Here is a 115,343-nt window from a genome sequence, read left to right as displayed (position 1 = left end):
GCTGAGGAGGGCAGGGTTGTGTACAACCTGGTGCACGCCTCCGACAGCCGGGAGGAGGCTGAGAGGGAGATAAGATTTTGGTTTAGGGAGGGTGAGGTTTTAGACTAGTTGCAGTTTGTAGGCTAGGAGGGTAAACACGGCTTGTGGAATTTTTCTACGTCTGTAATAGACGGGCACCACGGCGATTACCGGCCCGCTTAATGACCTATCCAGTACTCTTATAGTTATTTTTTTGTTGCAGGCCACCCCCTCCAATACGCCGTCCATCACCTCGCCCTCTATGACTTGATCTATGTGGTCTAGTAGGTATTTGTCTATGTTAATTTTGGAGATGTTGAGGAGGGCTGTTCCGTGTCTGGTTTTTATGTAGGTGGCTTTGAAGGGGGGCTCTGCGTCTATGGGGAGCTCGGCGAGCTTTATCCCTAGGAGCCCGCAGCGGGGTGGGGCTGTGGCTATGTAGTAGAGGCCTGGGGCTGGGCCTCTGGCGATGGCGATTACTTCCATTGGATTCTTGTTTCTGGGCTTTTTTAAGGGATAAGCGTGGTTCACGACGTTTTTTACGTGGTGAACGTTGGTTCACTGCGTGGAACCTGGGCGGGGTGTAAATTTTTTAAATGGTTCGCGCACCCCTTACATGATATATCATTAAGGTTTTTATGTAGAAATCGAAGTGGGTTTCATGGATTTAACGATTAGAATCAGCGGGGCCCAGGGCGAGGGTGTGGAGACGACTGGCAGGTCTCTGGCGTCTGTGTTTGCGCGGCTGGGGTACCACGTGTTTGGGTATAGGCAGTACGGCTCTATCATAAAGGGCAACCCGACGATGTTCTACCAGATTAGGGTCTCCGACAGGAAGATCTACAGCCACGGGAGGTGGCGGAGTTTCGACGTGTTGGTTGCGCTGAACGACGCGGCGCTGGCCGCGTATAGGGGGTCTGCGCGTTTTGTAATTTCCGAGAGGGAGGTGCCGATGTCCGAAATCGCGGCGAAGCACGGCAACAGGATTATGCGGAACACGGCGGCGCTGGCGGCGCTGGCCGTGCTTATAGGCCTCGATCCGAGGTATTTGGAGGAGCAGATTAGGAGGGAGTTTGGGGAGCGTGGGGAGAAGATTGCGGAGGCGAACATCGCGGTGCTGGAGGACGCCTACGCCGCCGCCTCTGGGAGGTTTTCGCCGGCGGCGTCTGTCGGGAAGCTGGGGGAGCCGAGGGTTTTGATGTCTGGGGCTGAGGCCCTGGCGCTGGGGTCTGTGATGTCTGGTATGAAGTTCTACGCGGCTTACCCAATGACGCCGGCCAGCCCCATCCTCCACTGGCTGGCCGAGTGGGGTCCGAAATTCGGCGTGGCGGTTGTCCAGCCGGAGGACGAGATCGCGGCGATTAACATGGCCATCGGGGCGGCCTACGCCGGGGTTAGGGCGGCCACGGGGACCTCGGGAGGCGGCTTCGACCTCATGCACGAGGCCTTTGGCTTGGCGGCTATGATTGAGACGCCTGTCGTGGTGTTTCTGGCGCAGCGCGGCGGCCCCAGCACGGGCCTCCCTACGGAGACTGAGCAGTCCGACTTCTTCATGGCGCTGTCGCCGGCGCATGGGGAGTACCCCCACGCCGTCATCGCCCCTAGGTGGATTGAGGAGGGGCTCTACGCCCCCGCGAAGGCTTTTAACATTGCGGAGAAGTACCAGGTGCCGGTCATCGTCCTTGTGGATCTCTACTTCACGGAGTCGCTGAGCACTGTGGAGTTTGACCCGGCTAGGTTTAGGATTGAGAGGGGGGAGCTGGTCAAGGCGCCGGTGGTGTGGGAGGAGTATAAGAGGTACAAGATCACGGCCAGCGGCGTCTCTCCGAGGGCGCTACCCGGCACGCCCGGGGGCATGCATATAGCAACCAGCGACGAGCACGACGAGAGGGGGGACGTGATTACGGAGAGACACGTGCCGGAGGTTAGAAAGGCGATGCACGAGAAGCGTATGAGGAAGCTTGTGAAGATTGCGGAGGAGATGGAGCCGCCGCTTATCCAGGGCGACGGCGGGGTCGCGGCGGTAGCGTGGGGCTCCACCTCCATGCCTCTGCTGGACTACGCAGAGGAGGCTGGGATTGGGCTGGCGTTGTTTAGAGATCTGTACCCCCTGCCGCGGGACTCGTGGGTGGAGCGTCTAAACTCCGCCAAGGAGGTGGTGGTTGTGGAGGTTAACTACAGGGGGCAGTTCGCAGATTACCTCTCGGCGAGGGGGGTCAAGGTGTCTAGGCGGGTTTTGAAGTGGTGGGGCGAGCCGTTCAGCGTCGACGAGCTTAGGGAGTGGTTATGAAGGTGGAGGTGTCTAGGAAGCCTCTTGACTACGCCGTGAATAGGCCTCCCATTTGGTGCCCCGGCTGTGGCGACTACGGCATTTTGGAGGCTTTGAGGAGGGCCTTGGCCGAGCTGGGGGTGCCCAACGAAGAGGTTGTCGTGGTGTCTGGAATCGGCTGTAGCTCCCAGCTCCCCCACTTCATGAAGACCTACGGCATTCACGGCATACACGGGAGGGCTGTGGCGATAGCCACCGGGGTGAAGATAGCGAATCCGAGGCTGAAGGTGGTGGTTGTCGGCGGCGACGGGGACGGCTACGGCATTGGCCTAAACCACATGATCCACGCGGCTAGGCGCAACGTGGGGCTTACATACCTCGTCTCTAATAACCAAGTATATGGCCTGACCACGGGCCAGATGTCCCCCACGACGCTGAAGGGAGTTAAGACAAAGACGACGCCGTTTGGCTCTTTGGACGAGCCGGTGAACCCGCTGGCGCTTGCGCTGGCGGCTGGGGCTACCTACGTGGCTAGGGGGTTCAGCGGCGACGTGGCGCACCTGGCCAAACTCATTAAGGACGCGCTCATGCACCGGGGCTTCGCGCTTGTGGACGTGTTGAGTCCATGCGTCACGTTTAACAGAGTGAATACATACGACTGGTTTAGGGCAAGGGTTTACAAGCTGGAGGAGGCCGGCCACGATCCTGGGGACTACTTCCAGGCTTATAGAAAGGCGCTGGAGTGGCCGACGCTGGATCCCGTGGGCAGGATACCCATCGGCCTGTTTTACAGGAATGAGGACAAGCCGGCCTACGAGGAGGAGGTGGTGAAGTTGCTGGGCGGGAAGGCGCCTATTGAGGCGGATCTCCAGCCCAGCGCCGAGGCCGTCGCCGCGCTATTGAAGGGGTAGCTCCGGCGTCTCTACAGGCTCTGGGGAGTGCTCTATCTTTATCCTTCTGCCGTCTACATACAGCACGTAGTCGTATTCGGAGGGGTTTGGCGGCGCTGTGTATATGTCCACCCAAACGGCGTTTTGACTCCTAAATCTTCTGTAGGCGCGGGGTACCAGCTCGGCGTCTAGCGTGATGACGTATCTAGACAGTAGCTTCTCGGCGTAGTGCTCCAGCCTCCTGTGTTCGTATATGGAGACCAGCTTTGGCTTGGCTTTTTTGAAGTAGGTCCACTGGTATGGTCTGTGGACGTAGGCGATGGAGTTGGGGGCGTCTACCACCGCAGCCGAGATTCTCTGGTAGGGGCCGTAGAGGGCTATCTGCGTGCCGAGAGGCACCTCTCTTATTATATTAGCAAGTAGGCCGGGCGGCGGGATCCTCCTCTCCTCTAGGGTGGGCGTCTGCTCGTCTGTTAGCAAGACGGGGCCGCTGGGGAGTATGGCCATGTAGTAAACCGGCGTCGTTATGCCGACGCCGCGGGCCTTTCTTATCTCAACTCTTCTAATCGTGGCGTGGCTTGTGTATCTAGCACTAAGCCTTACAATGACGTCTGCAATGTCCGCCATTGGGTTGTACCTAGCTTCTATGCCGACTATTGTACGTATGCCCATCTTCACAAAGGCGTCTGCAGTCGCCCGGTCGAATACTATGGCCTCCACCCCGTCGACTACAAAGACGTCGGCTTTTTCTCTATAGGCTAAGTCGATTACCTGGTTGAAGAGAGTCTCCTTGTACTGGGGGACGTAGGGATAGTCGAAAACAGAGATCTGTCTGGGGTCCCACCCGAAGCTAGTCCACGTGTTGTGGAGAGACTCCTTCCCCTCGTTAAAGGAGACCCAGACCACCCTCAGCCCCTCCTTCGCCAGCTCAAAGGCGGCTCTGGAGACCAGCACCGTCTTTCCTGCGCCGCTGGGTCCGTAGACGAAAGAAACCCTCTCGTCGAACAGCCGCTTCAGCTCCACGTCTCACACTTAAAACTACTATTTATGCTTTGCGTTTTCAGAAGTATTGCATGTTTAAAAGTGGATGAGTAGTACGCGGCGGTGTCCAGCGTGTCGGTGATCTTGCCTACCTACAACGAGGCGGAGAACCTCCCAGAGCTTGTCGAGAGGCTGGACAAGGCGCTGGGCGGCGGCTACGAGGTGGTGGTGGTGGACGACAACAGCCCCGACGGCACGGCGGAGGTGGCAAGGCGGCTGGCGGAGCGCTTCCCGGTCCGCGTAGTCGTGAGGGAGGGGAGGAGGGGGCTGTCCAGCGCGGTAGTCGAGGGGGCCCGGGCCGCCTCCGGCGAGGTGGTTGTCGTCATGGACGCGGATCTCCAGCACCCCCCGGAGCTAGTCCCCCGGCTCGTGGAGGCGGCTAGGCGGGGCTGTCTGGCTGTGGCTTCTAGATACGTCCAGGGGGGCCGGGTGGCCGGCTGGCCTCTCGCGAGGAGGGTGACGTCGAGGGGGGCCGTCCTCCTGGCGAGGCTTCTGTTGCGGGAGGCGAGGGGGGTCAAGGACCCCGTCTCGGGATTCTTCGCCTATAGGAGGGACTGCGTGGCTGGGGTCAAGCCGACGGGCCTCTACAAAATTCTGCTAGACGTCCTGGTGCAGTGCAAGCCTGTCTGCGTCGAGGAGATCCCTTTTGTCTTCGGCCAGAGGACGCGGGGCCGTTCTAAGCTGGGGAGGCGGCACATAGTCGACTTCGTGAGGCAGGTCCTCGTGCTGTCGAGGTGGAGGCCTTTGAAATTCGCCGCAGTGGGGGCCACAGGCGTGGGAGTCGCCTGGGCTGTCTTGTATCTATTAGGCTGGTTGCCCACCGTGTTCTCCACAGCCGCGGCAATTGAGGTCAGCTTGACTACCAACTACCTACTAAACCGCATGTGGACCTTTGCCGACCGCGGCACCCCCCTTTTAGGCGGATGGATTAGGTACCACGCCGCCACGGCGGTCGGCAACTTGACTAACTACCTAGTGACAAACGTCTTAAGCCTCCTGGGCGTCCTGGTGTATGCGGCCTATCTGGCAGGTGTGGTGAGCGGATACGTTGCTAATTACATATTTTCCGAGCTTGAGGTGTTCAAATAATATAAATACGCAGGTGTGGGGCGGTTTGTGAAAGTTCTGCTAATGGGCTGTGGACACATTGGGAGGTATATCTACGAGGCGCTCTCGCCTAGACACGAGGTGGTGGCGGTGGACAAGGGCGGCGCGTGTCCAGAGGCGCCTGCCCAAGACGCCTTGGAGGTGGCGGTTGGGGGATATGACCTGGTTATCAACGCCTTGCCGGGTAGCGTGGCTTACAAAGCGTCGAGGAGGGCGCTGGAGGCTGGGGTCGACGTTGTCGACGTCTCTTTCTACGCCGAGGATCCCTTCAGTCTGGACGAGGTTGCTAGGAGGGCGGGGGCTCGCTACATTCCAGACGCCGGCGTCGCCCCGGGGCTGAGCAACGTGTTGGCTGGGAGGATTGTGGCTGATCTGGGCCGCGTGGACGAGCTGGGGATATACGTGGGGGGGATTCCGGAGCGGCCCGTGGGGCCCCTGGGCTACTCAATTACGTGGAGCCCCACCGATCTCATCGAGGAGTACACAAGGCCGGCTAGGGTCAAGAGGGGGGGCCAGGTGGCGGCTGTTGACCCTCTGAGCGACGTTGAGTTGGTGCACTCGCCGCTGGGGTTGCTGGAGGCTTTCTACACAGACGGCCTCCGGACGCTCCTCAAGACTCTGGACGTGCCGAATATGTACGAGAAGACGCTTAGGTGGCCTGGCCACTTGGAGAAGATCAAGCTCCTCAGGGACCTGGGCTTTATGTCTGAGGAGGGGGACCCCCAGCCCCGCCTCGTGACGGCCAGGCTTCTCGCCAGGCTGAAGTTCGACGTGAGGGACGTGGTGTATATGAGGGTCGTGGGGGCTGGTGGTGAGAGGAAGATCCAGTACGAGGTGTTGGCGAGGCCGCGGGAGAGGTGGACGGCGATGCAGATCGCCGCGGGTAGCGTCGCCGTCGGGATGATATACGTCGTGAAGGATCTCGAGCCCGGCGTCACGCCGCCCGAGTACATCGGGATGTCTAATAGGCTATTCCCGAGGCTCATCGCCACGCTGAAGCAACAGGGCGTGGAGATCGTCCAGGAGGTGGTGGAGAGGAGGGCGTTATGAGCGGCGTCCCAGACCACCTGAGGAGGCCCGTCAGGGGGATGCGGGACTGGCTCCCCCCGCAGTTCTACGCGCTGAGGCGCATGGAGGAGGTTCTGGGGGCGGTTGCCGAGTCCTTCGGCTACAGGAGGGTGGAGACGCCGGTGGTGGAGCACTTCGAGGTGCTGGCAAAGAAGGCTGGGGAGGAGGTGGTCAAGGAGATCTACTACTTCAGGGACAAGGCGGGGAGGGAGCTGGGGCTGAGGTTCGACATGACCGTCCCCGTGGCGCGGGTGCTCTCCTACAACCTAGACCTCCCGAGGCCCGTCCGGTGGTACTACTTCACCAAGGTTTTTAGATACGACGAGCCTCAGCACGGGAGGTACCGGGAGTTTTACCAGTTTGGGGTGGAGCTGATAGGCTCCTCCAGCCCCCGGGCCGACGCCGAGGTGGTACAGGTGCTGGCGGCGTCGCTGGAGGCGGCCGGCGCCTCTAACTACCTCGTGAAGATAAACGACCGCAGAGCTGTGGATAAGCTTCTGGAGAGCCTCGGAGCCGCCCAGTACAGAGACGTAGTGTACAAAGCATTGGACAAAAAGCTCAAGCTCCCGAGGGAGGAGGTGGTGGGCATAATGACGGAGGGCGGGCTTTCTAGAGAGGTGGCTGAGAAGATATACGACGCCGCGGGCGAGCTCTCTCTGGAGGAGGCGGTGGACGTGCTGTCGAAGCTCGACCCCAAGCTGGGCGCCACCTACGGCAAGTTTGTAAAATACCTAGAGGCGTCCGTGCCGCTGGAGAAGATGAGGTTTGACATGTCTATAGTGAGGGGGCTCGACTACTACACGGGGATCGTCTTCGAGGCCTTCGTGGGGGATTACAGACTGGCGGTGGGCGGCGGCGGGCGGTACGACGACCTGCTGGGGCTCTACAGCGGCGTCCCGACGCCCGCCCTGGGCTTCGCCGTCGGCGTGGAGAGGTTAATGGAGGCGGTGGGCCTCCAAGCGGTTGAGAAACCCCTCGACTACTACATCTACATCTTTGACGACGACGCGTATAAATACGCCGTAGCCGTGGCCAGAAAGCTACGGGCCGGAGGCCACAGCGTAGTGATAGAGCTTGGAGAGAAGAGTCTAAAAGACGCTTTTGAATACGCGCTGAAGATAGGCGCTAGACACCTGATAATCATAGGCCGCAGGGAGTTGGAAAAAGGCGTAGTGAAGATAAGAGACTTGGAGAAGAGGGAGGAGGTGGAGAGGCCCCTATCCGACTTCCTGGCCTAGAACAAGCTCCATCTCTCCACAGTTCTAAACGTGTGTTTTCCCTGGCATATTCCCACGTCGGTGCACACGGGCTCTAGGCGCATCAACGCCTCCAAGGCGCCTCAGATAAGGCGTATCTGCCTGGGCGTTCACTCCACCACCCTACTAGCTAACTCCCCCTTAGAGCACCACCTGTGTGCCCCTCAGGCCTCTAAAAACTTCGTACCCCTCCTCCAGCGCCCCGATGGCTGCCCTCCTGCCGCCTCGCTTAATGAATTCGATCGCTGCGAGGACCTTCGGCCCCATTGACCCCGGCGGGAAGTGGCCCTCTGCATAATACCTCTCAAGCTCGTCGACGTGTACGATCCCCAGCCTCCGCTGGTTAGGCTTCCTGTAGTTTATATAGACTCCGTCTACGTCGGTGAGGATGAGGAGGAGATCTGCCCCCAGCTCGGTTGCTAGGAGCGCCGCGGCGAGGTCTTTATCCACCACGCCCTCTACGCCCTGTCCATTGCATGTGGGCACGCCGCCGCCCCCCGCGGCCACCACTACGTAGCCCGCGTCTGACAGCCGCCTCACCGCCTCCAGCTCTATAATTCTCCTAGGCGTGGGGGACGGCACGACCCGGCGCCAGCCGCCTCTGGGGTCCTGCCTAAAGTGCCACCCATACCGCTTAGACAGCTCCTCCGCCTCCCTTTCGTGGTAGAGAGGTCCGATGTACTTCGTGGGGTTCTTGAAGGCGGGGTCGCCGCAGTCTACCTCTACCCTCGTCACCACGGCGACTGAGCGCCCTGTGCCCAGGTACCGGTCTATGGCCGAGACCAGGAGGTAGCCTAGGAGGCCCTGGGTCGCGGCGTTGAGGGCGTCTAGCATAAAAGCCGGCTTGTCTCTCTGGAGCTCCGCGAGGAAGCCCACCTGTGGGCCGTTGCCGTGGGTCACCACCACTCTGTACCCCTCGTCTACCATTCTGCTTATGATCCTGGCCGCCGTGTCTACGTTTTTTAAGTGGGTGTCTTGGTTTATCGGCTCGCCGGGTTTGTTAAAGGCGTTTCCCCCCAGGGCCACAACCGCCTTCACCCCCTTGTCCAAATACATTTATTAATAAATCTTTAGTCTATTTGCCACTATATATGTGGAGAGGGCTGATATAAACGTGAGGAGTGACAGCATGTGCCACGGGTACTCTGGCGACTGCGTCATGAGCCACGAAAAGGCGTAGCTGAAGTGGAGGCCAAGCGCCATGTTGACTATGTTGATTATGGCGAGGGCTGAGGCTGGGTTCTCCGCCCTCCTAGAAGCCGCGGCGTAGACAGAGGTGATATAGGCGTTGAAAGACATGCCGTATAGGAAGACGAGCAACGGCGCGGTCCACAGCGGCGCGCCGGGAATGGCTAGGTACACCAGCGTAGAGACAAGAGGGGCCCCTAGGAGTAGTACGTACTTTCTCCTCAACCTGTCGTACAGCCTTCCCAAAAGGCCGCCGAAGAAGCCGGACACCATGGCGGCGGAGGATATTGCCCCGGCGACGCCCTCACTCAAGTTTCTAAACAGGTGGAGCCACGTGGCCGTTAGGTTATTAGCCGCGTAGACGGCGCCCCAGAAGGGGAAGGAGGCCAGTCCATAGGCGACGGCGCCGCGGCTGATGGAGGCGGGGCTTCTCAAACCCCTGCCCCTTAGCAACAGGATGCCAAGCGCGATGGAGAGCGCCCCCGGCGCGGCGAGCGCCGCCCTCCAGCCCAGCACAGCCGCCACGAAGCCCCAGTAGTACCCCGCAAAGGCCCCTATGTTGAAAGAGGCGTTGTACCAACCAAGGGCGGACCCCACGGCGTTGGGTCTGAGAGCCACGAGGACGCCCCCCGCGGTGGAGAAGAAAAGCCCAGCGCCTACGCCCCCCAGGGCTCTGAACAGCAGGAGCCAGATCCACCCCGGGGAGAGGCCCAGCAGTATAGACGACGCGCCGAAGATAATCATGCCGAGCCCCGCCACCTTATCGTGGCCATATAAGGCACCTAGGTAGCTGGCCGGAATCTGCGTAGCCGCCGCCCCAATTATAAAGACGGCAGGTAGCAGGCCGGCCTGGGCTGGGTCCACCTCGAAATCCCGCAGAACCGCCGGCAGGACAGGGGCTATAAAGAACCACATAAGTGAATACACGGCCCTCGACAAGAGGACCAATGCGAAGAGGTTCATATCAGCACTCGAGCAACTACGTCACCGGTCAATGCCGGGGTTGGCTCATCACAGTCATAGAAAGCATACACATCTGAAACGTACCTCCGATATAGATATAAGTACATCGCATCTAGTAAACTCCACTGTTTTGAATTTATCACCAAGTTCCCCAATAGGGTACCCATAGCTAGGTTTTACATTGTTAGTTTTTTGTTAGTTTTTTAAATTAACTACTTAATACTATATTAAAAATGAGTTAGTTTTGATTGTATCAAGTCTTTTTTCTTCGCTTCATTGCGTAGATGCCAACTGCCACCACTGACGTGGCGATGCCAGCGGCAATGGCGCCTAGCGTTGTGTATGTAAGGCGGGTTCCTCCTATGTCGACACCAGCCGTACCCGGCACAACTATCTCCACATTCTTAGCCTCTCCGGAGCCCAACACCACCTCTTGAACCACCTCTTTACCCAGAGCACGTACTCTAACTTGGTACTTGTCTGCTAACAACTCCAGATTAATTGGCGGCTTGGTATAGGTTTCTCCATTTACGAAGACCAACTCCACATACTTATCTAGAGGCTTTCTCTCATCATCAAGCACCGTCACGTTAATAACGGCAGTAGGAACCTTAACAACCCCCACAATCTCTTGACCAGCTTGCACATTAATCGTTTCGCTAAACTCCCTATTAAAAGCCCTGGCCTTAACGGTATACGAGCCAGAGATAACCTCCACAGGCCCCACCGTCCCCTTACCTGCGGTCAGCCCCACTATCTCCACTGGCCACTCCCTAATCCTCCCAAATCCATCAACTACATTCACCGCAATTCTCCCAGTTGGCACCTTAACCACAACGGACTTGTTAGCCCCAGCGGCAACATCTACGTATTCGGTGAAGTTCTTCCCAAACGCCACAGCTGTCACGACATACCGCCTGCCACCCAACACCTCCACCGGGCCTACAGAGCCACGCCCCTCCGCTATCCCCACAACGGCGATAGGCCAGTCTCTCTGAGCCCCAAAGCCGTCTACCACCCGTGCCGTAATTAACCCAGTAGGTATCTCAACAACTACTGTGGCGTTTTGACCGCCAACCACAGACACAGTCTTGTTAAACACAGCGCCAAACGCCGTCGACTTCACGACGTACTGATCCGCAAGTACCTCCACCGGCCCTACCACACCCACGCCGGCTCCCACTTCCACTATCTCCACTGGCCACTCCCTCTGCCTCTTAAAACCGTCAACAACCCTGGCAGATATATACGCCGTGGGCACCGCCACAGTGGCGTTTAAAACAGAGCCGGGCGTAACATATACAGTCTTGTTAAATACCCGACCAAACGCCGACACAACGACAGTATACGACTTGTTGCCCAAAACCTCCACCGGTCCGACGGCTCCCCTCCCCTCGGCAACCCCCACCACAGTGACGGCCCAGTCCCTAACCCGCCCAAACCCGTCCACAGCCCTGGCTGTGATCAACGCCGTAGGTATCGCCAGTGACACCCTCAGCCCATCGCTAGCTACAAAACTCTTAGTAATCTGCGTCCCGAGGCCTTCCACCTTTGCGACATACGTCCTCCCGCTGAGAAGCTCAACGGTGACGTTCCCACGGCCACGCGCCACCACGCCCCCAGTCGAGTTTACCACCTCGATCCCCCAGTCGCGAAGTCGCCCAAACCCATCAATCTCAATTATATTCACAACGACTGGCACAGAAACCGAGGCAATTAACCATCTATGGTCATTGGTCCTATTTATAGTGCCAGCCAGATAGATGCTATAGCCATCAAAGACAGCCTTCCACATAGGACTTATATTAGAGACATTAGCAAAAATAGTAACGTTCTTGCCTAAGGGAAGCAAATAGTTCAACTCCCTCATATTCAACACATCAAAGTCTAGTGAATATAGTCGCTTGCCTACTACCACACTTGCAAAAGCCGGCTCATCCGGTCTGTACGCGAGCAACTCGCTCTTTGAGCTGAATTTCAAAATGGCAAACGCGCCATACACATAGCTATTACCCTCACTATCAAAAACTACACCCTCCGGTATGTACTCCAGCACTCCAAACCAGTTACTAAGATTTAAGTCACTTGTAAGGATTTCGATTCTACCTACAAGTCCCTTATCAGTAATTACAAAGCCCACAGCCCATATACGCCCAGTAACCGGGTTTATTCCGATGCCCGTCATAGAGCCTTCTGCGCGTCTAGACGTATACGTCTTGACTAACGAGAGGTTTAGGGTTCTTTTCTCTACGCGCCACCAAACGCCATCCTCTTCCCCTGCTATGTAGAGATGCTTGCCGTCTGTAGTCACCCTCTCTGCCCTGTCCCACCCCCTTGACGGATTTGATCTCTCTAACCTAAGAAGGGTCAAGTTAAGGTCAAAGATCAGAATAGCCCACTCGGCGTTGCCCGGTGTTACGTCAGAGCCCACGACGTACAACCTATCGCCGATGACTACACAATCACTCAGTTTATCTTCCCCCTTGCTGGGGTTGTATATCCACATCTTTACTAATCTCCCGCTCTTCTTATCCCTCATCTCAATTCGCCACTCTGCGTCGCCTGGCGCCTCGTCGTATCCAACAATATACAGATATTCATCTCCGTGGCAGATGCCCAATGCGCCATCATCTTTATCCGATGGATTTGACTCGACGACCCAATTTAGTGAGGGTCCAAGCTGATTCTGCGGAGACGCTTGTTGTGAAAAAGCTAGCACAACCAGTAGTAGCAATAGCACGGCAACCCTTCCCATATCTCCTTGCTAATTTAACTATTTAACTTTTTCTGAGCTACAAAATCTACATATTTCATGACAACGGTTACCTCACTACATATACTGAGCTCTATTATTCTATGAGCTTTAGCGATGCGGCGAGAAAGCGTACAGAGTCCATGCAAAGGCTACCTTATCCCAGTTCCGGTGCTTGGATATATCTCGCTTTTTAAGAGTTTGCTGTTACACAATTTAGAGTATGTACTTATTTAGTCATCTTAGCCTATCTCGGAATAGTCTTTAATTACGGGTAGCGTGTTATATAATGTATTAACTGTTGTGCCTTGTGAGCATAGTTACGAGTATGTATAGGGGTAGTGCTGGCGACATCGTGCTTTCTCGGTGTGGGTGGGGTTAAGGTAGCTACTAAGCACCTCCACAGGCATGAAGCGAGATCTAAAATCACTATTTTTAGTAAAGGGCGTAGAACAGTAGTTGTACTTAGTTACGACAACAAAATATATAAAAACGATCTATCCAGACTGTTATGAATTTAAAGCCACAAATAATTGCTGTTGCCATAATAACCGTAATTGCTGGGACTTTTGCTGTACTTTGGTACGGGGCCTCTGTAGAAAATGGAGCCTTGAAGAGGGAGCTGGACGCGGCTAGGGGCCAGATTCAGGATCTTCAGCGTCAGCTCACTGCGAGGAGTGAGGAGTTGCAGAAGACTACGGCTCAGCTACTTGACGTCCAGGGCAAGCTACAGACTACACAACAACAGCTAGACGAGGCTAATAGAAGACTTGAGCAGACTAGGCGCGAGCTGGAAAGCACCACAGCCCAGCTCCAAGACGTACAAAACCGGCTGAGAGACGCCCAGTCCCAGATACAAGACCTGACACGGCAGAGAGACCAGCTGACTAAGCAGAGAGACGCCCTAGAAGCAGAGATAAAGGCGCTCAACGCCACTATGCAGGAACTAAGAGAGAGAATTCACAGCGGCCGCAACTATGTGGAAAAATTAAAACTTGTACTGAGCAGAATTATACTAAAAGCCCCACAAGTAGGCTATACATGGAATTTCACAAGAACCTACGTGTACAGCAATCTGAACTTATCTAACGGGCGTTACGACATTTGGGCTTACTGGTTGACTAAGGATGAAGTGGTTGAGATACGTACGTCTGAAAATCTAAAGATTGCTGTATATCGATTAATAGATTACGTGGAAGAAAAACGACCTGTAGCAGAGGGAAGAGGATATTTAAGATTTACCTCACCTAGCAATGAGACATATTTTGTTGTAATCTCTAATGATCTAGGCCGTAATGTTATATTTAACCTCAGTACGAAGTACATACAAAAATGGCACTACTACGATACGCCGCCACCTTCCCCACAGAGGCCTTATGTGGTCGGCGCTCCGGGGGTTCCCAGTAGAGATATATTCCGGATGTATGCCATATACAACTACTGGCTTGAGAATAGAGAGGCGCTTGCCGCCGAGGTTGAAAAACAGCTAGGCGCCGCTGGCAACACAGCTTTTCAACCAGCTGTGCAAAGCCTAGACAAGCCCACCCTATACGCCCTTAGCCTGGCCGCTCTTCTTAAAGACGCCGGCTTTGACGTATCTTTCGCCGCCATAGGCACCGACTGGGAGAATGTGTTTGCTCCAAGCTCTGCTATTGTCCGTGTGAAGTTTGTCTCTGATATTGGGGCCAGCAGTACTGTACACCGCTATTCAAAAACGCTTCCAATAGGTAGGGTACTTATCAGGACGCAAGAATTTAAGCGATCAGCAAGTTATGAAACATATGTATTAATTGACACCTACAACATTGTAAATATAGTAGACAAAGGGCTCTCTACTACAGAGCCTTACAATGTGATTTTCATAGATGGATTGACTACACTAGAATAAATTACATGAGCTGGTATGTAAATTTCTAAAATTTATTTTTTGTTTCATAAAACTTATATAGTTCTAAGCTATTGACATCATGAAAGCTAAGAAAGCACTATATAGGACTCAGTCAAGCGAATTAGCGGGGGTTTTGATGGTTCTAGTGTTCAAGATTAATTATCATAGATAGAGACCAAGATATTATTTAACTCTTACAGATCTTGTATTTGTTTAAGATTATGGTATCACAATGCAATCCCAGCTCTACTTGTAGTAGAAGAGTGTGCGTAGGAGACAGATTTTATGTGATACATCACTTGGATCCGTTACGCGTAGTGGGGTGTCTGCGGGGGCTGTGGTTGCACTGGCAGGGGCGGCGGGAATCCCAGCTCTCTCATTATGAGGGCGGCCTCGAAGAGGGCTGCCTGCATGATCGGCCCCGCCACCTGGGGCGGGAGGTTCTTCACGTCTACCTCGCCCTGCACCGCCGCGACTCCTCTGATGGTGACAGTCACCACGCCGGGGGTTGAGGAGATGCTCACAGTGAAGGGGATCTCCGTCACTCCGCTTCTCTTAACCGCCCTTTCGCCCTCGATCATCACCTGCATGTTCATCTGTAGCTGGGCGCCGGGGGGTGGGATCCCCAGCCTCTCTGCGTGGATGTAGTCAAACCTAATGCCGGCGACGCTCATGTCTCTTAAATAGCCCATTTATATAAACCTGATGTGGTGCTGCAGGTGGTTGATCACAGCGGGGGGCTGCACGCCCTTGGCGAGGTCGCCGCTTTAGTTTCGCCGAAGTGCAGGTGCCAGCCGCCGACGCCGTTGCCCCACTCGTACTATTACCTTGCCAAGTCTATCAGGCAGATACACGGCGTAGATATAACAGACGCGTTACTGGATCAACTCGACTTGGGGCTCCCCTATCTAGACTCCCTCCTGCTCTACAGCCAGCTCCCCCTTGGCGACTCGTGGATCGCTAAGCTGATGCCCAGTGGGGAGGGCGCCGCGAAGTGTGTAGCCCCATGGCCTGACCCAATCACGGCGGCTATAGCACTCGCCTCTACGGGCGTTGGCTCTCTTGCTGTAGATCTACGCTTCGGCTACGAGAGGTATGCCCACCTAATTGCGGAATATGCAGAGTCCGTCGGCGCCGAGCTTCAGTTATTGGTGACGCGGCCGCTGAACCTGCCGGGGGACGTGGTTTTCCACTCTTCGGTTCCGCCATATCTAAGAGAGAGATACATCAAGGCGGTGGGAGACGTCTCTATAAGCAAAGGAGCTGTCCAGCTGGGGTCAATAGGCCTAGGCGAAGAGACATGTAGCTCGCAACAAAGGGACTTCGCCAAGGCGTTGGAGAGAGTCGCCATGGTGCTTGGCCTCGACATGGGCATATTCGACGATTTAGTTTCTCAAGGAGTGCTCAGCCAAAGCTACCTACAAGACTTTGCAGATCCCCGGCAACTCGGCTACCTGGTAAAATGGGATATCATTAGACAGACGCCCGGCGGCTGGTTGCCGACTCCTAAACTGGTCTATCTCTACGGTCTGTATAAAAGTAGATAATCGAGAGATTAGAGGCGGACGGCGTCCCGCGTATGTGATTTGTCGGCTTCGGGGCTCTCCGTGGCTCTACTTGGGAGGCCTAATGTCTGGACACTTGCGGACGATTCTCTTGCTCCACATAATCCCCAGTTCGAATAGCACGGCGAATGGTATGAAGGTGAGGAAGGTAGACACCAAGGTGGTGTCTGGTGTGACCACTGCGATAAAGATGAGTGCCGCAGCGTAGATCAGCGGCCGGTATTCAGAAACACGCCAGGGATCTAAGAGGCAGATTTCAGACAGTATTGCGATGACGATTGGCGTTTCGAAAATGACCCCGGTCCAAAATGCCATTTGGACCCAGGAGCTCACTACAGATGAGACGCTGAAGATCTGCTCAACTTTTAAAACTTGTGAAAGCCCCACGATAAAGCGGAAGATAGCTGGATATACGATGTAGATGCCGAATAAATTTCCGGCGTAGAATAAGACAAGCGCGGCCCATAGGTACTTCTTCACAGCTCTCTCCTCATGGGGGTATAGAGCCGGCTGGACATACAGCCATATTTCATACACAACGTAGGGAAATACAACCAGCAATGCTAGGTAGAGGGAGGCGTACATAACTGCGGATAAGGGATTCCAAACCTCCCCCGCGATGAGAGCAATTCTGATATTTCCCGTCTTGTTGAGCCCCTCTATCATCGGGTTTAGGGTCTGCATAAATATCCAATACGCAAGGGGGTTGTACTCGCCGGTGGAGAAGAAGGAGACGAATACGCTGAGGATATTGCCGTCCGTCACGTTGGGCGCCGGCATCCACATGATAATAAACACAATTAGAAAGGCGACAAACACACGCTTAAGGCGCTGTCCAAGCTCAGCTAGATGTTCCCACAGCGGCATCTCCTTATCCCTCGGGGGCTTATCCACGTGGTGTACCAAGTCTGTATAAAAATCTCTTTATCGAGAAAGATTAATAAATCAGTGCCACCTAGATCCACATGTATCTAATACTGGCCGGACAAGAGTGGATAATAGTCCTTATCGCCATCGTGATTATACTAATCTGGGGCCCCTCAAAACTGCCATCCCTAGCCCGCGGCATGGGCGAGGCAATAAGGGAGTTTAGAAAAGCTGCCTCCGGGATAGAGGAGGAGCCAAAAAGAGCTGAGAGGAGGGAGGAGATAGATCAGAAAATAATCGAGTTAGCCAAGTCGCTTGGGATCTCCACCGAGGGGAAGACCAAGGAGCAGATCCTCGACGAGGTGAATAAAAGGCTTGCCGAGTTAAAGAAGAGCTAGTCAGTCCGTCGTCAGATCTTCATTTTTCCGGTGTCTAGTTATTCATCACACTAATCGCTATGCCAAGCCCCACCAGAGCCGCTCCTAATATGTGTTTCGGAGAGATCTCCGACTTGTTAACGACTCTGTCGAGTATCTGGGAGAGTATTGGGGTTAGGGAGGTTGCTATTACGGTGGCGGCTACTCCGATCTGCGACATGGCGTATATAAACGCGGTGGATCCAAGGGCTAGGCCCACCACGCCCGACAAAATCGCGTATAAGATACCCAGCCTCTGAGCCCCGTTGAAATTGGTGAACAGCGAGAAGAGGGGGGCCAACACGGCCGACCTAACTACGGCGATGGTGTAGGGACTTGCCTCTCTAGACGCGACGCCGAGCAACGCGGAGGCGGCCCCCCAGCTCAGGGAGGCCAGAGCCCCGTAGAAGACGCCGACCCCCCTAGGCCTCCCGCCAAGGGCTATGTATATACCTGCAAACGCCAGCAAGGCGCCCGCCGCGGCCCCAAGCCTCGCGCCCTCTAGGCCCAGCGCCGTTGCGAATAGCTGCGCTGTGAATATGTACGTATAGCTCACAGTCACCGCGGTGGCCACGCCGCTGTGCGTCAACGCCTTGAAGTAGGCGTAGTCCCCCAAGCCGGGGCCTAAAAGCGCCGAGGCCGCTACTAACAACACAGCGGCGGCGCCTATTTTGAAATCCGCCAGTGGGAGGAGCGCTACTAGAGCCACGGCGTTGCGCACAGCCACCAGAGCTTGTGAAGACACGCCTCTCCTAGACGCGGCGTATGCCAGCGGCGCGTTGATAGAAAAAGCGAGAGCCGCGACCAGCGCAGAGAGTAGACCAAACATGGCTCCCCGGTAAAGGTTTTGATATAAATCTAGACCCCGTCCAGCTTATACCTGGCCAGTAGTTCCCTAAGCGCCGCTCTGATGGCCTCGCTACGGCTGGGGTAGGCCCCGGCTTTCACAAGCTCGTCCAGCGCCTCTAGATACGGCTGGGGTATGTGGAAAGATATGAGGATCATCTTCTCCCTCGACTTGTCCACGTTTCGTCAGATCACGCAATTTTTAACTGTTGCGTAGTAGCACGCCGCCCCAGTCGTGCCTCTCGGCCACCTCACATGGGTTGATCCGCCTCTGGAGGGGCATTTTTTCAAGTCTAAAAACGTCGTCTGCGCCGCCTCCCGCCACGAGATCCGCCAGGCGCCGCGCGAGGGCGGGGCCGACCATGCTTCCGTAGCCGTTGAACCCCCCTATAACGTATAGATTCTCCAGACCTGGGTACTTGCCGTACAGCGGCCCGCCGTGGGGCCCCACCTCGCAGTACCCCGTCTTCACGTAGAGAGGCACAGCCACGCCGAGCCTCTTCGACATTAAGTTTCCCATCCTATCGGCGTAGTTCGGCGGCGGCCCCTCGCCGTACCTCCCGCAGCCATCCCCCGCAATGTAAAACGGCGGCGCGGCGGGCCTCCCGTACCAGCCGAGCACGTAGTCGCCGATGCTGTAGCGCCTCGCCCTCCAGCTGACGATGGAAAGCACGGCGTAGCACTCGTAGGGCGCCAGGGGGACCTCCAAGCCGACCTCCCTCGCTATTAGGCTGTTTCTATACCCGGCGGCGAGCACCACCACATCCCCCTCAATCTTTCTGCCGTTCGCCACCACGTACGCCCTGCCCCCCTCCACTTTAAGTAGCCCGTAGTCCTCTGAGAAGCCCAGCATCTTCCGCAACGCGTTGACCACGCGCCTCACCGGCACTAGGTAGTCGGTGGTGACGACGGCAATTTCGTCGGGATCTAGCCGCAGCCCCTCCACTCTATCCACCACGTCGTGCGGCACGCGGCTGAGCGGCGACAGGTCAACCCACCTGGGGAGTATGTCGACAGACGTCACCTCACTGAGATGTGTAAATCGCCTGTAAATCTCCAAGCTTTCCCAGGCTAGCTCCACATCTTCTACATGCGGCATGGAGGTGGTGAGGACGAGCGAGGTTAGGGGGTACGTCAACTCGCCGCCGATCCCGATGACGTCGAAACCGCGCTCTCTGAGGAAGTAAGCTACGAAGACCCCCGCTATACCTCCCCCGAGCACCACCACCTTCACGTTACCGGCGGGTGCGGCCGGGTTTAAAAAAGCATCCCGAGCAACGAGACCAGGAGCTGGGTGGGGACTATCGTCGTCTCCCGGTACTCCATTAACCCCAGCGCTATCAGCTTCGTGAGGTGGGGATCTGTGAGGAAGGCCTGAGGCATCGTCGGCACCAGAATCGAGAGCAACGCGTCTTTTTCATATGTAGCCTCTCTGGGGAGCACAGTCTTCAGCTTCTCGATTATGCACTGCTCGTTCACCATGTGGCTGTTTTGGTAGTATTCAAACTCCAGGTAGTTGGAGATGTGGATATTCCACCCCTCGGCCTGGGCCAAGGTCTCGAAGAGGCCGTCTAGGTAGTCATTGCCAAGCGGCCTGAAGGCCGCCCTCCTGCCAGACGCCGCTATGAACAAAGCCCCGAGGTAGGGGTCTGGGTAAATGGAGGCGAACTCGTCGCCGTGGGGCACGTCTGCGGAGAAGTAGGCGAAGTGTTTATACCCATTTGGGAGCACTATGTACAGCCAGCAGGGGTCCAGAGGCTCGCCGTACTTCTGCACGCCGGCCTCCACGAGCTTCGCGATGAACATCCCAAGGTCGAAGAGCCCATACAGCCGCGTTGAGATCAGCGAAACGGTGGTGATAAGTTGCGGCGTGAGCACGGGGGGCGGCGGGTACTGAAGAAGCTTAGCTCTGCCAGAGGTCTGCACGTCCATCACCGGTAGGCTGTTAATATCTGTTGCTTTGTCGCTCGTTGCCACAAACGTCGGCGTTGATAAAGGGGTTGCCGGCGGCCTCGGAGCCGATTGTGGTAGGGGGCCCGTGGCCGGGGTAAACGACTAGGTGGCCGGGGAGCTGGTATAGGCGGCAGACTGAGCGCGTCAGCTCCCTCCAGTCGCCGTGGGGGAGGTCCGTCCTCCCCACCGACCCGCGGAACAGCGTGTCCCCCGTGAAGACCGCGTCGCCGGCGACGAGGGATATGGAGCCGGGGGTGTGCCCAGGGGTGTGCAACACGTCGAAGAGCCACAGCCTCTCGCCGGGATCTCTAGGGGTAGGCAACTCAGGCACCTCAAAGCCCCAGCTAGGCGCCACCTCGTTCAGCGCCTTGTAGATACGCCAGTCGGCTGGGTGGGCGTAGAAAGGCGCCCCTGTGGCCTCCACGAGGTGCGCCACCGCCCCCACGTGGTCGAAGTGGAGGTGCGTCGCCACGACGGCCACCAGAGATCTCCCGCCCAGAGCCCTAAGCAATCTCTCGCCCTCGTCGCCGGGGTCCACCACCACACACTCGTCGCCCTGGCACACCACGTACGAATTCGTGGCCAGCGGGCCCACGACGACTCTGACCACCTCCATGCTTTTATATGCAAATTATGCAAATAAAACATGACGCGTCTCGCGCCGCTACTACTCCTCGCGCCTCTGGTCCTCGCCTTGCAGATTGGACAGCTACAGTTCACCGATGTCAATTCCGCGCAGGACCTCGCCTCGGCGTTGAGAGACGGGCCGTTGCTCATCTTTATACACCAGCCCGACTGCCCCGGTTGCCAGTACCTAAAAACACAGGTCTTCACCCAGCCGCAGGTGGCGTCTGCCCTAAGCGGCGTCAACCTAATTTCGATAGACCTCGCCAAGTACCTCATACGGGGGCTTGAGGTGGTGGCTGACGGCCAGGTGTATATCTACAGCGAGGGATCTCTACGCGTCGCCAAGGCGAGCGGGAGGCAGAACGTGCCGGTGATAGGCACCCCCACCGTGGTAATGGGCTACGTAAAAAACGGCGAGATACACGTCACCCTCATAATGGTAGGCGCCGCCCCTCCCGACGTATTCCTACAGCTCGTAAAGACGGCCTACGCCAACGTCCAGACTCAGCAGACGCCGCAACCCGCCAATACGCCTCCGCCTACCCCAGAGAAAGGCGCCGCACAAATGACGCAGCCCACTCCCAGCGCGGAGGCATCCCCGCTTACGCCTGGCGCCTACCTCCAGCTACTCGTCTCCTTCGCCGCGGGTGCCGCGAGCGTGTTCTCGCCGTGTGTACTGCCGGTTCTCACTATCGCCGCCACCACCTACCTAGCCCGCCGTAGCCTCGCCTTGGTGCTGGCTGGCATGACGCTGTCATTCGCCGCGATAGCCACCGTAGTAACCGCGGCGGCCACCTGGGCTGGGTCAGTTGTAAACACCGTCCTGTACGCCGTGGGAGGGGCCGCCCTAATCGCAATGGGCGCCGTCCTCGTGGTGGAGAGGCTGAACAATGCCTTCATGGTGTGGGCCTCGAGATTCCAGACCTCTGCCTACAAAGCCTCGAAGCTCCAGCTGGGCAAGCTAAGCGACGTGGCCCTTGGCCTCTCCCTAGGCGCCGTGTGGACCCCCTGCATAGCGCCTCTATTCGGGGCGGTGGTCGTGGCCAACCTCGTGGCGTCGGCGGTGACGGGGAACTACATAGCCCTCTTCGCCTCCACGCTCGCCTACGCCGCGGGGCTCGCCGCCGTGGTATACGCCCTAATCAACGTGGCGAGGAGAGGAGCCCTCAAGGCCTCTAGAAGCATGAAGTGGAGCATGTGGGGCAGGCGGGTGGAGTATATAGTGGGCATCCTATCCATAGCCTTCGGCATACTGCTCATCGGCGAAGCCCTGGGCCTAGGCACCTTCTCAGCCCTCTTCAAGCTGTAGAACTCAAATTTTTATCTCGGAAAAAACCACCGGCCGTGAGGCGGATTCTCATAGCGTTGGCTGTGTTGGTAGCAGTCCTCGCAATCTCCATGTTTTTCATGCTAAAGCCGCAACAGGCCGGGGAGGTCCCCACGGTAAAGATACGAGTCGGGCTCCTGCCCATAGTCGACGCCCTCCCCTTTGTGGTTGCCGAGAGGGAGGGGCTCTTCCAAAAGGAGGGCGTCGCTGTGGAGATTACATACTTCGGCTCAGCCAGGGACCGCGACGCCGCAATCGCCAGCGGGCAGATAGACGTGGCTATACACGACCCCGTGGGCGCCCTCATGTTGATCGGCAACGGCGTGCCCATCAAGATAGTGGGCTTTGTCTGTTGCCTCTCCGAGAACGAGTCAAACGTGGGGTTTTACTACGTAAAGGCCCCCGGCGCCGCGCAGGTTAGGAATGTGGCAATTTCGAAAAATACCATTATTGAATACGTCGCCTCCAAGCTCGTGAAGGGCGACGTGGAGTTCGTCGACGTGCCCAGCATAGCCAATAGATACCAGCTCTTGATAGAGGGGAAGGTGGACGCCGCCGTGATGCCCGACCCCTGGGGCACCCTCGCCTTGCTAAACAACGCCACGTTGCTCGCCAAGCACAGAGATCTCGTGGTGCTGGTGGCAGGTAGCTCCATAACAAGCACCCCCGAGGGGAGGCGGGCTCTGGAGAAATTAATAACAGCCCTCAACAAGGCAGTAGATATCTACAACACAGACCCGGCAAAGTACAGAGATATACTCGCCGAGAGGCTCAACCTGCCAGCGCCCCTTAGGCAGAGGTACCAGATAGTATGGAGAGCGCACATCGCCCAGCTCCCCCGGGATGTATTCAACGACGCCTCCAGCTGGTTGCTCCAGAAAGGCCTCGTAAAACAGCAACTGAGATACGAAGACTGCGTCTCGTGATCGCCCTGCGCGCGGTGTACTTCAGGTATAGAAGAGGCCCAGCTATTTTAGACGACTTCACCGCCGAGTTCCCCAAGGGCATCACGACCATACTCGGCTCTAACGGAAGCGGCAAGACGACGCTCCTAAAGCTGGTAGCCGGCGTGTTAACCCCCCAGAGAGGCTATGTAGAGGTGATGGGGAGGCCCCCCGCCGAGCTCAGAGGGAGGATAGCCTACATACCCCAGACCGGCGGCCTCTACCCGTGGATGAAGATACGGGACAACATCGCCATACCCTTAAAGATTAGGGGTCTCCAGCCCGCCGAAATAAGCCAGAGAGTTAGAGACGTCGCCGAGGCGCTGGGGATAAGCCACCTACTAGACAGATACCCCAGGGAGGTCTCCGGGGGAGAGCAACAGAAAGTCCTAATAGCAAGGGCGGTGGCCTCAGGCGCAGACGTGTGGTTGCTGGACGAGCCGCTCTCCATGATCGACATAGACTACAGACGCGACGTCATAGAGGCCCTGCGGAAACTCGGCAAGACGATGCTGGTGATCACCCACAATGTACAAGACGCAGTAGACCTCGGGGGCTATATATACATTGTGCGGGGCCCCCCGCTAACTGTGGTGTCAAGCCTGGCGCCCGGCCAGTACAGCAGAGACGCGGCAGAGCTGGCAAACGCCGTCAGGCAGGCGTACAAGCCGTGAGGTACTACCTAGCGGCCCTCGTATTACTCCTAGCCCTTTGGCAGGCGGTTGCGTACGTGGTGAACAAGCCATACCTCCCGCCCCTCGCCGACGTCGTAGCCCGGGCCCTCCGCGACGGCCCGACGCTGGCGAAGAACCTAGCCGCAACGCTGGCCAGGGTGGGCGCCGCGGCGTCGATAGCGCTGGCTAGCGGCATAGCGGCGGGGCTGGCGGCGAGCTGGCTCTCCGAGCGTGTAAGCGCAAATCTGCTTAAAGCCGCGGTGCTCTTGACCTACCCAATACCCCACGTCGCCCTCCTCCCCATCCTCCTACACCTATTCGGCATCGAGGCCAGTAAAGTGGCGCTGATGTCGCTAATAGCCTTCTACCCGGTGGCCCTCTCGGTGATGGAGTGGACACAGAGATTCCCCCGGGACCTCGCCGCGCTGATCTACACCATGGGCGGCGGGAGGCTGGCCGTCGTGAGGTACGCAGTCCTCCCCTCCGCCCTCCCCGGCATAATAACGGGGCTGAAAATAGCCCTAAACACCGCCTACTCAGTCTCCTTCATAGCAGAGAGCCTCGCGCTGACCGACGGACTCGGCGCCTTGATATACGACAGCTGGCACAGGCTGGACTTCGCAGAGATGTACGCCGCCATCCTCACCCTAAGCGCCGCCGGGGTCCTCACCTACGCCGCAATGTCGGCCCTAGAGAAAAAATTAACAGAGTGGCTCTAGCAGACAAACAGTTAAAACCACACGTAGCGAACCCGCCGTGGCGAAGATAGAGTGCCCCTACTGGGTCACCCCCAGGCTGGCTGGGTCATGCATGCCTAGAAAAGAGGACATAGAGAAGTGGGGGGAGCTGGGGATAAGGACGGTGATCTCGCTGGCCGAGGCCTGGGAAATCGAGTACTACGGCCGCTGGGGGCTGGCGGAGCTCCGCAGGGCCCTGGCCGAGAGGGGCATGGAGTGGATCCACTGGCCAACCCCCGACGGGTACCCACCCAGGAGACTCGACGAGCTGGTAGAGACAATCAAAAGGGAGGCCGCCAGAGGCGCAGTCGTGGTCCACTGCGTGGGGGGCATGGGGAGGACCCCCACAACACTGGCGGCCTACCTAATAGCCACGAAGTGTATAAAGGCAGACGACGCAATAAGAGAGGTAGAGAAGGTAAACCCAGCCGTCGCCCTCACCGACGAGCAGTACTACGCTCTGCTCGAAATCGAAGCCGCATATAGAGACCACTGCGGAGGAGGCCAAACTCCCCGCACGTAACGCACCGCCCAGCCCCATCTACAAACACCCGCTCCAGAAACTCCGCTAGCCCCCAAAGGCCTAAGCAACCAATTTGATAGAGATAGGCCCGGCGGGTCTCGAGGGGCTCGCCCCAGCCACCTACCAGCCATGTCTCTCTACGCCGCGAAGCGGCTCCCGAGCCCCTCACGGCAGACCGCCCATTACCAGACACGTAAGAGTTACTAGACCTAACCCGCCCACCGGGCAATTATAAGATACATACACATATATAAATCTTTCCAACGACATCGCCATATATAAAGATACGAGACAAATTATAAATAAGACAAAGCTATAAAACACGTCAAAGCTCTGCACTGCGAGCCGGTGTCGGCTGGACCCCATGCCAAACTCTTTAAACACTCCAGGCGGAGGTGTACGTGCCCACGTGGAATACCCACCGCGTCCTTGTGGACAAGGCCTGGCCCGAGAGCCTCCCCAGAGGCGAGCTGTACAGAGGCGTCATGAGGGGCGTCGTGGAGCCCGACGTAGAGGAGGACAGGGTATACGTGGAGAGATGCAGAAGGGGGAGGTGCCGCAGGTCGGAGGCCAGGCCAGCACATCACAAGCCCCAGCCCGGCCTGGTCGAGTACTACTACAACCTAGCCCACTACCACCGGGCCCGCGGCGATCTGTACAACGCAGGCAGGGCCCTCGGCAGGGCGTTGCACTACGTCCACGACGGCGCTGTCAAAACCAGAAAGTGGCTCATCCTAGACGTACACGACGAAGTTGAGCAGAGGATGGATGCGCTAGCCGCAGAGCTACCCCACATATGCAGAGAGGCGAAGCCCGGCAGATCCAACAACCCGGTAAACGCCCTCTGCCACGCCTACCAACAGACAAAAACCCTCCTAGCCAGATTCGCCCAGGAAGCCGTCACCCCCGACGCGGCCCGCGCCTACCGCCGCCGCGGACTAAAGAAGAAAATCTACCTAGCCCTAGCCGGCGCCGCCGCAGCCGCCGCGGGCGTCGCCTTGGCCACACACGCCACCCTACTCCTCACCTTGATAGGAGGCGCCGCGTCGCTAGCCGCCCTCGCCTGGACCCCCCGCGACTACATCATCGCCATGCGCGGAGGAGCCCTATGCCTAAAACCAAGGCGGGCAAAACCCGCGATGACTTGCGAAGGCCCACCAAACGCTTATGTCTGAGATTTTTTCTAGCGTCCTATCTGTTGCCGAACTTCTACATAAATTACGACATCTGGGTTATGATTTAGTCATTAGATGTTGTATTCAAATACTAACAATCTATATAATCATCATCTATATACCATTTATTGCAAGTTTTATTGCAAGCCTCTTACCATTCAAAGTAGAACTTCCAACTTTGCTAGTTGAAATCCCCCCATGTGTAGGAAGATTGCTCCTCGTGCCTGTGGCGTTTGCTTTAGCCTACACCATATGGTATGTCTGGGAGGGTGAAACTAAGTTTATGATTTCTGGTGACTTTATTAAAGAAATTATTGAGAAAATTATTAAGAGTGGTATTCTAAGTTACGAAAAAGCTCTTGAAATACTAGGTGAAAAATATGCACATAATTTGAAAGGCATGTGGTTAAAGTTCCTTCTCATCCTCATATTGTATTACGGCTCGCTGATAGACTTATTCTTAGTGGTGCACAAATTTTGGTACCCAATACTCAGCATCGATGTGGCGAGCCATCTTAAGCCACTACTAGTTACTATATGGGTTGTGTTACCTTTAATACTTAGTAAATACCCACTAATCTCCCCACATGCTATCGCCTTAGCGCGCGGCGTTCTAAAAGCTCGAATACCTAATTTTCCGGAATTACTCATTAGGTTCGCGGCGCTATACGCACCCGTGGCTATCACTCCACGCTTACCAAAAGATAAGGTAGAGATCATAGTCATTACATCTGAGCCTATCGATGTGAGGTGTTACGGTATGCCGCAGGGTGATGTCAATCATTTATGTAAAGCTATAAGAAATAGCGATAAGATAAGGAGAGGGCTCTTCGCCAGCCGCGTCTTAGCCAAGTTACTGGAGGGGTACAGAGGCCTTGACGTGCGGATACTTGAGAAGAAAAGCATTGATCTATTAATCGGGGGAATTATGTCTATAACGGGGTTAAATGAAATCCCACAGATAAAGTGTAGTGAAATGGGGGATTACCTCTCCCATCAGGTTAGCAAAAATTGTCTCATAAGGGGAATTGCTAACTCGCTTCAAAGGAGTTACGCCAGCATGGAAGAGTTTCTTGCCATTTTCAAAGTAGTGATTGACACCAGGATACCTATGACAATTCCAGCGGAAAGGACTAGGACGCGCATGCCAGATGTGTTAGGGGAAAGGCTGTGTTTTTGCGAGCTGTATAGTAGCGACTCTAAAGGGGGACAGGAACATATAACTCTAATAGGCCTAATAACTTGGGGAAAGGCTACAGAGAAGGTGAAAGAGCTTCTTACCTACGTAGAGATAAAAGCCGCCGGAATTAATCAGGCTAGTTAGTTCTCGAGCTCGGAGTTCCCCCAACCGCGAGGAAGTTCTCCGTTCACCCTCCCCCTTTTGAAGGTTTCTACCGTTTTTGAAATTGCGCGCTATGTTTCAATAAGTGCTATTTTACAGAATTAAACCTAATGGGGGGAGTGCCCCGGCCGGGATTTGAACCCGGGTCACGGGCTCGAGAGGCCCGCATCCTTGACCGGGCTAGACTACCGGTTGGAGCGGCCGGCACGCCGCGGCTCCCCGATTCTTCGCCGGGGCTGAGTTGCCTATTTTGGTTATTTATAAGCTTTTTCTTGGCGCTCATCTGATGACTTGTAATTCGGCTGGGACGCCGTTCAAGAGATGCGTTATGCCTCACTATACTGAGCGTTTCTAGCGCTACGGAAATTTTTACATGGTTGACACTTCTTCAACCGGATTGAGTAAGGGGGCGACTGCACACGGCGCTATCAGAAGAAACTGATGCTTTTTGGCTGTCCTGCGCTTAGTTCTATTCTGATGTAGTTGCTTTGTAGCTGGCCGAATTTGCTCTGTATCTGCCGGAGCCATGAGTTCACTACAGTTATTTTGTCAAGCGGGTATGTGAGCAGTATCACTGGGTTTTTGGTGTTTGTGGGGAGTGTGTCTATGTAGTCTTCTGGGTTTATGGGGGTGTTGTAGATGGGGATGGGTAGTATGTACACTGGCTTCTCCCCGGCGTCTAGTGCTATCTGCCTAGCCACGGCGTCTGGAAGCGCCACCCCGGGCTGGTAAGCCACGACGTAGACATAGGCATCGCCATACAGCCGAGGCACCCCCCGCGAAACAGACCCGTTAAAGAAGACATAAGCAGTAGACACCCCAACAACGTCGCTAAAACTTGAAGAGCCACTAGAGCCAGGTGGGGGTAGAGGTTGAGGAGGTGGTGTCCAAAGTATATAGCCGATTTCGGCGAATACCAGTATGGCGAGGCTTGCGATAAGCAAGGCTCCTGCGGTCTTGGCCAGGGCTTCTCTGGTTTTTATGAGGGCTATGCTGGTGAGGACCAGGCCCGCGAGCGCGGCTAGGCTCAGTGGGAGGGTTAGTAGGAGTTTTTGAAATAGATCTAGTGGAGTGGAGAGCACAAACACAGCTAGCAACACGCCAGCTAGGTAGAGGACGGCGCCTGCTCTGCCGTAGCCCCTCAGACCCAGCGCCAGGAGGACGAAGCCAGCTACAAAAATCACCCCGGCCAGTAGCGCGGCCGCCAAGGCCGCCGACGTTGCGACGCCCGACGGCGAGCTCAGCAACACGCCCACAACCACGACCAGGCCCAGGACGAAGCCTGTGATAATTGCCAGCGACCCAAGCTTGACGTAGTTCGCCATATTGTCTATAAAATAATTATTTTAAAAATGTAGCTACAATACGTAGTGGATCAATTTGATGACTGTTTTTCAAGAGCTTTTGCAGAGCTAGACAGCGTATTGGCTAAGGTACACATTTTGGAAGATTGGCAGTTGATTAGTAGAGTGGCGTCGGTAATCTGGACTTTTATCGAGGAGGGGAGGGAAAAGGGGTGCGACGGAGCCTCTGCGGCTAGGTACTACCTGGCGAAGGCGTTGAGAGAGGCCGGGGTGGATCTGTATAAGCCGTACTATGCATACCTCCACGGCACGAGGGAAGACGTTGTCGAGGTGCTTCGCGACATATTTCCAAATCTTGTAGACGTTAGGGGACACGCGCCCGCGTCGCCGAGGAGGACTGCGCGTAGCGAGCAACCCAGTCTGCATGCCGCTGAGGAGGGGCCAAAAGGGGGCTTTGCCCCCGACTGTTTTGCCAAGGCTTTCATGGAGCTTGGGGAGGTCATGGCCAAGGCGCATCTACTAGACGACTGGCAGTTAGTCAGCAGGATTACACACGTCGTCTATACATTCATTGAAGAGGGGAAGGAAAACGGATGTGACGGAGCGTCAGCCGCCTTGACTTACATAACAGAGGCCCTGGAGAGGGCGGGCATAGACAGGTTCAAAACCTACCGCGCCTACCTCCACGGCACGAGGGAAGACGTGTTAAGGGTGGTGCGGCAGATCTTCCCCTACCTTGCTGAGATTAGGCGGCCCTACGCGGTGGCTGAAGTAGAGAGGCCTTCGCCTCCGCACCGATGGCGCCAGCTAGAGAGGGTGCGGGCACCAGCCTCCCGGCCCGCGTCCCTGGCCGCCAGCGCAAAGCCTCCGTGGAAACCAAGAGGTAGAAAAGCAGTTGGCAGAGCTGTAGCGGCGCTTGCCGCACTCATTATCGCTGTCGCCGTGTTGCACAGCTACTCGGAGATTATAAGCCTAGTACTGCACAAGCCTGCAAATGTAGAAACTTTATACTCTTCAAGAGGCTTGTCGACTGAGTTAAGCAGGTCCTCTGTTCCTCTAACATATACCACTAGCCAAATATCCATAGTGTATACAACCACTACTACATCATTGACGCATTTCACCACTCATTCCTCCTTCACTACATGGCAGATTACAACTTCAGCTATCACTTCACGAGAAATAGAGGGGCTTGACGACGCCGCCGGCTTCATCAGCGCGGCGGTGGAGGCTATTAACAATGAGCGCGCCGCTCTAGGCATACCGCCGGCGACGCCGACGGTGCTGAAGGCGGCGGAGTTCAAGGCCCGGTACATGGCGCAGAACAACCACCTCTCCCACTACGACAAGGAGGGGAGGCACCCAATTTACTACTACACAAAGCTAGACGGCGGACTCTACGCGGTGGAAGAAAACGGCTTCGCCTGTTTTGGCTGTTCTGTCTCTGCCAAGTGGGGGAGGGAGATGGTGAGGGAGATGGTTCATAACGACGCTTTATCTCTCTGGGGCCACAGAGACTCCATCCTCAATCCCTGCCACAACCGTGTAGCAGTGGCGGTTGCGAGGAACGGCACCAGCGTATATGCTGTGGTTTACATGGTGGGGGAGTGGGCCCAATGGGTGGAGGGACCTCTCTATAGAGATGGCGTGTTCCACGTCAAGGGATACGTCAAGCTTCCCCCACCTGAAAAACTATATGATGGCAGATCGCTCTACCCAGTCGTAATCCATTGCGACAAACCTAATCCGGATTACTACTGGAGGCATTCCTACAGCACGGGTGAGATCTGCGCCGGTGTACTCCCCCAGAATGTAGGGCAATACCCAAACATACAGACAATATACGCCGATGTATATACTGTCGTAAAATCTGGCGATAGTTGGCTCATTGATTTAAAGTTTAGGTATAAGCCACCTCCTGGCACCATAGCTACGGTTATCATCTACGCCGGCTCCACCGGCGTTAAGTGGAGTCCCATGGCACCTTGGGGAGAGGGCAGATTGAAATACTGCAGAGTGTTGAACTACGTTATAGAGGGATAGACCATTTCATGCTTAATTATGTCTAGTACGCTATAAATCTTCATGTTTTTAGAAATTTATGTTTATTGCTCTCCGAGCAATCTAGCGAAATAATTATTAATGAAGGCAATCTTTTAAGCCAAAATGCTACCTTAATATAATGTCTTGTCTGCCTAGCTCTGGCGACCAGTATTTGATTAGTGCTGTGGCTAGGTGGAGGGGCGGCGTCCCCGACTTCTCGGAACTTTCTTACATCGCAAGGCTCTACATCGAGGAGGCTCTGCGGGAGGGTTGCGGTGTCGATGAGAGGCTGTTGAGCTACATAGCCTCTAGAATCAAGGGCATACTTGATCTAAATCGCGTTAAGGCCTCTGAAGAAGAGGTCCTTAGTGCTGTTAAGACAGCCGCCAGGGCCGGCGTCCTGGCGCCGCGCCCCCACGTCGACGTGCCGAGGGGGAGGGCTGGGCGGAGGCGGGTAGTGCTTTCACATGATGTGTACATAATGCTTCAGTCCTATGTTGGTGGCGGGCCGTGTGCCTATCTAGAAAGAGCTGTGGAGCGGCTTGGGACGGGGGAGGTGGCGGTTTTGCTTAGGAGCTGGGGTGTGGAGGAGACGTGTGACGAGGGGGTGAATAGAGTCCTTAAGGAGCTGGCGCCGTGGGACACAGCCGACTTGGAGCTGGTGGTGGAGGATGGTGAGTTGGTTGTCCCGGGCGCCGCCGTTGTCAACGTCTTGTCCCGCGCCGCGCTTTACCAACCCATCGGCATGGTTTTTGTCGAGGAGGACAAGTGGCGCATCTTCTCGGCAGTGGCTCAGCTGTACGAAAGCGTGAAGAGGTATCCCATATACATCGTAGATTACCAGTGGCAGAACTGGCGGCGATTTACAAGTTTCGACGTGGCGGTGGTGGAGGGCTACGCCGTGGATATGTCGGCGGAGGGCTTGGGGGAGGGGTGCGGCGTCGCCTACAAGACGTACTCCCCGGCGGTTTTCGCCCACGAGCTTATCCACTGCGCCCAGCAGGCCGAGGGCAGAGTGGCCGACAGAGCCGCCATGGAGCTGGAGGCTCATTCAGTAGAGAGGCTGGTGATGCTGGCGATGGGGGGCGACGAAACCGCCCGGAAAATTGCCGAGGCTGTAAGAGGAGGCATGGGTTCCTACATAGCTTCGATGACTGTGGACGGGGTGAGAGAGGCTTTTGCTGGCTCGGGGGTGGATATCGCCGCGCTTAACTACACATTGGAGGGGGTCAGCCTCAAGGCAATCCCAGCATGGGCGCAGTACTACCGAGGGCTTGGGGAGTTGCCCCCAGGTCTCACCATGCTCCACAACATAGTCCATCTATACGCCGAGAGGAGATCTCCACTACTGGCAGACGTCCTCCTAAGACTCTTCTCTAGGCGGATCGGCGGGGCGAGGCCGAGAGCGGCCCGCGGAGTTGACTTGTCTCGCGACGTGGATTTCCTGCGTGAGTACGCCTACTTTGCCGCTCAGTACCAGAGGGGGAGGCTACTCCCTGCCCACGTGGCTTCGCTGACGTGGCTTGGCTTCTCAAAGGCGCTGAGAGAGCTCGACGATTATGAAAAAGCCAAGAGTTACGTAGCCGCTGTGCTTAGGGAGAAGCTGAAGTACACAGCCACCGCAGTAGACATAGACACTAGAGAAATAAAGCCCCCAGAAATACTCGACATACTAAGGGACATACCGCAACTTAGTCAACAGCTGAGTAGAGTCCAGCAAGATTCTAAACACACTAGCAAGGAGTCGTCCACTCTCCATCTACATGCGCAGAGCCAGCACCCTCGCGGCGACGGAGATGAAGTAGTGGAGCTAACTGTTGCCGACGTTGAGCCACACCACGTGGGCGGCAACGTGGTGTTGATACCCTCTTACATAATGGAGAAGCTGAAAATCAGGCCCGGCGATTACGTGGCTATCGCTGGAAAAAAGGTCGTCTATGCGCAAGCTCAGAAAGCCTATACTAGCGACGAAGGTAGAGAAGTCATTAGAATGGACTACGTTATGAGACAAAACCTAGGAGTCAAAATTAGCGACACGGTTAAAGTGAAAAGGGCCGTCTTGGGGCCCGCCGTAAAAGTCGTGCTGGTGCAAAAGGGACTTGGCGCGGTAGATGCCGAGTCTATAAGAGATGTGTTGCTTGGCAAGGCGGTGTATCTAAATCAAAAGATAGAAATCCCGTTTCGAGGCGGAGCGTTTAGGTTCTTAGTAACGCACGTGGAGCCTAACCCGGCATACGTCTCGCATAACACAGAAATTGTTATTCAAAAGGAAGAGGCAGTTGCTGGAAAGCAAGCTGATAAAGCACTAGAAGTCGCCGACGCCTCTGCTGAGGCCAAGGAGCCGCCTGACCATTTCCTAATGGTTGCCGATGCCAGACCTCGGGATGTCGGCCGCTCTATTGTGAGGGTTCCTGTTAGGGTGATGAAGAAGTTGGGGATTGAGCCTGGGGATTATGTGGAGATTATTGGGAGGAAGTCTGCCTACGCCCAGGTGTGGCCCGCCTACCCCGAAGACGAGGACAAGGAAGTTATTAGAATGGACGGTATTATTAGACAAAACGCGGGGGTGGGGATAGGCGACACAGTCAAGGTGAGGAAGGCTGTGCTTAAAGCCGCCCAGAGAGTGGTGCTAGCCCCCACAGAGCCGGTACGGGTAGACCCCGAATACCTCAAAAAACAGATACTACTAGGCAAGCCAGTAGCCAGAGGACAAGCCATAGACGTACCCTTCTACGGAGGCGCCATTAGATTCGTAGTAGTCCATGTGTACCCAGATCCAGCATATATCTCAATTGATACCCAAATTAATGTACAAGATGGGGAAAGAGATATAAGATAACCTGGTAAAGGGAGGTTTCAAACCTGATAAAACCTCAAATTCCACAACATATGTAAAGACAAAAATTACTGAGGGCCACCAAAGCCAAACAGCGGAGAAAACAAGGGGCTAGTTGATGAATTGATGAAAGGGGATCGGCTGTCTTATTCCTTGCAATATCCTTAGTGCAAATCACTCTAACCATGTTTTACTCAAGTTATTTGTTGAGTTGGGAGATTTCCTCACCTCGCTAGCGGCGCCATTTTATCTACTTGTGACTAAAAGAGATGAGGGGTCTATTAAATCAGCCTCTATAGGTGTGGCGGGTGCCGTGACTAAATCAACAATACAAAACTTAGAATAGAAGTTCGTAGCATCTAAGTTAGAGCTATATATGCTTTTTGAGAATTTGCGTCCGTTAGGAGGCCTAGGTCTCTTAGGACGGTTTCAGCCGCCGAGACGTCTTCGTCGGTTATCCACGGCTTGATGAGTTTGAGGTGTCTACGCGCCGCCTCTAGATCTTTTTTGAATTGGAGTAGCCAGTCGAGGGTTGAGGCTGTGGCTAGGGTGCGGATGTCCACCTCGCCCAGATAGTTAACCCACTTTTCAAGCTCTTGGCAGCGGCACTGCGCCGCCAGCTCTTCGATAAACTTGTCGCCTTTCCTCGCCAGCCACATGTAGTCGTCTGCTAGCTCACGTGAGTAGGGTCCGTGGAGGTATGGCCCAAATACGTAGCCTTTCACAAGCCCCAGCCTCTGTAGGAAGTACACTACCTTCTGCACCGCAACCCTAGTCTCAAAGCCCAGGTCCCCCTCGTCTAGCAACTCGGCCGCGGTGATTCCCAGAGCCCAAATTGTGTAAGATACATGTATCACCTTTTCCACATACCCACTGGGAGGTGGTGTTATATATCTTGGCGCCTGAGGCAAGCCCGCCCTCTGCGCAACTCAATTGCCAGCAACACCGCTTCTGCCATCCCGGAGCGTATGTGGACTGCGGCGTCGCGCCGCGGGTCTACCGCCGGCGCCCCGGTTGTGGGTAACGTATTAATACTGATGTGCGATTTTGCTTATGAGGATTGTTACGAAGTATTTGGAGGGGGCGCCGCTGGTGACTTCGTATATTCTCGACGTGGGTGGGGTGAGGGTGGTGGTCGACCCAGGCCCCGCCTCTCTACACGAGCCTCTGGACGTGGACGCTGTGGTTTGTACCCACATACACCTCGACCACTGCGGCTCGGCGGGCCACATAGGCAAGCCGACGTACGTCCACGAGCGGTATGTGAAGCATGTGGTTGACCCCTCCAAGCTGTACGAGTCGAGCAGATCCGTGCTGGGGGTGTTTGCGGAGAAGTTCGGCAGGCCTCTGCCTAATGGGCAGGCGGTGGGCGTGGCCGACGGGGCGAGGCTTTTCGACGCGTTTGACGCGTTTCACACGCCGGGGCACGCGCCTCACCACGTGATGTACTTCTACAGGGATGGGAAAATCCTCTTCACGGGGGACGGCGGGGGGGTGTACATCTCAGAGCTGGGCGTGGTTATACCCACCACGCCCCCGCCCTTTAGGCTGGATGCCTACCTCCAGTCGCTGAGCCGCGTCATGGGCCTCGGCGCAGAGGCGGTGTGCTTCCCGCACTACGGCTGTACGAGGGATGTGGAGGTTTTGAGGAGGCACGTGGAGCAGGTGAAGTCGTGGGTGGAGGCGCTGGAGGGGAGGCTGGACCTCTCAGTCGACGAGGCGTTGCGGATGTTGGCGAGGGTGGATGAAAACGTCGCGAAGGTGCTGGAGGTGGGGGGCCTCTACCTAGAGTTCTACCTGAGGTTCACGGTGCTGGGCTTCTTGGAGTATCTACGCGGCGTGGGAAAGCCGGGGTGAGCGCTACCTACTCTCTTCTTCGTAGGCCTTGGCCACGGCTAGCAGAACCTCCTCGTCTCTGGCGGCTATCTGGAGGCCTACGGGTAGGCCGGAGGTGGGGGCCGGCACGGAGATGGCGGGGTGGCCGGTGAGGTTGAAGAGCTCCGTATAGGCGAGGAGCTTCGGCCTCACCGCTATGGAGGCGGCTTCCTCAATCTCAACTGCCTCGGTGGCGGTGGTGGGGGTGACCACGACGTCGTATTTCTTGAAGAGAGTTTCGAAAAATCTGACGGCCTCCTCCTTTACCCTCTTCGCGGTGACGTAGGCCACGGCGGGGAGGGCGGCGCCTGCGCTTAAGAGGACGGCGACGTCGCGGCCCATCTGCTCCGCCGAGCTCCTCAAGTAGTCGTAGTAATTCGCGGCGGCTTCTGAGAGGAGTATCGCGGCGCGGGCCGCCGAGTACCTCCCCGCGTCTATAAAGACCTCGTCCCGCAGGCCCCCCACGGCCTCGAGGGCGGCGACGGCCCTCCAGAACGCCTTCTCTACGTGCCGGGTGTTTTCCGTGATCCCCATCAAGACGGCGAATCTAAACCTCTTGGGAGTGGGGAGCTCCCGGGGCCCCCAGCCCGCCGCCGCCAGCACGCTTACAAGGTCGGCAACTGTCTTTGTGATGAAGCCGATGTGGTCCAGGGACTGGGCTAGGGGGAGGACGCCTTCGGTGGGTATTTTGCCGTAGGGCGGCTTGTAGCCCACTACTCCGCAGAGGGCGGCCGGTATCCTGACAGACCCCCCGGTGTCTGTCCCAATGCCCAGGTCGGCCATCCCGGCGGCCACAGCCCCGGCGCTGCCGCCGCTGGACCCGCCGGTTATGCGGCTGGGGTCGTGCGGGTTTCTGGTGGGGCCGAAGTGGGGGTTGAGATTGGTGGCGCCTAGGGCCAGCTCGTGCATATTAGTCTTGCCGATAACCACGGCCCCTTCGGCCATCAGCCTCCTGACCACCGGCGCCGTCTTGTCAGAAACCCTCTTCATATACGGCGCCCCGTTTGTGATGGGCATCCCCGCAATCTCGATGTTGTCCTTGACGGCGACGGCGAGGCCGCACAGCGCCCCGCATCTACCAGCCCTCTGCAGAGACTCCAGCTCCCGCGCCGCCCCCTCGTTTAGGTAGATAAAGTAGTTCAAGTCGGCGCGCCGCCTAGCCTCCGCTATCTTCCTCTCCACCTCGCTCATACCAGCTGTAGACCTCTCAAAATCTTCTCCACCTGTCTCTTGACCTCCTCGGCGTTGACAACCGGGATGTTGAGGCTACGAAGCAATGCCTCCACGTAGTCCATAGATAGGCCTCAGTGCGGGTTTTTAACTATACGATTAATATAAAAATCAACACGGCCCACACACGCCGGAAGGGCGGCGGATGAGGACGGGGCGCGCGGGACTTGAGGCAGTTCTCATATGTCAAGCAACTCAGCGAATTAACATGGTGAGGGGACGACGCGCTTCAAGCCTCCCCCCGTTGTGGAGTGGGCAAATTTCCCGCGGCGGGGCTCGCAGACGAGAGGAGGTGCTCAGACATATGTGGCTGTGCCGGGGAAATGAGTGCCATATGCCTATAATCGATGTGTCCACCCCTATAGCCCCACCAAGCCGCTTATACCAGCCTGAGAGACGAGAAAGCCTAAAGTAGGAAAAAGAGTGACGATTTAACGTCTAGAGCCTCTGTGTAGTAGGAGGGCGGCGGCCGCTAGTGTGGCCACTGCGGCAAGTGCTGTTAGGAGGCTTTGGCGTTCTCCGGGGCCGCCTCCGCCTGCGGGGGCTAGGCGTGGGATGTACCTCTCGCTGGGTACAAACACCACGGCGACGCCGCAGAGCTCCCTCTCCCGTAGATACCTAGCCACAGACTTAACCGTTTCCTCGTCCGGCTTCCCTACATAGTAGGCCACGTCGCCAAAACGGCCAAAGATCGTGATGGAAACCAGGCCGTGTGCAGGCGCGCCGAGGCCGGGCACCGAGTCCACAGTCTTATTCCCTTCAAAAGCCCTAACTCTAGGCAGATCCACCACGACTACAGATATGTTATATACGGCGGCCACCTTCTCCAGCTCTTTTAAAACCTCCCCCCTCCCGCCCAGCCTGACAAAGGCGACTACAGTGCCGCTGTTCGCCTTGTCTACAGGCGGCTTGCCGGAGCCGGGACCTACTCCCAAAACCTCGACGCCGGCTCTCCTCAGCGCCTCCTCCACCGCATTCAGCCCGTCGCCCAGCATGTAGAGGCTGAGGTTAACAAGGGCATTCCACTGCTCTATAGTTGCATTCTCCTCCGATCTTATGCCGAGCGCCTCCCTAGCCTTTTTGCGAATAGGGCTGTCGTACCTCTCCACAAGGCCAGCTTCCTCAAGCCACTTGTGGAGATTAACGTAGTCGTCTAGCGGCGCCGTAAATATGTAGGAGGGGCCGCAAGCCGTCTCAACCTCAACCACATACCTAGACATGTCTACATACAACACACCCGCGCCGAGCAACACGCCACCCAAAACCAACAAAACCAAAAACCTCATCTCCACCCCACTACGCCGAGAGCTTGATTAACAGCATCAACACTACGGAAGAAGAAATTATCACAGCCATACTCCTCACTCCCTCCCGCGCCGTAAATGACCTGCAACACTTCCCAGTGCCTATGCTGTAGGGAACTCCGGTTGCCGCGGAAATTATTTGATACATTTCTTCCAGACATATAATCTTGATAATATTCTACGGTATAAACTTGACTCAATACGAATCGTATTCGTCTCGCTATTTGCTATATGATCGCAGATGCGGCCATCTCAGTCACGCATGGGGGGGGGGTGTTCGGTTGGGGTAGATAGCCTCGTGAAGATGTAGTGGATCCGACGCCCCCCGACAGGATGTAAAATCCGCGCCTACCGGCGAATCTGACCCTCGCAGATAGATTCCTCCAGCACAACCCAGCGCTCCGCTCTGGAATTCTGCGACAGCGGCGTTGCGAATGCGCAGTCACTTCTGTGGTATACGGGGGAAGGGGAGAAGGAGGGTTAAAAAAGATTTTAGGTTTACTTCTTGCCTACTAGCTCGTTTCTTATCTCTCCTAGCCTTTTCTCCACCTTTTCCTTATCTATGCCGCAGACTATGTACACAGTGGCGTTTCTAGACGTGACCTTCTCCACCGTGCCTAGCCAGAAGCTGTACTCAACGCCGCGTACCCTCAGCGTAGCTGACTCTACGCCGCCCGACCCTATCGCCGTTACGTTATGCTCCTCTATCAGTACGGACGTACTTGCCAGACCCGCACCTCCCTCCGGCCTGTGGAAGTATATGGAGTAGATGTAGCCGTCTTTATCCGCTCTTATACCCCCCGCGACGTATGCCCTCACGGGGTCTGAGTAGTCCTTTCTAATTTTCTCCGGTAGCTCTTCTATGTCTTTGATAGGCGACGTTATGATGTCGCCCTTCTTATAGTACGCCCCCTTGCCGTAGATCTTCATGCCGCAGAGCTCCCACCTCGAGGTCTTGGTGCCGTTTTCAGGCGTTATGAAGAGGCGGAGCTCCTCCAGCTCGCCGATGGGAGGCTCGGGAGCCTGGGGCTGTAGATAGCCAGAGGCGTATATGGCAACGAACACAACAGCGACGACGGCGATTAACAACACCGCGGTTCTCATACTGTCCACGAGACGTCGTATGCGTATGCCATATAGGTACATGGATACGACGGCCACTCGTCCTTCCAGTAGTTGGTTCTCGCGGCGTATACCACCCTCACGCTTCCGGGCGAGGGATCTACGTAGGCAGCCGCCGCGAATTTCCAAGCCCATGCGCTGTCTGAATATAAACCGCCCGTAGCCAGCGCCCTATCCCACATGGTCCTCGTGGTGGTGAGGGCAGACACTCTAGTTTCGTTCTTTGTGATCAAATCTTCCCATGAGTATTTGATACCGATTTGAACATTTCCCAGTATTACATAGACTTCGAACGACTGCCATTTTCTCGACGTGTCGTCTATTGTCCTCCCGGGCACCGGAGCGTAGTATGTGCCTAGAAGCCCGGAGTATAGGGCATTTGAAGACATAAGATCTATCCTGACGTCTTGCATTGTGGCGCCGCATCTGTCGTTGACTCCCGAGGCGGTTACTCTCCATCCAGCTAACTCATTGGGATCTGTATGCACAGCCATTACAAATATCCACGGATACATCTTCATCCCGTTCACGTAGTTATAGTACTGGGTCTGTAAACAAACTCCATAATCAATTTTCATATAATTCCCATAGGAGTCATACCGCTCTTTATTTACTATGTATATATTATTGCAGTTCTGCCAAGTGTCCGCATATAGCTGGGCCGCGCTGAGCGCTAAGATTACGAGCGCAATTATCCGCATTGCAACAACTTTAACTCTACTGGAACTATTTCTATCTGATCCGTGGTGTTTCACGACAGCTTTTGAAAGTTATCTGTAATAAATTTGACTCAATACGAATCGTATTCGCATTGCCGTCCATCATCAGTTTCTTCAGCATCACGATTGCAGGTTGCCCGGGCCACTTCTACGTTAAAAATGGGGGCCGTGTAGGCCTTGATAGGGCGACTGCAAACCCCGCTCTTTAGGGCGGGGTAAGGTTTTTAGCAAGCTTCAATTTAGACGTGGCGGCAACGGGGTCTGCCGCGGTGCCGCTTCTGCTGGACGGCAACCAGTTCCTTAACTTTCTTGTGCTTAAAAGGGCGTATAGGAGGGCGAAGAGGGCCGTGGTGGAGTACCTAGTCCAGAACTACGGCGGGAGAAGAGCCAGCTACTTCAGCATATGGCACGAGGCGAGGAGGCCGTGAGTCGGCTCGGCCCCCCTTCGCCTACCAGCAATAAACAGTGAAAAATGCGGTCGAGACCTACAACGCCTGGGTTGAAACTGGAGGGAAGCCCCCGGAGGTGAGGCGTGTGGCGCCATACGTTGTCGAAACCGCGTAGCACCTCAGCTCCCTCACGGAGGTGTCCATACGCCTCATGTCTGGGAGGCACGCCGCGGAGCTCTGGCCCCACATGCGGTTCTGGAAATTCGAGTGGCTTGTCAGAATGGGCAAGGCCGAGAGATCGTCGACGATTAGGTTAAGAAGAGTGAAGCACAGGTTATATGCTATCTTCACCTACGAAATGGAGCCCAGGGAGCCGAAAGAGCCCGCCGTGCCGGGCCGGCCCCATGACCCCGCCAAGGGGAAGAGGGCGTCTATGACCCGCCCCGAGCGCCGGGGAGCGGGGTGGGTCAGACATATCTAGCGTCTCTTTCTTACCGCGTCGCTGAGGTTTATGCCGGCTAGCGTTTTTACCACCTCTTCAAGTTTTAGTAGGGCGGCTTGCCCCTCTTTTGTTAGGTGCCATCTGCCGTCTACGCTGGCCACCAAGCCTCTCTGCGCCAGGTGGGTTAGGTACTGGAGAGCCTTTTCGTAGCTTGTCCTAGCCGCGGCGGCTACGCTGGCGGTTGGCAGAGGGCTTTGGCTAAGGACGTGTAGAATCCTAGCCGCCGTGTATACGTCAGGTAAGAATTTCCTTCGCCCTTCCATAAACCTCTCTCAGCTTTACATAAGACTCGACATAGGCGGAGACCCCCCTAAAAACAAACGCGGAGAGCGTAGCCGCGCTGGCGAAGGCGACGTATAGAAGAGGGCCTTGCCACATCCCCAACACGACGCCGCCGCCGACCACCAGCGGCACAGCCCGCCCGTCTGACGTGGTGGCGACAGTCACGGTTGCCCCTATAGACGCTAACAAGTAGCTTTCGTAAAGGGCGTATGCCAAAGCCACCGCCATGACGGCCAAGGCGAAGCGTCTAGCTAAAGGCGCCGCGATGCAGACATCGCCGTGGTTCGCAAAGAGGCTCGCCGCTTTTAGTACCCCCAACACGCTACGCTCCACCCGCCAGACGCGGCCGAGGGCCGCGGCTACGGCAAGGCCAGCCGCCAGCACCACCGCCAGCCTGATCCCCCACAGACCTAGATACGCCAAAAACGCCGCAAGCCACAGCCACGCCGCTGAGGCGACATATGAGGCAAAGCCGCCTACGCACATCCTATACGCCTTAAATACGTCTACCATATATACAACGTCGCCGTGCCGCTGTAGCTCACCGAGCTGGAGGAGGGGTTGTAGACGAGGATGTATACATCCCTAGTCCAGTCCACAGAATACGAGACGTAGAGGCGACCGGAGGTGGAGCAACTATACTCCCCCTTGAAGTCATCGGCATACACGTACCCGGCGCACAACTCTCCGCCCTTGAAATCTAGCGAAATTGTGACAGCGGTTACGCTACTATAAGGCCCGTAGAGCCGCGACGCTGACGCGCTTAAGGTTCCGGAGATAGGCACTTCAACCCTCGTGACGTCTGGCTCTGCCGCTATTATTAAAAATGTCAAGACGATAAACAACAGCAATATCCTACTCATATGGAAAGGATAAGAACGAATATATAAGTTGCTACGTCCATTTGTAGGGATAGGAATACGATTCGTATTGAGTATGGAAAAAACTAGTTTTAGGGGGTCTGCCTTCTGCGCCGGGCTTTCGCCGCCAAGACGCCCATCGCCGCTAGGGCGGCTGTGGACGCGAGGACTGCGGCCGCGGCGGGGCTCCACGTGCTCCCCTCCACTGCCCCTACGCCGTGTGCCTCGTCTAAATACGCCGCGCCGACAGAGGCGAGCCATTCCTCAGGATCCCGGGGCGGGTCGGGGTATAGGGGCGAATAGCCTATGATTTCTGCCAAGAACTTGAAGGGCCCCACGCCGCATCCCACCTCTAGTATGAAGGGGTAGCCTCCCGCCTCCTCGGCAATTTTAGCAACGGCCTCGGCAAGCTCCGTCTTGTTCATCCCGCGGCAGACAGATTTGGCAAACCCCACACTAACCGTCGGGACGCCCCAGTCGCCTTTTTCAGACACAGCCCCTATCGACGCGGCGCTCCACTCAAGCAGAGAGAGAAGGAGTACTAGCTCTCTTCTCGTCTCTGTGTCGTTTATATCTAGATCCCCGCCGCATTTAATACGCTGGAGCTTGTCAGATTCTTTTATTATCCTCTCTACGTGCTCCCGCCTCTCTTCACACAGCTGTCTGAATAGGGCTAGGTTTATCTTGTCGGTGATCTTCCTCGTCTCGTTTCCCCACCTCGTGTTATAGAGTCTCTTCAGCACCATGTCGAGGTACTTCGTGGCGTTCTCCGGCCTCCTGTCTGCCCACGGCACTACTACCACGACTATGGTGGCGTTGACCGGCTTAAGTTCGCTCGGCCTCTTTTTAACCACGGCGTAGGCCACCGGCGGCTTGTGGGAAAAGACGCCGGTGCTCAAGGCGTCTGGGAACAACTCGTCCACCACCCCCTTGAGCCAGTAGGAGAGGCGTGGATCTGTGTAGTTAAACACAGCCCCCATATACGACTTCGCCGCGCCCTCCAAGCCGCCTATGACCAGCCAGATGCCCTCCGGAGACTTAGGCTCGATGATTAAGTAATTCCCCGCCGCCGTTATGTTGAAGTCGTCTGGAAACACCAACACAGGCGGCGCCGCCAGTGCAAATAACGCCAGTAGGAGCGAGACGAAAAGAGATCTCATTACTACGCCTGACTTAATCTTCGTTCTCTTATGCAATAGTAGTATTATCAATGCGGCTGAAATTGCCAACAGCGCTATTGGCCATATATAGATACCCGATATGACGTTCATATTGGCGTCATTCACATCTGAGGTCGGAGCCACGGTGGCGTTTTCCCCGCGCCCCTGGGGGGCGGCGGCAGTCGCCTCGCCTATAGATGCGGTTCGCAATAGAAATAGCTTGTCTGTAAAGTACACCACAGGATATCTACACGGCACGATCTCTCTGACTCGTGTCGCAACTTTATCGGCCTCTTCCTCAGTGGCGTTAAAGATTGTGAGAGTTACTATAGGCATATCTAGTATAAACCCAATGCCGAAGTAGACGTCTTTTCCATATCTCTTAACATACTCATTTACCCAAGAGCTCATCATTTCAACAGCTTTTTCACGGCCTTGCCACGGGCCCGGATCTGCGGCGTTGATGTAGTAAATAGTCAGCCCGACGCCTAGTCTTCTACCCCTCTCCGCAATATGGTTCACTAACGACCTGTTACTAAATACGTACACTTCAAGCCATACCTCTGCCCTGCCGCCCTCTTCCTTTAGTCTCCGCAAAACGTCCTCGCTGAGTGTCTCATCTCCGCGAATGTATACCCCCGGCATATTCTTCAACTCACTTATAAAGGACCTTACGAGTGATATTTTAGCAGATTCGTTAACATTCACTGAGGAGACGATGATATATACAGGTAGACCTTGTGTTTTGACTAAATAACAAGTTTTGTTTACAACCACGCCATTGAAGTCATATACGACTTTAATCTGAGGCGCCGCTAATACTATCACTGTTATAATTAGTAAAAATAATACTGATCTCATGACCTATACGTATATAGATATACTTGTAACCTATTTAAAGATTCGTCAATGGGAGTTACATATAGCACTGTAGGATATGCGTATGCGTTGCCGCCCTTTACGATACCAAGTATATTTGCATAATACACAGTCATAAAGTCGATTCTTTGGCTCCACATGTAGAACACAGGGCCTCCGCTATCACCTAGGCAAGCATTTATAGTTCCTCCGCCTCTTTTAATTACTCTATAGACCAAGGCATTGTCCTGCGTTATGTAAAGATCGTAGATAATGAGACTTGAGTCGTATTGGCATCTAAATCCGAGTTTTGAATATCCGCTACCTCCCGGGTCTCGTGGCGCATTAGTCACTGTGTAGTACCAGTTTACGAGCGCGTCTGTCTGGAATCCCACTGAGGAGGTGGCGATCCACGGCTTTACAGTTCTGCTTGATGTTGTTACTTTTATTAGAGCTGCGTCCACCACCGGAGTAGGGCCTGTATAGTAGCTGTCTTTAATCACATCTCCAATATAGTTGCTGTCAGGCGCATTTAAATCTCTGTACGGCTGGTGCACGACGTCTTGATATTGACTATTTGTGCAGTGTCCAGCTGTGAGGTAGCCAAATACCCGCGCCCCGCCTTCGTACCAATACACCGGCGCCCCAAGACTGCAGTACCCATATAGGAAGTACCGATCGGGGGTCTGGTAATAACCTACCTCGATTTGGACACCTCCAGCGAGGTTATCCCACCTATCTGTAAGCGACAGCCCATATACAGACACCGCGAGAAACAACGACACAGCAACTCCCAGCTCACCAAGCCCCGGCGCGCCTTTCCTAAAAGCATCTTTACCAACTAACATTTCCCTCCAAGGCCTCTCACCTCTGAGACGTACACTTTTTTGTATTATACTTTTTAGTAACATGTGATTTTGAAATATTTTATGATATAAATCCGACTCAATACGAATCGTATTCGTATCGTTGTTTATTGTTAGTCTTTCTAGGTGGCTCCACAGCATAAGACGAGGGGTAACGTGCTTGCAGCTCTGAACTCCAAGCGGGGGCTGTCCCTCTCGGGGAGGGCGGCGCTGTGTCTTTGACTGGCTAGACTCGCACGCCGTGGAGGTACAACGCAACTACCCGCCTCCCCATTGCAGATTTCATCTCTACGTAAACGCGGTCTGCCGCTTATGCTCACTGGAGGCGTGTCTGCGGCGATCCTCGGCCGGAGCGTCATACTGCTGACGCGCGCCGCCTCTAAAAAATCTGATGTATTCAAAGTATATCCAAAAAAGTCGCATTTCTAGAAAGCGGTGCCACATATTTAAACCAGCACGCCAGCCAGCCCTCTGCGCCGCGTCCAGCGACGTAGCTGTGGGGGGTCTGGGCCTGAAAGCCTGGGGGCTGGTCTTTTGGATCTTGTTTACGCAGAGTCTCCACTGCGTCGGCTTGCCTCACGGTTGGGAGGGCATCGGCCGCCCCTCGCCGCTGTAAGCACCTCGGCAACGTCGTAGTCGGCACAATCGTCAGCACAAAATAGAGTGGTTCTGCGCTTTACAGCCCCGTCCAGCGCCCTTATAAGTCTACGCACTTAGATGTAGCCGTGTGTGCAAGGCCGGTGCGACGTTGGGTTGAGGTGTGCGGAAGATGCGGCGCCGCTCTGCGGGGGAGGTCCCGTCCGGCAGATGTGGGGCCCTCACCTGAGGCTTAGTTCTGCGCCGGCTTGGCGAGGAGGTGCGCCTGGTGTTTCAACACTCAGAAAGTCCCGGGAAGGTCTGCGGGAAGCTCCGCCTTGCGAGGCGCTTCTAACACATGGCCGGCAGATGGTAGCCGCTCTACCGCCGGCGTCAAGGTGTCGCAGGTGGGCCCTCCTCCCGCCTGCATGAGGTGGCGTAGAAAAGCTTCTCGATGATCCAATTGGCTTGGGACCCCACGTAGTCCACTTTTTTCCTTAGCTCGAAGTCTCTGGGCTCCAGCGCCAGTAGGTCGAGGTACAGCCTCTCGACGGCTTCTTTAAGCCGCCGCGCCGGCTCCACCTCTTTCCTCAACAACTCCTCTGTGGCGGTTCTGCCTAGCTCGCCGGCGATCTCGGCGATGCCCATTAGGTAGGTGTAGACGTCTACCCCCAGCTCCTCTCTGGTGGGTAGCCTCCCCTCTTTTAGGTATTTGTACAGCGCCGTGGCCTCTACATACTCCTGAAGCCCCGTGGTGGCGCTTCCGTAGAACATGGGCCACTCCTCTAGGAGCCTTTTCAACTTCGCCACAGCCTCCTCCATGTCTCGCATAGCCCTCTCGGCAGACGCGAAGTCTTTCCTAATTGTGGAGTACACCACGGCCTTGGAAAGCCTCGCCACCTTTATCGACGTCTGGACAACCTCGTCCTTGACCTGCTCGTAGCGCCTCAGCTCGTCGTATAGCTTCTTGACGTCGAGCATGGCGGCACCCACGCCGGGGTTTATAAAATTGCCCCGGCGCCGGCGGCCGGCTAGGCGTGTAGCAACCAGGCGGCGGCTATCAGGGGGGAGAGCAGGAGGATGGGGAGGGGTAGCGCCGGGCCGTAGCCCCAGCGCTTTAGGAAAACCGACACCGTCAGGCGGAGCCCTAGGTATATCAACGCCACGCCAGCCGCGAGGGAGAGTAGGGCCGCGCCACCCCCCAGGTGGACTAGCTTCGTTACTATGTACGACAGCGCCATGGCGTAGACTACGAAGTCGCCCACCCCCAGCGACATGTTTCTCAGCCGAACCACGAACCCGAAGAGGGGCGTGTCGCCTCTGGCCCCCCCGCCGCCCCCGCTGGCGGCCTCCTTAGATTTTCTAACTAGCTTGCCTAGGAGGCCTCTGCTTACCATCACGTAGTCGTACACCGGGAGTGCGACTAGCAACGCCGCCACGGTGGGCTCTGGGAGGAGCCACACAAACATAACCCCGGCCAAGGCGCCTAGGAAGCCCAGCAACAAGTCGCCTCTCCTTCTGTGGATTAGAAACGCCACAGCTAGGCCGAATAGGAGAGACGCCCACATGAGTCTGACGGCGTTTATCTCGTCGAGAAGCCCCGTCCAGTAGTACAGGATTGTGTAGAACTGCACCACGCCGACGGCGAGGACGTACCACACGAAGTATAGAAACAGGTTCAGCAACCTCCTCCTCGTGAACAGTATGTAAATCGCGGCGGTGGCCCCTAGGAGCAGTACGAAAAATATGACGAGGTTGTGAACAGTCGCTCCTGCGTCCTCTGCGCGTACATAAGGCGTCGACTGGACGGGGAGCGGCTCCACCTTTATTTCAAAAAACAGCGGGGCTGTCCCCAGCAGTACGGCGATGGCGACGAGGGCCAGCGCGAGGACGACCACGATCCCCCTCAGATGTTGAGATATATACTTTCCAACGGCGCTACGTAAAAATTTTTAAGTTGGACTCTCGGCGGGGCATGAGGAGGGTTATCGAAATCCTCGGCCCAATATCAAAAATTTTACAGGAACTCGGAATAGACCCCTACTACCCGGCGCATTTACTGACTCCCAAGCTCTTCACCATAGCCCCCAAGCTGGCGAAGAGGCTTGGCGACGCCTCGTGATTTAAAAACCCGAGAGGCGGTTGTGGCGGTGATGAGGAACCTGGGTCTGCAAATATGCAGAGGACATAGGCCGCTGACTACTTAACCAACGCCGCCACCAGCCTAATCCCCGCGGCTGGCCTCTTGGCGAGTACAGTGAACAGGGACCTCGCCGATAGGTTCTCCTCGATGTAGTCTCTCAGTATCCGGTCGTCGGCCAGCTCGATGAGGGCCTCCCCCCTCGCGGCGAGCCTCTCGGCGGTTTTCAGCAACTTCTTCTGAAACTCTATCTGCCTCACAAGGGGCTCCACGGCGCGTCTATACGTCTCCAGCGGGTTTTTCGTTGCCAGGGCCTCGGCGAGGGCCCTTGCGGAGAGTATCCCCGGCCGAATTCCCTCCCCGGTGAGGGGGTAGACCAGCCCCGCCGCCTCGCCGACTCTAAACCCCTCGCCGTCGTGGAGAACCACCCTGGGGATCACGGTGAAGGGGGCGCCTCTCACCTCCAGAACCCGCCCCCCGCCCAGCCACTTCTCGATAAACTGAAGCACGTGGGGGACTGGGTTAGCCACGCCGACGAAGCCCCCGCCGACGTTGTAGACCCCGCCGTGGGGGAATACCCAGTAGAACCCCACGGCGTTTTCCGGAAAGATGAAGTACGCCGCCTCCTCCTCTAGCTTCACCCCGTCGACGTACGCCCTGGCTATCGTAATCTTATCCCCCTCGCTTTGGTATGGACCGCCCGCCTTGACCAAGACCTCCCACTCCCCGCCGCCCTCCCCGCCGCCTCTCATGGACTCCACCCAGGCGCCTTTGTCCACTATGTACCACCTCGCCTTTGCATAGGCGACCTCCCCCACCTCCCTCCGCCAGCGGTAGAACCTGTACCTCTTCACCTTATCCACCACGTACTTCATGTCGACGAGGGGGGTCTCGACGGGGACCGCCTCGCCGCAGGCCTTGAAGTAGCGCCTCGCCCGGTCGGCACCGTAGGCCCTGCCGTAGAACTTCAGGAACGCCGATCCCGAGGGGCCTAGACCCAATACCTTCGCCTGGGGCTTCATTACGCGGACATGCCGGGCTCGAAAGTCCACTCGTAGAACTCAGCCACTTCTTTGAGTATCGCGTCTTCCCTTATTATATCTCTTATAGACAAGACGCCGTAGAGCTTGCCATCTTTCGTAACTACCACGTGGCGTATGCCGTACTTTTTAAACACCTCGGCGGCCTTCGCCACGTTTTCGCCGTAGTCGAGCGTGACCACGTTTTTAGTGGCTATGGTGTCCACAGGCGAGTTCAAGTCGGCGTCGAAGGCGACGGCCTTAACAACGTCGCGTTCAGACACGACGCCGACGACTCTGTCCTGTTGCTTGGGGTCGACTAGAACAACGAGGCCAACCCTCCTCTCGGCCATTAGCTTCGCCACCTCTCTAATAGGCGTGGTGGGGAAGGCCTTGACGACGTCTGTCTTGGCGTAGTCCCCAATCATGTCTATAAATGCAGAGGGGATTAAAATATATATGTCGCCAACGGCTGGACTACGTGGATAGGTTTACAAGCGACGAGCTTCTACACCTAGTGGAGCTCATGAAGCTCAGGGGCGCCGTCGAGTCCGAATATCTGAGGGAGTTTATAAACGGCATAATTAGGGAGACGTATCTAAGGATTAGGCTGATGGATCTGCTGTCTCTCCCCGACATATCGCTAAGCGCCCCGGACGCCAAGCCCCTGGAGGAGGTGGTGGAGGCGCTTGAGGAGATGTGTAAACACTACGAGGAGCACCTCGCCGAGGTTAGAAAACTAAGAGAATCCGCCAAGACGCCGCTGGAGCTGGAGCTCGTCGCCGCGGTGGAGAAGTCTCTGGAGAGGTCACACATAGCGGTGAGGATGCTAATCAACGCACTCACAGAGCGCAGGTAGAGCCCCGGCTCAAGGCGGCAACCTCATTATGACCCTCCTGACAGTTCTGCCGTCTGGCAGTCTAAACAAGGCCACCACTACGCCCGGCTTGCCAGGCGGCTGGAGGATCCACGCCTTCACGGGCCTTAGCCTATAGACGCGGCCCCCCCACTCCACCTCATACTCCCGGTTCAAAATCTCCTCAGCCACATATAGAAAGCGCGGCCAGCTTATAAATTTATTGGGCCCCCGGCTGGATGAGGTGGCGGATCTCTCTACCTCCACGCGGCTGTTGGCGTAGAGTCTCTGGCAGTCGCCGCGTGCCGAAGTGCCCCTCTGAGGGGGCCGTCTGCGCCAAGTTTAAGGTATGTGTCTCCCCCCGCAGTGTTCACAATAGGCGCAGCTACACGTGACATTGGACAAGTCCTCAAGCCTGGGCGCGAAGGAGAGGAGGGAGACGCCGTCACATATGGATAGGTGAGCAACGCCGCTAGCTCCGGCACAGCACTGCCGGGGATCGGCGCAATTTAAGATCTCAATCCCGTCCCTCAACCTGGCGCAGGACTCAGCAGGCGCATCGCAGTCGAAAACAATCGTGACGCATCGGGCGTAGTCGTTGAGTCTCTCCCTCCGCTCTCTGACGTAGTGAAACACGCTTCTCCAGTTGGAGATCTGCGCAAATTTGACCACCACGACAGCCCTGCCGCTGGCGACGTACTTTTTCACAGGATTGTACTTCTTCACCGAATGGCGCCCACCCGCTGTGATGCGTCGGTATCTGCCCAACAGCTCCTCCACCGCGCTAATCCTCCTCGACTGCTCGCCTGTGACGGCGCCTCGGGCCGCGACCAGCCGCACCAAGCCAGAAGCGCCTCCTCGTCGTCGTCACCCTCTACAAAATATATGCAGATGTCAGTAATATCTGAGGTCTTCATAAAGCTCGTCGAGGCGCCTCCTAGCCTCCGGCATTTCTATCTCGTCGTATTTCTTACAGTCGCGCATCCTCAACACCCGCCCCCTCCCCATTGAGGCAAGCTTGTCAACTACCTCAATGCTCTGCGTAGCCACCACCACCTTTCTCCCCGCGTCGAGGGCGCGTTCCACCGCGTCCCGCACGGTGTTGATAAGCGTGGGGTGCATATGCGCCTCCGGCTCGTCGATGAAGATAAATCGGCCACCGCCGAGGGCAAGGGATATTACGAGGGCGTACGCAAGACCTGCCGGCGCGGCGCTCATCGGCAGGATGCTCCTCCCCACCACATGTGGTATGCCGTTGATATTCCTCACGTCCCTCACGCCGTATTTCTCAAAAAGCCTCATTGCTTCGCTAAACCAGCCGGGGTTCCCCACTGCTATGGTGTCGACAAGCGGCGCCACGTAGTCCATCTCGGCGGCTAGCCTAGGCGTCACGAGCAAGGCCTCCCCAACACCGCCTGTACGCCAGTCCACCACGAAGTTCGCGAAAACCGCGGCGGCGGAGGCGCCGCCCGGCCCGCAGAGGTAAAGCCTACCGAGCTCCCGATATGCAAATTCCGACACCGGCAACCCGGACAATTTGGCCAGCCACCCGAAGAAAAGCTGTACGGAGATTCCCTGCAACAACTTGCTCAACTCCGCGTCGCCGCCCGGGGCGCACTCAACTCTAGACAACACAGTCTCGTTAAGCTGGGCGCGGTCCCGGCCAAAGTCCGGGCTGAAAGGCTCCCCCCGCGCCATCAACACAATTTTCAAGGGCGTTTGGGGCCCCGGCGGGGTGGCCCCGCCGCCAGAAGCCGCCAGGTAGAGGGCCTCAAGAAGAGAAGACTTCCCAGCGCCATTAGGCCCCAAGATCACCAACAGATCCTCGACGTCTACGACGAAATCTTCAAGACACCTATACCCCCTAATCCTAAACTCCACAACCGCCCACACCTCTCGTTTTAAAAACATGTGCCGCTGGACACGCCGGCCACCCTCGGCGCCAGAGGCTGAGGTATCATCCACGGCGCTCCACGCCCCCCGCGCGCCTCCAGCGGAAGATCCAGCCGGCGGAAAGGGGTTTATGGAGGCCCGGCCCCCCGGCCCCTCCAACCGACCTGTAGAATGCGCGGCTATCGCGGGTCTATGCTAATCGAGGCCTCTGGGGAGGAGATCTCTGTCACTGCGTGGGCTGTGAGCGGCGAGTTGCTTTTCAGGGAACACGGCGCGCCGGCGCGGCTGGTTGTCCTCACTCGTTGCGTGTGGATGAGCGTTGCTTCGGCGCCTTGGGGCCGTGGGGAGCCCGCACCGGGTTGCCGGGAGGCGCGGGAGTACTCCATGAAAGGGTATCCGCGGCGGGGGGGGGGTCGACTCCGGCAGGCCGTTGTCCGGCCCCTCGGCGGCTAATCTTTTTTAAATAGTGACGTGGGTTTGGCCATGTCTGTGAGGTCGCCTTTCGTCGTGGTGATGGGCCACGTGGATGTGGGGAAGACCCTCCTGCTGGACAAGATCAGGGGCACCTCTGTGGCCTACCGGGAGCCCGGCATGATCACGCAACACATAGGCATGAGCCTGGTGCCGTGGCCGGCGGTGGAGAGGTTTGCGGGGCCTCTGGTGGACCGCCTAAAGCTTAGGGGGAGGATATGGGTCCCCGGCTTCCTCTTCATAGACACGCCGGGCCACGCCGCTTTTTCAAACCTGAGGAAGAGGGGCGGCTCCGTCGCGGATTTGGCCGTTCTCGTCGTGGACATAACCTCCGGCCTCGAGGACCAGGGCGCCGAGTCGCTTAAGCTAATCCAGAGCCGCGGGGTGCCCTTCGTAATCGCCGCCAACAAGCTGGACAGGATCTACGGGTGGAGGTCTGTGGAGAACAGGCCCTTCCTATTCGCCGTGGAGGAGCAGGAGTGGCACGCCGTCGCCACGCTCGAGGAGAGGATAGGCAAGCTGATAGACGAGCTCTCCCGATTCGGCATAGAGGCCGACAGATACGACCGCGTCAGAGACTTCTCCCGCCAGGTCCCCATCGTCCCCACAAGCGCCGTGACGGGGGAGGGAATCGCAGACCTCCTCGTGGTCCTGGCCGGGGTGAGCCAGCGCTTCATCCCCCGGGAGAGGCTCCAAGTCGCAGACGGCCCCGCCAGAGGCGTCGTCATGGAGGTAAAGGAGGAGAAGGGCCTCGGCGTGGTGGCCGACGCCATTATATACGACGGGAGGATTAGAAAAGGCGACGTGGTGGTCACCGCAGGCCTAGACGGCCCCAGAGAGGCCCGCGTCAGGATGCTCGTCATGCCCAAGCCGCTAGAGGAGATGAGAGATCCCGAGGACAGGTATATGGCGGTGGAGGAGGTCAGAGCAGCCGCAGGAGTCCGCATAGTGGCAGACGGCCTAGAGGGCGTGGTGGCCGGCGCGCCGATATACGCGGTGTGGGACCCCCAAGCCATCCCCCACGTCCAGAAGCAGATAAAAGAGGAGATAGCCGAGATAAAAATCGAGTCCGACAGGGAGGGCGTCATAGTGAGGGCGGACACCTTCGGCACCCTGGAGAGCACAATCCTCTTCCTCAGACAGCAAGGCGTCCCCGTGAGGAAGGCCGACGTCGGGCCCCCGACCCACAAGGACGTGGTCGAGGCAGTACTCAGCAGGCGCAGGAACCCGGCGTTCGGCGTAATACTAGCCTTCAACGTCAAGGTGCCGCCCGACGTCGAGAAGGAGGCGGCGTCCTCCGGCGTGAAGATCATCAAGGGGGAGATACTCTACCGCATCTTCGACGAGTATATCAAGTGGTCCCACGAGGTCAAGACCAAGACCGTGGAGCAGATACTATCCCAGCTCACGAGGCCCGCCAAGATACAGCTACTCCCCGGCTACGTCTTCCGCCGTAGCGACCCGGCCATCGTTGGGGTGAAGGTGCTTGCCGGCACTTTGAAGCCCGGCGTCACCCTCGTGAAAGACGGCAGAGAGGTGGGCAGGGTGATGCAGATCCAGAAGCAGGGAAAGCCGGTAAACGAAGCCGTCGCAGGCGACGAGGTTGCAATCTCCATCCAAGGCGACGTCATAGTAGGCCGCCAGATCAAGGAGGGAGACGTGCTCTACGTATACATCCCAGACGAGCAGGCCCGGCAGTGGCTATTCCAGTACAAGCAACACCTCCGCGAAGACGAGATTAAGGCTCTAGAGGAGTATCTAAAGGCAAGGAGAAGAGGGTCGGGGTAAAGACCGAGGTGGATCCGTTAGCGAAGCCAGGGCCGACGCCTATCGCTAAATAAATGCCAGCGCGGCGCCGAAAAAGCTAAAAAACCTCTAAAATAATGTAAATACAGGCGGGGGTGCCCGAGCCAGGCCAAAGGGGCAGGGCTCAAGACCCTGTGGCGTAGGCCTGCGTGGGTTCAGGCGGCGCCGCCCAGAAATCCCACCCCCCGCACCACAACTTTATTATTATAGACCTTCTAGTTACGCGCGGTGTTAGAGAGCTTGGATCTGGGGGTTGTTTGGCGTGTTTTGAAGAGGCCTACCTCTTTGTATTTTTTCAATGGTGGGGGTAATATTTATAAGTGTGTAGTTAGTTAATCACATGGTAGAGGCGTTTGTGTTCATAAACACGGAGATTGGGGCGGAGGACGAGGTGATGGATGCGTTGGTTAAGATGCCTGAGGTGAAGGAGGCGATGATTGTATATGGGCCGTATGACCTTGTGGTCAAGATTTCGACGGATACTGCGGAGAGTTTGAGAAAGCTTATTAGTGAGAAGATTAGGAAGTTGCCGAAGATTAAGAGTACGACTACGTTGATAATTGCCAAGTCTATTGTAAAGTAGTTACTGGGCGGCGGCTTCTTCGGTTTTTTCCTTCTTCTTTTCGAGCTCCTTGGCCCCGAGGGGGATGGCGGGGGGTCCGGAGTAGTCTTTTGGGTAGACCACCACGGCGTTTATCTGTACTATTGTGTCTGTGATGGTGTTGCCTCTGGCTAGCTTCTTCTTTTTCATGCCCTTCTTGGGGGGCCGGTACCCCGGCGGGCTGTCTGCCAGGATGTACTTCTTCACGGGGCCGGGGATGCCTGGGTGCATGGGGGCGCCCTCCACGCCGCTGCCGCCGGTGATCCTGATTTTTGCGCCTTTTGGCAACTCGATGAGGTCTTTGAGAACTACGCCGTCGATCTCGTCGCCTATCTTGAGACCTACGAACCTCTGGGCGAGTGGGTCCTTGATCTCGAACTGCCTCGCCTTTCCAGAGACGGGGTCGGAAAGCACGAGCTTAAACGTAGGCATGTGGGGGGTCGGACCCACCTATTTTTAAACATTTTCCTTTATACAGGTGTGGAGCTGGTTGTCCCCCTCTGCGGGACCTGGAGGGAGTTCCAGGAGGCGACTCTTATCGTGAGGGAGAGCGTCGTCACTGTGGTGGGCCGGGTGGGCGATTCGTTCGACGAGAGGGTTGTGGATGTTGGGGATGTGGCGGACGTCGTTAGGCCCTACGTCGAGCTCTACGACTGGTTTGCTTCGGAGGTGGGGAGGGTCCTCGGCGTCGAGTATGGCCCTGACAGTGCGGGGCTTTTCCAGTGGCTGAGGAGCCACGTGGCGTTTATCGTCTCCGCGAACGCCAGGTGGGGGAGGCTGGTGGACGGCGTGGGGCCCTTCTCGGTTAGGCGTTTTGTGAAGAGGGTGTACATGCCCTACATCGGCCACTCGCTGACGCTTACCTACGTGGCGTATCCATATCCAGATGCCATCGTAGCCGCGGAGAACAAGGGCAGGACGATGGCTATTGGTAGCGTAGTGGTGGAGTGGGGAGGGGTGAAGGTGGCGTCGGCGGGAGTGCGGACTCTGGCCGGGGCGTTGCTACTGGCGCAGGCGGCGCCGGAGCTACGTCCAGAACTTGGGGAGTTGAAAAAGGCGCTGGAGGGTTTTGTGGAGAGGTTTAGGGCTATCTCGGCGTGTCGGTGACGTCGAAGGCGAGCTCGCCCCACTCCTTGGTCTTCGCCTTTATGTCGATTTTGTGCGCGCCGGGTTGCAGGGCGAGGCCTTGTAGCAGGATGGTGACCTCGTCTCTGACGTTGAACTTGTAGCCAGCCGTAGCCAGCTCCTGGGCGGCCCTCTTCTGGCCCCCGGCGATAACCGCGATATTCTCGGCGGGCACCTTCTGGCCGTCTACGGCGATGTCTAGCCCAATTACTGTAGCCGGCGCCAGGGAGTTCCTCAACTTAAAGGTAGCCCCCTCTGGCGTGTTTGTGAGACTCCCCTGGACATACAGCTGTCTCAACACCGCTGGTGGGAGCATAGCTGGTCCGAAGTCCGCGTTAATATATGTGCATTAGCCAAAAATTTATAGTGAATTCGATATCTATGGTTCCCCTGGAGAAACTGGAAAAACTCCGCGACTGGGGCTACGACGTGGTTGTCAAGGGGCGCGACGTGGAGCTGTACTTCACCACGCCCACGGTGGGGGAGGCGGCGTCGAACCCAGAGGTGGGTAGCGAGAGGCGGCGCATCGTGGTGAGGGGCGTCGTCGAGGGCGACGTGGTGAGGCTCACCGACGCCTATGTAGAGGAGGAGGGCGGCGCCCGCCGCCGGATAGATATACGGGATCTCGAGCTCTGGGTCGACTACGTAAAAACCTTATAAGGAGGGGCGTAGTGTGGGTCTGACCCCCGGAGCGGGGGCTCATGAGCGGCGGACACTCAAAGGCGGCCCCGCCGCGACTACCTCACCAGGGGCTTCGCCAGCTCCATTATTTTCTGGTAGTGGTTCTTCGCCTTGACCGCGGCGCTCGCCAGCAACACCCCCTTGGTGCCTAGCCTCAGCGCGGCTTCCACGTCCTCACCACTTTCAATACCGGCGCCGGTGATGACGGCGACATCGGGGAAGTGTTTGCTTACCAGTTGCACAGTCTCCACGACGGTTTCTGGCTTGTATTTAGAGACCGCCTTGCCGGTGCCTATTAGCTCCGGCGGCTCCACCGCCACCGCGCTGGGCCCCAGGGCGGCCGCGGCGAGGCTGGTCCTCGGGTCGGGGGCGCACGTCACCACGTCGAGCCCCAGCGCCCTCGCCTTGGGGATGAATCTGCCTAGATCGTTTAGGCGGAGGGGTGCCTCGCTGTGGTTTAGAATAACCCCGGAGGCCCCCACCTCCTTGACGTTTTCAAGCGCCGTATGGGCCGTGTAGGCGCCGGCGCTCTCGACGTCGACGCCCTGGGCGTAGACCGGAATTTCCACAGACTGGGCGACTAGGGCGAGCTCGAAGTGGTTGGGAGCCACGGCTATGTTTACCCCCAGCTCCTTTGCAGCTCTCTCGGCGGCTTTTGCTATTTCCACAGCCCTGGGCCCGGCGGCCTCCTTGTATGATTTGAAATTTATGATTAGTATGGGGAACTTCATATCCGATGTCGCGGGGCGGGGTTTAAAATTATGTTTCTTGTAATAACTCATCTATGGACTCCGTTGAATTTCGAAAATTTCCCTCCATATATAGTGTGTAGCGGCGTGGAGAAGCCCGGCGCCGGGCGAGGGCGGCGTGGCGAAGTCTGCAATACGTGCGATGAAGAGATTGAAAACTATTCTTAAAAACGGTTCTCAGTTCTAGATATTGATAGGTATGCAGCCGTTATGTGTTTTCGCTTTTTAATGATTTTCTCTGGCATATGTCCAGCGCTATGCACACCGACTCTAGGCGCAGGTAGGCGTCAAGGGCACTGCCTGTGAGGCGAATCCGTCCTTTTTCTCTGCGCCACTTGTCTACGCCTAGGGCCTTCAGCACGGCGGCGGTGCGTATGTAGTCCGCCTCGCGGCCTCCCTCTGCGCTGGCGTGTATGTTGACGTAGCCCACTATCTCGCCGCCGCTCTTGAAGAACTTGGCCTCCTTCTCCACCGCGACTTCGCTGTTCCCCTCAACCACCTTTGCCTTTATCTTGACGACCAAGTGCTCCTTTGTCTTGTTCTTCTCCCTCCACGCCTCCACCTCCTCAACACGCACCTTCATCCTCCTGCCCTCTACCTCCACCTCTCTTTCAATGGGCGGTTTGGCCGTGCCCCACTGCTCCCCCTCGCGGAAATACTGCTCCAGCCGTTGGCGCACCTCCACACCCTTTGCCTCGGCCTCCTTTAGCAACATTTCCTTCAGCCACTGCGCCCTCTCATCGCCGTGTAGGGCGAGCCAGCCGATGTACCTAAGGCCGTCTACGGTGATGTGCACGGAGCCAGGCCTGCCGCCCTCCGGCTCTTTAGCCGTGAAGTGCACGATGCACCAGTCGCCTTCGCATGCGTCCCTCATGCCCAGCCCCCTCAGAAGCTCCACCGCCTTGCTGAAGGACTCCGGATCGCTGGGTCTGTACTCCACAACCACGGAGCCGCTTCTCGACAGCTTTACGGAGAATCTCACCTCTCCCCACTCCGGCACGCCCCTCTCAAACTTCCCGGCGAGGTATCTGTACGCCTCCTCTTCGAGGACGCCAACCTCTTTGCACTGTTTGAGGAATTCCGCAATGGCTCTCCTCACCTCTTCGTGGACAGAGTCGGCGGCTAGGGCGTTCGTGGTGATATCTACGCGCCACTCGTCGCGGTTGCGGTATTTATCGTATGTCTTGCCGATTTCCGCCTTTATGCCCACCGCCCTCAGCACCGCCGCCTTCCGCTCAGCCTCCTCGCGGCTGGTTGTGCGGAAACGAAGTTGTACTGTGTTGGTTTCATCCAAGCGTATTGAGAACTCCGCCGTTGCGCCGTCCGCCTCGACAACCAGCCTAGCCCTCGGCCTCTTGCCCTCTGTGGTGAATTCCTTTATCCACGCCTTCACTTTTTCTGCCCTAGCCATGTCAATCATCTTTACAACTTTGGAATAAATTTGCTCATCGCCCCTCACCACCTCAAGTAGGCGCTCAAGCCCCACTAGATACGGCAGAGCCTCCCTCGCGAACCTTTTGGCCTCCCCGCCGTACAGCCTTATGTGGACTGCTTTCTCAGCTTTCGTTATCTTCGGCTGGTACCCCAATCTCCTCAGCAATGTGTAGTACAGCGTTGCCTTGTCCTCTGCTGACATCTCCTTTCCGCCGCCGACGGTCAGCACAACTTCGTTTGCCCTCACAGTCCCATCGCCCAGCACGTCGTATAGGAGCATCCCCACCGCGCGTCTCCCAGCCTCCCCGCGCTTTTCGGCATCTTGTTCGTCATGCATCAGCTCTCTCAAGGAGTTCACCAGGGTGTGGAAGACGCGGTGTTGCTTTAAGCCCGGAGCCTTTGCAAGCCACTCGCCGATCCACTTCTCTAGCCTCTCTCTAGACACCGCGCGGCCGGAGCCCTCCAGAAGCTTAGCCACGAAGTCGATAAACCTCTCCTTCTCCTCCTTAGACATGCTACGCGCCGCCGAAAGCCTATCCCACACCTTCTTGAAGTACTCGTCGTGTAGCTCTACGCGGTACACGGCCTTCAGCCCCTCGCTAGTTACGCTGAAGCGCTCGATGTCAACGCGGACCGGCTTCCCCTCCCTCTCGCCGCCTCCCCAGTGTATCTCCCCCGCCCCCACGCCGAAGGCTGAGAGATACACCACCACCTGCTCCAAGGAGGCGGTCTCCATCGTAATCACATTCCCCTCCTCACTTACATGCACATCGCTCAACAGCCAGCCGTCCTGCGCCTCGCGGCTGGGCGGAGGCGCTGTGCCGGCGATACGCATCTCCTCGTACTTTAACACAGCCGCCCTGGCCTCCTCCAGCTTCCTCTCCGCCAGCGGGCGGGTCAGCTCGCCGACGTATAGCCGGGCGCCGCCGGTTCTGATAAGCTCCAGCTTAGCCTTCATGCCGCCGGCGTAGATGATGTACACGCCCTCCTTCTCTGTCTTCTCCACCCTCGCCTCGCCCCTCTCAAACGCCTCCGCCAGGTGCTTCAGCTCTCCGCGCTCCTCCGCGTCTTTCAGAACTCGGCCCAGCTCCACCACTAGCCTCTCCTCAAGCGAGAGCTCCCCTATCCGTCCACGTCTGACGCTTCGCGCCCTCCCCAGCAACTTGTTGTACGCACCGTACGGCGTATTAGCCACAAGCGAAGCCAAGTCCTCCGCGGCTAGGGCCCTCAGCGCCGTCAAACCCACCACGTTGTCCTCTACAATTGCCCTCAGATACGCCACGGCCCTAGTGCCGTAGCTAACGTCTGAGAACACGGCCAACCTATCGGCAGTCGCCTCAGCCAGCCTCCTCGCCTCTATAGCATTTACCTCTATCCACTTCGCGATCTCCCCCAGCCCCTTTATGCCCTTCATCTCAGTTGCGGTCTTTAGGTTCACGGCTATGGTGTTAAGCTCGCCCGCCACCTCCTCAGCGATTTTCAACACCTCCCCCCTGGCCTCCACCAGCTTCTTCAATTCGCTGTAGAACTTCCTCCACTTCTCTCTGTCGTCGCCCCCCAGCGCCTCCTTCAAAACCTCGGCGGCTTTCTCTCTCGCATTCCACATCTTCTCAAGCATCTTGTACACATCATGGGCGCGGCGCTGAAGCACAGCCCAAACGATTAGAAAAGCCGCCTTGGCATATGCGTTCTTCTCCTTGTCGCTACGCTCACCCCTCTCCCAGTACATAAGCGCCTCAGCCGCCGGCCCCAGCCAAGGCACCCTAACGCCTCTAGTAGCCCCAAGCATATTCACCAGCTTCAACAGCCTTTCCTCGTCTACCTCGGCTACGCCCCTATAAAGCTCGTCCACAACGCTAAACAGCTCCTCAAGCGCCTCGCCCACATCTACACTTCTCTTTTTAGCCTCCTCCACCAGCTCACCTGCGGCGGGAGGCTTCTTAAACTCGCCGTGCTTAATCAGCCCAGCCGCTAGGGCCAGCTTGCCGAGTTGCACCGAGCCTAAGACGTCGTGGGCGAAGGCCCACGTGACTACGCCGGCGGAGGCGGCCGCGGCGAGGAAAAGCCAAGCCCTGTGCTCATCCACCCACGCGATTATGCGAGCTACAGCCTCTACAAACAGTTCGTAAAGCCTCTCAAGCGCGATTTTAGCCCTCTCCAGCCACTCACGCAGTGTTTCGTAGGCAAACTCCGCCGCCCTCTTTACGTACTCAACCGCCCTCTCAAACCTACCCTCCTCGACAAGCGCCAGCGCGCCGGCCACCGCCGATACCACGGCCTCGCTGTACAAGCCGTGGTGAAGCGCAATTAAGGACTCCGTGGCCGCCGCGGCAAATGCGGTAAGCCTCAAGGCTTGCTCAACAGTGGCCACCGCCTTGAGGGCGCCCTCGTGCACCGAGATCAGCGCCTTCAGCACCTCCCTACCCACGGCGTAGGCGTAGCGCCAAGCCTCCCCCGCCATTTCTTCGCCCAGCTCAGCCCTAATCCTCTCAAGCCTTTCGCGTATGTCGGCGAACACCCTAGCCGCGTCTGCCTCCACTGGGCTTCTCGGCTCAAGGCCGTGGACAACGTCCTCGGCCCTTTCGAGGAGGACCGCCAGGTAGTGGAGGGCCTCCGGCGAGTCAACGGCGTGCCATATCAAGCTGTAGACGTCTCCCGCCAGAGACTCGGCCGCCTCTACGAGGGCCATGCCGCCTCTCTTCGCCAGCCTCTCGGCGTACCTCGCCTTCACCCTCTCCACAGCCCTCCTCACAGCCTTATCCACAGCCTCCAGAGCCTCCCTCGAAAGCTCGACACGGCCCTTCACCGAGGCCAGCCAGGAGACGGCGGATACGCCTCTGTACCTCTCGGGGATGAAGCCGGTGGCTTCCTTCAGTTTCTCCTTAACCTCCTCAGAAGGCCTCTTTAAGGCCACCTCCGGAGGCCTCAAGACCTCCGCTGGCTTTACAGCCTCCTCTGGAGGCTTAGTCTCCGGGAGTTTTACATACTCCTCCCTCCGCCCCACAGCCTCGGCGGCCTCAGCCGTCTTCGGCTTGACAGCCTCCGCGGCTTTAGCCGCCTCCGCCGGCTTCACCGTCTGCCCAGCCCTCTCCAGCGCCTCCGCCTTCTTCGCCCTTATCCACTCCGTCCACCAGGGCTCGTCCTCAATCCGAAAGCCGGGCGGCAGGCCGAGTCCTTCGAGCTTCTCCTCGGCGCGGCGTATCACCTTCTCCACCTCCTCCCCAGAAGCCGCCGCGTATAGACGGGCCGCCAGTGTGAAATACGGCTCCCTCCTCGCCGCAGGCGCCATCGTCTCCCCCGCCATAAACTCCAGCCACCTCCGCAGATAGCCCAGGTTGAGGGCAAGCTTAGCCTCCTCTAGTAGGGGCCTCCCGCTCACCCGAGACATCTTCTTGGCGTAGGAAATCAGGGCGTCGAAGGCCTCCACCCCCGTCTCGACTGACAGTCTGTACAGCAGAGCCAAGGCGTTTCCGTCGGGCCAGCTCCACAAAGCCTCCCTCCTCTGCCTGGCCTCTTCTATCAACCGCAGTATGAAGCCGTGTGCGGCTATGGAGGATAGGTACAGCTCCAGGGCCTTCGGCTCGTACCACTCCACCTCAAGCTTCCTCAGGAGGTCTCTGTAGTGTTGGTTTGTCGCCCTCAGCGCCTCGTGCATCTCCGGCTTTACGAACCTCTCAACCCGCCACCACTCGGAGAGGTGGTAGAGCTTCTTCAACACCTCGTCTAGGTGCTTGCTGTACGCAACGACGCCGTCTTTCGCCAAGACGGCGCCCACCGCCTTTGTGGTGAATACGTATTCGGGAGGCGCGACGCCCAGCTCAACCTTTTGGGCGTCTCTCACCCCGGCGGCGAAGCGCCCAACCACCTCCCTCAGCACACCGCCCAGAGCCGGGTGGTACACAAAGTAGAAGCGGAGCACCTCCCCCTCCTGGGCGTGAAGAGCAGTCTCCAATGCAAGGCGCCTAGCCAAGAAGTCGGCCACCTTCCCACTCCTCGTCACGTAGGCCTGGACAAGGCCCCGCGGGGCGGGCATCCTCCCCTCCGCCAGATACTGGCGGTACGTCTCGAGAGCCTCCGCCACGTCTCTATCCATTGCCCTATACAGCGCCTCCAGCAACAGCTCTCTGGACTTGGCTATGCGGCCCACCGCCTCCGCCGCCTTCCTCAGAAGCTTCGCGGCGCTGTACCCCACGCCGAGGCTGTTTGTCCACACCAGATAAGCCGCCACATCAGCAACGGCGTCGCCCGCCTTGACAGCCCTCTCGTAGAGGGCCGGGTCGTCTAGAGACGTCTCCGCAAACTCCCTCAAGGCGGAAACCGCCTTCTCCGCCACTTCGTCTGGGAGATCGCCCCTACCTGCCAACGCCTCGACCCTGGCAATAAGCCTCTCGGCGTAGGCCCTCGGATCTCTACCTTCCCTCCCCCTCAGCCAGAGGGCTCTCCACATCGGCTTTAGCGCGGAGTCGTAGAAGCCCTCCCTAACGAGGGTCCTCTCCACATTCTCCACCTCAGCCTCCGCCATCCGCCTAAGCTCCTCTGGCAGTTGCTTGTAGAGCGCGGCTTCCCTCGCACGCGCTGGCTCCAGCCTTGCCAACTCCTGCAGTGCGACTACAGCTACGTAGCGCCTAAGGCCTCCCTCGGCGTACCACTCCCTCGCCACCCTCTCAACCTCGTGTCTTGCCCCAGGCGAGAACTTGGCCACTGCCTTAAGCTCCTCGACGACGCCCCTAACAGCCTCTTTATACACGCGGTAGACATCCTCGGCCGGCTGAACCTCCCTCAGCAACCTGCCGAGGTCGTAGTAGCCCCTCTCAGCCAGCCACTGCGCCACGGCGCTGGGTAGCTCCACACGGCCCTCCGAGTGGTGCCTCGCCAGCTGAGACGCTATTCTGCCCACCTCCTCCTCAAGCCTCTTGATCCGCCGGGAGGCCCACTTGGCTACGTTTCTAACAACAGCGTCTTCTAGCCTGGAGGGCTGGTACTTCGCCTCTACGTCAAGAGCCTTTGCCACGGAGAGGACGCCGCCCTCCCTCACGTAGCCGCGCCTCGGCTCCATCCAACGCTCAAACCTCTTGTAGAGGCGGTAGGCCTCCACAGCCTTGGCAACTATATCAGCCGCGCCCTCCAGCTTCAGATCAATCAGCCACGCCAAAACCCTCTCAGGCGCGGCCCACTTGATCAACCTAGCGACAGCCTCCTCCGGATCCAACCTAGTCAAAGACAGGGCTCCAGGGCCGAACCACCTCCGCAACTCCTCTGCCTTCTCTCTGTCTATCTGCGCCAGGGCCTCTCTCAACTGCCTTGTGTACTGGCTGTACCTCTCCCCTGCTTTGGAGGCGTCTACATCCCTCCCGGTCAGCTTCTTGGCTTTTGACAGCATCTGGGCCTCCTCCAGCGCGGCCCTGGCCGCCGCCGCGGCCGCGACGACGTCGGGCGCCTTGCCCCTCAGCGCCTCGGCGGCGCCCTCAAGCGCCAGGACTCTGCCAGCCCTAGCCAACAGCTCAGCAAGCGCCCTGTGTTGCCTCCCCTCCGTCTTGTAGTAGCGCTGGATGCCCTCCCTAACGCCGCCCCAGTCCCACCTCTTTACGTGTCTAGCCACTTTGTCGGGGTACTCCCTTCTCGGCAGGAAGAAGAGGAAGTCCGCCGCCTCAACTTTGACGGGCATGCCCACGGTGATGGGGAGGTCTACCAGCGTGGCCGACTCCCTGAGGGCCTCGCCTAAGGCGTCGAAGAAAAGCCAGCGGCTGTAGGCGCTCTTGACCAGGGAGGCCCCCAGGCGGTTCATCACGTGGGCATCCACAGGGGCCCTAAGCAAAGCCCTCTCAGGCTCCCACCCCAGATACGGCAGAAGCTGGTCGTACAGCGTGTTGAAAAGCCTCTCCCGGCCGTAGGCGTCGAAAAGCTCGTAAGCCCTCCCCAACGCCCTAAGCATCTCAGACGCGGTTCTGAGGCCAAGCCTCTCGGCGGCCCATATCACGTAGGCCAGCTCCCTCTCCCCCAGCACGGGAGACCTCAGATACTCCACAAGGCGTGGATAGGCCTCAAGGGCCTTGACGTACTCCCTCAGCACAGCCCTCGCCCTCTCCACGTCCTTGGCGCCGGCTACAACCTCCCTCGCTGAGTACAGAGCCAGAGCCGCCTCCGCCGCGGAGGGCGAAATCGAGGCTATTTTTATCAACAGCCTCGCCGAGTCGGGGTCTAGGTACTTCTCAAGCTCCGCGCGCAGTCTAGACAGCTCAGCCGCCGCGGCTTCAACAGCCTCCTTCCTAAATACTTCAACCAACTTAGCCGACTCCTCGCCAGGCTTGGTGCCGGCTTTCAACAACAGCGAAATGGCATTAGGCGCCTCTTGGCTTAGGCGCCTAAGCTCTTCCTCCCTCTCTCTCGTCGGCGTCTTTCTAAATTCTTCTAGAGTTTTGAAATACCTGATAACAGCCTCGGCGGCTCCGGGCTTCGTCAATTCGACAGCCGCCTCCACGGCCTTCGTCCTCACGCCGAGCCTCCCAGCTACTTCGAGAACTGCCTCGGCCGCCCTCCTCAAGGCGTGTACGTCGGCGTCTCCCGCCGCCACTCTCGCAAAGGGATGCTGGAGGGCCTCTCTAGCCTCTCTAATCGCCTTAGCCCAGATGCGCTTAGCCTCCTCTACCCCTACCCTCTGCCCGAGCTCTGTAAGGGCGTTTATGGCGATGGCCTCTATCCTCTTGCCCACGTGCTCCGCGACGGCTCTGTCGCGCCTAGCCAGCTCCGCCAGCAACACCACGGCGAGAGCCCTCTCGAAGACCTCCGCCGGCACGGTGGGCTGTTTAAACACCGGGACCTCTGCCTCCCTCCCCAACAGCCTCACCGTTGTGAAGTACGGCTCGTACTGCCGCCTCACCGCGGCCACCGCCTCAGCCAGCCGCCTCTCTCTGCCCCTGTACAGCTCTCTAAATGCGTTAGACAAGGCACGCCTCTCCCCCTCTGTATACAGCAGAGAGGCTGTGGCGGAGAGCCTAACGGCTGTCCACGCGTCTAGGTAGAGCGAGACGTCGCCGGGGGCCTCCACTCTCGTCAGCCTGGCACCTACGGCTTTTTCAATCCTGTTAAGAGCCTCCGCTACGGAGCGTGCTTGCTTCAGAAGCCTCTCAGCCTCTGTGTATCTGCCGGCTCTAGCAAGCGCCTCGGCTTCGCCTACAAGCCTCTGAACTCTCTCCAGGGCCTCTCTGTAGCTCGGTAGCCTGATTTCGACCTTTCTCAAAGGCTCAAGCTCTCTGGAGACGTCCCGCTTCACTTTTTCGAGAGAGGCGGCTTTTTCAGCGACGTGCCAGAGCCTCAGCACCACGTCGTAATGCGCCTCTCTCACCGCTACGTACGGCTCTCTGCCCTGGTAAACCGCCTTGAACACCTCCGCCGCCTCCTTCGCTGAGGCGTGTCTGTGGGCCAGCTCGACGAGGGCGGATAGCTCACCGGCTATCCGTTTTACAGCTTCACCGCCGCCGGCCGCCTTGGCGGCTCTCAGCTCCTCCACAAGTCTTCTGTACTCCGCCGCAATTGCGTAGAGCAACGGGTCGGGAATCCAGTAGTCAGCCAGAGGCTTGGGCGAGTAGGTCTTTCTCAGCTCCTCGCCGATCTGCGCCGCCGCCCTCAGCCTCTCCTCCCTATCGGCGATTCTCAGTCTGTACAGCCGTACATACGCCTCGGCGAGCTTTACATAAAACTCAGGCGGAGGCTCGACCACGCTCAGCCGCCCAGACACGGCCCCAGCCCTCCTCCTCAGCGCCTCTGCTGTCTGCAGAACCGCGGCCTCCAGCCTCCCCCTCTCAGCGGGGGAGGCCTCCGCGTACATGCGAAGCAGAGGCCTAAGCGACTCGTACTGCCTAACCACCTCCCGCGCCTCAGAAGCCGCCTCCACCACAGCTCTATGCCTACTGGCGGCCTCCTCGACGCGCCGCACAAGCCCTCTGTAGAGTAGCGACAGCCCAGCGGCGCCGACGTCGCCCTCTCTGAAAAGCTCCCAGCCCTCCCTAGCCGCTCTTACATCTGAAAGCCTCTCGAGGACAGCCCTCAGCCTCTGGGCCTCCCTCGCCGACTGTTCAACAGGCGCCAGGTCCCTAAGGACCTCCGGCTTGACCTTCTCCAGAAGCTTGACGTACTCCCTTTCTAGTTTTTCAATAGTCTTCACCGCCGACTCCCCTCCCCTGGCGGTGTAGAACTCCTTCAGCCTCTCCACCTCGGCTTTGAACTGCCTAACTGCCCCCTCTCTGTCGCCGGAGAGCGCCGTCTTGACGGCTCTCTCAAACGCCCTCAGCACCTCAACAGCCTCCGGCTTCTCCACCGCGTAGACCCGCTTCATGTGGGCCAGCCACGAGTGCTCCATTCCGAATCTACGGAAGTATTCGAAAGACTCCCTAAGCACCTCCCTCCTAGCCTTTTCATCGCCTTCTTTCACAGCCTTGACGGCCTTCTCCAGAAGCTTGACGGCCCACGGCTCGGCGGCCATTGGCGCCAAGGCGGAGACGACGTAGACGTCTCTATACGCCGACTCCGCCATTCTCTCGGCCCTCAACAGAGCAAGCCTCTCCGCCAGCCCCCGTGTAGACGCGTACGGCTTGACCGAGGCGCCTCTCTCAAGAGGCGTGCGCCTCCCTACGTACTCCTCGGCGCCGAGGGTGAGCTCCCTCACGGGAGGCCTGAGCATCCTCTCCGCCTCCTCCGGCCTCACCGCGCCTATGGCCACCGCCCTGGCAACAGCCACCACCCTCAGAGTGGGGAGCGAAGCCCTTATCTCGTCCACCGCCACAGCCCTTGCGTATCTACGGGCGTCGTATGGCACCGGCCTAGAGAGCCAGTACTCCTCCCAAAGCGCCCAGAACTGCTCAGCGTGTCTGAGGAACCTAGCTCTGAGAGAGGGGTCTACGACTATTCTCTCACCCTCCACCCTAGCCCCCACCAACAGCTCAGCCGCCTCTCTAGCAGTTTTAGGCTCCACTCCCGTGATTTGTCTGAAGAACGCGGCGAATTTCGAAAAGGCCCCCATGTGCATCTCCAGAAACGGCTCGTATACCCCCCTCACCAGCTTCTCCACGTCTCCAACCACGTTAGCCACAGCCCTCCTCGCCGCCTCCTCTCTCGACACGCCGGCTTTCACCAGCTCCTCTACGCGCTTCTCAATCTCCCTCTCCCAGTCCTTAACCGCCAGCTTTCTGATGAGCTCCATATACGCTTGTCTAGAGCGCTGGACAGCCTCGCGCTCTATCTCCCTCATCTTCTGAGCCACAGCGAATTCCTCAACACGCTCGGCGACGGCCCTCGCCTTCGCCGCCGCCCTCCTAGCCAGGATGTACTCCCTCAGGGCCATGAGCTCTTCGTACCTCTCCCTTGTGATTCTGCCCTCCAAATACAGCCTCCGAATGTAGGCCGGGTTTATCAACGCCACCCACCTCGGCTTGTCGTCTAGGTGCCAGAGTAACGTGTAGTATAGCCAGGGGTGGCGCCTAGCCACTTCGTCCATGAGGGCGTCTATGGCGTAGTCAACCTTCGGCAAAATCCTCCTAAGTAGGTGTAGCAAATCGCCACGAGTGTACTCATGCACCGTCTTGGCTACTCTATACCCCACCTTAGCCGCCTCTTTAGCAACCTCGGCGGCTCTTCTGCCTCCCCTCACCAGAGCCTCCTCGGCCTGCCTCAGCCTCTGCCACACCGCCTCCTCTATCCTCCTCCTCACCTGCTCATTGACGGCGTCTGGGTGTACGCCGAATCTCCTCTCCACGTACTCCCTCGCCGAGTCCCTATACCGCTTGGCGATTACGGCCCCCTTCAGCGCGAGGCGCCTAACGAGGCGTATAGAGGCCCTCTTCACAGGAGAGCTCATGAACCTCGCCAGACGGGTGAACCACTTCGACCTCAACAACAACCTAATCTGAAACCAGAAGGCCAGCTCCTGCACCACGTGCACCGCGAGGCGCATGAGGTACTGCCCAAACGACGGAAAGCCAAACACCGCGGAGAGCACCTCCAGCACCACCACCGGCGCGAATACGGCGACAAACAGCGCAACGAAGAGCCTCCCCCATATCTCCGAGATGGCCCAGGGTATGTTCAGCGTAAAGCCAACATCCCAAATCGACACACCCCACCTCTTGTCCGGCTTAGGCATGGGCGGGGTGTCGGCGGGCTTGTAGGAGAGGGGCACCGAGCCGTTCCACGGGATTGGCCAGTAAGCCGCCAGCTCCCTCGGCGGCGGCGGGGGCGGGTTGTTCATAATCCACCTCCACCTCTGGATCCACACGCCTATGAGCCTCCTCGTGGTGTTGGAGTCGCCCATTGGAAAGTACACCAGCCACGTGGCGTTTCCGGGGTAGAGGACTACACGGCCGTAGGCCTCCTTGGCGTTGTCCACGCCTACGGGCCTCCAGTCAAACCTAACACACGCCACGTAGAAGTTGTAAGGCGTGTAGCCCCTCGGCGTAACCTCTGGCATTGGGTGGAGGGGCCTCGGCCTCACCGCGTCTTGGTAGTATCGGTAGACAGAGGCGGCGGGCTCCACCTGGTCAACCGGGGCAAACATCCTGAGGAAGTTCAGGTACGCCCTGCTGTAGTTTCCGCTGGCGAGGAGGGCGAAGAAGAGGTCTCTATTTACCCGGGTCATGTTCTCAGCCGCCCTAGGCACAAGCCGCCAGTTGGGCTCGTCTGCCGTCATTACAAATGCGGAGCACTCCTGGTCGTACTCGGCGCCTCTCAGAAGGTTTATCAACTCGACTCCGTCTTCGCTCGCCGGCGCCTCGTCGTATGTATCCGGTAGCTGGACGCTCTGGGGGTTTACGGAAAGCTCCACTCCGCCAAGCCACGCGAAGCCGTACACATATGCGAAGTTGCGCTGTACGTCCCAGAACACCACCCGTTTGTAGACGTGCTTGTTCTCAATCCAGCAACTCGCCCCCGCGGGAGGCGGCCCGTTGCTCCACTCGCCGTACTTCTCCTCAGCCCAAACCCGCCAGTCTCTGTAGGTGAATGGGATAGACAGCACGGCGTCGCTTCGGTTCTCCGGCACCCAAGGCCTTCTGTAGGACAGCGCCGCCAGCGACGCGGCCGACGGCTTCAGCACCTTCTCGTAGCGGGGCTCCTCCCACTCCTCCCGCGAAGTGGAGCACCACTCGTCACACCAACAGTAGCCATTGGGATCACACGTCCACCCACAACACCACTCACACACCCTAGTCCACTTGTAGAAGTCCTCCGAGCCGCCCTTCTGGGGCTTACCGGCGTTTGGCACAAGGATGGTGAAGTTGGAGTAGGTGGACTTCGTAACAGGCTTCGTGTAGTTTGTCGCGTTGAGGCCTACGTCGTACCTCAAAACGCCTTTCGCGGCGGTGACGTTGCCGCCTTTGTAGTCCTCGGAGGCGGGCGGCACCAGCCAGCCCCAGACCCCGACGTAGCCTATGCGGCTTTCGTTAAGCAGAGTCTTGTTGCTGTAGACGACGGTGACGTTGACGTCTGCGGTGAGCATCCGCCAGAAGTCCTGCGGCCCGGCGTATATCTTGGCCCAGGGGAGGAGCTTTTTGTAGAAGTCGCATTCAGCCTTCTTCATCTTGTCCATCCACTCCTGGGCCGATACGTTGGCAATGGTGGCGTTGCCGACGGCCGCTCTGAAATACGGCTCAATCATGGAGTAGTCTGGGCACCAGTATAGGGTCTCGACAGGCCGCGGCACGTCAAGCCAGGTGTGGACGACGTAGGGACGGCTCTGCCCGAGGCCGGTCCAGTTTTTGTGGCCAACTAATGTCGGCGTCCACCACCCCGCCGCCACCCAGTCGCTTCCGTTCTTCGCCAGAGAGGCGAAGAACTGCAACGCGTAGTCCAGCGTCGTGTTGTTTACAAGTGAGAAGGGGTATGCCGATTTGTTTAGCTCCAAAATTGCCTCCCTCACCTGGCTTAGGCGCACAGTGGCGTTGTATCTCAACAACGCGATTCCGTCACCCTCGACGGCTAATGCCGTGTAGATCTGGGGCTCCGGCTTCGGCGCCTTGTTAGCCCAGTGGCTTGTCGCGTTCAGCCACTGCAGTAGGGGGATGCCCTGCGCCGTCGTGTAGGCGCCGGCTATCGTTGCGACGTAGAGGAAGAGGCCGACTCCAAACAGAAGAGCCCCCAGACCCCTAACCCTCGGCAGTAGCATTAACAACATGCCGAGGAAGAATAGGGTGGGGACCCACGTCTTTGCTATTTCGCCGAGCCAGTGCATGATGTGGTAGGTCATCATGGCGCCGGTGGACACGTTGTAGCCGGTGGCGGCTACGTGGTATATTGCATCTGCTATTTCGTAGATACGCGTGGCGGCGGCTGTGATAGCCACAGAGCCTCCGCCAGTGAGAGGCGCCAGAACAACCCCCAAGATGATGGCCGCCAGCGCCGCCGACATGGCAACGGCGGCGCCCTCAATGGCGTAGGCAAAGGCCAGTGCAGTACTGTAGGCCAGGTCGAAGGCCTCCTTCATACGCCTCACGCTCTCCTCCAGCATCTTCGACACGTCGTAGAAGCCGTAGAGGTAAACCGGCGTAGGGGCAAAGGGAGCCACCAGCCTAAAGGCGAAGTCCACCACAAAGGGCGTAAGCAGAACCAGCCCAAGGGCGAAGAGGGGGAAGTACCACTCCTCGTCTCCCCTGACGAAGAGTAGGTAGAGGGCGGAGAGGACTCCTGCGATAATTAGGGCTTCTGTTAGGGGTATCATTCCACCGAGATTCTCTCTGGTATCTTGGTCATGGCGTATGTAATGGCGGCGGTGACCGCGCCGGCCATGGTGAAGGCGAGGGCCGCGGCGGCGGCTATGTTTGCGGCCGGCACCACTGCGTTCAACACGGCGCCGTATAGGACTGGGTAGCCGAAGGAGGTCACCTCCACCTCTCTCACGTAGTCTGCGTACGCCGCCAGGGCGGGGGGCATGGCCATGTTGAAGGCGGCTATCACGGCGCCGAGTAGCTCAAGCCTCTCCACGGCGATTAAAATCGCGGCGAGGCCTGCCAGCGCCATGAGGCCTATTGCTAAGAGAGAGGCGGCGTATGCAGTCGCCAGGGAGAGCATTGCCCCGTTTGCCGCGCCCGAGAAGGGCATGGCTACTTGGAATAGAGACATGGAGAGCGGCGAGGTTACGCCGGCCAGCCCAGTTATGGTAGTGGCGGAGAATATCGTGCTGTATGCGTCTACGTACCGGCTGAACTTTTCGCTGAATGTCTTGGCGGAGCACTCAAGCGCCTTGGCCCCCGCGACGAAATACACGTCTATGTTGAAGGAGGGCGCCAAGTCGAAGTACTTGAGGCAGTGGGGCTCAAGCGGCTTGCTCCCCGTCTCGTCTGCCGCCGCCTCCACAGCCTCCAAAAAGCCCCTAACGCCGAAGCCAACGAAGGCAGTGGAGAGCATAACCGCGGCGAAGAGCAACCCGGCGATTAGGGCTCTGTACAGAGTGTGGCGGGCCTCCTCCCTCTCCCTAGCCCCCCCAATGGCGTATAGGATAGAGGCGTAGAGGCCGTAGATGAAGATGATGGAGGAGGAAAAAAGAGTGATTATTTCGGGTGTGGTGAGCATTACCAGAACCTCAGCGCCTTGGCCGCGTCTACGACGCTCTGAATGAGGACTTTGCTTAGGAAGTCCGTCACAGTCTTCAGAGGGTCTAGCTGGCTCTGAACTGACTGGCCCCAGGCCTCGGCGGCTAGGTTTACTCCAAGCACCACGAGGCCAACAGCGAAGGGCGACAGTATCATAGCCAGTAGTAGCCACTTGTACTTGTCGACTAGATCGTTGATGTATCCCCACCTCGCCCAGCTTGCCGGTGCCAGCTTGCTCATTACGAAGTAGTAGATGCCGAAGATTATGAGCGACGCCCACCACGCTATGCCCCATACGGCCATGAGAGCGCCGGCGGCTGACTGGACGCTCTGAACCGCGCCGCTTTTAAGCACGAGGTCCCTACCTTGACTAACGCCGCCGCCCCCGCCGCCACCGCCAGTGGCGTTGCCAGCCTGCTGGGCGAGTATGGGCATTGCCAGCACCAGCAACGCCAGCGCGGCTATTGCAAGCTTCTTAACCTTCTCCCCAGCCTTCTCCTTGTCTTTGATTTGGGAGACGTTTTTCGGGGGCATGTACGCCTCGCTCGGGAGGGCCGAAAAAACCTTGCCAATCCCCTAAATTCCCCCACGCGCCGAGCTGTGTAAAGCGGCCAACGGCGTTGGCATCCTCCGCCTTTATTGACCACGGCGTGGGCAATACCCAGCGTTTGTGTCTCAGGTGTAGACAGCCGACGGGGGTTGCCCCTATGTAGGCGGGGAGCCGCTGTGGATATAACGCGGCGTGTAATGCCCGCGCCGTGGACAAAATCCGATGAGAAATATCCCCAGCGGGGACAAAACTCGCCGTTTTATGTCAACGCCGTGAGCAAAATCCTGCGGAAAATGTCCCCACCGTGGACGTCACCCGGCGTTTTCGTCTGCGGCGCTAGAGCTCAGCCTCCTCCTCAGAATCGCCACCCAGACGTTGTCTACAGGTGGAGTGCCCGGCCTCTCGGCGGCTTCTCTCCTCTCGGCGGCGCCCCCTCCGCCGGCCTTCTGCATATTTGCAGACTTCTCCACAGCAACCGCGGCTTTATCTACGGCGGCCGCCTCCCTCAGCTTTTCACAGCAGAGGCGGCCCGGGGTCCTCGGCATGTGTAGAGTTTTCTACAGGTGGATAAGGGTCTATTGTTTGATTTTGAAGTAGGCTTTTAGTGTCTCTAGGTAGTCTGCCCCCGTCTCTATCATCACCACCACTGGGTTTCCCCAGAGGCCCAGCGCCGTGAGCATCTCCGCGGCGGCGTCGTCGAAGGGGGCTTCAGCCCTCTGGGCCAGCTCTCTGTAGGCCTTCAAGACGCTACGCTGAGGCTCTCTGTCAAAATCCTCCCACTTGTAGATGTTGAGTACCCCCCTTGCCAGTCTGTAGGCGGCCTCCCCCACGGCCGCCAGTGTGGGGGGCCACGGCGTGTAGACGCCGCCGAAGAGAAGCCAGGCGGCCGCAGTTGCCATGACGTGCTCCACCCTCGGCTCGCCTAGCAGAACTACCGAGTCTCTGTAGACGTAGGCCTGGGAGAGGAGCGACTCCGCCGCCGGGTTGCCCAGGCTCTCCAAGAGGAGGAGCATAGCCGTCCTCAAGTTCTCCACACGCCCCGCCCTCCCAACACGCCTCCAGTCCAGCTCCCACGGCTCCACGAGGGCGTAGACGTAGGCCTCCACATCCCTCCTCCTCCCCCCAGTCCTAAACTCTTGAAATCTTTGGTAGAACCTCAGCGTGATTGCCTTCACCAGAGCCACGGCCTCCGCCACCCTAGTCCTGTCTGTCAAGATGTAGCGTGGGTAGTAGACGCGTCTAGGCGAGGCCATGGGAAGCGGGGCGCAGCGCTCCGACTTGGCGATCGGCTCCGTGCAGTCGGCGGACTGCGCCACCTGGTCCAGATGGCGCTGTCTACACATCTCGTACACCTCGTAAGAAGACAGATCTCTGTACACCCGCCGCAGGTCGTCGCAGAGGAGGCGGCAGTTGGGGTGCCTCGACGCCAGCTCTCTCACCACCCACCTAGCCCTAGCCTCGGCCTCCTCCTCCGGGAGGCCCGCGAGGCGGAACATCCGCTTTAAGAGGCCGCAGACCACGTACAGAAATACCTCCGATTTTAAACCTCTCCACACGTCACTTCAAACTCCTCCAGAGCGTCTCTCACCACCTTAGGCGGGTAGGCCCACTCTCCAAGGGCCTCCGCGGCGAGGGGGTCTCTCACGGAGTTCCTCGCTCTTCTGGCCAGCTCCACGAGGCAAGCCACCTCCCTCAGCACGGCCCTCAGCTTCTCCACGCAGTCCCCCTCTTTGTTTGAGGCTTCTCTGGGCTCCCACCTGCCGAGGTATACTGTCCTCTTCCTCCCGCCGTAGTAGAGAGTGGCGTAGAGAGAGTCGCCGCGGCGCCAGACGTAGACAGACACACCCCCCACCACGCCCCTAGCCACAGACGCGTAGGACATGTCTATCGAGAAGAGGGGCTAGTCCTCACTCCAGCCGCGCCGGTTCTCATACAGCGAGAGGCTCGGCGTAGAGACGGGGGATGAGAACGCGGCGCCGTTTTTCAAACGCCTGTTCTCACAAGCCGAGAAATCCGGCGAAGAGGCGCCGGGTGAGAACGCCGCGCCGCGGAGCCAGACGCTAGTTCTCACACAGCGGAGAACCCGCCTCCGAGACGGCGTGTGAGGAACGGCGTATTGCAGTCGACACGCCGTTCTCACAAACCGAAAAACCCGGCGGGGAGACGCCGAGTGAGAACTAGTAGAGGCCGTCATCTCGAATCTCGTAGCGAATCTCGACTGTGGGAGCCATCCCCGGCACGTCCAGCGGGATCATCACGCCCTCAGCCTTCTGCTTGTTAGGCCTCCTCATGAGAAACAGCGCGTGGACCCCGTGAAGCAAGACGTTGCCTCCCGCGGGCCTCTTGCTACTGAAGAAGTCCGGCACGTCGATGACTTGATCCGTCAGTATAGACAGGGTGCCGTAGACGGCGGCCATCCTCCTCAGAACGTCAAGGAAGTAGGCCAGCAACTGCTGACGGGCGGCCAGCCTTTCTCTACCCCTAAACTGGGCGCGCAGGGCGTGAGACACCATGGAGTCCACAACGACAACGTCGACGCCCCTAAGCGACAGCAGAACCTCCTTCAGATCGATGGGATCTATCACCTGGGTTATGTGTAGCCTGTCAGACAGCGCGGTGAGGTCGGAGCCGAATCTCTTGGCGACTTTCTCGAAGAGGGAGAGGTTCAGCGCCCCCTCGGTGTCGATATAGACAACGCGCTTGCCGGCGAGGGCCGCCAGTACCGATGCCTGTATGGCGAACATGGACTTCCCCGCCCCGTACTCGCCAGCCAGCCCGTAGATGTAGCCGAAGCGCAGGCCGCCCCAAGGCGTCTTCTCGTCAAATTCGCTCACATGAGTCTTCAACACCTCAGCCACGGCATATGACTTAACGGCCTCCGACACCGGCACAACCCTCGCCCCCACGCCGGCGGCTCTCCTAACAGCGGCGAGTACCTCCTCGGCCTTCTCAAGGTCGTCCTCCAGCTCGAGGAGCTGGGCCAGCTCCACCACGTTCTTAACCGCTAAATGTCTCAGCCCGCCCAGCTCCGCGCAGAGCTTGAGCACGTCGTCTCTCTTAGGCCCCCTGTACTGCTGGCACTCCTCGGGAGCCTCTGCCCTCCTAGGCATTGCCTTCTTCACCTCCTCCCTGGAAAAAATCTTCTAACTTCGCCTCCACCGTGAAGTACGCCAAGGCGGCTTAATAGCTCTTCTCTAGACTAACTCGTAAGACAACCTAGATGTTTTGACAACTGCAGTATACAGACATTTACGTTGCGACTAGGCTTGTCTTATTCAGAAAGACAGGTTTGGTAGCCGCTACAGCTGAGCTATCTGTACAGGAGGTATTTCCAGCTCTTGGGAAGCCCCCGGTACATGTTGTGCACCCTCTCCCAGATGTAGTAGCCGAGGAAGTACCACGGCCAGTCCACCGGGGTGGGAATTGCCTGTCCAAAGTCTACATACTGGAAGGGGTGGGGCACCGCCGACCTCCAGTACGGAGAGGCGGCGGCTATGACAAACCCAGACAGAGCCAGACCCGCCACGAAGAAAAACAGCGACTTTAACCTACTCCAAACCCCCCTCGCCAGCAGAATCGGCACTGCGAGGAGCATGACGTAGAACAAGAAGATGGACAAGACAGCCGCCGCGGCGCCTCTTATAAAAAACCCAGCCGCCAGAAGGACAGCCCACACAGACAGCCACCGCCTATCGAAAGCGGCGGCGTAGGCAACAAAATAAGAAACCACAGAGGCGGGCAGTATACCCTCTCTCAAAAAACCAAAAAGAAAGAGATGGAAAAAAGACACGACACCCAACACCAAACCCATCCTAAAAAAGGGGAGTTTTAAAAAGCTAGCCATATCTAGAAGCATCACAGATAAACCATCTACCATATACCTCCGGTCTTAAAAGTGCGGCATCTGCAATCTCCTGTTTACCACATGTAAACGTCCTAAATAAATGTATAGTACTCCTACTAAATGTCCATGGCATTGTGTTCAGATATATTGAATAAGGCCCGTAGCTATATCTAACACCACCACATACCATATCTATTCTCATCACATACCTAATGGGGGTGCCAAAGGCATCGGGGGGTAATCTTAAACCTTGTTTTGTAGTATTTATAGCGACTGGGGGCGCTAGGCTACCAAGCTCGATGCTATACACAACTCCTCCACCTGACGAACCTGCACTAACTTTAGTATCTGTAGCCTCTTCAAGAAGATCTATGGCAAATGTAGCCCAGCTAATCACTTTAAGAAATGCGGAAACTCTTCTATTAGTTTCATCAAATACATTACTAATGAAATCAATTAATATATCAATAACTGTTGATGAGAAGCCGCCGGCTCTTTCTCTAAACGCCTTAGCTGAACCATGTTCCATCGCAATCTGTGATCCGCTTGTTGCATTATAAGCCCATATATAGACATCTACACGTGAACAATGTAGTTGTCCATCGTATCTATGTAGTGAAATTAGCGAACGTGTATTGTGATATTCCCAATCTGCAAGTAGCTTGAATTCAGTCTTTGTGCCGTAGCGGATGAGAGTGCCTGAATAGGGGTCGTAGTAGGTGGCGAAGCCAGAGGCGGTGAAGTAGCTCCAGGTTAGTGGATATGCGAAGATTATTGACGACCTGGCGTTCATTTCCGGTCTGTATAAACCCTGTATAGTCATCCTGTTTATCTGTATGCCACTGTAGTACGATGCCGAGTTGAAAGGTCCTATAAATAAGGCGTGTGTTGTGCCTCCGACGTATAAACTAGCGGATGCCGCCGTGTTGAGAGCGCCGGTGAACATCTGGGGAGATACTTCGTATTGGTAGCACCCGTCGGAGGTCTGAGTTCGGCTTACTGTGCCTATGTAGAAAGGCCCCCAGTACACGTTTATACTAGTAGGCGCCTGGGGGCTACATACCTTAATGATAATATTTGAGCGGGCGCTTCCGAGGACGTAGCCGGGGGGTACTGTAAAGCCCGGCACGGCGATGTACGTGCCGTCGTAGAGCTGCTCAACGCCACCTGGAGGAACCTTTACCACAGTGCCTTGGCCCGGCGACTCCAAGGCAAAGGGCTGTGCGTAGGATCTGGCTGGGACAACTGCGTGTATAAAGGCGTCTATGTAGTCGCGGCCGTAGCCGCCCATGCTGGCGGGCACACATATTCTCAAATCTACTCTCTTATTCCTATCTCTCCAACTGCTTAAATCTAGGTGGACGAGGTACCAAGGCCTCGGCGGGTTTGGGACGCAGTGTATACCCGGGGCAACCATACTACTCCCGTTTAGAATAAGATTAGATGCGAGGCGTTGACCGGTGTCTTCATCTGTGATATTAGCCTTTATAGAGAGGAGGAGGCAACTGGCGCCTCCGTAGATCTCGGCCCGCGTAGCTGGTGTGAAGCTGAGTGTGAAGCTAGAGGTGCCGTTGGGTAGTATAAAGCGGCCTCTGGCGCAGACCTCCCCGGTTCTGTACGGAGACAGATCTAGGACGTAGTTGTCAGTCTGCGCTAGTTTAAAAGACGCCACGATGTCGCCGGAAAACCTCTCGAAAATATCAGGCCCAGGCGTAATTAGGGACAGCGGCTGTATCTGCTCCGTGTTTCTCACTAGGGAGGGCGGCTGTGTCTGTGCTGTGTTTTCACCGTCTGCGCTTCTTATGGCCCTCCTCGCCACTACTCTGCCTTTCACAATCTCGAAGTGGTCGGCTACGTACTCAAGCGGGAGCGCCGGGGGCGCGGCTGGCTCTTCTGTGGCGTTTATGATGGTGACGCCGTGTCTCCTACCCCGGGCCTCCACCTCTATGTAAAGCCCCCTCCCCGCCGGCGCCGGGTCGCCGGGCGGGAAGCACACCAGCCCTTTTATAACTGGCGGGAGTACCGTCAAGTTCTGCACCTGGGGCTTCGTGGAGTTGGCCTCCCAGATGCCCACTGTCTTAATCACAGTGCCGTTGATATATAGCTGGGCTGGTTGCCTAGCCCCCCGGGAGGTGACGAAGCCGGTGATCAGCGGCGGCTTCCCCGCCAAGCCAGCCTCCACAGCGTCCACACAGACCAGAACCGGCCTCCCCGCGGATGCCCCCTGTTGCTGTGTAGAAGCCGCCGCCAGCAACACAGCCGCCAACACCATTACCAACCCGAGCCACCGCATATCAGCAAGAACCCATTTTTTTTAAGTTTTACTGCTATGAACACGCCAAAACCTACCTCCTCTAAACAGAAGGACGGCGCACTTCTTGACTACCGCAACGGCGTCGTAGTCCCTTGTCACCACGGCGCATCCAGCCCCGCACTCAGCCTCGCACAGCTCCGCGGCATACAGCTCCGCCGGCTTCTGCTCGGATAGTCTGCAGTCGAGGCCGTAACTACGGCACGCCTCAAGATAGCGCCTAGCGAGAGGCATGTGGGTCTCGCTCCAGGCGTCTACCACAAACACCGCCTCCACGCCGGCCTCCGCCGCCGACCTAAACAGCTCCTCCGGATCGCTGAGGGCGGCCGCTATGGAGAAGACGTCTACGTACAGCCTCCGGTAGTTGGCCGGCGAGTCTGGCTTAAGCTCGAATACGCCCTTCCTAGTCCTCACCCTCATGGAATTTTGCGACGAGGAACTTCGCCACGGCGAGGGGCACCCCCTCCCCCTCCGCCTCGTAAACCACATAGCCGCCGCATTTAACCGCAATACGCCTCTGCCTAGAGATCACCAATACTCTGAAGCGGGGGGATGTGTAGAAGGTGAGATCCGCTCTGTCGGCGTCTGGCCTGAGGTACACCTCTCCACTCGCCGATATGCGCCCCCGGCACTCCACCACAGCCTCGGCAACGTAGACCGTCGTCCTCTCGGCCTTCTCCAAAGCCCTCTTGTACCTGCGGAAGAGCATGACGGCGGCTACGTGTGTGCAAATGTCCCTCCTGCGCCTGAGGCCGAACTGCGTGTAGTAGCATGTGCAGAGCCAGCGCTTTTCAGCCTCCGACCACCAGACCTGGTAAAGAGGCCTCCAATCCCCCAGCTCACGCCTCCCCTCAACCACGTAGAGGTCCTCTCTAACTTCACGCACGTCGCCGAGCCTTAGGAGGGCCCTCTTAATCCAGCTCCTCGACTTGCCTGGGAAGTCCGCCCTGAGCGCCTCCACGGCTCTACGCAGGGGATCTGTCGACATACGGCGGCACGGTTATTCGGAACTGGGCCCATGTGCCGCGTAGAGGCAACAGCTTAGCCAACGCCTCCGCCGAGCGGAGAGAGGCGGCTCTAACCGTTATAAGCGCCTCGGAGGGCTGTAGCGGCGTTGTTTTAGACTCGTCTAGGTCCCAGTCTGGGAATCTCACAACCATCTTGACGTAGCCGACGTGTCGTAGAAACTCCCGGTAGGAGTGCGACACTAGGACGAAGAAGCGGCCGCGGCTTCTCCCAGTCCTCAAGTGGTCAGTGAGGAGGGAGTACCTCGACGTGAATGCCAGGAATCGGTGTGCCTCGTCCACGACGTAGATGACGTTCTTCAAGTCTCTGGTGAGCTCTAGATGCGCCAGCACGTAGGCCAGCCTACCCACTCTATCCAGCCCCCGAGACGTCGACGCAGGTCGAGGCTCCGTGCCGGATGGGTACGTCCGTCTTGTCGAACTGCGCAACGTCGAAGTGGACTAGACGCCTACGCAGGGCGTAGGCTGTGTCCATCTCGTGCGGCTCGGCTATGTTCAAAACCTCGCGCCTCACCTGCGATAGGGTGCGCGCCCCCCTCTCCACAGTTCTGTGTAGCAGTTCCGCCATCGCGGGAGTCAGCAGATAGGGGTACTCGCCGTACGTGGCCGCTAAAGACTCCTCCAAAATCTCAACAACGCGCGGCGTGGGGAGGTCGAGGGGGTTTACCGAAAACCTCCCCACGTAGTTGCAGAGGCCGCGTTGCTGGAAGTCGCCGGCTGTGTCGTATACAACGACGGCGTAGTCGCTGGGGACCTCGCGGAGAGACCACTTGACGAGGGAGGTCTTGCCAGTGCCGGGGAGCCCCGTGATTAGCGCATTCCCCTCCACGGCCACCACCAGCCTGAAGAGCTGGGTATGGAGGGTCATACGCCCAGCGCCCTAATCCCCAGGTCCGTGAGCCTCACCGTCAGCGTCAGCGCGTCTAGCCTCACTAGGCCTAGCTGAGAGGCTTTGATTACAGCCTGGCCGTACTTCTCCTGGGCGTATTTCAGCGATAGGAAGCCCCCAGCCTCCCACAGAGTGCGTAGCAAATCCTTGACGTCGGGGTCCTCCACCTCGGCGGCTGGCGGAGGCGTGTACGCTCTGCACAGCCTACCGCCGGCCCAGGCCTTCTTCATCGCCAGCCCCTCGTACGTCAAGCCCTGGACAGCGAGGACAACCCTATCGGCGACAGCCGCCTTGGGGTCGTAGACAGAGGTGTAGATGCGCAGTACGCCGGAGAGGGGCTTTGCCATGGCCAGCAGGTCTGTGTACATAGGCCAGACGTCTGTATACACCTCGACAGCCCAGCCCTCGGCCGAGGCGTCGAGGTGGAAAGCCAAGGCGAGGCCCATCGCCAAGAGGACGGGGTCGACGGGAGGTGCTCTGTATTGAAATACGCCCTCCCCCCTCTGCAACTCTCCGTAGTCCACGTAGCGGAAGAGGGCGCATAGAGGGGCGCTGCACTGAGCCAGCTCGGCGGTGTGCCTCGGGTAGAGGGGAGGGTTGTTGTTTCTAAGGAAGACTGTTGTAAAGACAAGGGAGCCCTCTGCAGTAAGCTCGAAGCCCAAGCCGGTTGCCCTCTCCGAGGGGCAGAAGGTGTACCTTGTTTTCGCCTCAGGCGGCTCTGCAAGGCCGCCTATTACAATCTCCAGCATCAGCAGGTGAGCTGTATCGGCACGCCTATGAGCTGTAGCAACTGGTTTGCGTAGTGCGAGAAAACTGGACAGCCCTTGTTGAAAAACTCCACGGCGAACCTCGCCTTTTTCGAGTCGTCTAGCCGTATGACGGCGAGTCTGGCGGGGGAGGCGTTTACCACGTAGCCCTCGTAGCGCCATATCGAGTACAGCTCCTCCCGCTTTGGAGGCTTGACGACAGCCCGCCTGTCACAGCCGAGGACCAGGGCGTATCCCCCCGACCTAAACAGCTGGGCGATGTGCTCGATGGAGCCCCTAAGTATGAAGCCGTAGGCACACAACTGTTTCTCCACATTACCAGCGATGTAGAAGCGGTAGTCAGGCTCAGTCCACCTATCCGCCCTCTTCACTCTCCTCAGCAGGTAGACCTCTTGAGGAGACTTCACCACAACCACGTCTCCCAGCCTCGCGTACGGCTCGTTCACCGGGAGCCAGTAGATGTTTAGAAACAGTACCCTCTGCCGGATAGGCAGAACCCAGCCGGCGGGAGGAGGCGGGGGCGGCGTGTTCTGCGTAAAGCCGGGCTCAGGTGCGTCAGTCTCGAAGCCGGCGGGGGGCTCCCTGGGCGCCGGGGCCGGGCTTGTCGGTGTCTGCGGGCGGGAGCCGTCTCCTCCGAGTATCCTCCGCAGATACTCGGCCATGTCGACAGTCCCCGTCCCGCGTGCCTCTTCTCTGGCTAGGGTCTGCGTCTCGCCGCAGAGGTCTGGCCTCCTCACGCAGATCTCTCTCGGGTCGGTCATAGCGCTGGCGGAGGCGCCGCTTTGTTCATGCCTTCAGCCGCGGGTCTAGGGGTATTTTGACGTGGTATTTCAAGTTGCGGGGTTTTATGCGCATGACGGCCATGGCGTAGGGCTGTCCCGACAGCGAGGCCTCCCTCGGCGTGACTGTGGTCAGAAGGTAGGCGGCGTCGGCGTCGTCTAGGTAGAGGACGTGGGCAAGCGGCTTCACCACGTCCTCGCCCCCGCCGAAGAGAAGCTGTACAGAGGCGCTCCGCAACAAGTCATGCTCCAGCTGAGTCTCCAACTGAAGGACAAACCAAATGGCCAGCCCGTACTTCCTACCACCCATCACAATCTCCTCAAGCATAGAAGAGAGGGTGGAGTAGCCCGGCACGCCCCTCTTAGAGATCAGCCTAGCCTCGTCAAAGACAATGACGGTCCTCACCCTCTCCACCCTCTCGTCTATGTGCTTTGCGAGGAGGTACACCAGCAAAACTCCGTAGAAGAAGGCCTGCAGCGCCGCGTCTTTCCTAGCCTTGTACACACTGAAGACCACGTGCCTCCCGCCCACGTCCACGAAGCGGGGGCTGTAGCCGGCCAGAGAGGCCATCCTCTCCAGCACCGCCTTAACGGCCTCTGCGTTCTCCCCCGCATCCAGCCCGTACTCCCCCGCCAGCCTCCTAAACCACATAGACTTGGCCAGCACCTCCGGCATGTCCGACGGAAGCTCCTCCGGCACCTCCACCACCTGCGCCCCATACAGCGCGGCCCACTTGAGGTAGTCTCCGTGGGGGTCCACCACCACGACGTCGACCCCGGCCTCTGCCAAGACCCCGAGCCAGCTGCCCACAGTCCAGGACTTGCCGAGGCCGGAGGCGCCGATCACGACGCCGTGGACGGTGGGGAGGGCGTCTAGGTCGACGGAGACCGGCCTGCCGAATCTGTCGTAGGCCAGCACCACCTCCCTACCCACCGCCAGGAGCTTCCCCCCGTAGAACATGGGGAAGCGGGAGAGGTCGTGCGAAAGCGCCCTGACGCCGTTTCTCAACGTCCAGAAGTCGTATGTGGCTATCCAGTCCTGCGTCATGTAGATGGAGTGGAGGTCCTTGGAGCCGTATGGGTAGAGGAGGATGGGCCTCTCGTTGTACCTAGCCATCCTCTCCACGAATTCGGAGAGCTCCCTTATGCGGATGAGCCTCTTACCGGTGTCCCTCCCCTCGTACACCTTGACGAACTTCTTGTGGACCGCCTCTGGGGGCATGTCCGTAAACGCCACCGCCCACTTCTCCATCATGCCGAAGGCGGCGGCCTCCGCAGACGCCATGGCCTCCAGCATCTCCCGAGACGCCGGGAGGGAGGAGGCCCGGGAGACGTGCGACAGAGAGAGGAGGAGGTACGGCACTCTGTACCACCTCCTAACCCGTCTATAGACAAACAGCCACAGCGGTATCGCCAGCAGAAACCAGCCGCTTGAAATCAAGGCCAGGGGGATGAACAAAAGGGCGGTTAGGTAGGGCCACCTCCCCGGCTGCTTTCTGCTGGAGAGCCAGGGCTCCGCCTTGTCGAGGACGTAGTACTCTTTGAGGATTAGCTCCACCTGCCTAAGCCTCTCCGGGGTCAGCCGCCTCGCGGTGTAGCGTATGTATTTGCGGTCTCCCCAGACGAAGTACGTCACCCACTCCCCCCTCCTCAGCGACAGCTTTGCGTACATCTCGTGGAGCCTGGGGGCGGCGGATATGCCGTATACCGAGTGTATAGGCTCGGCGCGCCAGAAGACGTGGTACAGCCCGCGGCGGGGGTCGAAAGCCGCCTTGACGCCCGGCTCCTCGTAGAGCACCCTAACAGGCTCCAGAGGGGCAACCCTTGTGTGAACCCACACCAACACCTCCTCCCCCCACGCCAGTATTGGAAAAACCGCCAGAAGGGCCAGAGGCGGATACGCCTTGGCCATAATGGCAATCGCCAACAGCGACAAGCCGAACAGCGCAAGGGTCTTGTCGTAGTAGTTCACGGCTCCACCAGCCTCCTAGCCTCGTCTATTCTTCCCTCTAGTATAAGCCTCGCCACCATCTCGGTGTCTAGCCCGGCCATGGCGGCTTCAAACAGCAACCACTTGTGCGGCGTCTCCCAGACGGCGATAAACATGGCGTAGCACTTCATCCAGTCTCTGCAGGTCTTAACCGCCATGTCGTAGAGCTCTGGGTAGAGGGGCTTAACCCCAAGTTCTCTCCACACCGTGGCGAATTCAGCCAGCCTCGGGCGCCACCCAGGCGGAGGCGGCGGCGCCTCCTTGGCTGTGCGTTCTCTCTTCAGCAAGGCCTCCAGCTCTTTCATGGCCTAGCCGCCTTCTCCGCCTCCTCCAACTCGCCGCGCCACAGCAGATCGACAACTTTGGCTATGTCGGCGCCGGTCCAGGCGGCTTTGAAAATCACCTCGCGGCTTTTGGCGTCTTCCCAGAGCACAGACAGCTTTCTGTAGCAGTCAAACACCTCGGGACACGTCGTAGCCAGATCGAAAAGCTCTGGGAACATCGGCTCCACCCCCAGCTCTCTCATGGCTCTCTCCAGCTTTACCTCTCTACACTGCCACCTCTCGGGAGGGGGCTCCGGGATGCGGACACGCTCCTCCGGCTTAATCTTCTCCAACTCCTCCCTCTGCCTCTTCAACATCTCCAGAAGCTCCTCCCGCGGCGACCTAGGCCTTTTGGCTTTCTTCTTCTCTTTCCCAATCATAGCCACTGGGCTATCTGCTTGAGGATTTTGCCTATTCTTCTGCGGAATCGCTCCAGTGGGGGGCTTCCGCAGAGCAGCGGGTGCACGCCGCGTTGGTAGCTCCACGCAACCTCTCTCACGAAGGGTATCCACCCCCTGGCCCAGGCCGAAAGCGCGCCGGCTTTGTTCACGACGATGTAGTAGCCCCTCCTCTCCAGCGACTCCACGTCGACATGTCTCAAATCGGCAGGCTCAAGGACTGCTACGTACTTGTCTGCCCTAGGCGTGTCGAATATCGAGGTGTCCACGACGGCGTATTTGGCCTTCATCTCCCTAGCCTCTGAGACGTCGGCGGCGAGGGGGACAACCCCCTTCAGCAACCTAGCCCCGGTCTTATCCGCCGCGTCGATAAAGACGGCACGCGCCGAGGCTAGGTGCAGGTAGAGGGCGAGGGAGGTGGCGATAAAAGTCTTCCCCGCGCCCAGGGGCCCTATCACGGCCACGGTTTTTGTCATGTGGCCTCTAGACAGGTTGGGGGGAAAAACCTTGTCAGGTACCTCTCCACTTCTTCCAGCGCCTCGCCTACCATCCTGCCGTAGTCTGTAAGCGTGTATACGCCTTCCAGCGCCGCGGCCTCGCGCCTCACTAGCTGTGGCCAAACCCGCCAGTCGTAGCGGAGGCCTGCGCATCTAACGGCCTCTCTAGCCAGAGCCTCTAGCTCGCCAGCCGCGGCCGGGCCTCTCATCAACCTCCTAATCAACCTGTAGCGGATGAGCTCCCCCACCGGCGAGTAGACCTCAACCCACCCAACAGCGTACATAACCAAGTCTTGCAAAAGGGAGGGATAAACATCACACAGATGTACTGCAATTTTATCTTCCTTAATACAGGCATAATAATTTTCAGCCAGCTCTACCTGCCTCTATTTCTAACTGTAGCAAATAGTGATGGTAGAAGGGGGGAATCAGGACCCCCACGCCGCTGATGGGTGATTGGCGTCGGGGTTTCTGAGGTCCCTCATCCCCCATTATTTCTCTCAACACCGAAATTTAAGCCTAACTAATAAAATTTAGATAAGATCATGTTAACAAGACGGAGAGAGCTTGTGTTAGAAGCGTTCCCCCAGCTCGGCCGCTGTGCAACCTTGCTTGGCTTTTCTAGCGGTGTGCTTGGCGGGTCTCCCCCGCGGTTGAGGCTGACGTACGCCACTCCCCCTCCCCAAAGCCAGGCGCCGCGTCTGGCGGCTCTGGGTACTGCCTTGAACACCTCCCTCTCGGAGACTCCCAGAGCCTCCGCCTGCCGGCATATTCACTGTGTTGTTGCGGCGGCGAGGCCCCTCCCCATAGCCGCATTTTTAACTGGCCTCACCGCCTCTTGTACGACACGGCGTATCGTACAAAAACTCGGCGCCTCTCAAAATTTGTACAAACCGCCGCCCCGCACACGCCGACTCTGACTCAACACACACCACATCTAACAAGCCATTTAAAAACAGCTAAAAGCCGCCAGACGAAAAACCACCAACGGATAGATGCCACAGACACCAACTAAACAAAAGACGCCGCCAACCCCACGGCGGCGATAATTGCGCTATCCGCGGCCAGAGCCACTGTATATGAAATAGCCGCCTCAGCCCACTTAACGTCCACCGCCTCGGCCCCAGCCACCTCCTCAACGGAGGCGGCCCCAGCCTCGACGCACGCGGCCAATACTTTTGTAAAAGCCCGGAGCATTATCTAAATGCTCCGGCCCTCTACCAATATAAACGGCGTATAGTTTGAGGGCGGGTGGGGCGTGTACAGCCGACAGCCTGCCCAGGAGGTAGTCAGCCTCCGGCGCGGCGCCGCGTCTGCAGTAGTAGATCCAGCTGGCCAGCGGCTGGAGGCTCCTTCTGTAGCCCCCCTCCCTTCTGTAGTACGCGGCGAGGGCCCAGGGATCCCCCGGCAGGCCCAGCCCGCCGATCAGCTCCTCGGCCACTTGGCAGAAGAACTCCCCCGGCCTCCTCACGGCAAGGCCCCAAGACCTCCTACCCGGGGGGCCTTTAGGGGGGCTATTTTGGCGAAGGCGGTGCACTGCCTGTTGTATACCTGGTAGAAGTTCTGCGGCTGGGTTAGAACCGCGGCGGGTCCGCACCTCAGCAGTATGTCCACCTCTCCGCCGGGGCCTACGGCGGCGAATTTGACGAGAGGCGCCGTGGAGAAGGCGCCGCTCTCCACAAAACGCCTGAGGGCGGGGGCGAATGGGCCTTGGACAAACGCGGCTAGGGGCTTTAGATAAGTCCTCAAAACCCAGGGCCTCTCCTTCACCACGCGCCTAAGCGCCTCCACGCCGCCCGCCGCCTCCACAAGCCTCTTGTAGAGAGGCCCCAGTAGGAGGGGCCACTCCTCCACCCGGGGGTGTACGAATAAGTGAAGAGGAGGCGCAAAACTACAAAATCTCAAAAATATAAACTTAAAGTTTCAACTAAAAATTGAAATAAATAAATTCGCCAAAAATTTATAGAGAAAAAATTTAACTCAAGACCCATCTCCAGCCGCGTCTTGAATCTTTTTAAAAACTGAAATTTATTAATTCTGCGGATTGATTACTTTCAGCCTACCCCCTCCTCAGCGTTTCGCTTTACCTTTTCGCATTCAGTTGTTTATAAAGGGAAGGCGTGTTTTTTAGTTTCGGTCTACTCCCGTACCTGTGTAAAATACATGGTGTGGATTTTTGGCGGTGCTTCACGTAGGGAGTGGATTTTGTGGAGCTTGGCAAGGTGTGGCGCGTGTTGAAGATCGCGGTTGGGCTTGGCGGCGAGGTGTCTTACTGGGATCTGCACAGGGCCTTCGGCGAAGAGGCCATCTACGTGCTGGAGAAGGCCCAGGAGCTGCGCCTCCTCAAGTGGACGCGGGCGGAGAGAGGCGGGAGGACACGCATCGTCTACCGCCTCACGAAGAGGGCCATCGAGATGATCGACATGACAATGGACAAATGCCCAGTGGAGGCCGAGGCGAGAGGCGGCCGTCTAGTATTCACAACGCCACTCGGCACCTACGCCGCTGGCTACAGCCCCTCGGCTCTGCTGTCACTAGCCGAGAAGCTAGCCGAGGCCTGCGGAGAAGACAGGCGGGAGGTTTACGACAAGCTGAAGAAAGCCGCCGAGAGAGCGGTCAGATTGGCCAGAGGGCTGGAGAGGTGGCTACTATACGGCTCAATTTCGCTCTAGGGCCGGCGGCCACGTGAGGCGGCGCGGCCTCGAAAGCACAGCCTCAAGACGCCTCCGCCGGCTATCTACTGGCCTCGGCAGACTAGAAGTGGTAGTAGTAGAGTTTGAGTAACGCCAGCTTCAAGTCGCCGCATTTGTCCACCTCGCCTTTGCAATTCTCAACCGCCTTGGCCGCTTTGCCGAAAAGCGTTCCGGCTATAGTCCCCTTATGGGCGTCCTTGCCTACCAGCGCGTGTGCCCGCGCCAGCTCGCGGTACCTCTCCCGCTCTACGCCTTTGGCGTGTCTAGCCTCGTCAAGAGCCATAAGCAGAAGAATAAGCCGGCCGAGTGAGCCACTAGGTGCCAGCACCTGTACCAGCCCCCCGGCGTCAAGCCGATCCAGTACAGAGGGGGGCTCCAATCTCTCCTTATACCACTCTTTTACACGTATACGTATTCGGTTAAATGCCTCCATGTCGCCCATAACAGCTTTGTACGCGTCGCGACAAAACGCGAGATAATCAGCGTGTTCCATAAGTTGAGATAAATCAATTTCCGCTTTAACCTCTCCCTCTTTAACCGCGCTTATAGACGCTCCGGTGGCTTCAGCACACAGCAACATCGCTTTTATGGGCTTTGGCGGAAGGCCCAGCAAAGCCGCCAGGGCCGGCTTGAGAAGCGGATGGATGCGGCCCTCCAGCGCCTCTAACAGCTCCTTGGTGTCTGGCGCCTCCGCCCCAACGCCAAGTAGACTCAACATGTATAGGGTGGCGACGTGTACATAGTTTTCATATCTCAGCAACCAGCCGTGCTCTCTCAACACTTCAGCCGCCTCTTTCATTCTGCCGGAAGCCGCCAGGTAGACAAGATACTCAGCCAACCTAAAAGAAGCGGTCCTCAACATCTCGGCCGTCGGCGCCATGAGCTCCCTCGCCTCTTTCCACAGCTTTTCAAAAGCCTCGGCTAACTTTACAACCACGTCGAGATCGCCGGCTTTCAACACGCGGGCTCTAGCGGCATAAGAAGAGTGGACTAGGTAGTTTTCCCACCACCTCAACTTTTTGTCGAGCTCAGCCGCCTTGGCGAAGTATTCCTCAGCTTCCTCTAGCCTGCCGGCGTCTAGCTTGACCTCCGCGAGGCTGTAGTACAGCATGACCTCGGCCACTGACAACGCCCTCTGAAGCGCCTCCTGCGGCCTCTCTAGAGATCGGATGGCTAGGTATTTCTCCAGCTCCGGGCTCAGCTCGCCTCTCTCCGCCTTTTTACTCAGCTCAGCCAGTTTTGACGACAGTTCGCCTACCTTCTTTTCAAACGCCTTCTCCAGAGACTCTACGCAGTCCTCCCTCGCCTCTCCCGTACACAAGTCGACGCCGCACGGCGGGAGGCCTCTCGCAGCAAAGCGCCGAAGCGCGTCGACCTCCACCAGAATTCTCAAATCCGGGTCTTGAATGCCGCCTAGAAGCTGACAGACATCTCCGTGTAATTTCGTAGCCTCTGCAGATTGAATAAGAACCGTTGCGTAGGCGGCGGCGAGTAGCGCCTTCGCCCAGTCTTCCACCACCCGCTCCTTGGCCCACTTAACCTCTTCTAAAATACGCTTGGCCAGGGCTGGCGGCTCATCTACCGACAGCGTAGCCGCGGCGTAAAGCACGGTGGTCCACATATCCGGCGCGTGTTCTCTCAGCGGCGAAAGCGCGTTAAGAATAACACCAATAGCGATCGGAGATGCAACCCGTTGTACAGCTGGCTGAGCTGCCGCCAGCGCCTTTACGGCCGCCTTTCTATCCAACACCCCCGCCCTCGTTGCCATCACGGCCAAGCCAAGGCCGTAGAAAAGCTCCCACCATCTGGCACCGCCTCTCCCCCTCCACGCCTCTACCAGCTTTTCCGCCTCTTCCAGCGCTTTGCCGTGCTGGCTGGCGAAGGGCTTCGGCATCTTGCCCAATGCGGCCATTGCCAGTAGAAGCTCGCGGGTGAGCGGCGTCAGCTCGCCGTCGGCCAGCAGGTAGCCGTCTATCACACACCACCTCCTTATCCTCTCGGCGGTGTCCCCTAGGTACTCTTTAGCCTTCTCCGCCTCCTTGGCTAATGGTTTATACGGGTGACCAGCGATGGCGGCGCCGAGCATTAACGCGAATTTCTCCAGGCAGAGAGCCCCTTCCCACTCTTTTTCTAAATCGGAGCCGTATTCCGCAAGAAAGTGGACAGCGGTGTAGGGGCTTGTCTTCGCCTTTTTCCAAATTCCCAGCTCCTCACCTGCGTCTTTAACCACTTTACGGATGTCTTCTACAGCCGCTTCTTCTAACAGATTTGCATATGCGGCTAGAAACAACGCTGTTTCTATCAGATCGTGTTGTCTCCGGGAGAGCCAAATGTACACCTCCTTGGGTAGGGGCTCTCTGGGACACCTCTCGCTTTTAAACAACTTGGCGCATCTCCACCTAGCCCACCTCTCCAAGAGAAGCGGCGGCGCAACCGCGTTCCCCGGGCCAAGATCTCGGCTATAGTATCGCCTCGCCGCCAGAATTTGTGAAAAAATCTCAGCCATATCCTCGTCTTCGTACGTGCCGGAGGGACCCCTCCACCTAACTCTCAACATCTGGTTGACGTAGATAAGCATAAACCTAAGCGCCCTCCCCCCGGCCGCCCTCACCACCTCCTCTACCTTCTCAAGCCGGCATCCCCGCCTGCTCAGCTCCTCGCCGACTAGCCTGGCGACTAGGGTGTAGCCCTCGTCGAATTTCGCAATCTCCCCGGCTAGTGCCCTCAGCCCCTCTCCCTCAAGCCGACAGCCGGAGTACCGCCTTATTACCTCGGCGAGGAATTCAACGCTCTTCAAATCAAGAACGACGGGGACTATGAGCCTCTTCACCTCCTCGCCCAGCGCGTTGTAGATGTCTGTCGGCAGTACCAAAACAACGGAGGCTCTTGGCTTCCCCCCGCGGTGCGTCAAGTTAACGAGGTCAGCCACTATACCAACGGCCTCAGGCCTTGGCCTTTCCAGTGGCTTTTCAAGACCGCCCAGCTCGTAGAACCTAGGGGTTGTGGGGTCGTAGAACAGGAGATAGCTACGGCCCGCTCCATCCACCACCTCTGGCAGATCGTCAAGCTTCAGCCTATTTACGTTTATCACGCCTCTAACCGCCGCCCTTCTCAAAACCTCCGCCAGCACGGCTCTGACCAGCGTGGACTTGCCGACTCCTCTTGGACCGACTATGGCTAGGACGCCGCCCCTCTCCACAACCTCCCGCACCTTCCTCTCCACCTCATCCACGGCTTGTGCTAGGCCGTGCCGCGCCGGGTCTACGTAGGGCTCGCCCATTACGTACAAGACGCCGTCTCTGCGCTCCACGCCTAGCTCCTCCGGCTCTGTGTAGACGGCGTTGAGGGGCCCAAGCTTTGCTTCAAGCACTGAGACTCTGGCCTCCAGCTCGGCCAGCTTCTCCTCGATTTTCTCCACCACCTCATCCAGCATCGCTGTGTCTAATCCGTAGAGCGCGTCCAGCGCCTTCTCCACCTCTTCTCCGCTTCTTCCCAGCGCCGCGGCGGCTTTCCACACAAGCACCTTCCGCAGATCTTCGTGCAACCCTTTCCATTGCTCCCTCTGCTCTATCCACTGCGTAATCCAGTTTTTACCGAAGACCTTTATGACGGCCGCTATCAGATCCAGAAATTTAAAAACGAGGGGGGCGAATTTAGAAACATGGGAGACGACGTCGATATGCAACGCCTTTGTCAAAAACGGCACCGCATCCCTCAAGGCGGCGCCGCCGACTCTCTTCAATACCTCACGCACCCTATCCCAGACATCTGGCGCCAGTAGCGTGGAGAATTTTTTGTAGGCCTCCCGTTGCTCCTCCAGGTACTTCACGGCGGCCTCCTCGTCGCTTTCCCTCATCCTCTTCACTACCTCAGCCGCGAAGCCGGGCGGCATGTACCCAACGCCGAGGTACTCCACCGGCGTAAAATGCCGTTTGATTAGCTCGACAGCCCTCTTTGCGTCGTCGCTGGCGTAATCCTTTGCGCGATCCCACGGGATGCAGTAAACAAGCCTATACGGCCCCCCGCCTGCATAGGCCTCGCCCAGCTCGTCCCTGCTAGTCGCCGTCCGCTCTCTTAGCTCAACGTCGCGGCCGGCCTCCCTCAGCTTCGACGAGTAGTTTTCTATAAAGTACGACTTGCCGGAGCGGGGCGGGCCCACCACATCTACAACCCGCCACGGGAAGCCCTCCAGCAACTTCTTAACCAACTCTTCGTTGAAGCGCTGAAAGTAATCCACAACCACGGTTTCATGTAATATAAGACGTAATAAATATTTCAACTTACTATATTATGTGTACAGAGAGGGTGCCTGTCCGTTGCAGGCGTGTTGTTAATGCTGTTCCATGGGGGCAGAGGCGTGGCTGCCGACATGCGGCGGCTGGCTCGCTGGCCTGTGCGGAAGGTGGACTGCAGCGGCTGTCGCGGTGCCGACGGGCCCCGGCAGGGACTGTGTACACAGCCGTATACGGCTCACGGCCGTGGGTCTGCGGAGGCGCGGTGGTTTAGTCTGGAGTTTCTCACATCGGGGAATGGCCGCGGCGCATATCTGCGACGAGGCGCAACCGGCGGCATCGGCGCCTCCACACGCGTCGCCGCCAAATGAGGGCAAACCCGGAGTCTTTTGACGACGTTAATATCAACGCCGTGAATATGCCTCAGATATGTTGATAGCCCACGTCCCGCTTTTTAGATCTTTAACTGAACGAAAGCACAGACAGCTTATACGCGGCTGTTTAGAAAGCTCCCTCTTTTTATAAACTCTTGAGCCGAGGTGCAACTCCACCGAGGCACCAGGTGGCGCGTCGCCTCAGAGAGGCGAAGCCGCTTAGAACGGCGTTACAAAAGTGCAAAGAAGAGAGAAAGAGGCGTGGTTAAGACTTTACCTTCCAACCTCACCTCGCCCCCTCTGTACACGGCGTAGATACAGTAAGTATTCAAGCGGTTAGCCGCCTCACTACACTTCTCTACGTGACTTCTGTCATAGTTAATAGAAAACTCAGCCAAGAAGCTAATCGGCCCATCCCTCCGCTTTATAGTCACATACGCGTCTATCTCCCAGCCGTTCTTAAGGTATTTCACAAATTTATCAGGAAGATGGCCTCTATCAGGCCTATCATGACCGGTGACTAAGGCATACACACCCAACGCCACATTGGCAAGAAATATAGATTCAAGATAATGTGCACTCTTATCAAGCTGTCCCATTATCTCATCCTTTACCTTATAATATGCGTCTACGTACGTCGTTCCATATAGTGTATGCTGGTAGTGCATATATGCCCCCAAGGCGTAGCGGGGGTCGGAGAAGACTATTTTGAAAGGGGAATCAGATTTAGAATCTCTACCTCCCTCTTCTTTTGGGCTTTTGCTTAGTTTCTTCATTCTTATAGTAAATAAGATGTGGCTCTTTCTCAAGTACTCAATCGCTGTTTCAACGTCGTTAGTCTCTACCTTGACGTTTGCTATGTCTTGAGCCAAGTTCCTCACTTCCTCGTATTTGTCGCCTACTTCAAGACCTTTTTCAAACACCCTCTCAGCCGCTGAGTATAACACCGCCTTAACCACCTCCGGCCTCACCCCGTACTCTCTTGCGTCTTCCAAAATTTCATCAATTGTGTCAAAAAAGGCAACGGGAGGCTCCTGACAAAGCTTTGACTCTCTTTTGTCTGAATGGTGGCCGCCGACGGCGGGCCCTGCTACGTGAGGCGGCTCTTCATTTGAAAGGCACCGGGCGGTAAGTTCTATCCCCCAAGCAGTCCCTCCGTATAACAAGTAGTATTTTAATACTTCATCAAGTTGGTCCTTCACTTCATCAAGTTTTTTAACTATTTTATTTAATTTTTCTAGATTTTATAAATTACTAAGTCTATCTTCTGTCTCGTAGTGTTTTAGTTCAGTTAGCATCTTACTATAAATCTCAATCGAAGGAAACAGCGGCCAGCTATCAAGCTCGGCTACCCGCGTCATATTTTGCTACCTGTTTTTTAAATTGTATAAATATAAGCTTTTATAAATATAAACTTTCAAGGCGGCGGCTTCTGTGGTTTTGCACACAGTCTGGGCAACTTCGATAAACTGCCTAACCTCGTCGCAACTGAAGGCGATGCCTTTCACGCCAAGACAGTGCTTGGCGATGTAGGCGAGGTTGCTACGTATGTGTCTCTCCACCCACCTCTTTACCCTATCTACATTGTAGTAAACCGCAGGCGCGGCGCCGTCATCGCACCCCGCGGAGGCGCAGACAGCTAGCACCTCTACACAACTCGGCGCGTCCCACTTCTCGCAGTCGACCTCCCTCGCCTCTATTCTAGCGTCACCATTTAACACGGCGATGTCAACGTCGTCGCACAAGTCCTTAATACTTAAATCTAGAATTTAACCGTCGGTTATATAAATTACATTGTTATTTTAAACGATGGACTTTTTAAGAGGTCTCGAAATGCTTCTGGACCGCGTTGTGAGTATTAGATCTCCTCTTAAACCTCGATCTGAGGGGGAGGAGCAGGAGGTGCTGGGCGAGATAGATGCCTCGAAGGCCGACGTGTCTAGGCCCGTGGGCAACGGCGAGGAGGTGGGGTACGCTGTAGATGGCTCTCTCCGCATGGTCTCCATCCCCTACTTCCGCCTCTTTATAGCGGCTGGAGTAGCGTATGCCAATGACAGAGTTGTTGAGGCTCCCGGCACAGTCGACGTCAAGTATGTCGCAATTCAGTCAGACGACGTGGAGACGCTTAAACAGTTGGAGGACATCGCGGTTGTGCGCTACAGAATCCAGGGGATCGACAAGTGGTTTACTAGCGATCTGCATCGAGATACGGTGGGTAGAATTGTGAGAGAGCTTGTGGAAACTTCGCTAATTAAATTCACGCCAAAAGATGAGACGTTGCTGGTGGACGGGCCCCTCTACTACGGCTTTAGAAGTTTGGTGGAGCTGGATATGATGAGAGTGGAGGCTTTGTGGGAGAGGAGAGCGGTGGCGGTTGTGAAGAGGCTTGAAAAGTCTAAGAAGCTTTGTAGAGCTAGAGAGTGGCTTGAGCAACACGGCGTGTCGCTTAGCAATTGTAACGACCAGGTTGCGACGGTTGAGCTGGGTAAGATATACGCCCGGTCTGTCACAGACGTGGTGGTTTTCGGCCCGTTTATACAAAGAATTAAAAGTAAGGAGCTCCCCTCCCTCCCCGACAGGTACCTATGGTATGTGTACAGCTGGGGGGCGCAGTTTAGAATTGAGGCCTTTCGCGCAGATGTTGCAGAGAGGACGTTGCCCACGTTGTTGAGGTACAGGACAAGTCTCTGGCTTCCCTACCACATCGCCGTCGTGGATAAGCTGGCCAAGGAGAAGAGCAGGCGTATGTTTCTATATGTATGTGGGAAACTTAGGGCAAGGGGGGTTAGCCTTACCTACGACACTTTGATGGAGTGTCATGCTGGGTGAAAAAATTGGCGTAGTTTCAGCAAGTGAGGTGATTGCAGTGGGGCCGCAACACAGAATAACGGTGGAGATACCGTTTGACGTATATGCGAAACACCTCATAAAGGTGGGGGATCTCCTCTTAATTGAGACGCGGGTACATAAATCGCTGGTTTTAGCCCAGGTGTCTTCTATAAAACGTCAGCATCTTGCAGCGTTGCTGGGAATACGAGCCCTAGATGCGCCTATTGAAGACAGCCAAGGCCTCTCCACGCCGGCTGTAATTGAGCTAGAGCCTTTAGCTGAATGCGCCTCTATTGAAAACTGCGATCCGGTACAACCAGCCTCTCCCATAGATCCGCTTAGCAGTGTCTACATACCCTCCTCCGAGGTAGTTGCTAAGATGTTAGGAATTCCGCAGGTGGGGGTTCTGCTGGGCAAGCTGTATATAAACAAGGAGTTGGATGTGGAGGTGAGGTTGCCCCCCGAGGCGGTTTTCATGCACATCCTCGCCGTGGGCACGACGGGGGCTGGGAAGACGACATTTCTAAAGAACATTGCCCTCTCCGCCTACTGGGATTTGGGAATTACGCCGATTGCCTTTGATTTCCAAGGCGACTTTATCCACTTGACAATACCGGCGCAGGGCGCCAGGTACAGACACCTGAACCGGCTCACCGTGGTGTGGCCAGTGACGCGGAGCTTTCTCCACAGGGAAAGCGAAACATTAATCAGATACGCCAATGAATTTCTAGGAGAGGGGGAAGAGCCGGGCGACCTATCCGCAGTATCCGACAAAACTCTGTTTTCCAAGGCGGTGGGCTACGGGCTGGGGAAGCTCTTCATGGAGAGAGTTATGGGGGGTGGCTACGAAGTTGAAGATGTAGAAGTCGAGGCAGATAGAGGCCGGGTAAAGTGGATTTCCATCCGCCTCCCCCACGGAGTGGAGATTAAGCTTATTCCATGGGCTCTAGAGCTGAAAGACATCATTTGGGAAATCCCCACCCTTTTCCCCTTTTTCGGCACGCCTAGAATAGCTCTTCTGTATGATGATATTGTTACACTCATAATCAATAAGATTAGACATCGTAACAGTATAGATATAGATTCAGTTGTTGGGACGTTGCATCGAATTTACAAATTACTTGAAGAAGAGATTAAGATTCACAAAAGCCAGAAAGATAGCGTGGTGAGGGGTTTCACATCCCTTAAGAATACTGGGATAATTGACGTGTGGTGGGATTTGAGCATGCATGAGAGAAAGCGTCGTGTATTTTTTGGAGAGCCGAGCTACGGGGATCTATTCTCAGAGCCTGTGGTGGTGTTTTTAGATCTGTTTAGAGAGAGGCCTACGGCGGCTTCTATTGTTGTGTATAGATTGTTGAGAAAGTTGCTGGAGGTGAAGGATGAGGAGCTTAGGAGGGGTGCCCCGCGTCCGGCTTTTGTTCTAATTGACGAGGCTCATGAATATTTTCCGCAGAGCGGCGAGGATTTGAGTAGGGAGGCTGTGGAGGATATGATAAACAGAATAACGCGGCTTGGACGCGTGCGTAGAATAGGCGTGGTCTTCGCCACGCATATGCCTGAGGATTTAAATGCCCTGGTTCTCCAGCTGTCTAACACCAAGGTGGTGTTTAGAAGTGATGAGGCGGTTCTTGAAAAATTTGGCTTGAGGGAGTACAGCCAGCTACTCCGCATCGCCCCAAATGGCGTGGCCGTGGCGAGAAGTCACAGCTTTAGAACTGGAGTTCTGGCTTTCAGAACTCTACCCCCGCAGACTCTCCACAGATCCCACGTAGATCAGCTCAACCTCGGCCTCCTCAGCGGGGAGGGGCATTAGCCACCTCTCGCCGTCGTATAGCACCTTCGTGGTGGCGGCGTCGACTTTCCCACCGGCCTTGTACACCACGTAGAGGGGCTCAGCGTAGACGAGGTGGCGCGGCGCCTCGTACAGCCCAACTCCATCTACCACCTTCACAAGCTTGACCTTCACGCATAGTTGTAGCTGTGGGTATATACAGAGAGGTGGTAATACCAGTGTAGGATGCGCCGAGGTAGCGGCGCTGAATGTGACTCATTTATCACAGCCTCAGCCATCGTTGTGTTGAGTGGGGGGTTTCGGCGAGTTTCCTCGGACGTGCCCCGCCAGCTGAATTACGGAAGCATGTGCCTTGGCGCTCACAGATCCGCCCAGCACTCCACAACCAGCCCGAAGTCTCTATAGTGGAACAGCCGGCGAAAGCCCCAGCGTGAAGACCGCCATGTTGAAACCCCTTAACTCTATAAATCTTTAGCTCGGCGAACATAACCGGACCACTATACAAAAACAAAAACAATCAAACAGCCTTCTTTAAGTCAGTCAAAAGGAAAAATATATAAATAGAAGTTTTAACAAACAATAGTCTATATATTGATATCACGTGTAAATTGAGTGTACTGTTTTAAAGCCAGTTATCCATAGACCCCGCCGAAACTTCCAGAAAACTCCCCTACAAATATGTAGCGGCGTTGTTCTCACATGCCGGAGAGACGGCGCGTCGAGATCTGCGATAGCTTCTGAAGGACGTAGGGCAGTATGCCGCCGTGTTTGATGTACTCCACCATTACCCCCCTCTGACGAGGGGTATTAGGGCGAGTATAGAGACGGCCACTAGGTAGAGGAGGAGCGGGATGTGCTCCACAGCGAGGAGGCCGCCGAAGCCCGTGACAGGCGACCATATGGATCTGGAGACTCTCCCGGCGTTAAACGAGGCGACCAGAAGAACAACGCCGAGGATTTTTCTACCTCCTCCACGGAGGAGGGCCGCGCCCAGTGCGGCGTACGTCGCGGCTAGTGCTAAGTTTTCGGCTACGAGTAGTGGAGGCAGTCCAACGAAGTTTATGCCGACGTAGCCCACCGCCAGCAACAGAAGGAGGGCTACGAGTACCCTGCGCATATACGCCGTCGGGGCTGGGTTTAAAACTATTTACTTTTCTGCATCAACTTCTGAAGGACGTAGGGCAGTATGCCGCCGTGTTTGATATACTCCACCTCTGCCCAGGTGTACACCGCCAGCTTGGCCTTTACCTCGTCTACGCGGCCGTCCCTCCGGTGGATTCTCAACGTGACTTCCTTGCCGGGCGCCAGGCCTTCGGAGAGCCCCACCACGTCTATCGTCTCTGAGCCCTCTAGGCCGAGGCTGTCGACAGTTACGCCTTGGGGTAGCTGTATGGGTACTATGCCGACCATGGTTAGGTTGGATCTGTGGATTCTCTCGAAGCTCTCGGCTATCACAGCCTTGACGCCCAGTAGCTTGGGGCCCTTGGCGGCCCAGTCTCTGCTCGACCCCGCGCCGTAGTTTTTCCCAGCCAGGACGACTAGGGGCGTCCCCTCTTTTTTGTAGGCCTCCGCCGCCTCGAAGACGGTCATGACCTTCCCCTCTGGGAACTTGATGGTGAGGCCGCCGTCTAGGTTTCCGATTTTGTTCTTGTAGCCTTTGCTGGAGAAGGTGCCCCGTACCATCACATGCCAGTTGCCCCTCCTGGCGCCGAAGGTGTTAAACTCCGAGGGCTTAACGCCGAGGGACATGAGGTACTGCCCAGCGGGGTTGTCAGTCGTTATGTTGCCCGCCGGCGATATGTGGTCCGTCGTAATGCTGTCGCCAAGCACCAACAGCGGCCTCGCCCCCTTTATGTCACCGACCTTTACCTCGCCCTCAAAGAGGGGAGACGGCTGTATATAGGTGTCGCCCGGGTCCCACTTGTAGAGGAGGCCGCTTGGCGCCTCCAGAGCCCGCCACTCTGGAACAAGCTCGCCAGCTTTGCTGTACTTTTCGACATACATCTTGGGGTCTAGCCACTCCTCCACCACCCTATTCACCTCCTCGGGGGTGGGCCAGAGATCTCTTAAATACACGGGCCTGCCCCCCTGGCCGTAGGCGAGCGGCTCCGACTCCAGGTTTTTCAACACCGTGCCCGCAATGGCGTAGGCCACCACCAGCGGGGGCGAGGCGAGATACGCGGCGCGGATGTCTGGATGCACCCTTGCCTCGAAGTTCCTATTGCCCGACAGCACCGCCGCGGCGAGTATGTCGTGCTCCTTAATCGCCTTGGCCACGGGCTCGGGCAGGGGGCCGGAGTTCCCAATACACGTGGTACACCCAAAGGCGACGACTTGGAAGCCCAGCTCATCTAGGTATTTCTGCAACCCGCTTCTCTCCAACAGCTCCGCAACGGCTCTGGAGCCCGGCGCGAAGCTGGTCTTCACGTATGGGGGCGGCCTTATGCCGAGTTCGTAGGCCTTCTTGGCCACGAGACCCGCGGCGGCTAGGAGGTACGGGTTGCTGGTGTTGGTGCAGCTGGTTATCGCGGCGATGGCCACGTCTCCATCTCCGAACTCGACACGTCTACCGTCTATCTCAATCTCCACAGCCCTCCTCTGCGTCCTCTTCTTCCTCTCCTGGAGGAACGTGAGGAAGCTCTTCGGCGCCTCGGCGAGGCTCCTCCTCTGCCACGGGAGGGTGGGGCCCGCCACGTTCCTCTCGACCGTGGATAGGTCGAATTCCACCACCTGGCTGTACTCTGCGCCCTCCACTCCGCCGAAGACGCCCTGGAGCTCGTAGTACCTCTTAACCAACGCGACGAGGTCCTCCGGCCTGCCGGTTGCCCTTAGATACGAGAGGGTGTTTTCGTCGACGGGGAACAGGCCGGTGGTGGAGCCGTACTCCGGCGCCATGTTGGCTATAGTGGCGCGGTCGGGGACGGAGAGCTTTCTCACCCCCTCGCCGAAGAACTCAACGAAGGCGTCTACTACATTCACCTTACGCAGGTACTCCGTCACGGCCAGCACGATGTCTGTTGCCGTGACGCCGGGCCTCGGCTCGCCGTATAGGTGGACCCCCACCACCCTCGGCACTCTAATCGTGATGGGCTCCCCCAGCATCGCCGCCTCGGCCTCTACCCCGCCCACTCCCCACCCCACGACGCCGAGGCCGTTGATCATCGTGGTGTGGCTGTCCATGCCGACCAGCGTCTCGAAATACGCCAAGTCGCCGTCGGTCATCACTACCCTAGCCAGGTATTCTAGATTTACCTGGTGTATTATTCCTGTGCCCGGCGGGAAGATTCTGAGGTTTCTAAAGGCCTGCTGGGCCCACTTTAGGAAGCGGTACCTCTCCCTGTTGCGGGTTATTTCGAGCTCGAGGTTTCTCCTAAGCGCCTCGTGCGATCCCCAGAAGTCTACCTGGACAGAGTGGTCAATTATGAGGTCCACCGGGACCTGCGGATTCACAAGAGAGGGGTCTTTGCCCATCTTCACAGCTATGTCCCGCATAGTGGCGAGGTCAACCACGGCGGGGACGCCGGTGTAGTCCTGCATAACCACCCTAGAGATCTTGATAGCCACCTCCCCCTCAGGCGCCTTGGGATTCCACCTGGCCAGCTTCTCCAAGTGCTCTCTCGTGACGTCGCGCCCGTCGAGGTTGCGCATGACGTTTTCTAGAAGGACGCGTATGGAGTAGGGGAGGCGAGCCACGTCGTATCCCTCCCTCTCAAGCGCCTTAAGCGGGAAGTACCTATATGTAGTCTCCCCCAAGGCGAACTTCTCTACATGCATTGGCAAGGTGTAGGTCTTGGAAATTATATAATGTTATTCACTAACTGCCTTAGCCTAATTGCGTGTTATGTCTAACAACCGCCTCCCTCACGGCCCTGGCGCTTCCCACGGCGATGATAGACGCGCTTTCCACCTGCATCACGTAGCCGCAGTAGGGGCACTGGTGCCTCTTTGCGTCTAACCTGGCGGCGCTCGCCTTGCCGCACCGGGGGCACACAACGGCCACATACCTCATCAATACCTGGAGCTGAGGATCTTTTTTAGCTTCCTCACGGCGTCCCACGTGTCGTGTTGGGTACAGCTGTACCGGGCGATCTCCAGGCGGACCCCGCCCCTTTGATCGGCGCCGTACCTAATCTCGGTGGCGAACAGCAACCCCCTATACTTCACAACCCCGAAGCTCCTCCGGAGCGTGACCCTGCCCAGCATCTTCACGGTGGGGGTACATATTTTTACGTATTCAACTGCCCTTCCGACGGGGGCGATTGGCTCTACGCATATGTCAACGCGCCCAACCGGCACGTCGAATACAAACTGCGGCGGCGCGGGGTGCGACACCGGGGCGCAGATGGACACATCAGCCGCCAGGTGGCCCCCCATCCACTCGATCAGCAAAAGACCCAGCCCCGGCAACTGCGCCGAGGGGCAGAAGACGCCGCCCCACTCGCCCTCCAACAAGTGCCCCACTCTCTCCAAGTTTTCAGAGACCCACTGCCTGATGGGGGCCGGCGGGTCTATGTCGAATCGGTACTTTACCCGCCGCTGGGCCAAGCCTTGTACATAGGCCCTCCTCGCCACAGACGCTATGAAGGCTAAATTTATAAATAGAGTTTTTCGGGGGGTCTATGCCGATTTGGTACAGAGAAGAGGAGGAGTGGGAGGAGGAAGAGGAGCTGTGGGAGGAGTTTGAAGAGGAGTGGGAAGAAGAGGAAGAGTGGTAAATCTCCTTTTTAATCCTCTCCAGTTTTTCCGCTCGCGGTTCCTCTCACCGAGTTATGTTTTTAAAGTGATCAGTGTTAGGGTGCCAGTTGCCTAAAAATATTTCTCAAGGGGGGTCGGTGTCTCTTCTTTATTTTCTTATTGGATGTCTTTTTGGTTTTACAAGTATGGTGTATGCAGGTACTAACGTGTAGTGTAAGGGTTTTTGGGGGTTAAATTTTTAAATTGCGTGGTACGGGGAGTTTCATGGCGGGGGGCGTGGGGGGTAGGGTAGTAGTGGGGAGGCACGTATACGGCAACCTATATGGATGCGACTCTCACGTGCTTGGCGACGAGGCGGCGCTGATTACAATTGTAAAAGAGGCTGTGAAGGTGGCTAATGCGATGTTGCTTTCGATAGGTTCGTACAGGTTTGGGCCCAACGGCGGGCTCACGGTCTTCGCAGTGGTGGCGGAGAGCCACATATCTATACACACGTGGCCTGAGCACGGCTTCGCGACGGTTGATGTATATACCTGTGGCGACCACACGGACCCCAAGGCGGCGTTTGACTACATAGTATCTCAGCTAAAGCCCAGGCGGCTGGAGGTCTTCTTTGGAGATAGGTCGATGTATAGAGAATAAATTTATAAATTGACTTTTTTCAAGATTCGTGACTAAATACTTTAAAAAGGCATATTTAGAAATTGCGAATTTTATACTTCAATCGCTAGATAAGCTAAATCTAGACGCAATTGAGACATTTATAAAAACAATAGAAGAATTGTATAGGCTCAACAAGAAGATTCTAGTCGTGGGCGTGGGGAGGAGCGGACTGGTGGGTAGGGCCTTCGCCATGAGGCTTAGACACCTAGGGGCGAGGTCCTACGTGCTGGGCGAGACGATTACCCCATCGGTGGAGGAGGGCGATTTGGTGGTGGCTATTTCGGGAAGCGGCACCACCCAGATAGTCGTCGCCGCAGCTGAGGCGGCTAAGAAGATGAAGGCCAAGGTGGCGGCCATCACCACGTACCCCGACTCGCCCCTCGGCAAGCTGGCGGACATCGTGGTGTTTGTCCCGGGCAGGACTAAGGTGGCTTCGATGGACGACTACTTCGCACGCCAGATACTAGGCATACACGAGCCGCTGTCCCCCCTAGGCACCCTTTTCGAAGACACCGCCATGGTTGTGCTAGACGCCGTAATAGCCGACCTCATGAAGCGGCTGGGGAAAAACGAGGCGGAGCTAGCCAAGAGACACGCAAATATTGAAGTGCCTTGACGCCGTTGCTCAAGTCAAGTCCCTACGGCGCAGGTTTTTTATTCAGTGTTGTCACCACCGCTCACAACTCGCCACACACCTGCCTTCATCAATGGGTGGTCTTGTGCACTTCCTTATTTACTTTATCTGCCTCTCAGAGTGGGGAAGTCGTCCTCTTTTTCGTTTAACACCTCTTGGAACCTCGGCTCCTTCAGCATTTCTCTTAAGGCGTGTTTTATCAACTGACTGCGGCTCTTGAAAAGGCCTCTCTCCACCAGCCGGTCTATCCTCATTATCAACTCGGAGGGTAGCCTCAGGGATACCCTCTCCAGTGGCACCTTGCTCTTCCTACGAGGCATATAAACGTGGAGAGTTGGTAATATATACTTCACGTTTTTATAGAAGGCTCTATCTCCACGCCAATGTACTACCTCCACCCCTACAAGGCACTGTCGTCGAGCTCCACATGCGTCAGGTATGTACGCTCCCTACTCTCCATGTTGTTAGGAGGAGGCCCGGTGGTGTACGGCCAAGGTGGCGAGGTCGTGCTCGCCCTCTCCGGCTTTCACTCAGAGGACTGGCCCGCCGTCAACTTCCTCTCCCTCTTAATATACCTCTGGAAGAGGGGGGGTTGTGGATATGCCGCCCACCGCCGCCGCCCCAGTGGTAAACGAGCGCGCCTTCCAGGGGGTGCCCATAGGCAGAGAGGGGGCCGACCCCTACTTCGACTTTCTAGAACTAAAGACAGAGGCGGCGCGGGCCGTGACGGAGTTTTACCACAAGTCGAGGCCGAGGGTTGTTGCCGTCTTCCTCGGCGGGAGGGAGTACGAGGCGGCGGCCACCACCGAGGCCGCGGCCCAGACGTTGCCGGCTAGGAAAATTACGCCGTCACCCCACACGCCAGAGGGAGTTTTCACGCTTAAGTACAGCCACGGGTTGGTTTTCAAAATCCCGCCGGAGCCCCGGGAATTCGGCCTCCTCGCCCGCCACGTGGCTGACGTCTTGAAGAGAGCCGCGGCGTTGCCGCCGGTTGAGCGGCCGCCTGTCAAAGTGGAGAAGAAGCCTATCTACCTGCTACACGGCGGCAGGGAGGTGGAGGACGGGGTCCTCATAGACAACGACGTCTACATATACATATAGGATGAGGGTTTTCCTAGGCATCACCGGGGCCTCTGGCGTGATCTACGGCGTCAAGGTGCTGGAGTTGTTGAAGAAGTCGGGTGTGGAGGTTCATCTCTCCATGTCGAAGACGGCCGAGAGGGTGCTGAAGCTCGAGACGGATCTCGACGCCGAGTATGTGAAGTCTATGGCTGACCACGTGTGGGACGAGGCGGATCTATCAGCTCCGCCGGCGTCGGGTAGCTACCCCATCGACGCGGTGGCGGTGGTGCCGTGCTCCACCAAGACCCTGGCGGCAATTGCAAACGGCCTCTCGCTGAATCTCATCATAAGAGCCGCTGAGGTGGGGCTGAAGGAGAGGAGGAGGGTGGTTCTCGTGATCAGGGAGAGTCCCCTCTCGCTGGTCCACATTAGAAATATGGAGCTGGTCACCATGGCGGGCGCCGTCGTGATGCCTGCGGCGCCTGGCTTCTACACGAGACCTAAAACCATAGACGAGCTAGTCACCACGTTTGCAGGAAGAGTGCTTGATCAGCTCGGGATTAGACACAGCCACACACCAAGGTGGAGGGTCTAGGAGGCGCGCTCGCCCACTACTGTTCTCAAAAGCCTAGCCACGTGGGGCGCCCGGCTCTCCAGCACCTCAATTGCGTAGAGGACTTCGTCGTCGGGCTTTATTCCATATCTCAATAACGACGCCGCGGAGATCCCCAGCAGGTCTCTGACTCTAGTCATTGAGATGCTGACATCTCATATTTAACTTCTTACCGTTATACCCCTCTTTATATAATGTTGGTGTAGATTTGATGTATTAATGGCACGATTATGGGAACCAGCACGGTTAACACCACGCCGTTGGCAAATGCATATATAGAAAAGGAGGATCCGTACAGCGCCGTGTACAGCGGCAACGTGTTGTCCATCGTGGTGGCGCCCCCCATGGCCAAGACGCCGACTTTGCCAAACCGCCTAGCCAGCAGGGGGGCCAGCACGAAGGTGAGCTGTTCTCGGAGGAAGTTGACCAGCAGCCCGTAGGCGCCACCCGCGGCGTCGCCCGCCGCCGCCAGGTAGGGCCCGGTGAAGCTGTACCACCCCATGCCGAAGGCCACGGCCGGCGTGATGTTGAACAGCAGTGTGAAAAACGGCGCAACCACGGCAGTGGCCGCGAGGGAAATCGCCGGGGCCGCCAGCATAGATACCTCAAACCTGACCCCCACCCCCGCCATGTCAGCGCCAGCCGCCAACAGCAGTAAAATAAGGAGGGGGTCAACCGCAGAAGAGTAGTCAAGCTTCGCCACCGACCCCGCGGCGAAGCCGGCGGCTAGGGCGAAGACGACGTAGAGCGAAATGGCCGGCCTCTGGGCGGAGTTGGCGGCGCCTCCTCTGTCGAGCGCCGAGCCCAGCGCCGCCGAGGCCAGCACCAGGGCCAGGGCGTATAGAAAAGACACGAAGAGGAACCCCCCCACGTTTCTCAGCACCACCTCGGAGGCGTTGGCCGCCACGAAGAAAACCAGCGCGGTGACGACTGCCGTGAATATCCACGGCGGCGGGCGCCTCCCCAGCGCCTTGCCCAGCGCGTAGCCCAGGGCGATGGCTCCTAGGTACTTCACCAGAGAGAGGTAGAGCACTGCGTAGAGTTGGTAAGGGTTATTAGCCTTAAGTCTCTTTTAAACCCGTATATAGTAATGTGAAGACACTGAGAGAGAGTTCACTAAAACTTTTGAAAAACCGGAGAAAACGGGTCTTGAAAAGCGGCGAAGTACGGTACAGCGAGGTGGACGAAACCGAACTGAAAATATTCCTCACAGCGGTGGGGGTTAGATGCGATATGTGCAACACACGCCTCACATACCAAAACCTCGGCTACCTGCGCGTCGGCGACGGCGTAGAGCTCGCCCTGTGTGAGAAATGTTTAATAGACTACGTAGAGTATCTGGAGGAGATGAGAAGGGCCGTCGCTACTGAGTAGTGATGTCAAGAGCCTCAACCACCTTGAGAAACACATCTCTAAACCTCGCCGATAGATCCACCACGTCGTGCCTCCCCACCACATTCGAAATAACAAGGACACACCCCGTTTTAAACCCCCGAAGCCACCCAAGCGCCATCGCCGTGGCGCATTCCATCTCAACCGCGGCGGCCCCCCGGGCCCGCCAGTACTCTACAAAGTGGGGGTCCTCTGCGTAGAAGGCGTCGCTGGAGACCACGTAGCCGACCGGCGCCTTGAGGGACTGGGCCAGCCTCACAGTGAGATGGGGGATCCGCGGCCAGGGGAGGGCTGTGGCCCGGGAAGTAGGCCCCCAGCACCCCGCCGGCGGGCGCCGCGGCGGCGGCCGCCACCAAGACGTCGCCCACCTCCAACCCGCCGAAGGACCCTGCGGTGCCTATCCTCACGAAGATCTCCATCCCCAGCATTTTCAACTCCTCCAGGGCTATGGCGGCGGAGGGGCCGCCTATGCCGTGGGCGGCCACTGTTATCCTCCTCCCCTTGACGCGGCCGGTGTAGACTGGGTATCTGTGCTCGTTGACCAGCCTCGCCTCCTCCATCAGAGAGGCGAATAGCCTAGCCCTGGCGGGGTCCCCCACGCCTACAACCACGGGGGCCACGTCCCCACGCTCCGCGCGGATGTGGTAAGGCACGTTACTGTGGCCACGGGGGTATATAACAAAAAATGTATAATAGCTAGGCATTTTGGAGATGCATGGAATTGGAAGCTCTTACCAAGGCGCTGGGGGTGTCTGGCTTCGAGGATGAGGTGAGGCAGAGGATTCTAAACGCCGTGGGCGGTGCCGAAGTCGACGAATTTGGCAACGTCGTCCTGCGGGGGAGGTCTAAGGTGGCTTTCGTGGCGCACATGGACGAGGTAGGGCTCCTCGTGACTAACGTCGAGGAGGATGGGAGGCTGAGGTTTAGGAAGGTGGGCGGAGTCGACGACAAGATCCTCCCCGGCTCCTCGGTGGTCCTCTACGGCGACGGCTTCCGGGTGGAGGGGGTGATCGGAGTGGCGCCGCCACACTTCCAGCAACAGCAACAGCAGGTGACTTGGCAAGACCTCTACATAGACGTGGGGGCCTCCAGCCGGCAGGAGGCGGAGGCTATGGGCATTGCCCCCATGACCCCCGCCGCATTTTCGCGGCGGTATGTCGAGATGGGGAGGTACGTCTCCGCCACAGCGCTCGACGACAGGGCGGGTTGCTGGGCGCTTCTCGAGGCCTACAGAAGGGGCGCCCCGGCGACTTTTATATGGACTGTGCAGGAGGAGGTGGGGCTGATGGGGGCCCGGGCTGTTTCTAAAAACCTAGACGTGAAGTACGCCGTCGTGGTGGACACCACCGCCTGCTGCCACCCCAACTGGACGGGGGGCGTCAAGCCGGGGAACGGCCCCGTGTTGAGAATATTCGACAACTACGGCGCATTCAACAACAAGCTAGCCAAGAAGGTGCTGGAGGTGGCCAAGAGGCGCGGGATACCTATACAGATCGGCTCCGGCGGAGGGGGGACGGACGCGGCGGCCTTCTTCGTCTCGGGCATCCCCTCTGTGGCCATAGGCATACTCACCAAGTACTCTCACTCACCAGTAGAGATGGCCCACAGGGAAGATCTGAGAAACACGGTGGAGCTAATAGTGGCACTTGCAGAAGAGCTGAGTCAATAAGGCAAAGGATTAATAAACTTTTGTAAGAAGCCAAAGTTAGGTAAAAAATAAATCTGGTGATTTCGCATGTTTATGCACCGGTGAAATATCTACCTCGGGTTGGCTCTGGGAGCTCTGGCTGTGTTGTATGTAGTATACTGGCCTAGCTATCAGATACCTCTGGGCGTAGATGTAAGGTTTGAGAAGGTGGGCCACCTGAAATACGAGCTGGTGGTCGAACCCTACTACGCTAGATATGAGCCGAGCAACAGGCCAGCGGTATTCATAATACTGCCCTCGGCCAGAGAGGTTGGGAAGCCGCCGATGTGGAGCATACAGCTGTCGGCTGTGGGGCCCACGGTGGGGGAGGTGTGGATAGACGACGCAGAGGTTAGAGGAAACGTGGTAGTGGTTAGGCTAGACGGCAAATTCGGCCTCGTTCTCGACGACTGGCTACGCTACTTAGGAAACGCAACCGGCGTGGAGCCGTCGATCCACGTTCACATTTGGTACGGCGACGATTACCTCGGCTTCGCCGCCGTCAACTACGACCCCCACAGACTCGCCGGCAGAAACGTCACATATGTAGTAAAGGCCCAGGTCGTCACGGCGGAGAGGCCGCTGAAAACAAAGCCAAGAAACTCCGCGGGCTACCACTTCTCTAGTTTCGGTCTAGATTGCGTATACGAGTGGCGGTACAACTACACTATCATCGACACAGAAAGAGATTTCGGTGGAAAAATCCCCCTCTTCTTCATATACAACCAGTACAGCTACTCAGGCGAGGTGGGGTTGCTCCTGAACATTACTAAGGCTTATATAACGGCTGGTGTAGCGGTGGGTTACCAGATTGGATCAGCTGACATCACATTTAAGGATCTAATGGCACTCTCCTTCGACATTAAGGATAACCAAACTAAAATCTTCAAAGGTGGTAGCGTGTTCCCAAACGAGGCTTATTGGTTTGGCGTGTATGGCAAACTTACAATTGACCGCTATGATGAGTGGTACGTATGTCGCGATGGTGGTGGGGTAATGTCGGCGTCACGTACTGGAAATGTCATGTTTAAATCAAGAATTCACTACCTAAGTAAAGGCTCTGCAGGTAACACCTTGGTTTTGAGGGAGAGATTTAACTCTTCTCGGTTGATAACAGCCCTGGAGCTACGCAACTACTACAAACTTCTCGGTACATTAGTCGCAGAGGTATCTACACCTCAGAATCTTAAGATTCTCAATTTGGGTGAGTGGGTGGTTCGCCAGTTCAATACTCAATGTCCGAGGGAGGCTTTAGTTGGGGCGCCCTTTGGAGTAATTCTCAGGGCGGTAAAAGGCGCTGAGTTTGTGAAGAGGCATCCCGCCTTGGCGTCCATTCCAGTATCGGTTAAGGCTGACTACGCCAATATTCGGGGAGTTGAGTATAAAGCCATTTATCAAAATGTGGGCGCCGCTTTTCGCAGGGGTTATGACGTGGTGGAGCATGTTGATATCTACGCGACGGGTGTGAAGGTCAAGATATCCGACTCGTGTCAAGTAGATCTGCCGCTGGGATATGTGATAAGCCGCTGAGCTAAGACCTCAACCCCTTAGCCAAATCCGACTCTTTTAGAAAAACTGGCTCAAAGAGGGGAAAACAGGTGGGTTTGGCCTAGGGGTATGTGGGAGGCGGTGTTTCTGGATATATCGGCGGAGTTGGTGGTTGCGCCGTGTGGGGCTTTGGCGGTGGAGGCGCTATGGGCCTCTCCTCAACTAGCCACGATATCATGTTTCTAAACAGTTTCGTGTTGTCGCCTAGCTGTATTAAATACGGCGTGAAGCTCCTAACGGTTCCCACTGCTGTAAAGTTGCCCACCCTCACAGCCACTGTGTATACGTCTCTGCCGTAGCCAAACATGTAGGCCTCTGCCCGGAGCCTCGCACCGGCGGAGGCGGTGAAGGCGGTGGGGCTTAGGAAGATTAGCCGCGTTGCGTTGAAGACTGTGTCGTTTCTCAAGCCCCTCACCCACACATACTGCCAGTTTCTGGTAAAGTCCTCGGCGCCTAGGCCGGTGAAGTTGTAAACAGCTCTTAGGACCGTGATGTTGAAGTATGTGAGTAGCGGGTCGAGCGTGGCTGCGAATGAATAGGGCGCGATGATAATAAACGGTGGCATTGCCACGGGGCCGCTGGCTCTCATATCTACTAGGTAGAGGACTCTGACCCCGCGCCGTGTGGCGTTGTAGACGGCCTCAGCCGCTGTGTCTGTAAACGGCGTGGATGGGTTGACGATTATGAGACCGGTGGCGTTGTTTAGGAGCTCCTGTAGCTCCATCTCGCTTCTAGCCAGCCTCAGGGCGTAGCCCCTCTCCACAAGCTCCTTTACAAGCACCTCTACGAAGCCTCTCGGTATTAGGTTGCCGTGCGACACGTCGAGCACCACGTAGGGCCTTGCCGGCTTCTTTTCCTCTGCCGGAGGCGGCGGGAGGGGCGGCGTTACGTTTCTAGGCGGTGGTAGCTGGACGGCGCCTGGCCAGAGGTAGTATATGGGAGGCGCCGATTTGTTTAGCAACATCTCCAGCGGGATCTTGCCCCCGGATACCAGAGGTATAATTACGATGCCGCGTCTGGTGACGTTGTACTTTTCATATATGTCAACAACTGTGTAGTTTTCGAGACCCAGCTCCTCTGCCATGTCCTCCACCGCCTCCCAGAGCCCGCCTATTTTGTCGATAAGACCAAGCTCCAGGGCTCTATCGGCGCTGAATATCCTCGCCGTCTCAAACACTTCGGGCGCCGCCTTAAGCCTGTCGCCCCTGCCCTTTAAAACGGCGGCGACAAAATTCGCCCTGACTTTCAATGTCGTTGTAGAACTCTGTGAGGTCCATGCCGTAGTATTTATACGGCCCAGTGGTGTAGATATAGTCGGGCAGGTCGTATAGATACTCGTCGGGTCAGAGGAAGGCGATTACCCCTATGTTGCCAACCCAGCTCGACGGCGTCGCGTAGATCCTCTGGGCCGCAACCGCGGTGTAGTAGGCGCCGGAGGCGCCTAACCCCGCTATCACGGCATACACAGTCTTGTTGAGGCCTCTTATCGTGGTGTAGAGCCTCTCGGTGGCGCCCACGGCGCCTCCCGGCGAATTTATAAGCAACACCACCCCCGCCGTGTTGTTGTCAAAACGTAGTTTCTTGACGTAGGTTATTAAGAAATCGACACTGAAGTCGAAGATGGGGGTGTCGATAGGCACAATTACAATCTCCTTCTCCGCCTTGGCCTTCTTCTCCAACCTGGCGACGCGGGTAGCGACGTCGCTAATCGTCTTGTTGAGCGAAACGAGTCTGTCGATGAGAGTTCTGTTTAGTGAGTCTATTTTAGCCCCCTAGAGATGTATTCAGCTGATCTATCTTGTGTGGTATATCTCTCTCGACGGCTGATACTTTACTCCACGTCGCTAGACCTAGTATTAATGCACCTATGGCGATTAACAAGGCTAACACCCCCACAATTAGCGACCTTTCCATACGCCTGTAGGTATTTGTGTATATAAACGTAATGTACTGGCGGTATATGACGCGCCCTAGCAATAATTGAACTTTTTGAGGCGGGCTACGTACTCTGTTCGTAAATTGCCTTTTTTCTGGCGTAGTCCTCCGCCCTGCCAATTACACGCGCGGGCACCCCGGCAACCACTACGCCGGGGGGCACGTCTCTCGTGACCACGGCGCCGGCGGCCACCACCGCGCCTTCGCCTATCTCCACGCCAGCGACTAGGGTGGAGTTGGCGCCGATCACAGCCCCCCTCCTTATGACAACGGGGGCCAGCCTCTTGCTTGGGGGGTACTTGTCGTTTGTTATGACGGCGTTGGGGCCTATGAAGACGTCTTCCTCTATCACAGTGCCGTTGGGGATGTAGACCATGGACTGGATCCACGCCCTGTCCCCGATCTTAACCTCACGCTCTATTACGGCCTGCGTGCCGATCCTCACTCCCCTCCCAATCCTGGACAGCTCCCTAACCAGCACATTGTGGCCGAACTCGCACCCATCTCCAATCTCCACGTTTTCGTAGATCACGGCGCCGCTCCTAATGATTACAGACTCGCCGATTCTCGCTCCCTCGCTGACCTCGTCGAGGGAGGAGAAGCCCTTGAGTATCTTCTGGCGTGTCGGGTAGCCTATCACAGCGGCGTCTATAAAGCTGTCCCTCCCCACCACGGTGGGGCCGTATATGTATGCGTCTGGCGAGACGTAGCGGGCGTGGATAATCGCCTTTTGAGATACGAATCCCATGGGGCTGGCCGTGCGTTGGTTATATAAATTGTGGCGCTACGGGGGCGGCGTTCCGTGTAGATCTCTTACACGGAGAGTTGTTAAATCGGCCCGTACTGTGGTTAAGATCGGCGGTATGGTTTTTAATGTCTATATAAAGCCGCTGGCTGTCGGAAATCTCTTGCTGGCTTACCGCTTAGGAGGCTTCTTCCGAGGCTGGACGCCTTTTTTGACGACGTCATTAACAAGGTCTTGGACCGCTTAACTGCGTTAGGTTGCTCCTCTTTTCAAGAACCTCCAGCTCTATGGATGTTCTGGTTTTAATACAGTTCTCAACTGCACCCACCCCAAGGCCTCCGTCCACAGCCCCGTGTATAATCTCAATGCACGAGCTGGCACCTCTGCAGATTTCACGCGCCGCTCTGAGTGTCGCCGGACGCTAAAGGAGTACGATATCAAGTGGGGAAGAGTGTAGAGGAAAGCGTGCGGGCCCCGGGCCCTGTTTCGGTTTTCCTATCCGCTGTCGATGTTTCAACTATCTTGATTTCCGGGACCCTAGGTAGCTTGATTTCATGTGGAGGGTAGCAGGGTGAAGACGGCCGGGGCCTTTAGGACTCTGAGGACAGCAGACACTTCGGAAAGGCCGAAGTTTTTCTCCAGCCATGTGGCCCCCGTAAAAGCTCCGTGTGGGGGGCTTGGGATAGGGTTCGAATCCCGGCAGGGACTCCATGTAAATTTTGCAAATGTGGGTCCCAGCCGGCGCTGGTGGAGCCATAAGTGGGGTTCGAGCCGCGGTAGACAGGCCGCCGGCGGAGGCCTGGGATCTGCGGGCTGTCGCCGACGTGCCGTGTAGCTCTCTCCGCAGTTTTACGTTGTATCTCTGCCGTTAAGTATTGACTTTGAGTATATAATAAGGCTTATATCCCCCCCTCCCCCGGTACAGTTGCGGACATGGAAAAGAAATCCCGAGTAGGCAAGCTGGTGGTGTTGGCGGCTTTGGTTGCCGTGGTGTTTGTGGTGCTGGGGTTTCAGACGCCTAGCCCGGGGGTCACGCTGAGGTTTGAGCTCTACGAGGCCGGCGTAAAGAAGAGCGACCTCTTTACAAGACCTGACGTAGCCGCCGCGGTCTTCGTAAGAGCCGTCACGCCGGATGGAGAAGTGGCAGTTTTCTCAGGGCCCACCAGGGGCTCTGTACACATACCAGCCGGCGCCCTAGCCGACGTGGCTAAGAACTGGACTGAATTACTAAGGGCTAGGGGGCACGACCCCGAGGACTTCTTCACCGCGCTTATAGTCAGCCTGGCGGTTGTAAACAAAACCAGCGGGAGGCCTCTGTTCTACACCACCTACTTCCTAGACTACCCCCCAGCCAAGGTGGCGAGAGGAGAAGAGCTGATATACACGCTACATGTGGCAAAGGGCAGGGGGGAGTGGAGGGGGCACGTGGCTAAGGTGGATAGAGAAGAGAAGCGAGGGCTGTTTGCAAGCTACGGCTCTGCGCCCCCCTCGATGAAGCCGCCGTCTGTCGAGCCGCCGAAAGACACGTGGTGTGAATTAATAAGTCCAGAACCCCCGGCGTTTATCTGCTGGTATAGAAAGGCTTGGGTGGGAGTCAACAACTTAACCACCGCGTTTCCCTCTACGTACTTCACAAACTACAACGGCAGGCTGTATATGAAAGTGCCCGTTGTCATGGCGGTAAACGACTATACATACAGCGGAACGGTGAGTGTATACATACGAGTTGAATCGACTACTCCGCAAGTTGCCGTCAGCGCCACTCTAGCGGTTATGGGCGACTTCGGGCCCTTCATTAGCTTAGCTGGCAGGAGCTGGGGAGGCCAGCAGTACTATTTAGATAACAATCTCATCCTCGCCCCCACTATATCTGGCTGGATTTGGATATGGGGGAGGCCTGTCTTCGCCTCGTACGACGTCTACTACGAGGGGCCCGTAGGCAGATCCTACATTCAAGAAGAGAACTACTTCTACATAGCGGATATCTACATCAGCGGTAGCACAATTGTAAGTGGAAAAGATTTTGTCCTGCCCCAGGAAATTATTGACCTCTTCTACGGCGGGGTAGATAAGCAACAGCTCGTCATTTCCAACACGGCGCTTTCAGACGGGGCTCTTCAGCCACGCGAGTATATACTGTTCGAGGAGATATTCCCCTATTTTGACAAATGTGGGGCAGATTTTGAAGTAGGCATCCCACTGGGCTCCATTGTGTCGGCGGCTCTGGCCAGAACGCGGACTTCACTGCCTATAGACGTATTCCCCAGCATAGACATATCGCTGTCTATACAAGGCGCCAGTATATATATCAAAGGCTCGATACATAACGACGGCGACAACCCCGGCGTCTCCACCGACTACAATGCCCCGGAGTACATATACGTCGCCGTGAGCAAGTATCAGTACACCGCGAGGGATTGGTGGGGCAACATCTGCCGCTATCAAGTACCCTCTGGCATATACATAGAGGCTAGGTAAACCCCTCCTTTTTTCCCTCCTACCTTTTCTCTAGCGGGCGGGGCCTAGGGCGGGTAGAGATGCGCAGGTTTCGGCCGGAGCTTTATAGAAGGGGGGTGGAGGATCAGTGCGCAAGCGCGGAGGGCGGTTGCGAGGCGGACTACGTGAGGACGGCCGCCGTGCTGAAGGCATTCGGCGTGGAGAGCTGGAGCAGAAAAGAGAAACAGATAGATCTCAGCAGAGGCGCCTATGACGCGTTGATGAAACTAGAGCCTGTATGCGCCGCCCTGGGCATATGCAGAAAAACTTAAAGTTTTTAAAAACATGTCAAGCATACATAAAGCGCGCCCGTCTAAGCCCTTCGTGGTCATTTCCAGAACTTTTTCCACATACTGAGCGGTGGCTAGAGGCAACGAGTGGGCTCTGGCTAATAAGTAGGCCTAAATCTAAAGTAACCGTGCGTTAGCTATATAAACTATGGCACCGTGGGTGGCATGGCCGACGACTTCGCCTATCCAGACTACGTCGTGGAGATACTAGCAGAGCTCAGAGAGCTGAAGAGGGAAGTTGCCAAGTTGCAGAGGGATGTCGCCGAGCTCTCCAAGAGGGTGGCGCAACTCCCCCAGCCGCAGCAACAACAACCGGCCAACATCGAGGCGGTGCTGGACGCGGTGCGGGAGGCCGTGGAGAAGCTGAACTCAGCCGCCCTCTCTGTCGTCGAGAACGCCAGCCTCGTAAGGGCGGCATTGGCGGAGGATCGGGCGAAGAGAGACGAGGCGTGCATGGCACTGCTAGAGAGACTCATAGCACTGCAGGACGTTTTGAAAAGAGCCACTCAGTAACTACACAAGCCACGACTACCCAGTAGATCTGTCGCCCGTTGCACATCACCACCCGCAGGTGTC

At 57.2% G+C, this 115,343-nt stretch carries 116 protein-coding genes, 2 tRNA genes and 2 pseudogenes (1 of these 120 cut by a window edge); 43 read left to right on the top strand and 77 right to left on the bottom strand.

Going from position 1 to position 115,343, the window contains the following annotated elements:
• A protein-coding gene (locus tag P186_RS13385) for a nucleoside-diphosphate kinase (protein WP_014290059.1) crosses the window boundary here: on the top strand, positions 1-108 show its 3' end. 444 nt of this gene lie to the left of the window's left edge; only the last 108 of its 552 coding nucleotides appear in the window; its start codon lies beyond the left edge, outside the window; it ends in the stop codon at positions 106-108.
• Here P186_RS13385 and P186_RS13380 read toward each other — a convergent pair.
• Positions 100-504: a hypothetical protein gene (locus tag P186_RS13380; protein WP_014290058.1), complete on the bottom strand. Its 405-nt coding sequence runs from the start codon at positions 502-504 to the stop codon at positions 100-102. The two genes, P186_RS13385 and P186_RS13380, sit on opposite strands and share 9 nt — an antisense overlap.
• Before the next feature lie 175 nt (positions 505-679).
• Here P186_RS13380 and P186_RS13375 point away from each other — a divergent pair, with 175 nt between their 5' ends.
• Complete coding sequence (locus P186_RS13375; protein WP_014290057.1) at positions 680-2,308, top strand: 2-oxoacid:acceptor oxidoreductase subunit alpha; 1,629 nt, start codon at positions 680-682, stop codon at positions 2,306-2,308.
• A complete protein-coding gene (locus tag P186_RS13370) occupies positions 2,305-3,198 on the top strand; it encodes a thiamine pyrophosphate-dependent enzyme (protein WP_014290056.1) in 894 nt (297 codons plus the stop codon). Before P186_RS13375 ends, P186_RS13370 begins: the two co-directional genes overlap by 4 nt.
• Here P186_RS13370 and P186_RS13365 read toward each other — a convergent pair.
• On the bottom strand, positions 3,184-4,200 hold the full coding sequence (locus P186_RS13365; RefSeq protein ID WP_014290055.1) for an RAD55 family ATPase: 1,017 nt from the start codon (positions 4,198-4,200) through the stop codon (positions 3,184-3,186). The genes P186_RS13370 and P186_RS13365 overlap by 15 nt on opposite strands.
• 81 nt (positions 4,201-4,281) lie before the next feature.
• Between P186_RS13365 and P186_RS13360 the strand changes: the two genes are divergently transcribed.
• From P186_RS13360 to hisS, 3 genes are read left to right on the top strand one after another with little or no spacing between them, the layout of a single operon-like run.
• Complete coding sequence (locus P186_RS13360; protein ID WP_014290054.1) at positions 4,282-5,307, top strand: glycosyltransferase; 1,026 nt, start codon at positions 4,282-4,284, stop codon at positions 5,305-5,307.
• Positions 5,308-5,334: 27 nt separating this feature from the next.
• Positions 5,335-6,375 (top strand): saccharopine dehydrogenase family protein, encoded by a 1,041-nt coding sequence (locus P186_RS13355; protein WP_148683103.1) that lies wholly within the window; start codon positions 5,335-5,337, stop codon positions 6,373-6,375.
• The gene (gene hisS / locus P186_RS13350; RefSeq protein ID WP_014290052.1) at positions 6,372-7,631 is read left to right on the top strand and encodes a histidine--tRNA ligase; all 1,260 of its coding nucleotides are present in this window, start codon (positions 6,372-6,374) and stop codon (positions 7,629-7,631) included. Before P186_RS13355 ends, hisS begins: the two co-directional genes overlap by 4 nt.
• A gap of 159 nt (positions 7,632-7,790) precedes the next feature.
• Here the strand turns inward: hisS and P186_RS13345 are convergent, their stop codons facing one another.
• The 3 genes from P186_RS13345 to P186_RS13335 all read right to left on the bottom strand — a co-directional run bounded on the left by P186_RS13345 (position 7,791) and on the right by P186_RS13335 (position 12,555).
• Positions 7,791-8,687 carry a carbamate kinase gene (locus P186_RS13345; protein WP_148683102.1) on the bottom strand — a complete coding sequence of 299 codons (897 nt, stop codon included), beginning with the start codon at positions 8,685-8,687 and terminating at the stop codon, positions 7,791-7,793.
• A 21-nt stretch (positions 8,688-8,708) separates the two neighbouring features.
• On the bottom strand, positions 8,709-9,800 hold the full coding sequence (locus tag P186_RS13340) for an MFS transporter (protein ID WP_014290050.1): 1,092 nt from the start codon (positions 9,798-9,800) through the stop codon (positions 8,709-8,711).
• Positions 9,801-10,053: 253 nt separating this feature from the next.
• On the bottom strand, positions 10,054-12,555 hold the full coding sequence (locus P186_RS13335) for a hypothetical protein (protein ID WP_148683101.1): 2,502 nt from the start codon (positions 12,553-12,555) through the stop codon (positions 10,054-10,056).
• Between the two features lie 508 nt (positions 12,556-13,063).
• Between P186_RS13335 and P186_RS13330 the strand changes: the two genes are divergently transcribed.
• Positions 13,064-14,440: a glycosyl transferase gene (locus P186_RS13330; RefSeq protein ID WP_014290047.1), complete on the top strand. Its 1,377-nt coding sequence runs from the start codon at positions 13,064-13,066 to the stop codon at positions 14,438-14,440.
• A 308-nt stretch (positions 14,441-14,748) separates the two neighbouring features.
• Here P186_RS13330 and P186_RS13325 read toward each other — a convergent pair whose 3' ends face one another.
• Positions 14,749-15,114, bottom strand: coding sequence for a hypothetical protein (locus P186_RS13325; RefSeq protein ID WP_148683100.1), 366 nt, complete (start codon positions 15,112-15,114; stop codon positions 14,749-14,751).
• 33 nt (positions 15,115-15,147) lie between these two features.
• Between P186_RS13325 and P186_RS13320 the strand changes: the two genes are divergently transcribed.
• On the top strand, positions 15,148-15,987 hold the full coding sequence (locus P186_RS13320; RefSeq protein ID WP_148683099.1) for a hypothetical protein: 840 nt from the start codon (positions 15,148-15,150) through the stop codon (positions 15,985-15,987).
• Positions 15,988-16,053: 66 nt separating this feature from the next.
• Here P186_RS13320 and tatC read toward each other — a convergent pair whose 3' ends face one another.
• A complete protein-coding gene (gene tatC / locus P186_RS13315) occupies positions 16,054-16,872 on the bottom strand; it encodes a twin-arginine translocase subunit TatC (RefSeq protein WP_148683256.1) in 819 nt (272 codons plus the stop codon).
• Between the two features lie 98 nt (positions 16,873-16,970).
• Here tatC and P186_RS13310 point away from each other — a divergent pair, with 98 nt between their 5' ends.
• Positions 16,971-17,270: a Sec-independent protein translocase subunit TatA/TatB gene (locus P186_RS13310; protein ID WP_014290043.1), complete on the top strand. Its 300-nt coding sequence runs from the start codon at positions 16,971-16,973 to the stop codon at positions 17,268-17,270.
• A 34-nt stretch (positions 17,271-17,304) separates the two neighbouring features.
• Here P186_RS13310 and P186_RS13305 read toward each other — a convergent pair whose 3' ends face one another.
• From P186_RS13305 to P186_RS13285, 5 genes are read right to left on the bottom strand one after another with little or no spacing between them, the layout of a single operon-like run.
• Positions 17,305-18,117 (bottom strand): DMT family transporter, encoded by an 813-nt coding sequence (locus P186_RS13305; RefSeq protein ID WP_014290042.1) that lies wholly within the window; start codon positions 18,115-18,117, stop codon positions 17,305-17,307.
• A gap of 29 nt (positions 18,118-18,146) precedes the next feature.
• Positions 18,147-18,314: a ribbon-helix-helix domain-containing protein gene (locus P186_RS13300; RefSeq protein ID WP_014290041.1), complete on the bottom strand. Its 168-nt coding sequence runs from the start codon at positions 18,312-18,314 to the stop codon at positions 18,147-18,149.
• 22 nt (positions 18,315-18,336) lie between these two features.
• Positions 18,337-19,368, bottom strand: a complete 1,032-nt coding sequence (locus tag P186_RS13295) for an NAD(P)/FAD-dependent oxidoreductase (protein WP_014290040.1) — start codon at positions 19,366-19,368, stop codon at positions 18,337-18,339.
• Between the two features lie 23 nt (positions 19,369-19,391).
• Positions 19,392-20,066 carry a hypothetical protein gene (locus tag P186_RS13290; RefSeq protein ID WP_014290039.1) on the bottom strand — a complete coding sequence of 225 codons (675 nt, stop codon included), beginning with the start codon at positions 20,064-20,066 and terminating at the stop codon, positions 19,392-19,394.
• A 13-nt stretch (positions 20,067-20,079) separates the two neighbouring features.
• A complete protein-coding gene (locus P186_RS13285; protein ID WP_014290038.1) occupies positions 20,080-20,703 on the bottom strand; it encodes an MBL fold metallo-hydrolase in 624 nt (207 codons plus the stop codon).
• Positions 20,704-20,733: 30 nt separating this feature from the next.
• On the opposite strand from P186_RS13285, the gene P186_RS13280 reads away from it, so the two are divergent.
• The 7 genes from P186_RS13280 to P186_RS13250 all read left to right on the top strand — a co-directional run bounded on the left by P186_RS13280 (position 20,734) and on the right by P186_RS13250 (position 27,418).
• Entirely contained in the window at positions 20,734-22,023 is a 1,290-nt protein-coding gene (locus P186_RS13280) for a cytochrome c biogenesis protein (RefSeq protein ID WP_014290037.1), read from the top strand.
• 35 nt (positions 22,024-22,058) lie between these two features.
• Positions 22,059-22,967, top strand: a complete 909-nt coding sequence (locus P186_RS13275; RefSeq protein WP_014290036.1) for an ABC transporter substrate-binding protein — start codon at positions 22,059-22,061, stop codon at positions 22,965-22,967.
• Positions 22,964-23,659 carry an ATP-binding cassette domain-containing protein gene (locus P186_RS13270; RefSeq protein WP_014290035.1) on the top strand — a complete coding sequence of 232 codons (696 nt, stop codon included), beginning with the start codon at positions 22,964-22,966 and terminating at the stop codon, positions 23,657-23,659. Before P186_RS13275 ends, P186_RS13270 begins: the two co-directional genes overlap by 4 nt.
• Positions 23,656-24,378 (top strand): ABC transporter permease, encoded by a 723-nt coding sequence (locus P186_RS13265; protein ID WP_014290034.1) that lies wholly within the window; start codon positions 23,656-23,658, stop codon positions 24,376-24,378. The genes P186_RS13270 and P186_RS13265 overlap by 4 nt, the downstream gene beginning before the upstream one ends.
• Positions 24,379-24,415: 37 nt before the next feature.
• Entirely contained in the window at positions 24,416-24,919 is a 504-nt protein-coding gene (locus P186_RS13260) for a protein-tyrosine phosphatase family protein (protein WP_014290033.1), read from the top strand.
• Positions 24,920-25,320: 401 nt separating this feature from the next.
• Positions 25,321-26,094 (top strand): hypothetical protein, encoded by a 774-nt coding sequence (locus P186_RS13255; RefSeq protein WP_148683097.1) that lies wholly within the window; start codon positions 25,321-25,323, stop codon positions 26,092-26,094.
• A 220-nt stretch (positions 26,095-26,314) separates the two neighbouring features.
• Complete coding sequence (locus P186_RS13250; RefSeq protein WP_148683096.1) at positions 26,315-27,418, top strand: hypothetical protein; 1,104 nt, start codon at positions 26,315-26,317, stop codon at positions 27,416-27,418.
• 138 nt (positions 27,419-27,556) lie between these two features.
• On the opposite strand, the gene P186_RS13245 is transcribed toward P186_RS13250, so the two are convergent.
• Together P186_RS13245 and P186_RS14445 are read right to left on the bottom strand one after the other, a co-directional pair.
• Positions 27,557-27,652, bottom strand: a tRNA-Glu gene (locus tag P186_RS13245).
• A 212-nt stretch (positions 27,653-27,864) separates the two neighbouring features.
• A complete protein-coding gene (locus tag P186_RS14445; RefSeq protein ID WP_014290029.1) occupies positions 27,865-28,761 on the bottom strand; it encodes a hypothetical protein in 897 nt (298 codons plus the stop codon).
• A gap of 45 nt (positions 28,762-28,806) precedes the next feature.
• Between P186_RS14445 and P186_RS13235 the strand changes: the two genes are divergently transcribed.
• From P186_RS13235 to P186_RS14690, 3 genes and pseudogenes are all read left to right on the top strand, one after another.
• Positions 28,807-30,783 carry a CAP domain-containing protein gene (locus P186_RS13235; protein ID WP_014290028.1) on the top strand — a complete coding sequence of 659 codons (1,977 nt, stop codon included), beginning with the start codon at positions 28,807-28,809 and terminating at the stop codon, positions 30,781-30,783.
• Between the two features lie 139 nt (positions 30,784-30,922).
• Positions 30,923-33,049 (top strand): annotated as a pseudogene (locus tag P186_RS13230) (hypothetical protein); the annotation flags it as partial.
• 93 nt (positions 33,050-33,142) lie between these two features.
• Positions 33,143-33,601, top strand: a pseudogene (locus P186_RS14690) (AAA family ATPase); the annotation flags it as partial.
• Between the two features lie 377 nt (positions 33,602-33,978).
• Here P186_RS14690 and P186_RS13225 read toward each other — a convergent pair.
• On the bottom strand, positions 33,979-34,485 hold the full coding sequence (locus tag P186_RS13225; RefSeq protein WP_014290025.1) for a hypothetical protein: 507 nt from the start codon (positions 34,483-34,485) through the stop codon (positions 33,979-33,981).
• Positions 34,486-34,672: 187 nt separating this feature from the next.
• Between P186_RS13225 and P186_RS13220 the strand changes: the two genes are divergently transcribed.
• The gene (locus P186_RS13220) at positions 34,673-35,476 is read left to right on the top strand and encodes an MBL fold metallo-hydrolase (RefSeq protein WP_014290024.1); all 804 of its coding nucleotides are present in this window, start codon (positions 34,673-34,675) and stop codon (positions 35,474-35,476) included.
• Between the two features lie 3 nt (positions 35,477-35,479).
• Here the strand turns inward: P186_RS13220 and P186_RS13215 are convergent, their stop codons facing one another.
• From P186_RS13215 to P186_RS13200, 5 genes are all read right to left on the bottom strand, one after another.
• Entirely contained in the window at positions 35,480-36,685 is a 1,206-nt protein-coding gene (locus P186_RS13215; RefSeq protein WP_014290023.1) for an amidase, read from the bottom strand.
• A gap of 470 nt (positions 36,686-37,155) precedes the next feature.
• Positions 37,156-38,010 carry a hypothetical protein gene (locus P186_RS13210; protein ID WP_237179427.1) on the bottom strand — a complete coding sequence of 285 codons (855 nt, stop codon included), beginning with the start codon at positions 38,008-38,010 and terminating at the stop codon, positions 37,156-37,158.
• 10 nt (positions 38,011-38,020) lie between these two features.
• On the bottom strand, positions 38,021-38,176 hold the full coding sequence (locus P186_RS13945) for a hypothetical protein (protein ID WP_014290021.1): 156 nt from the start codon (positions 38,174-38,176) through the stop codon (positions 38,021-38,023).
• A gap of 350 nt (positions 38,177-38,526) precedes the next feature.
• Entirely contained in the window at positions 38,527-39,141 is a 615-nt protein-coding gene (locus P186_RS13205; protein ID WP_148683095.1) for a hypothetical protein, read from the bottom strand.
• On the bottom strand, positions 39,129-39,851 hold the full coding sequence (locus P186_RS13200; RefSeq protein ID WP_014290019.1) for a hypothetical protein: 723 nt from the start codon (positions 39,849-39,851) through the stop codon (positions 39,129-39,131). The genes P186_RS13205 and P186_RS13200 overlap by 13 nt, the downstream gene beginning before the upstream one ends.
• A gap of 263 nt (positions 39,852-40,114) precedes the next feature.
• On the opposite strand from P186_RS13200, the gene P186_RS13195 reads away from it, so the two are divergent.
• Together P186_RS13195 and P186_RS14135 are read left to right on the top strand one after the other, a co-directional pair.
• Positions 40,115-40,297, top strand: coding sequence for a hypothetical protein (locus tag P186_RS13195; protein ID WP_014290018.1), 183 nt, complete (start codon positions 40,115-40,117; stop codon positions 40,295-40,297).
• A gap of 172 nt (positions 40,298-40,469) precedes the next feature.
• Positions 40,470-40,739: a hypothetical protein gene (locus P186_RS14135; RefSeq protein ID WP_014290016.1), complete on the top strand. Its 270-nt coding sequence runs from the start codon at positions 40,470-40,472 to the stop codon at positions 40,737-40,739.
• On the opposite strand, the gene P186_RS13185 is transcribed toward P186_RS14135, so the two are convergent.
• The 8 genes from P186_RS13185 to P186_RS13150 all read right to left on the bottom strand — a co-directional run bounded on the left by P186_RS13185 (position 40,736) and on the right by P186_RS13150 (position 47,260).
• The gene (locus tag P186_RS13185) at positions 40,736-41,023 is read right to left on the bottom strand and encodes a winged helix-turn-helix domain-containing protein (RefSeq protein ID WP_014290015.1); all 288 of its coding nucleotides are present in this window, start codon (positions 41,021-41,023) and stop codon (positions 40,736-40,738) included. The genes P186_RS14135 and P186_RS13185 overlap by 4 nt on opposite strands.
• Positions 40,995-41,555, bottom strand: coding sequence for a hypothetical protein (locus P186_RS13180; protein ID WP_014290014.1), 561 nt, complete (start codon positions 41,553-41,555; stop codon positions 40,995-40,997). The genes P186_RS13185 and P186_RS13180 overlap by 29 nt, the downstream gene beginning before the upstream one ends.
• Positions 41,549-41,905 (bottom strand): hypothetical protein, encoded by a 357-nt coding sequence (locus tag P186_RS13175; RefSeq protein ID WP_014290013.1) that lies wholly within the window; start codon positions 41,903-41,905, stop codon positions 41,549-41,551. Before P186_RS13175 ends, P186_RS13180 begins: the two co-directional genes overlap by 7 nt.
• Before the next feature lie 89 nt (positions 41,906-41,994).
• Positions 41,995-43,659, bottom strand: a complete 1,665-nt coding sequence (locus P186_RS13170; protein WP_148683094.1) for a hypothetical protein — start codon at positions 43,657-43,659, stop codon at positions 41,995-41,997.
• 260 nt (positions 43,660-43,919) lie between these two features.
• Complete coding sequence (locus tag P186_RS13165) at positions 43,920-44,768, bottom strand: trypsin-like serine protease (RefSeq protein WP_148683093.1); 849 nt, start codon at positions 44,766-44,768, stop codon at positions 43,920-43,922.
• 415 nt (positions 44,769-45,183) lie between these two features.
• Entirely contained in the window at positions 45,184-45,441 is a 258-nt protein-coding gene (locus tag P186_RS13160; RefSeq protein WP_148683092.1) for a hypothetical protein, read from the bottom strand.
• Positions 45,442-45,755: 314 nt separating this feature from the next.
• Entirely contained in the window at positions 45,756-46,343 is a 588-nt protein-coding gene (locus tag P186_RS13155; protein WP_014290009.1) for a translin family protein, read from the bottom strand.
• Positions 46,344-46,393: 50 nt separating this feature from the next.
• Positions 46,394-47,260 (bottom strand): hypothetical protein, encoded by an 867-nt coding sequence (locus P186_RS13150; protein WP_014290008.1) that lies wholly within the window; start codon positions 47,258-47,260, stop codon positions 46,394-46,396.
• 77 nt (positions 47,261-47,337) lie between these two features.
• Between P186_RS13150 and P186_RS14130 the strand changes: the two genes are divergently transcribed.
• Positions 47,338-47,484 carry a hypothetical protein gene (locus tag P186_RS14130; RefSeq protein WP_014290007.1) on the top strand — a complete coding sequence of 49 codons (147 nt, stop codon included), beginning with the start codon at positions 47,338-47,340 and terminating at the stop codon, positions 47,482-47,484.
• 77 nt (positions 47,485-47,561) lie between these two features.
• Here P186_RS14130 and P186_RS13145 read toward each other — a convergent pair whose 3' ends face one another.
• Together P186_RS13145 and P186_RS13140 are read right to left on the bottom strand one after the other, a co-directional pair.
• Positions 47,562-48,524 carry an NAD(P)/FAD-dependent oxidoreductase gene (locus P186_RS13145; RefSeq protein ID WP_014290006.1) on the bottom strand — a complete coding sequence of 321 codons (963 nt, stop codon included), beginning with the start codon at positions 48,522-48,524 and terminating at the stop codon, positions 47,562-47,564.
• Positions 48,524-48,949 carry a CBS domain-containing protein gene (locus P186_RS13140; RefSeq protein WP_014290005.1) on the bottom strand — a complete coding sequence of 142 codons (426 nt, stop codon included), beginning with the start codon at positions 48,947-48,949 and terminating at the stop codon, positions 48,524-48,526. Before P186_RS13140 ends, P186_RS13145 begins: the two co-directional genes overlap by 1 nt.
• Before the next feature lie 53 nt (positions 48,950-49,002).
• Here P186_RS13140 and P186_RS13135 point away from each other — a divergent pair, with 53 nt between their 5' ends.
• Positions 49,003-49,380 carry a hypothetical protein gene (locus P186_RS13135; RefSeq protein WP_148683091.1) on the top strand — a complete coding sequence of 126 codons (378 nt, stop codon included), beginning with the start codon at positions 49,003-49,005 and terminating at the stop codon, positions 49,378-49,380.
• A 9-nt stretch (positions 49,381-49,389) separates the two neighbouring features.
• Here P186_RS13135 and P186_RS13130 read toward each other — a convergent pair whose 3' ends face one another.
• The 3 genes from P186_RS13130 to P186_RS13120 form a co-directional block, all read right to left on the bottom strand.
• Positions 49,390-49,569 (bottom strand): chromatin protein Cren7, encoded by a 180-nt coding sequence (locus tag P186_RS13130; protein ID WP_148683090.1) that lies wholly within the window; start codon positions 49,567-49,569, stop codon positions 49,390-49,392.
• A gap of 150 nt (positions 49,570-49,719) precedes the next feature.
• Positions 49,720-50,217: a hypothetical protein gene (locus tag P186_RS13125; protein WP_014290002.1), complete on the bottom strand. Its 498-nt coding sequence runs from the start codon at positions 50,215-50,217 to the stop codon at positions 49,720-49,722.
• A gap of 54 nt (positions 50,218-50,271) precedes the next feature.
• Positions 50,272-51,258 carry an ATP-binding protein gene (locus P186_RS13120; protein WP_148683089.1) on the bottom strand — a complete coding sequence of 329 codons (987 nt, stop codon included), beginning with the start codon at positions 51,256-51,258 and terminating at the stop codon, positions 50,272-50,274.
• Between the two features lie 204 nt (positions 51,259-51,462).
• Here P186_RS13120 and P186_RS13115 point away from each other — a divergent pair, with 204 nt between their 5' ends.
• The 4 genes from P186_RS13115 (at position 51,463) to P186_RS13100 (ending at position 54,130) form a co-directional block, all read left to right on the top strand.
• Positions 51,463-51,723, top strand: a complete 261-nt coding sequence (locus P186_RS13115; protein ID WP_148683088.1) for a molybdopterin-binding protein — start codon at positions 51,463-51,465, stop codon at positions 51,721-51,723.
• A gap of 30 nt (positions 51,724-51,753) precedes the next feature.
• Positions 51,754-53,529 carry a translation initiation factor IF-2 gene (gene infB, locus P186_RS13110; RefSeq protein ID WP_148683087.1) on the top strand — a complete coding sequence of 592 codons (1,776 nt, stop codon included), beginning with the start codon at positions 51,754-51,756 and terminating at the stop codon, positions 53,527-53,529.
• Between the two features lie 107 nt (positions 53,530-53,636).
• A tRNA-Leu gene (locus P186_RS13105) sits at positions 53,637-53,740 on the top strand.
• Positions 53,741-53,887: 147 nt separating this feature from the next.
• Positions 53,888-54,130, top strand: coding sequence for an Lrp/AsnC family transcriptional regulator (locus tag P186_RS13100; protein ID WP_014289998.1), 243 nt, complete (start codon positions 53,888-53,890; stop codon positions 54,128-54,130).
• Here the strand turns inward: P186_RS13100 and P186_RS13095 are convergent, their stop codons facing one another.
• The gene (locus P186_RS13095) at positions 54,131-54,580 is read right to left on the bottom strand and encodes a 30S ribosomal protein S6e (RefSeq protein WP_014289997.1); all 450 of its coding nucleotides are present in this window, start codon (positions 54,578-54,580) and stop codon (positions 54,131-54,133) included.
• A 48-nt stretch (positions 54,581-54,628) separates the two neighbouring features.
• Between P186_RS13095 and P186_RS13090 the strand changes: the two genes are divergently transcribed.
• Positions 54,629-55,255: a hypothetical protein gene (locus P186_RS13090; protein ID WP_014289996.1), complete on the top strand. Its 627-nt coding sequence runs from the start codon at positions 54,629-54,631 to the stop codon at positions 55,253-55,255.
• Here P186_RS13090 and P186_RS13085 read toward each other — a convergent pair.
• On the bottom strand, positions 55,236-55,589 hold the full coding sequence (locus P186_RS13085) for a DUF6379 domain-containing protein (RefSeq protein ID WP_014289995.1): 354 nt from the start codon (positions 55,587-55,589) through the stop codon (positions 55,236-55,238). The genes P186_RS13090 and P186_RS13085 overlap by 20 nt on opposite strands.
• A gap of 65 nt (positions 55,590-55,654) precedes the next feature.
• Between P186_RS13085 and P186_RS13080 the strand changes: the two genes are divergently transcribed.
• On the top strand, positions 55,655-55,933 hold the full coding sequence (locus P186_RS13080; RefSeq protein ID WP_014289994.1) for a hypothetical protein: 279 nt from the start codon (positions 55,655-55,657) through the stop codon (positions 55,931-55,933).
• Positions 55,934-56,010: 77 nt separating this feature from the next.
• Here the strand turns inward: P186_RS13080 and tpiA are convergent, their stop codons facing one another.
• The 25 genes from tpiA to P186_RS12965 form a co-directional block, all read right to left on the bottom strand.
• Entirely contained in the window at positions 56,011-56,685 is a 675-nt protein-coding gene (gene tpiA, locus P186_RS13075; RefSeq protein ID WP_014289993.1) for a triose-phosphate isomerase, read from the bottom strand.
• Positions 56,686-56,911: 226 nt separating this feature from the next.
• A complete protein-coding gene (locus tag P186_RS13070) occupies positions 56,912-70,840 on the bottom strand; it encodes a hypothetical protein (RefSeq protein ID WP_014289992.1) in 13,929 nt (4,642 codons plus the stop codon).
• Positions 70,837-71,691, bottom strand: a complete 855-nt coding sequence (locus P186_RS13065) for a hypothetical protein (RefSeq protein ID WP_014289991.1) — start codon at positions 71,689-71,691, stop codon at positions 70,837-70,839. Before P186_RS13065 ends, P186_RS13070 begins: the two co-directional genes overlap by 4 nt.
• Entirely contained in the window at positions 71,691-72,245 is a 555-nt protein-coding gene (locus P186_RS13060; RefSeq protein WP_014289990.1) for a hypothetical protein, read from the bottom strand. The genes P186_RS13065 and P186_RS13060 overlap by 1 nt, the downstream gene beginning before the upstream one ends.
• 327 nt (positions 72,246-72,572) lie before the next feature.
• Positions 72,573-72,806 carry a hypothetical protein gene (locus P186_RS13055; protein ID WP_014289989.1) on the bottom strand — a complete coding sequence of 78 codons (234 nt, stop codon included), beginning with the start codon at positions 72,804-72,806 and terminating at the stop codon, positions 72,573-72,575.
• Positions 72,807-72,836: 30 nt separating this feature from the next.
• On the bottom strand, positions 72,837-73,781 hold the full coding sequence (locus tag P186_RS13050) for a hypothetical protein (RefSeq protein ID WP_148683086.1): 945 nt from the start codon (positions 73,779-73,781) through the stop codon (positions 72,837-72,839).
• Positions 73,782-73,801: 20 nt separating this feature from the next.
• Positions 73,802-74,143 (bottom strand): hypothetical protein, encoded by a 342-nt coding sequence (locus P186_RS13045; RefSeq protein WP_014289987.1) that lies wholly within the window; start codon positions 74,141-74,143, stop codon positions 73,802-73,804.
• 18 nt (positions 74,144-74,161) lie between these two features.
• A complete protein-coding gene (locus tag P186_RS13940) occupies positions 74,162-74,332 on the bottom strand; it encodes a hypothetical protein (protein WP_158307153.1) in 171 nt (56 codons plus the stop codon).
• Between the two features lie 106 nt (positions 74,333-74,438).
• Positions 74,439-75,383, bottom strand: a complete 945-nt coding sequence (locus P186_RS13040) for an ATPase domain-containing protein (protein ID WP_014289986.1) — start codon at positions 75,381-75,383, stop codon at positions 74,439-74,441.
• A gap of 188 nt (positions 75,384-75,571) precedes the next feature.
• Positions 75,572-76,072: a hypothetical protein gene (locus P186_RS13035; RefSeq protein ID WP_014289985.1), complete on the bottom strand. Its 501-nt coding sequence runs from the start codon at positions 76,070-76,072 to the stop codon at positions 75,572-75,574.
• Positions 76,073-76,097: 25 nt separating this feature from the next.
• Entirely contained in the window at positions 76,098-78,398 is a 2,301-nt protein-coding gene (locus tag P186_RS13030; protein ID WP_193383985.1) for a hypothetical protein, read from the bottom strand.
• Positions 78,399-78,419: 21 nt separating this feature from the next.
• Positions 78,420-78,836 (bottom strand): hypothetical protein, encoded by a 417-nt coding sequence (locus P186_RS13025; protein WP_014289983.1) that lies wholly within the window; start codon positions 78,834-78,836, stop codon positions 78,420-78,422.
• Positions 78,820-79,404: a hypothetical protein gene (locus P186_RS13020; protein WP_014289982.1), complete on the bottom strand. Its 585-nt coding sequence runs from the start codon at positions 79,402-79,404 to the stop codon at positions 78,820-78,822. The genes P186_RS13025 and P186_RS13020 overlap by 17 nt, the downstream gene beginning before the upstream one ends.
• Entirely contained in the window at positions 79,382-79,792 is a 411-nt protein-coding gene (locus P186_RS14440) for a P-loop NTPase family protein (RefSeq protein WP_014289981.1), read from the bottom strand. Before P186_RS14440 ends, P186_RS13020 begins: the two co-directional genes overlap by 23 nt.
• Position 79,793: 1 nt before the next feature.
• On the bottom strand, positions 79,794-80,309 hold the full coding sequence (locus P186_RS14435; RefSeq protein ID WP_014289980.1) for an ATPase AAA: 516 nt from the start codon (positions 80,307-80,309) through the stop codon (positions 79,794-79,796).
• Entirely contained in the window at positions 80,306-81,079 is a 774-nt protein-coding gene (locus tag P186_RS13010; protein WP_014289979.1) for a hypothetical protein, read from the bottom strand. Before P186_RS13010 ends, P186_RS14435 begins: the two co-directional genes overlap by 4 nt.
• A complete protein-coding gene (locus tag P186_RS13005; protein ID WP_014289978.1) occupies positions 81,079-81,858 on the bottom strand; it encodes a hypothetical protein in 780 nt (259 codons plus the stop codon). Before P186_RS13005 ends, P186_RS13010 begins: the two co-directional genes overlap by 1 nt.
• Before the next feature lie 25 nt (positions 81,859-81,883).
• Positions 81,884-83,848, bottom strand: coding sequence for an ATP-binding protein (locus P186_RS13000; RefSeq protein ID WP_014289977.1), 1,965 nt, complete (start codon positions 83,846-83,848; stop codon positions 81,884-81,886).
• Positions 83,845-84,171, bottom strand: a complete 327-nt coding sequence (locus P186_RS12995) for a hypothetical protein (protein WP_014289976.1) — start codon at positions 84,169-84,171, stop codon at positions 83,845-83,847. Before P186_RS12995 ends, P186_RS13000 begins: the two co-directional genes overlap by 4 nt.
• Entirely contained in the window at positions 84,168-84,569 is a 402-nt protein-coding gene (locus P186_RS12990; protein ID WP_014289975.1) for a hypothetical protein, read from the bottom strand. Before P186_RS12990 ends, P186_RS12995 begins: the two co-directional genes overlap by 4 nt.
• Complete coding sequence (locus tag P186_RS12985; RefSeq protein ID WP_014289974.1) at positions 84,566-85,063, bottom strand: P-loop NTPase family protein; 498 nt, start codon at positions 85,061-85,063, stop codon at positions 84,566-84,568. The genes P186_RS12990 and P186_RS12985 overlap by 4 nt, the downstream gene beginning before the upstream one ends.
• On the bottom strand, positions 85,060-85,368 hold the full coding sequence (locus P186_RS12980) for a hypothetical protein (protein WP_148683085.1): 309 nt from the start codon (positions 85,366-85,368) through the stop codon (positions 85,060-85,062). The genes P186_RS12985 and P186_RS12980 overlap by 4 nt, the downstream gene beginning before the upstream one ends.
• 337 nt (positions 85,369-85,705) lie before the next feature.
• Entirely contained in the window at positions 85,706-85,900 is a 195-nt protein-coding gene (locus P186_RS12975; protein WP_148683084.1) for a hypothetical protein, read from the bottom strand.
• A gap of 319 nt (positions 85,901-86,219) precedes the next feature.
• Positions 86,220-86,555 (bottom strand): hypothetical protein, encoded by a 336-nt coding sequence (locus P186_RS12970; RefSeq protein ID WP_014289972.1) that lies wholly within the window; start codon positions 86,553-86,555, stop codon positions 86,220-86,222.
• The gene (locus P186_RS12965; protein WP_148683083.1) at positions 86,552-86,989 is read right to left on the bottom strand and encodes a hypothetical protein; all 438 of its coding nucleotides are present in this window, start codon (positions 86,987-86,989) and stop codon (positions 86,552-86,554) included. The genes P186_RS12970 and P186_RS12965 overlap by 4 nt, the downstream gene beginning before the upstream one ends.
• Positions 86,990-87,282: 293 nt before the next feature.
• On the opposite strand from P186_RS12965, the gene P186_RS12960 reads away from it, so the two are divergent.
• Positions 87,283-87,756, top strand: a complete 474-nt coding sequence (locus tag P186_RS12960; protein ID WP_014289970.1) for a hypothetical protein — start codon at positions 87,283-87,285, stop codon at positions 87,754-87,756.
• An 82-nt stretch (positions 87,757-87,838) separates the two neighbouring features.
• On the opposite strand, the gene P186_RS12955 is transcribed toward P186_RS12960, so the two are convergent.
• The 3 genes from P186_RS12955 to P186_RS12945 all read right to left on the bottom strand — a co-directional run bounded on the left by P186_RS12955 (position 87,839) and on the right by P186_RS12945 (position 94,128).
• Complete coding sequence (locus tag P186_RS12955) at positions 87,839-92,020, bottom strand: P-loop NTPase family protein (RefSeq protein WP_237179426.1); 4,182 nt, start codon at positions 92,018-92,020, stop codon at positions 87,839-87,841.
• Positions 92,021-92,613: 593 nt separating this feature from the next.
• A complete protein-coding gene (locus P186_RS12950; RefSeq protein WP_014289967.1) occupies positions 92,614-93,585 on the bottom strand; it encodes a hypothetical protein in 972 nt (323 codons plus the stop codon).
• Positions 93,586-93,750: 165 nt separating this feature from the next.
• Positions 93,751-94,128, bottom strand: a complete 378-nt coding sequence (locus tag P186_RS12945) for a hypothetical protein (RefSeq protein WP_014289965.1) — start codon at positions 94,126-94,128, stop codon at positions 93,751-93,753.
• 64 nt (positions 94,129-94,192) lie between these two features.
• On the opposite strand from P186_RS12945, the gene P186_RS12940 reads away from it, so the two are divergent.
• Together P186_RS12940 and P186_RS12935 are read left to right on the top strand one after the other, a co-directional pair.
• Positions 94,193-95,212 (top strand): DNA double-strand break repair nuclease NurA, encoded by a 1,020-nt coding sequence (locus P186_RS12940; RefSeq protein ID WP_014289964.1) that lies wholly within the window; start codon positions 94,193-94,195, stop codon positions 95,210-95,212.
• Positions 95,202-97,028 (top strand): ATP-binding protein, encoded by a 1,827-nt coding sequence (locus P186_RS12935; RefSeq protein ID WP_014289963.1) that lies wholly within the window; start codon positions 95,202-95,204, stop codon positions 97,026-97,028. Before P186_RS12940 ends, P186_RS12935 begins: the two co-directional genes overlap by 11 nt.
• Here the strand turns inward: P186_RS12935 and P186_RS12930 are convergent.
• From P186_RS12930 to P186_RS12910, 5 genes are all read right to left on the bottom strand, one after another.
• Positions 96,954-97,181: a hypothetical protein gene (locus P186_RS12930; RefSeq protein WP_148683082.1), complete on the bottom strand. Its 228-nt coding sequence runs from the start codon at positions 97,179-97,181 to the stop codon at positions 96,954-96,956. The genes P186_RS12935 and P186_RS12930 overlap by 75 nt on opposite strands.
• A 610-nt stretch (positions 97,182-97,791) precedes the next feature.
• Positions 97,792-98,124, bottom strand: coding sequence for a hypothetical protein (locus P186_RS12925; RefSeq protein ID WP_014289962.1), 333 nt, complete (start codon positions 98,122-98,124; stop codon positions 97,792-97,794).
• A gap of 26 nt (positions 98,125-98,150) precedes the next feature.
• Positions 98,151-100,781, bottom strand: a complete 2,631-nt coding sequence (gene acnA, locus P186_RS12920; RefSeq protein WP_014289961.1) for an aconitate hydratase AcnA — start codon at positions 100,779-100,781, stop codon at positions 98,151-98,153.
• 49 nt (positions 100,782-100,830) lie between these two features.
• Positions 100,831-101,016, bottom strand: coding sequence for a hypothetical protein (locus tag P186_RS12915; RefSeq protein WP_014289960.1), 186 nt, complete (start codon positions 101,014-101,016; stop codon positions 100,831-100,833).
• On the bottom strand, positions 101,016-101,579 hold the full coding sequence (locus P186_RS12910; protein WP_014289959.1) for a hypothetical protein: 564 nt from the start codon (positions 101,577-101,579) through the stop codon (positions 101,016-101,018). Before P186_RS12910 ends, P186_RS12915 begins: the two co-directional genes overlap by 1 nt.
• Positions 101,580-101,966: 387 nt before the next feature.
• On the opposite strand from P186_RS12910, the gene speD reads away from it, so the two are divergent.
• Together speD and hxlB are read left to right on the top strand one after the other, a co-directional pair.
• Positions 101,967-102,344 carry an adenosylmethionine decarboxylase gene (gene speD / locus P186_RS12905; RefSeq protein ID WP_014289958.1) on the top strand — a complete coding sequence of 126 codons (378 nt, stop codon included), beginning with the start codon at positions 101,967-101,969 and terminating at the stop codon, positions 102,342-102,344.
• A 28-nt stretch (positions 102,345-102,372) separates the two neighbouring features.
• On the top strand, positions 102,373-102,981 hold the full coding sequence (gene hxlB / locus P186_RS12900; protein ID WP_014289957.1) for a 6-phospho-3-hexuloisomerase: 609 nt from the start codon (positions 102,373-102,375) through the stop codon (positions 102,979-102,981).
• A 122-nt stretch (positions 102,982-103,103) separates the two neighbouring features.
• Here hxlB and P186_RS12895 read toward each other — a convergent pair whose 3' ends face one another.
• A complete protein-coding gene (locus P186_RS12895) occupies positions 103,104-103,319 on the bottom strand; it encodes a ribbon-helix-helix domain-containing protein (RefSeq protein WP_148683081.1) in 216 nt (71 codons plus the stop codon).
• A gap of 280 nt (positions 103,320-103,599) precedes the next feature.
• On the opposite strand from P186_RS12895, the gene P186_RS12890 reads away from it, so the two are divergent.
• On the top strand, positions 103,600-104,100 hold the full coding sequence (locus tag P186_RS12890; protein WP_014289955.1) for a hypothetical protein: 501 nt from the start codon (positions 103,600-103,602) through the stop codon (positions 104,098-104,100).
• 1 nt (position 104,101) lies between these two features.
• On the top strand, positions 104,102-104,656 hold the full coding sequence (locus tag P186_RS12885; RefSeq protein ID WP_014289954.1) for a UbiX family flavin prenyltransferase: 555 nt from the start codon (positions 104,102-104,104) through the stop codon (positions 104,654-104,656).
• Here the strand turns inward: P186_RS12885 and P186_RS14125 are convergent.
• Together P186_RS14125 and P186_RS12880 are read right to left on the bottom strand one after the other, a co-directional pair.
• Positions 104,653-104,814 (bottom strand): hypothetical protein, encoded by a 162-nt coding sequence (locus tag P186_RS14125; protein WP_014289953.1) that lies wholly within the window; start codon positions 104,812-104,814, stop codon positions 104,653-104,655. The genes P186_RS12885 and P186_RS14125 overlap by 4 nt on opposite strands.
• A gap of 47 nt (positions 104,815-104,861) precedes the next feature.
• Positions 104,862-105,707 (bottom strand): LysO family transporter, encoded by an 846-nt coding sequence (locus tag P186_RS12880; protein WP_014289952.1) that lies wholly within the window; start codon positions 105,705-105,707, stop codon positions 104,862-104,864.
• 116 nt (positions 105,708-105,823) lie between these two features.
• On the opposite strand from P186_RS12880, the gene P186_RS12875 reads away from it, so the two are divergent.
• On the top strand, positions 105,824-106,048 hold the full coding sequence (locus tag P186_RS12875; protein ID WP_237179425.1) for a hypothetical protein: 225 nt from the start codon (positions 105,824-105,826) through the stop codon (positions 106,046-106,048).
• Here P186_RS12875 and P186_RS14495 read toward each other — a convergent pair.
• Both P186_RS14495 and P186_RS14490 read right to left on the bottom strand, forming a co-directional pair.
• Positions 106,038-106,286, bottom strand: a complete 249-nt coding sequence (locus P186_RS14495) for a phosphorylase family protein (RefSeq protein WP_250634615.1) — start codon at positions 106,284-106,286, stop codon at positions 106,038-106,040. The genes P186_RS12875 and P186_RS14495 overlap by 11 nt on opposite strands.
• A complete protein-coding gene (locus P186_RS14490) occupies positions 106,207-106,719 on the bottom strand; it encodes a nucleoside phosphorylase (protein ID WP_250634614.1) in 513 nt (170 codons plus the stop codon). Before P186_RS14490 ends, P186_RS14495 begins: the two co-directional genes overlap by 80 nt.
• A 62-nt stretch (positions 106,720-106,781) precedes the next feature.
• Here P186_RS14490 and P186_RS12865 point away from each other — a divergent pair, with 62 nt between their 5' ends.
• The gene (locus P186_RS12865; protein WP_014289950.1) at positions 106,782-107,735 is read left to right on the top strand and encodes a M42 family metallopeptidase; all 954 of its coding nucleotides are present in this window, start codon (positions 106,782-106,784) and stop codon (positions 107,733-107,735) included.
• A gap of 120 nt (positions 107,736-107,855) precedes the next feature.
• A complete protein-coding gene (locus tag P186_RS12860) occupies positions 107,856-109,283 on the top strand; it encodes a hypothetical protein (protein ID WP_237179424.1) in 1,428 nt (475 codons plus the stop codon).
• Between the two features lie 79 nt (positions 109,284-109,362).
• On the opposite strand, the gene P186_RS12855 is transcribed toward P186_RS12860, so the two are convergent.
• From P186_RS12855 to P186_RS12850, 4 genes are all read right to left on the bottom strand, one after another.
• Positions 109,363-110,550: a Clp protease/crotonase-like domain-containing protein gene (locus P186_RS12855; RefSeq protein ID WP_237179423.1), complete on the bottom strand. Its 1,188-nt coding sequence runs from the start codon at positions 110,548-110,550 to the stop codon at positions 109,363-109,365.
• A 94-nt stretch (positions 110,551-110,644) separates the two neighbouring features.
• Positions 110,645-110,980: a S49 family peptidase gene (locus P186_RS14430; protein WP_237179422.1), complete on the bottom strand. Its 336-nt coding sequence runs from the start codon at positions 110,978-110,980 to the stop codon at positions 110,645-110,647.
• A gap of 85 nt (positions 110,981-111,065) precedes the next feature.
• Positions 111,066-111,215, bottom strand: coding sequence for a hypothetical protein (locus P186_RS13935; RefSeq protein ID WP_158307152.1), 150 nt, complete (start codon positions 111,213-111,215; stop codon positions 111,066-111,068).
• 85 nt (positions 111,216-111,300) lie between these two features.
• Positions 111,301-111,984, bottom strand: a complete 684-nt coding sequence (locus P186_RS12850; protein WP_014289947.1) for an acyltransferase — start codon at positions 111,982-111,984, stop codon at positions 111,301-111,303.
• A gap of 930 nt (positions 111,985-112,914) precedes the next feature.
• On the opposite strand from P186_RS12850, the gene P186_RS12845 reads away from it, so the two are divergent.
• The 3 genes from P186_RS12845 (at position 112,915) to P186_RS12835 (ending at position 115,280) form a co-directional block, all read left to right on the top strand.
• Positions 112,915-114,459, top strand: coding sequence for a hypothetical protein (locus tag P186_RS12845; protein ID WP_014289946.1), 1,545 nt, complete (start codon positions 112,915-112,917; stop codon positions 114,457-114,459).
• A 59-nt stretch (positions 114,460-114,518) separates the two neighbouring features.
• On the top strand, positions 114,519-114,749 hold the full coding sequence (locus tag P186_RS12840; protein ID WP_014289945.1) for a hypothetical protein: 231 nt from the start codon (positions 114,519-114,521) through the stop codon (positions 114,747-114,749).
• 183 nt (positions 114,750-114,932) lie between these two features.
• Positions 114,933-115,280 (top strand): hypothetical protein, encoded by a 348-nt coding sequence (locus P186_RS12835; RefSeq protein ID WP_014289944.1) that lies wholly within the window; start codon positions 114,933-114,935, stop codon positions 115,278-115,280.
• Positions 115,281-115,343 lie beyond the last annotated feature (63 nt).

The sequence above is a fragment of the Pyrobaculum ferrireducens genome (assembly GCF_000234805.1).
GTDB lineage: Archaea > Thermoproteota > Thermoprotei > Thermoproteales > Thermoproteaceae > Pyrobaculum > Pyrobaculum ferrireducens.
The sequence above is the reverse complement of the archived record's forward strand: the minus strand, read 5'-3'. Positions and strand labels throughout refer to the sequence as shown.

Bases quoted from the DNA above. Each gene is read 5' to 3' on its own strand.
- P186_RS13380 (WP_014290058.1), bottom strand. From the start codon at position 504: ATGGAAGTAATCGCCATCGCCAGAGGCCCAGCCCCAGGCCTCTACTAC.
- P186_RS13375 (WP_014290057.1), top strand. From the start codon at position 680: ATGGATTTAACGATTAGAATCAGCGGGGCCCAGGGCGAGGGTGTGGAG.
- P186_RS13370 (WP_014290056.1), top strand. From the start codon at position 2,305: ATGAAGGTGGAGGTGTCTAGGAAGCCTCTTGACTACGCCGTGAATAGG.
- hisS (WP_014290052.1), top strand. From the start codon at position 6,372: ATGAGCGGCGTCCCAGACCACCTGAGGAGGCCCGTCAGGGGGATGCGG.
- P186_RS13340 (WP_014290050.1), bottom strand. From the start codon at position 9,800: ATGAACCTCTTCGCATTGGTCCTCTTGTCGAGGGCCGTGTATTCACTT.
- P186_RS13335 (WP_148683101.1), bottom strand. From the start codon at position 12,555: ATGGGAAGGGTTGCCGTGCTATTGCTACTACTGGTTGTGCTAGCTTTT.
- P186_RS13330 (WP_014290047.1), top strand. From the start codon at position 13,064: ATGAATTTAAAGCCACAAATAATTGCTGTTGCCATAATAACCGTAATT.
- P186_RS13325 (WP_148683100.1), bottom strand. From the start codon at position 15,114: ATGAGCGTCGCCGGCATTAGGTTTGACTACATCCACGCAGAGAGGCTG.
- tatC (WP_148683256.1), bottom strand. From the start codon at position 16,872: ATGCCGCTGTGGGAACATCTAGCTGAGCTTGGACAGCGCCTTAAGCGT.
- P186_RS13310 (WP_014290043.1), top strand. From the start codon at position 16,971: ATGTATCTAATACTGGCCGGACAAGAGTGGATAATAGTCCTTATCGCC.
- P186_RS13305 (WP_014290042.1), bottom strand. From the start codon at position 18,117: ATGTTTGGTCTACTCTCTGCGCTGGTCGCGGCTCTCGCTTTTTCTATC.
- P186_RS13290 (WP_014290039.1), bottom strand. From the start codon at position 20,066: ATGGACGTGCAGACCTCTGGCAGAGCTAAGCTTCTTCAGTACCCGCCG.
- P186_RS13285 (WP_014290038.1), bottom strand. From the start codon at position 20,703: ATGGAGGTGGTCAGAGTCGTCGTGGGCCCGCTGGCCACGAATTCGTAC.
- P186_RS13280 (WP_014290037.1), top strand. From the start codon at position 20,734: ATGACGCGTCTCGCGCCGCTACTACTCCTCGCGCCTCTGGTCCTCGCC.
- P186_RS14445 (WP_014290029.1), bottom strand. From the start codon at position 28,761: ATGGCGAACTACGTCAAGCTTGGGTCGCTGGCAATTATCACAGGCTTC.
- P186_RS13220 (WP_014290024.1), top strand. From the start codon at position 34,673: ATGAGGATTGTTACGAAGTATTTGGAGGGGGCGCCGCTGGTGACTTCG.
- P186_RS13215 (WP_014290023.1), bottom strand. From the start codon at position 36,685: ATGAGCGAGGTGGAGAGGAAGATAGCGGAGGCTAGGCGGCGCGCCGAC.
- P186_RS13210 (WP_237179427.1), bottom strand. From the start codon at position 38,010: ATGAGGTTTTTGGTTTTGTTGGTTTTGGGTGGCGTGTTGCTCGGCGCG.
- P186_RS13945 (WP_014290021.1), bottom strand. From the start codon at position 38,176: ATGTATCAAATAATTTCCGCGGCAACCGGAGTTCCCTACAGCATAGGC.
- P186_RS13200 (WP_014290019.1), bottom strand. From the start codon at position 39,851: ATGCGGATAATTGCGCTCGTAATCTTAGCGCTCAGCGCGGCCCAGCTA.
- P186_RS14135 (WP_014290016.1), top strand. From the start codon at position 40,470: ATGTCTGGGAGGCACGCCGCGGAGCTCTGGCCCCACATGCGGTTCTGG.
- P186_RS13185 (WP_014290015.1), bottom strand. From the start codon at position 41,023: ATGGAAGGGCGAAGGAAATTCTTACCTGACGTATACACGGCGGCTAGG.
- P186_RS13180 (WP_014290014.1), bottom strand. From the start codon at position 41,555: ATGGTAGACGTATTTAAGGCGTATAGGATGTGCGTAGGCGGCTTTGCC.
- P186_RS13175 (WP_014290013.1), bottom strand. From the start codon at position 41,905: ATGAGTAGGATATTGCTGTTGTTTATCGTCTTGACATTTTTAATAATA.
- P186_RS13165 (WP_148683093.1), bottom strand. From the start codon at position 44,768: ATGTTAGTTGGTAAAGATGCTTTTAGGAAAGGCGCGCCGGGGCTTGGT.
- P186_RS13155 (WP_014290009.1), bottom strand. From the start codon at position 46,343: ATGCTCGACGTCAAGAAGCTATACGACGAGCTGAGGCGCTACGAGCAG.
- P186_RS14130 (WP_014290007.1), top strand. From the start codon at position 47,338: ATGAGGAGGGTTATCGAAATCCTCGGCCCAATATCAAAAATTTTACAG.
- P186_RS13145 (WP_014290006.1), bottom strand. From the start codon at position 48,524: ATGAAGCCCCAGGCGAAGGTATTGGGTCTAGGCCCCTCGGGATCGGCG.
- P186_RS13140 (WP_014290005.1), bottom strand. From the start codon at position 48,949: ATGATTGGGGACTACGCCAAGACAGACGTCGTCAAGGCCTTCCCCACC.
- P186_RS13115 (WP_148683088.1), top strand. From the start codon at position 51,463: ATGCTAATCGAGGCCTCTGGGGAGGAGATCTCTGTCACTGCGTGGGCT.
- infB (WP_148683087.1), top strand. From the start codon at position 51,754: ATGTCTGTGAGGTCGCCTTTCGTCGTGGTGATGGGCCACGTGGATGTG.
- P186_RS13100 (WP_014289998.1), top strand. From the start codon at position 53,888: ATGGTAGAGGCGTTTGTGTTCATAAACACGGAGATTGGGGCGGAGGAC.
- P186_RS13095 (WP_014289997.1), bottom strand. From the start codon at position 54,580: ATGCCTACGTTTAAGCTCGTGCTTTCCGACCCCGTCTCTGGAAAGGCG.
- P186_RS13085 (WP_014289995.1), bottom strand. From the start codon at position 55,589: ATGCTCCCACCAGCGGTGTTGAGACAGCTGTATGTCCAGGGGAGTCTC.
- P186_RS13080 (WP_014289994.1), top strand. From the start codon at position 55,655: ATGGTTCCCCTGGAGAAACTGGAAAAACTCCGCGACTGGGGCTACGAC.
- tpiA (WP_014289993.1), bottom strand. From the start codon at position 56,685: ATGAAGTTCCCCATACTAATCATAAATTTCAAATCATACAAGGAGGCC.
- P186_RS13070 (WP_014289992.1), bottom strand. From the start codon at position 70,840: ATGATACCCCTAACAGAAGCCCTAATTATCGCAGGAGTCCTCTCCGCC.
- P186_RS13065 (WP_014289991.1), bottom strand. From the start codon at position 71,691: ATGCTCACCACACCCGAAATAATCACTCTTTTTTCCTCCTCCATCATC.
- P186_RS13060 (WP_014289990.1), bottom strand. From the start codon at position 72,245: ATGCCCCCGAAAAACGTCTCCCAAATCAAAGACAAGGAGAAGGCTGGG.
- P186_RS13055 (WP_014289989.1), bottom strand. From the start codon at position 72,806: ATGCCGAGGACCCCGGGCCGCCTCTGCTGTGAAAAGCTGAGGGAGGCG.
- P186_RS13045 (WP_014289987.1), bottom strand. From the start codon at position 74,143: ATGTCCTACGCGTCTGTGGCTAGGGGCGTGGTGGGGGGTGTGTCTGTC.
- P186_RS13035 (WP_014289985.1), bottom strand. From the start codon at position 76,072: ATGGGTTTGGTGTTGGGTGTCGTGTCTTTTTTCCATCTCTTTCTTTTT.
- P186_RS13030 (WP_193383985.1), bottom strand. From the start codon at position 78,398: ATGCGGTGGCTCGGGTTGGTAATGGTGTTGGCGGCTGTGTTGCTGGCG.
- P186_RS13025 (WP_014289983.1), bottom strand. From the start codon at position 78,836: ATGAGGGTGAGGACTAGGAAGGGCGTATTCGAGCTTAAGCCAGACTCG.
- P186_RS13020 (WP_014289982.1), bottom strand. From the start codon at position 79,404: ATGTCGACAGATCCCCTGCGTAGAGCCGTGGAGGCGCTCAGGGCGGAC.
- P186_RS14435 (WP_014289980.1), bottom strand. From the start codon at position 80,309: ATGACCCTCCATACCCAGCTCTTCAGGCTGGTGGTGGCCGTGGAGGGG.
- P186_RS13010 (WP_014289979.1), bottom strand. From the start codon at position 81,079: ATGCTGGAGATTGTAATAGGCGGCCTTGCAGAGCCGCCTGAGGCGAAA.
- P186_RS13005 (WP_014289978.1), bottom strand. From the start codon at position 81,858: ATGACCGACCCGAGAGAGATCTGCGTGAGGAGGCCAGACCTCTGCGGC.
- P186_RS12995 (WP_014289976.1), bottom strand. From the start codon at position 84,171: ATGAAAGAGCTGGAGGCCTTGCTGAAGAGAGAACGCACAGCCAAGGAG.
- P186_RS12990 (WP_014289975.1), bottom strand. From the start codon at position 84,569: ATGATTGGGAAAGAGAAGAAGAAAGCCAAAAGGCCTAGGTCGCCGCGG.
- P186_RS12985 (WP_014289974.1), bottom strand. From the start codon at position 85,063: ATGACAAAAACCGTGGCCGTGATAGGGCCCCTGGGCGCGGGGAAGACT.
- P186_RS12980 (WP_148683085.1), bottom strand. From the start codon at position 85,368: ATGTACGCTGTTGGGTGGGTTGAGGTCTACTCGCCGGTGGGGGAGCTC.
- P186_RS12975 (WP_148683084.1), bottom strand. From the start codon at position 85,900: ATGCGGCTATGGGGAGGGGCCTCGCCGCCGCAACAACACAGTGAATAT.
- P186_RS12940 (WP_014289964.1), top strand. From the start codon at position 94,193: ATGGACTTTTTAAGAGGTCTCGAAATGCTTCTGGACCGCGTTGTGAGT.
- P186_RS12935 (WP_014289963.1), top strand. From the start codon at position 95,202: ATGCTGGGTGAAAAAATTGGCGTAGTTTCAGCAAGTGAGGTGATTGCA.
- P186_RS12925 (WP_014289962.1), bottom strand. From the start codon at position 98,124: ATGCGCAGGGTACTCGTAGCCCTCCTTCTGTTGCTGGCGGTGGGCTAC.
- acnA (WP_014289961.1), bottom strand. From the start codon at position 100,781: ATGCATGTAGAGAAGTTCGCCTTGGGGGAGACTACATATAGGTACTTC.
- P186_RS12915 (WP_014289960.1), bottom strand. From the start codon at position 101,016: ATGAGGTATGTGGCCGTTGTGTGCCCCCGGTGCGGCAAGGCGAGCGCC.
- speD (WP_014289958.1), top strand. From the start codon at position 101,967: ATGGCGGGGGGCGTGGGGGGTAGGGTAGTAGTGGGGAGGCACGTATAC.
- P186_RS12895 (WP_148683081.1), bottom strand. From the start codon at position 103,319: ATGCCTCGTAGGAAGAGCAAGGTGCCACTGGAGAGGGTATCCCTGAGG.
- P186_RS12890 (WP_014289955.1), top strand. From the start codon at position 103,600: ATGCCGCCCACCGCCGCCGCCCCAGTGGTAAACGAGCGCGCCTTCCAG.
- P186_RS12885 (WP_014289954.1), top strand. From the start codon at position 104,102: ATGAGGGTTTTCCTAGGCATCACCGGGGCCTCTGGCGTGATCTACGGC.
- P186_RS14125 (WP_014289953.1), bottom strand. From the start codon at position 104,814: ATGACTAGAGTCAGAGACCTGCTGGGGATCTCCGCGGCGTCGTTATTG.
- P186_RS12865 (WP_014289950.1), top strand. From the start codon at position 106,782: ATGGAATTGGAAGCTCTTACCAAGGCGCTGGGGGTGTCTGGCTTCGAG.
- P186_RS13935 (WP_158307152.1), bottom strand. From the start codon at position 111,215: ATGGAAAGGTCGCTAATTGTGGGGGTGTTAGCCTTGTTAATCGCCATA.
- P186_RS12850 (WP_014289947.1), bottom strand. From the start codon at position 111,984: ATGGGATTCGTATCTCAAAAGGCGATTATCCACGCCCGCTACGTCTCG.
- P186_RS12845 (WP_014289946.1), top strand. From the start codon at position 112,915: ATGGAAAAGAAATCCCGAGTAGGCAAGCTGGTGGTGTTGGCGGCTTTG.
- P186_RS12840 (WP_014289945.1), top strand. From the start codon at position 114,519: ATGCGCAGGTTTCGGCCGGAGCTTTATAGAAGGGGGGTGGAGGATCAG.
- P186_RS12835 (WP_014289944.1), top strand. From the start codon at position 114,933: ATGGCCGACGACTTCGCCTATCCAGACTACGTCGTGGAGATACTAGCA.